102 protein-coding genes, 2 tRNA genes, 2 pseudogenes and 1 riboswitch (1 of these 107 cut by a window edge) are annotated in these 113659 nt (G+C 61.7%); of the genes and pseudogenes, 52 read left to right on the forward strand and 54 right to left on the reverse strand.

Annotation, left to right across the window (positions count from 1 at the left end; genetic code table 11):
• Positions 1-705: 705 nt before the first annotated feature.
• From DNK10_RS05070 to DNK10_RS05115, 10 genes are all read right to left on the reverse strand, one after another.
• Positions 706-779 (reverse strand) — tRNA-Gly (locus DNK10_RS05070).
• Positions 780-877: 98 nt separating this feature from the next.
• Positions 878-1762: an alpha/beta fold hydrolase gene (locus DNK10_RS05075; protein WP_131190802.1), complete on the reverse strand. Its 885-nt coding sequence runs from the start codon at positions 1760-1762 to the stop codon at positions 878-880.
• A gap of 366 nt (positions 1763-2128) precedes the next feature.
• On the reverse strand, positions 2129-2821 hold the full coding sequence (locus DNK10_RS05080) for a pseudouridine synthase (protein ID WP_131190803.1): 693 nt from the start codon (positions 2819-2821) through the stop codon (positions 2129-2131).
• Positions 2822-2828: 7 nt separating this feature from the next.
• The gene (locus tag DNK10_RS05085; RefSeq protein WP_279635818.1) at positions 2829-3026 is read right to left on the reverse strand and encodes a cysteine-rich CWC family protein; all 198 of its coding nucleotides are present in this window, start codon (positions 3024-3026) and stop codon (positions 2829-2831) included.
• 321 nt (positions 3027-3347) lie between these two features.
• A complete protein-coding gene (uca, locus tag DNK10_RS05090) occupies positions 3348-6983 on the reverse strand; it encodes an urea carboxylase (RefSeq protein WP_131190805.1) in 3636 nt (1211 codons plus the stop codon).
• 258 nt (positions 6984-7241) lie between these two features.
• A complete protein-coding gene (locus tag DNK10_RS05095; RefSeq protein WP_131190806.1) occupies positions 7242-7877 on the reverse strand; it encodes an urea amidolyase associated protein UAAP2 in 636 nt (211 codons plus the stop codon).
• A gap of 10 nt (positions 7878-7887) precedes the next feature.
• A complete protein-coding gene (locus tag DNK10_RS05100) occupies positions 7888-8616 on the reverse strand; it encodes an urea amidolyase associated protein UAAP1 (RefSeq protein ID WP_131190807.1) in 729 nt (242 codons plus the stop codon).
• Positions 8617-8626: 10 nt separating this feature from the next.
• Complete coding sequence (locus DNK10_RS05105) at positions 8627-9397, reverse strand: ABC transporter ATP-binding protein (RefSeq protein ID WP_131190808.1); 771 nt, start codon at positions 9395-9397, stop codon at positions 8627-8629.
• Positions 9394-10209 carry an ABC transporter permease gene (locus DNK10_RS05110; RefSeq protein WP_131190809.1) on the reverse strand — a complete coding sequence of 272 codons (816 nt, stop codon included), beginning with the start codon at positions 10207-10209 and terminating at the stop codon, positions 9394-9396. The genes DNK10_RS05105 and DNK10_RS05110 overlap by 4 nt, the downstream gene beginning before the upstream one ends.
• A gap of 72 nt (positions 10210-10281) precedes the next feature.
• Positions 10282-11349 carry a putative urea ABC transporter substrate-binding protein gene (locus DNK10_RS05115; protein WP_131190810.1) on the reverse strand — a complete coding sequence of 356 codons (1068 nt, stop codon included), beginning with the start codon at positions 11347-11349 and terminating at the stop codon, positions 10282-10284.
• Between the two features lie 67 nt (positions 11350-11416).
• A riboswitch (guanidine-I (ykkC/yxkD leader) is annotated at positions 11417-11523 on the reverse strand.
• Positions 11524-11858: 335 nt separating this feature from the next.
• On the opposite strand from DNK10_RS05115, the gene DNK10_RS05120 reads away from it, so the two are divergent.
• From DNK10_RS05120 to DNK10_RS05165, 10 genes are all read left to right on the forward strand, one after another.
• Complete coding sequence (locus DNK10_RS05120; RefSeq protein ID WP_131190811.1) at positions 11859-12299, forward strand: hypothetical protein; 441 nt, start codon at positions 11859-11861, stop codon at positions 12297-12299.
• Between the two features lie 517 nt (positions 12300-12816).
• Positions 12817-13968, forward strand: coding sequence for a cellulose biosynthesis protein BcsQ (bcsQ, locus tag DNK10_RS05125; protein WP_208738788.1), 1152 nt, complete (start codon positions 12817-12819; stop codon positions 13966-13968).
• A complete protein-coding gene (gene bcsA / locus DNK10_RS05130) occupies positions 13965-16151 on the forward strand; it encodes a UDP-forming cellulose synthase catalytic subunit (RefSeq protein WP_131190812.1) in 2187 nt (728 codons plus the stop codon). The genes bcsQ and bcsA overlap by 4 nt, the downstream gene beginning before the upstream one ends.
• The gene (gene bcsB, locus DNK10_RS05135; RefSeq protein ID WP_131190813.1) at positions 16148-18430 is read left to right on the forward strand and encodes a cellulose biosynthesis cyclic di-GMP-binding regulatory protein BcsB; all 2283 of its coding nucleotides are present in this window, start codon (positions 16148-16150) and stop codon (positions 18428-18430) included. The genes bcsA and bcsB overlap by 4 nt, the downstream gene beginning before the upstream one ends.
• A 20-nt stretch (positions 18431-18450) precedes the next feature.
• Positions 18451-19671, forward strand: coding sequence for a cellulose synthase complex periplasmic endoglucanase BcsZ (bcsZ, locus tag DNK10_RS05140; RefSeq protein WP_131191167.1), 1221 nt, complete (start codon positions 18451-18453; stop codon positions 19669-19671).
• Positions 19650-23600 carry a cellulose biosynthesis protein BcsC gene (locus DNK10_RS05145; RefSeq protein ID WP_131190814.1) on the forward strand — a complete coding sequence of 1317 codons (3951 nt, stop codon included), beginning with the start codon at positions 19650-19652 and terminating at the stop codon, positions 23598-23600. The genes bcsZ and DNK10_RS05145 overlap by 22 nt, the downstream gene beginning before the upstream one ends.
• Positions 23601-23621: 21 nt before the next feature.
• Positions 23622-24281 carry an SGNH/GDSL hydrolase family protein gene (locus DNK10_RS05150; RefSeq protein ID WP_131182285.1) on the forward strand — a complete coding sequence of 220 codons (660 nt, stop codon included), beginning with the start codon at positions 23622-23624 and terminating at the stop codon, positions 24279-24281.
• Positions 24278-24949, forward strand: a complete 672-nt coding sequence (locus tag DNK10_RS05155) for an alginate O-acetyltransferase AlgF (RefSeq protein ID WP_131190815.1) — start codon at positions 24278-24280, stop codon at positions 24947-24949. The genes DNK10_RS05150 and DNK10_RS05155 overlap by 4 nt, the downstream gene beginning before the upstream one ends.
• Before the next feature lie 10 nt (positions 24950-24959).
• On the forward strand, positions 24960-26375 hold the full coding sequence (locus DNK10_RS05160; RefSeq protein WP_131190816.1) for an MBOAT family O-acyltransferase: 1416 nt from the start codon (positions 24960-24962) through the stop codon (positions 26373-26375).
• Between the two features lie 12 nt (positions 26376-26387).
• Positions 26388-27539 carry an alginate O-acetyltransferase AlgX-related protein gene (locus DNK10_RS05165; RefSeq protein WP_208738789.1) on the forward strand — a complete coding sequence of 384 codons (1152 nt, stop codon included), beginning with the start codon at positions 26388-26390 and terminating at the stop codon, positions 27537-27539.
• Between the two features lie 13 nt (positions 27540-27552).
• Here the strand turns inward: DNK10_RS05165 and DNK10_RS05170 are convergent, their stop codons facing one another.
• The 3 genes from DNK10_RS05170 to DNK10_RS05180 form a co-directional block, all read right to left on the reverse strand.
• Positions 27553-28656, reverse strand: a complete 1104-nt coding sequence (locus tag DNK10_RS05170) for an enoyl-CoA hydratase/isomerase family protein (RefSeq protein WP_131190817.1) — start codon at positions 28654-28656, stop codon at positions 27553-27555.
• Positions 28657-28738: 82 nt separating this feature from the next.
• Positions 28739-29557, reverse strand: a complete 819-nt coding sequence (locus DNK10_RS05175) for an enoyl-CoA hydratase (protein ID WP_131190818.1) — start codon at positions 29555-29557, stop codon at positions 28739-28741.
• Between the two features lie 26 nt (positions 29558-29583).
• The gene (locus DNK10_RS05180) at positions 29584-30831 is read right to left on the reverse strand and encodes an ABC transporter substrate-binding protein (protein ID WP_131190819.1); all 1248 of its coding nucleotides are present in this window, start codon (positions 30829-30831) and stop codon (positions 29584-29586) included.
• Between the two features lie 194 nt (positions 30832-31025).
• On the opposite strand from DNK10_RS05180, the gene ung reads away from it, so the two are divergent.
• Positions 31026-31718 (forward strand): uracil-DNA glycosylase, encoded by a 693-nt coding sequence (gene ung, locus DNK10_RS05185; protein WP_131190820.1) that lies wholly within the window; start codon positions 31026-31028, stop codon positions 31716-31718.
• Between the two features lie 2 nt (positions 31719-31720).
• Here ung and DNK10_RS05190 read toward each other — a convergent pair whose 3' ends face one another.
• Positions 31721-32575, reverse strand: a complete 855-nt coding sequence (locus tag DNK10_RS05190; RefSeq protein WP_131190821.1) for a DUF6279 family lipoprotein — start codon at positions 32573-32575, stop codon at positions 31721-31723.
• Positions 32576-33036: 461 nt separating this feature from the next.
• Here DNK10_RS05190 and DNK10_RS05195 point away from each other — a divergent pair, with 461 nt between their 5' ends.
• The 3 genes from DNK10_RS05195 to DNK10_RS05205 all read left to right on the forward strand — a co-directional run bounded on the left by DNK10_RS05195 (position 33037) and on the right by DNK10_RS05205 (position 35418).
• The gene (locus DNK10_RS05195; protein WP_131182277.1) at positions 33037-33303 is read left to right on the forward strand and encodes a DUF4212 domain-containing protein; all 267 of its coding nucleotides are present in this window, start codon (positions 33037-33039) and stop codon (positions 33301-33303) included.
• A 10-nt stretch (positions 33304-33313) separates the two neighbouring features.
• Positions 33314-35080, forward strand: coding sequence for a sodium:solute symporter family protein (locus tag DNK10_RS05200; RefSeq protein ID WP_131190822.1), 1767 nt, complete (start codon positions 33314-33316; stop codon positions 35078-35080).
• A gap of 116 nt (positions 35081-35196) precedes the next feature.
• Positions 35197-35418 (forward strand): hypothetical protein, encoded by a 222-nt coding sequence (locus DNK10_RS05205; RefSeq protein WP_131190823.1) that lies wholly within the window; start codon positions 35197-35199, stop codon positions 35416-35418.
• Here DNK10_RS05205 and DNK10_RS05210 read toward each other — a convergent pair.
• The 5 genes from DNK10_RS05210 to DNK10_RS05230 form a co-directional block, all read right to left on the reverse strand.
• On the reverse strand, positions 35404-36459 hold the full coding sequence (locus DNK10_RS05210; RefSeq protein WP_131190824.1) for an AbrB family transcriptional regulator: 1056 nt from the start codon (positions 36457-36459) through the stop codon (positions 35404-35406). The two genes, DNK10_RS05205 and DNK10_RS05210, sit on opposite strands and share 15 nt — an antisense overlap.
• Complete coding sequence (locus tag DNK10_RS05215) at positions 36452-37966, reverse strand: tripartite tricarboxylate transporter permease (RefSeq protein WP_131182274.1); 1515 nt, start codon at positions 37964-37966, stop codon at positions 36452-36454. The genes DNK10_RS05210 and DNK10_RS05215 overlap by 8 nt, the downstream gene beginning before the upstream one ends.
• A gap of 3 nt (positions 37967-37969) precedes the next feature.
• A complete protein-coding gene (locus tag DNK10_RS05220; protein ID WP_131190825.1) occupies positions 37970-38425 on the reverse strand; it encodes a tripartite tricarboxylate transporter TctB family protein in 456 nt (151 codons plus the stop codon).
• Positions 38426-38512: 87 nt separating this feature from the next.
• Entirely contained in the window at positions 38513-39493 is a 981-nt protein-coding gene (locus tag DNK10_RS05225) for a Bug family tripartite tricarboxylate transporter substrate binding protein (RefSeq protein ID WP_131190826.1), read from the reverse strand.
• Between the two features lie 45 nt (positions 39494-39538).
• The gene (locus DNK10_RS05230; protein ID WP_131190827.1) at positions 39539-40828 is read right to left on the reverse strand and encodes an OprD family porin; all 1290 of its coding nucleotides are present in this window, start codon (positions 40826-40828) and stop codon (positions 39539-39541) included.
• Positions 40829-41117: 289 nt separating this feature from the next.
• Between DNK10_RS05230 and DNK10_RS05235 the strand changes: the two genes are divergently transcribed.
• Positions 41118-41789, forward strand: a complete 672-nt coding sequence (locus tag DNK10_RS05235; RefSeq protein WP_131182270.1) for a response regulator — start codon at positions 41118-41120, stop codon at positions 41787-41789.
• Positions 41782-43173, forward strand: coding sequence for a sensor histidine kinase (locus DNK10_RS05240; protein ID WP_131190828.1), 1392 nt, complete (start codon positions 41782-41784; stop codon positions 43171-43173). The genes DNK10_RS05235 and DNK10_RS05240 overlap by 8 nt, the downstream gene beginning before the upstream one ends.
• A gap of 83 nt (positions 43174-43256) precedes the next feature.
• Here DNK10_RS05240 and DNK10_RS05245 read toward each other — a convergent pair whose 3' ends face one another.
• Together DNK10_RS05245 and ygfZ are read right to left on the reverse strand one after the other, a co-directional pair.
• Entirely contained in the window at positions 43257-44093 is an 837-nt protein-coding gene (locus tag DNK10_RS05245) for an HDOD domain-containing protein (RefSeq protein WP_131190829.1), read from the reverse strand.
• A gap of 47 nt (positions 44094-44140) precedes the next feature.
• On the reverse strand, positions 44141-45082 hold the full coding sequence (gene ygfZ / locus DNK10_RS05250) for a CAF17-like 4Fe-4S cluster assembly/insertion protein YgfZ (RefSeq protein WP_131182267.1): 942 nt from the start codon (positions 45080-45082) through the stop codon (positions 44141-44143).
• Between the two features lie 172 nt (positions 45083-45254).
• On the opposite strand from ygfZ, the gene DNK10_RS05255 reads away from it, so the two are divergent.
• Positions 45255-45509, forward strand: a complete 255-nt coding sequence (locus tag DNK10_RS05255) for an FAD assembly factor SdhE (protein WP_131182266.1) — start codon at positions 45255-45257, stop codon at positions 45507-45509.
• Entirely contained in the window at positions 45493-45945 is a 453-nt protein-coding gene (locus DNK10_RS05260; protein ID WP_131190830.1) for a protein YgfX, read from the forward strand. Before DNK10_RS05255 ends, DNK10_RS05260 begins: the two co-directional genes overlap by 17 nt.
• Here DNK10_RS05260 and nadB read toward each other — a convergent pair.
• Positions 45914-47530 (reverse strand): L-aspartate oxidase, encoded by a 1617-nt coding sequence (nadB, locus tag DNK10_RS05265; RefSeq protein ID WP_131190831.1) that lies wholly within the window; start codon positions 47528-47530, stop codon positions 45914-45916. The genes DNK10_RS05260 and nadB overlap by 32 nt on opposite strands.
• 537 nt (positions 47531-48067) lie before the next feature.
• Here nadB and rpoE point away from each other — a divergent pair.
• From rpoE to pdxJ, 11 genes are all read left to right on the forward strand, one after another.
• Entirely contained in the window at positions 48068-48649 is a 582-nt protein-coding gene (gene rpoE, locus DNK10_RS05270; protein ID WP_013792331.1) for an RNA polymerase sigma factor RpoE/AlgU, read from the forward strand.
• Positions 48650-48680: 31 nt separating this feature from the next.
• Positions 48681-49274, forward strand: coding sequence for a sigma-E factor negative regulatory protein (locus tag DNK10_RS05275; protein WP_131182263.1), 594 nt, complete (start codon positions 48681-48683; stop codon positions 49272-49274).
• An 11-nt stretch (positions 49275-49285) separates the two neighbouring features.
• Complete coding sequence (locus DNK10_RS05280) at positions 49286-50239, forward strand: MucB/RseB C-terminal domain-containing protein (RefSeq protein WP_131190832.1); 954 nt, start codon at positions 49286-49288, stop codon at positions 50237-50239.
• Between the two features lie 107 nt (positions 50240-50346).
• Positions 50347-51786, forward strand: coding sequence for a DegQ family serine endoprotease (locus DNK10_RS05285; RefSeq protein WP_131190833.1), 1440 nt, complete (start codon positions 50347-50349; stop codon positions 51784-51786).
• A gap of 257 nt (positions 51787-52043) precedes the next feature.
• Entirely contained in the window at positions 52044-53843 is a 1800-nt protein-coding gene (gene lepA, locus DNK10_RS05290) for a translation elongation factor 4 (protein WP_131182260.1), read from the forward strand.
• A 5-nt stretch (positions 53844-53848) separates the two neighbouring features.
• On the forward strand, positions 53849-54703 hold the full coding sequence (gene lepB, locus DNK10_RS05295; protein WP_131182259.1) for a signal peptidase I: 855 nt from the start codon (positions 53849-53851) through the stop codon (positions 54701-54703).
• A 107-nt stretch (positions 54704-54810) separates the two neighbouring features.
• Entirely contained in the window at positions 54811-55188 is a 378-nt protein-coding gene (locus tag DNK10_RS05300; protein WP_131182258.1) for a DUF4845 domain-containing protein, read from the forward strand.
• Positions 55185-55874 carry a ribonuclease III gene (gene rnc, locus DNK10_RS05305; protein WP_042555037.1) on the forward strand — a complete coding sequence of 230 codons (690 nt, stop codon included), beginning with the start codon at positions 55185-55187 and terminating at the stop codon, positions 55872-55874. Before DNK10_RS05300 ends, rnc begins: the two co-directional genes overlap by 4 nt.
• The gene (gene era / locus DNK10_RS05310) at positions 55867-56769 is read left to right on the forward strand and encodes a GTPase Era (protein WP_131190834.1); all 903 of its coding nucleotides are present in this window, start codon (positions 55867-55869) and stop codon (positions 56767-56769) included. Before rnc ends, era begins: the two co-directional genes overlap by 8 nt.
• 50 nt (positions 56770-56819) lie before the next feature.
• Complete coding sequence (recO, locus tag DNK10_RS05315) at positions 56820-57518, forward strand: DNA repair protein RecO (protein WP_131182256.1); 699 nt, start codon at positions 56820-56822, stop codon at positions 57516-57518.
• Positions 57511-58254 (forward strand): pyridoxine 5'-phosphate synthase, encoded by a 744-nt coding sequence (gene pdxJ, locus DNK10_RS05320; RefSeq protein WP_131190835.1) that lies wholly within the window; start codon positions 57511-57513, stop codon positions 58252-58254. Before recO ends, pdxJ begins: the two co-directional genes overlap by 8 nt.
• 9 nt (positions 58255-58263) lie before the next feature.
• On the opposite strand, the gene DNK10_RS05325 is transcribed toward pdxJ, so the two are convergent.
• The gene (locus DNK10_RS05325) at positions 58264-59154 is read right to left on the reverse strand and encodes a LysR substrate-binding domain-containing protein (RefSeq protein ID WP_131182254.1); all 891 of its coding nucleotides are present in this window, start codon (positions 59152-59154) and stop codon (positions 58264-58266) included.
• A gap of 139 nt (positions 59155-59293) precedes the next feature.
• On the opposite strand from DNK10_RS05325, the gene DNK10_RS05330 reads away from it, so the two are divergent.
• Positions 59294-59557 (forward strand): hypothetical protein, encoded by a 264-nt coding sequence (locus tag DNK10_RS05330; RefSeq protein ID WP_131190836.1) that lies wholly within the window; start codon positions 59294-59296, stop codon positions 59555-59557.
• Positions 59558-59624: 67 nt separating this feature from the next.
• Here DNK10_RS05330 and cmoB read toward each other — a convergent pair whose 3' ends face one another.
• From cmoB to metR, 5 genes are all read right to left on the reverse strand, one after another.
• On the reverse strand, positions 59625-60593 hold the full coding sequence (gene cmoB / locus DNK10_RS05335) for a tRNA 5-methoxyuridine(34)/uridine 5-oxyacetic acid(34) synthase CmoB (protein ID WP_131190837.1): 969 nt from the start codon (positions 60591-60593) through the stop codon (positions 59625-59627).
• Positions 60590-61366, reverse strand: a complete 777-nt coding sequence (gene cmoA / locus DNK10_RS05340; RefSeq protein ID WP_165493683.1) for a carboxy-S-adenosyl-L-methionine synthase CmoA — start codon at positions 61364-61366, stop codon at positions 60590-60592. The genes cmoB and cmoA overlap by 4 nt, the downstream gene beginning before the upstream one ends.
• Before the next feature lie 155 nt (positions 61367-61521).
• Positions 61522-61914: a protease inhibitor I42 family protein gene (locus DNK10_RS05345; protein ID WP_131178650.1), complete on the reverse strand. Its 393-nt coding sequence runs from the start codon at positions 61912-61914 to the stop codon at positions 61522-61524.
• 81 nt (positions 61915-61995) lie between these two features.
• Positions 61996-62325 carry a DHCW motif cupin fold protein gene (locus tag DNK10_RS05350; protein ID WP_131190838.1) on the reverse strand — a complete coding sequence of 110 codons (330 nt, stop codon included), beginning with the start codon at positions 62323-62325 and terminating at the stop codon, positions 61996-61998.
• 54 nt (positions 62326-62379) lie between these two features.
• Entirely contained in the window at positions 62380-63300 is a 921-nt protein-coding gene (metR, locus tag DNK10_RS05355) for a transcriptional regulator MetR (protein WP_131190839.1), read from the reverse strand.
• A 211-nt stretch (positions 63301-63511) separates the two neighbouring features.
• On the opposite strand from metR, the gene DNK10_RS05360 reads away from it, so the two are divergent.
• Positions 63512-64501, forward strand: a complete 990-nt coding sequence (locus tag DNK10_RS05360; protein ID WP_131190840.1) for an alpha/beta fold hydrolase — start codon at positions 63512-63514, stop codon at positions 64499-64501.
• On the opposite strand, the gene glpD is transcribed toward DNK10_RS05360, so the two are convergent.
• From glpD to DNK10_RS05385, 4 genes are all read right to left on the reverse strand, one after another.
• Complete coding sequence (gene glpD / locus DNK10_RS05365) at positions 64425-66029, reverse strand: glycerol-3-phosphate dehydrogenase (RefSeq protein ID WP_131190841.1); 1605 nt, start codon at positions 66027-66029, stop codon at positions 64425-64427. The genes DNK10_RS05360 and glpD overlap by 77 nt on opposite strands.
• Before the next feature lie 282 nt (positions 66030-66311).
• The gene (locus DNK10_RS05370) at positions 66312-67067 is read right to left on the reverse strand and encodes a DeoR family transcriptional regulator (RefSeq protein ID WP_131190842.1); all 756 of its coding nucleotides are present in this window, start codon (positions 67065-67067) and stop codon (positions 66312-66314) included.
• A 360-nt stretch (positions 67068-67427) separates the two neighbouring features.
• The gene (glpK, locus tag DNK10_RS05380) at positions 67428-68933 is read right to left on the reverse strand and encodes a glycerol kinase GlpK (protein ID WP_131178644.1); all 1506 of its coding nucleotides are present in this window, start codon (positions 68931-68933) and stop codon (positions 67428-67430) included.
• 72 nt (positions 68934-69005) lie between these two features.
• Entirely contained in the window at positions 69006-69854 is an 849-nt protein-coding gene (locus tag DNK10_RS05385) for an MIP/aquaporin family protein (protein WP_131190844.1), read from the reverse strand.
• A 364-nt stretch (positions 69855-70218) separates the two neighbouring features.
• On the opposite strand from DNK10_RS05385, the gene ybaK reads away from it, so the two are divergent.
• From ybaK to DNK10_RS05400, 3 genes are all read left to right on the forward strand, one after another.
• Positions 70219-70686: a Cys-tRNA(Pro) deacylase gene (ybaK, locus tag DNK10_RS05390; protein WP_131178642.1), complete on the forward strand. Its 468-nt coding sequence runs from the start codon at positions 70219-70221 to the stop codon at positions 70684-70686.
• A gap of 466 nt (positions 70687-71152) precedes the next feature.
• On the forward strand, positions 71153-71929 hold the full coding sequence (locus DNK10_RS05395; RefSeq protein WP_131190845.1) for a substrate-binding periplasmic protein: 777 nt from the start codon (positions 71153-71155) through the stop codon (positions 71927-71929).
• 104 nt (positions 71930-72033) lie between these two features.
• On the forward strand, positions 72034-72819 hold the full coding sequence (locus DNK10_RS05400) for a PhzF family phenazine biosynthesis protein (protein ID WP_131190846.1): 786 nt from the start codon (positions 72034-72036) through the stop codon (positions 72817-72819).
• Here DNK10_RS05400 and DNK10_RS05405 read toward each other — a convergent pair.
• Both DNK10_RS05405 and argF read right to left on the reverse strand, forming a co-directional pair.
• Entirely contained in the window at positions 72816-73901 is a 1086-nt protein-coding gene (locus tag DNK10_RS05405; RefSeq protein WP_131178639.1) for an ABC transporter ATP-binding protein, read from the reverse strand. The two genes, DNK10_RS05400 and DNK10_RS05405, sit on opposite strands and share 4 nt — an antisense overlap.
• Positions 73898-74818, reverse strand: a complete 921-nt coding sequence (gene argF / locus DNK10_RS05410) for an ornithine carbamoyltransferase (RefSeq protein ID WP_131190847.1) — start codon at positions 74816-74818, stop codon at positions 73898-73900. The genes DNK10_RS05405 and argF overlap by 4 nt, the downstream gene beginning before the upstream one ends.
• Positions 74819-75226: 408 nt before the next feature.
• Between argF and DNK10_RS25835 the strand changes: the two genes are divergently transcribed.
• The 3 genes from DNK10_RS25835 to grxD all read left to right on the forward strand — a co-directional run bounded on the left by DNK10_RS25835 (position 75227) and on the right by grxD (position 78204).
• Positions 75227-75385 (forward strand): hypothetical protein, encoded by a 159-nt coding sequence (locus tag DNK10_RS25835; protein WP_165495948.1) that lies wholly within the window; start codon positions 75227-75229, stop codon positions 75383-75385.
• A 271-nt stretch (positions 75386-75656) separates the two neighbouring features.
• Complete coding sequence (locus DNK10_RS05415) at positions 75657-77765, forward strand: molybdopterin oxidoreductase family protein (protein WP_131190848.1); 2109 nt, start codon at positions 75657-75659, stop codon at positions 77763-77765.
• Positions 77766-77877: 112 nt separating this feature from the next.
• A complete protein-coding gene (gene grxD, locus DNK10_RS05420; protein ID WP_131178636.1) occupies positions 77878-78204 on the forward strand; it encodes a Grx4 family monothiol glutaredoxin in 327 nt (108 codons plus the stop codon).
• Between the two features lie 329 nt (positions 78205-78533).
• Here the strand turns inward: grxD and tsaA are convergent, their stop codons facing one another.
• The 3 genes from tsaA to DNK10_RS05435 are packed head-to-tail and all read right to left on the reverse strand — an operon-like array spanning position 78534 to position 80462.
• The gene (gene tsaA / locus DNK10_RS05425) at positions 78534-79226 is read right to left on the reverse strand and encodes a tRNA (N6-threonylcarbamoyladenosine(37)-N6)-methyltransferase TrmO (protein ID WP_131190849.1); all 693 of its coding nucleotides are present in this window, start codon (positions 79224-79226) and stop codon (positions 78534-78536) included.
• A gap of 7 nt (positions 79227-79233) precedes the next feature.
• Positions 79234-79695: a YehS family protein gene (locus DNK10_RS05430; protein ID WP_131178634.1), complete on the reverse strand. Its 462-nt coding sequence runs from the start codon at positions 79693-79695 to the stop codon at positions 79234-79236.
• Between the two features lie 56 nt (positions 79696-79751).
• Positions 79752-80462: an rRNA pseudouridine synthase gene (locus DNK10_RS05435; protein ID WP_131190850.1), complete on the reverse strand. Its 711-nt coding sequence runs from the start codon at positions 80460-80462 to the stop codon at positions 79752-79754.
• A gap of 63 nt (positions 80463-80525) precedes the next feature.
• Here DNK10_RS05435 and DNK10_RS05440 point away from each other — a divergent pair, with 63 nt between their 5' ends.
• Complete coding sequence (locus DNK10_RS05440) at positions 80526-80756, forward strand: hypothetical protein (protein WP_131178632.1); 231 nt, start codon at positions 80526-80528, stop codon at positions 80754-80756.
• A gap of 43 nt (positions 80757-80799) precedes the next feature.
• On the opposite strand, the gene DNK10_RS05445 is transcribed toward DNK10_RS05440, so the two are convergent.
• The 5 genes from DNK10_RS05445 to DNK10_RS05465 all read right to left on the reverse strand — a co-directional run bounded on the left by DNK10_RS05445 (position 80800) and on the right by DNK10_RS05465 (position 85836).
• Positions 80800-81501, reverse strand: coding sequence for an ABC transporter ATP-binding protein (locus DNK10_RS05445; protein ID WP_131178631.1), 702 nt, complete (start codon positions 81499-81501; stop codon positions 80800-80802).
• Positions 81501-82268: a high-affinity branched-chain amino acid ABC transporter ATP-binding protein LivG gene (gene livG / locus DNK10_RS05450; protein ID WP_131178630.1), complete on the reverse strand. Its 768-nt coding sequence runs from the start codon at positions 82266-82268 to the stop codon at positions 81501-81503. The genes DNK10_RS05445 and livG overlap by 1 nt, the downstream gene beginning before the upstream one ends.
• A complete protein-coding gene (locus DNK10_RS05455; protein ID WP_131190851.1) occupies positions 82265-83524 on the reverse strand; it encodes a high-affinity branched-chain amino acid ABC transporter permease LivM in 1260 nt (419 codons plus the stop codon). The genes livG and DNK10_RS05455 overlap by 4 nt, the downstream gene beginning before the upstream one ends.
• Complete coding sequence (gene livH, locus DNK10_RS05460; protein WP_070883222.1) at positions 83521-84444, reverse strand: high-affinity branched-chain amino acid ABC transporter permease LivH; 924 nt, start codon at positions 84442-84444, stop codon at positions 83521-83523. Before livH ends, DNK10_RS05455 begins: the two co-directional genes overlap by 4 nt.
• A 270-nt stretch (positions 84445-84714) precedes the next feature.
• The gene (locus tag DNK10_RS05465; protein ID WP_131178628.1) at positions 84715-85836 is read right to left on the reverse strand and encodes a branched-chain amino acid ABC transporter substrate-binding protein; all 1122 of its coding nucleotides are present in this window, start codon (positions 85834-85836) and stop codon (positions 84715-84717) included.
• A 293-nt stretch (positions 85837-86129) separates the two neighbouring features.
• Between DNK10_RS05465 and DNK10_RS05470 the strand changes: the two genes are divergently transcribed.
• From DNK10_RS05470 to DNK10_RS05480, 3 genes are all read left to right on the forward strand, one after another.
• Positions 86130-86435, forward strand: coding sequence for a DUF2288 domain-containing protein (locus tag DNK10_RS05470; RefSeq protein WP_131178627.1), 306 nt, complete (start codon positions 86130-86132; stop codon positions 86433-86435).
• A gap of 206 nt (positions 86436-86641) precedes the next feature.
• Positions 86642-87010: a DUF5064 family protein gene (locus DNK10_RS05475; protein WP_131178626.1), complete on the forward strand. Its 369-nt coding sequence runs from the start codon at positions 86642-86644 to the stop codon at positions 87008-87010.
• Positions 87011-87232: 222 nt separating this feature from the next.
• Positions 87233-88024: a hydroxypyruvate isomerase family protein gene (locus DNK10_RS05480; RefSeq protein WP_131190852.1), complete on the forward strand. Its 792-nt coding sequence runs from the start codon at positions 87233-87235 to the stop codon at positions 88022-88024.
• Here DNK10_RS05480 and mdoH read toward each other — a convergent pair.
• The 4 genes from mdoH to lon all read right to left on the reverse strand — a co-directional run bounded on the left by mdoH (position 88017) and on the right by lon (position 96209).
• Complete coding sequence (gene mdoH, locus DNK10_RS05485; protein WP_131190853.1) at positions 88017-90590, reverse strand: glucans biosynthesis glucosyltransferase MdoH; 2574 nt, start codon at positions 90588-90590, stop codon at positions 88017-88019. The genes DNK10_RS05480 and mdoH overlap by 8 nt on opposite strands.
• Complete coding sequence (locus tag DNK10_RS05490) at positions 90587-92131, reverse strand: glucan biosynthesis protein G (protein ID WP_131191169.1); 1545 nt, start codon at positions 92129-92131, stop codon at positions 90587-90589. The genes mdoH and DNK10_RS05490 overlap by 4 nt, the downstream gene beginning before the upstream one ends.
• 142 nt (positions 92132-92273) lie before the next feature.
• On the reverse strand, positions 92274-93530 hold the full coding sequence (locus tag DNK10_RS05495) for an acyltransferase family protein (protein WP_131190854.1): 1257 nt from the start codon (positions 93528-93530) through the stop codon (positions 92274-92276).
• Between the two features lie 291 nt (positions 93531-93821).
• A complete protein-coding gene (lon, locus tag DNK10_RS05500; protein ID WP_131190855.1) occupies positions 93822-96209 on the reverse strand; it encodes an endopeptidase La in 2388 nt (795 codons plus the stop codon).
• Between the two features lie 215 nt (positions 96210-96424).
• Between lon and DNK10_RS05505 the strand changes: the two genes are divergently transcribed.
• From DNK10_RS05505 to DNK10_RS05520, 5 genes and pseudogenes are all read left to right on the forward strand, one after another.
• Positions 96425-97177, forward strand: coding sequence for an AraC family transcriptional regulator (locus DNK10_RS05505; protein WP_131178663.1), 753 nt, complete (start codon positions 96425-96427; stop codon positions 97175-97177).
• Positions 97176-97277, forward strand: a pseudogene (locus tag DNK10_RS26390) (cupredoxin domain-containing protein); the annotation flags it as partial. The gene DNK10_RS05505 and the pseudogene DNK10_RS26390, both read left to right, overlap by 2 nt.
• Positions 97278-97567: 290 nt before the next feature.
• Positions 97568-99997 (forward strand): membrane-bound PQQ-dependent dehydrogenase, glucose/quinate/shikimate family, encoded by a 2430-nt coding sequence (locus DNK10_RS05510; protein ID WP_131190856.1) that lies wholly within the window; start codon positions 97568-97570, stop codon positions 99995-99997.
• 126 nt (positions 99998-100123) lie between these two features.
• Positions 100124-100579 (forward strand): GNAT family N-acetyltransferase, encoded by a 456-nt coding sequence (locus DNK10_RS05515; RefSeq protein WP_131190857.1) that lies wholly within the window; start codon positions 100124-100126, stop codon positions 100577-100579.
• 209 nt (positions 100580-100788) lie between these two features.
• Positions 100789-100878: transfer RNA gene (locus DNK10_RS05520), tRNA-Ser, on the forward strand.
• A 95-nt stretch (positions 100879-100973) separates the two neighbouring features.
• Here DNK10_RS05520 and DNK10_RS05525 read toward each other — a convergent pair.
• From DNK10_RS05525 to DNK10_RS05545, 5 genes and pseudogenes are all read right to left on the reverse strand, one after another.
• Positions 100974-101258: a type II toxin-antitoxin system RelE/ParE family toxin gene (locus DNK10_RS05525; protein ID WP_131190858.1), complete on the reverse strand. Its 285-nt coding sequence runs from the start codon at positions 101256-101258 to the stop codon at positions 100974-100976.
• Complete coding sequence (locus tag DNK10_RS05530) at positions 101255-101533, reverse strand: antitoxin of toxin-antitoxin stability system (protein WP_131190859.1); 279 nt, start codon at positions 101531-101533, stop codon at positions 101255-101257. The genes DNK10_RS05525 and DNK10_RS05530 overlap by 4 nt, the downstream gene beginning before the upstream one ends.
• A 112-nt stretch (positions 101534-101645) precedes the next feature.
• Positions 101646-102397 (reverse strand): IS5 family transposase gene (locus tag DNK10_RS05535; RefSeq protein ID WP_131190860.1). Its coding sequence is split into 2 segments (ribosomal slippage): positions 101646-102067 and positions 102067-102397, totalling 753 coding nucleotides; the frame shifts between segments, so codons are not numbered across the junction.
• A gap of 181 nt (positions 102398-102578) precedes the next feature.
• Positions 102579-102710 (reverse strand): annotated as a pseudogene (locus DNK10_RS05540) (integrase core domain-containing protein); the annotation flags it as partial.
• A 113-nt stretch (positions 102711-102823) separates the two neighbouring features.
• The gene (locus DNK10_RS05545; protein ID WP_165493591.1) at positions 102824-103612 is read right to left on the reverse strand and encodes an IclR family transcriptional regulator; all 789 of its coding nucleotides are present in this window, start codon (positions 103610-103612) and stop codon (positions 102824-102826) included.
• Between the two features lie 108 nt (positions 103613-103720).
• On the opposite strand from DNK10_RS05545, the gene DNK10_RS05550 reads away from it, so the two are divergent.
• From DNK10_RS05550 to DNK10_RS05575, 6 genes are read left to right on the forward strand one after another with little or no spacing between them, the layout of a single operon-like run.
• Positions 103721-104701, forward strand: a complete 981-nt coding sequence (locus tag DNK10_RS05550; RefSeq protein WP_165495949.1) for a C4-dicarboxylate TRAP transporter substrate-binding protein — start codon at positions 103721-103723, stop codon at positions 104699-104701.
• 47 nt (positions 104702-104748) lie between these two features.
• Positions 104749-105255: a TRAP transporter small permease gene (locus DNK10_RS05555; protein WP_131190864.1), complete on the forward strand. Its 507-nt coding sequence runs from the start codon at positions 104749-104751 to the stop codon at positions 105253-105255.
• Positions 105252-106535, forward strand: a complete 1284-nt coding sequence (locus DNK10_RS05560) for a TRAP transporter large permease (RefSeq protein WP_131190865.1) — start codon at positions 105252-105254, stop codon at positions 106533-106535. The genes DNK10_RS05555 and DNK10_RS05560 overlap by 4 nt, the downstream gene beginning before the upstream one ends.
• A gap of 16 nt (positions 106536-106551) precedes the next feature.
• Positions 106552-107733: a CaiB/BaiF CoA transferase family protein gene (locus DNK10_RS05565; protein WP_131190866.1), complete on the forward strand. Its 1182-nt coding sequence runs from the start codon at positions 106552-106554 to the stop codon at positions 107731-107733.
• 9 nt (positions 107734-107742) lie between these two features.
• Complete coding sequence (locus DNK10_RS05570) at positions 107743-108186, forward strand: MaoC/PaaZ C-terminal domain-containing protein (protein ID WP_131178612.1); 444 nt, start codon at positions 107743-107745, stop codon at positions 108184-108186.
• 1 nt (position 108187) lies between these two features.
• Positions 108188-109327: an extracellular solute-binding protein gene (locus tag DNK10_RS05575; RefSeq protein ID WP_165495950.1), complete on the forward strand. Its 1140-nt coding sequence runs from the start codon at positions 108188-108190 to the stop codon at positions 109325-109327.
• Between the two features lie 327 nt (positions 109328-109654).
• On the opposite strand, the gene DNK10_RS05580 is transcribed toward DNK10_RS05575, so the two are convergent.
• The 3 genes from DNK10_RS05580 to DNK10_RS05590 form a co-directional block, all read right to left on the reverse strand.
• Entirely contained in the window at positions 109655-110875 is a 1221-nt protein-coding gene (locus DNK10_RS05580) for a hypothetical protein (protein ID WP_131190868.1), read from the reverse strand.
• Between the two features lie 201 nt (positions 110876-111076).
• Positions 111077-112276, reverse strand: coding sequence for a class C beta-lactamase (ampC, locus tag DNK10_RS05585; protein WP_131190869.1), 1200 nt, complete (start codon positions 112274-112276; stop codon positions 111077-111079).
• A gap of 166 nt (positions 112277-112442) precedes the next feature.
• On the reverse strand, positions 112443-113659 hold the 3' portion of the coding sequence (locus tag DNK10_RS05590) for a hypothetical protein (RefSeq protein ID WP_131190870.1). The gene runs 7 nt beyond the window's last position; only the last 1217 of its 1224 coding nucleotides appear in the window; its start codon lies off the right edge, out of view — the gene reads right to left on this strand; its stop codon occupies positions 112443-112445.

The raw sequence follows: 113659 nt of genomic DNA on the forward strand, positions 1-113659 counted from the left end.
GGGCTGAGCAGCTCGGGGGGATGGAGTTGGGGGCGGCGCGCGCAATCGTCCCCCCACCACGCCTGCCGGCTATATAGGTAGGAAATTCTGCAGCCCTGCAAAGGCCTCTGCGCCGCCCAGGCTGGGGGCTGGCTGCGTGTTTCTGGGTATGGGAATACCTGCGGAACCCTGCAGCACGGCGTGCGAATGGAGCCGTTCTGGAGCGTTTTACCGGGTGGTCAATTCAGGGGGAGGGGTGGTCTTTCGAAAAGAGTAACAAGAGAAACCAGGGTGCTTAGATGCTCTGTAGCCCGCATGAATAGGGGCTTTGAGGATTACAAATTAGAGTAACAGTGAGGTAACTGGAAAAGTAATTTTTAAGTAAGTTATTGATTTATATGGATTTTATTGAGAGCGGAAATTGCTTTTTAGAAGAGTAATCTGATTACTTAATAGTTACTAAGAAATTACCTTTTGTCCGATCTGGAAAAGCCTTTAAAAACAAGGCTCTACATCGTTTTTTGGACTAAGGTTACTGATGTTACTCTTTTTGCAGCATGCCCCCAGTACCAGAAGCCCAGCCATATAGGGGATCCCCTTTTTTGCTGGCTGCTGTCTAGAACTCTCATCCTGCGCTACTGGATGGCCGTGTCGCTCGAATTGGCTAAACGGCCCCCAATACGGCCCCCGTGCAATGTGTATTGCAGCTGAGAGGCCCGGAAATACTGGAGCGGGCTAAGGGAATCGAACCCTCGTCATGAGCTTGGGAAGCTCAGGTAATGCCATTATACGAAGCCCGCTTTTGCGTGGGCCTTTATACCGGAAGTCGCCTGTGAAATGAAGCCCGCGTCGGCCACAAATGTCGCTGAGCCGGTGTGCGGGCCTGGTATTGTGGGGCTCATACGGCCATGGCGTGCTGCAGGCCAGGGTGGGCAGTGTAGCGTTTGTTACTGGTAGCGCTGCTCTGCAGAAAGTTGAGCAGGGTGTTCTGGGTTTGCAGCCAGGCGCCCTTGTGCTCCATGTCGATGAAGTGGCCGACATTGTCGACCGTGGCGAACTGGCAGTCATGGATGTGCTGGGCGATCAGGCGGGCATCCGAAGCCGAGGTGTATTCGTCGTGTTCGCCGTTGATGAACAGCAGCGGTATGTCGATGTTGCCCAGGCAGTCCATATGGCAGTGGGCTTCCATGCGCAGCACCTGTTGGATGTGGGCATTCATCTGCCGGTATTCGTGTTTGCTCAGGCTGCTGATGTGTTTGTGGTTGTAGCGTTTGAACAGCGAGGGCAGGTACTTGCCGATGGTGTCGTTGACCAGGTGGCCGACCTTGTCACCATCCTCCTGGTTCAGGCATACCAGCGCGCGGCCCAGATAGTCGAGCATGGGCTCGTTGAGGATCGGCGAGAAGGAAGCGAATACGGCCTTTTCCAGGGTGCGCGGGCGTTTGGCCAGGGCCAGCATGCTGCCGACACCGCCCCAGGAAAAGGACATCAGGTACTGCGCCTGATAGTGCTCGATCAGATCCAGCAGGATGGCCGCTTCGTCTTCCTTGCTGATGATGTGATCGTTGTGGTTATGCGGCCTGGAGCGGCCAGCGTAGGGCTGGTCGTAAAGCACCACGTTGAACTGCGTGACGAGGTATTTGACCGTTTGCGCGAAGGAAGCCGTTGTCGCCAGCGAGCCATTGACCAGGATGACGGTTTTTTTGGCCGTTGGGTTGGCATGAAACTCCGTGTGTACCTTGTACGTCCTGTGAACATCGACGACAGCGATTGCTGGCTTCATATGTATTCCTCCTGCGCAAAAGATGAACGCGGCTGACGGTCGGGGCCGTAAACCGGGCAAGTCGGATGATTAGGAAAGCGCCTGGACATGACAAACCGATGTCAGGCTGGAGGATCTTATGATTTATAAAATCAGATGGTTAGGGCTGTAATGGAACGACCCTTCCAAACGCCTTCGGCGTTGGAGCGTGTTCATCTCACCAGGCAGGAGCCCCTTTCGCGCTAGGCGCAAGCAACCAAAAAGCAGCTTGGATATCGCTTGCAGCCATGGAGCTGCATAACGACACCTGATTTCGAGTTAAGCAGCGGGTAAAACCACTGGCAAGGGTGCCGAAAAGATTTTGCATTACCGTTGATCGGCTGGTGCTTAGACGCTGGCAATTTCTGCCTGGGTGAGGGAACGGTAAGTGCCGGGCGGCAGGCTGGGATCGAGTTGAATGGCGCCAGAGCTCTCTCGATGCAGGCCGACGACCTTGTTCTGGAAGTGCCCGAACATCCGCTTGATCTGGTGGTAGCGGCCTTCGTGAAGTGTCAGCCGCGCGCGGCGCGGTGCTTCGATTTCCAGCAGTGCCGGGCGGGTGACGAGGTCTTCGTAAGCGAAGTACAGACCCTGGGCGAAAGCCTCGATACACGCGGGGGCGATGTCCTGCTCGGTCTCTACCCGATAGACCTTGGCATGGCTGCCGTCGGGCGCAGTGGCACGGCGTGACCAGAGGCCGTCGTTGGTGATGATCAGCAGGCCGCTGGTATTGAGATCGAGCCGGCCAGCCAGGTGCAACTCGTGCTTGTCCGGTTCGTCCAGCAGATCGAGAACGGTGCGGTGTTCAGGGTGAGTGGTGGCGCTGACCACGCCGATCGGTTTGTGCAGCATGAAGTAGCGCGCTGGTTTGCCGGTCTGCAATACCTCGTCATCAAGCTCCACGCAGTGGAAGGTGCGAACCTCGAAGCGGCTGTCCCGACATATTTGTCCGTCGATCCGCACTCGGCCGGCGGCCAGCAACAGGCGGGAGTGTTGTCGATTGAAGCGCGGCAGGTTGCTGAGCAGACGGTCGATGCGCATGGGTCGCTCAGCTGTTTTCCACAGGTAGGGCTTGTGCGCAGCGCGGGCACAGGCAGGCGCGATCCAGTGCTTCGGGCGGCAGATCCTGCAGCGCCTTGGGTTCGACCTTCACCTCGAAGCACCAGCAGTGGCTGACCTCGCTGTCGCTCTCGGCCTGGGCACAGCGGTTGGGCTGGCCACAGGCGGGGCAAAGGTTGGTGTTCACTGGATCTCTCCGCACATGCGATTGCGCTCGGTCTGCTTGGCCCGATACAGGGCATCATGCGGGCTGCTTTGGGGATGCCGCAATGCTAGGGTCTGTTGACGTTTCAGCGCAAGCTGCGCGGTGGTGAAAAGTGTCTGGGGGAATGCGGGAGGGGCGTGACATTTCGGACATCGATTGATGGGTTACGGCGTTCGTGGGCTTGGTCGTTTCGTTAGAGGGTGGATACGCCTTATCCATCCTACGGGCGGCGGTGTTTGCGGAGAATGTATGTGGGAACCACGATGGGGCCAATGCAATGGCCCCATCGTGGTTGGAGTTGCCTCAGTTCTGTTCGATCACGGCGACGCGCTGGCCGGCGCGAACGGGGGAGCCGGGTTGTACGCGAATGTCTCTGACCACCCCGGCGAAGGGCGCGAGCAGGGGGATTTCCATTTTCATGGATTCGAGGATGACCAGTACGTCGCCCGCTTGGACTTCGGTGCCTTCCGCGACCTGAACCTGCCAGAGGTTGCCGGCGATATGGCTGTCGACGCTGTGCTGACCGGCCTCCAGTGGTGCATTTTCGCTGGGCTCGGCCACGCCTTCGTCGCTTTCGAAGTGCGCCTGGCCGGAGTCGATCCAGCGCTGACGCTCGGCGGCGAAGGCGCTGCGTTGCTGGGCGCGGAAGGCGGCGATGCCGTCGGCTTCGTCCGCCAGGAATCGCTGATAGTCGGCCAGGGCCAGTTCGCTGTTTTCGATGCGCAGGTCGAAACGGCCCAGGGGGAAATCGCGGCGAATGCGCAGCAGCTCGTCCGGGCTGACCGGGTAGAAACGTATCTGGTCGAAGAAGCGCAGCAGCCAGGGCTTGCCGTCGAAGGCGGCCACTTCACGGTAGCGGTTCCACATCTGCAGGGTGCGGCCAACGAACTGGTAACCGCCGGGACCCTCCATGCCATACACGCATAGGTAGGCGCCGCCGATACCCACCGAGTTTTCGGCCGTCCAGGTGCGTGCCGGGTTGTACTTGGTGGTGACCAGGCGGTGGCGCGGGTCGAGTGGCGTGGCCACCGGTGCGCCGAGGTAGACGTCGCCCAGGCCCATCACCAGGTAGCTGGCGTCGAACACCGTGCGATACACCTCGTGCAGATCAGGCAAATCGTTGATGCGGCGGATGAATTCCAGGTTGCTCGGGCACCAGGGCGCGTCCTTGCGCACGGTGGTCATGTATTTGTCGATGGCCAGCTGGCAGGCCGGATCGTCCCAGGACAGCGGCAGATGGACGATGCGCGACGGTACCTTGAGGTCGCCGGTTGCGCACACGGCGTCCCACTCGCCGGCGACTATATCGAGCAGACGTTGCAGCGACAGGGTTTCCGGCTGGTAATGCACCTGCAGGGAGCGAATGCCGGGCGTCAGATCCATCACCCCGTCGAGGTGCTTGGCCTGCAGTGCCTGCATCAGCGCATGGCCACGGAAACGCAGCACCAGATCCAGCTCGGGCTGGCCGATTTCCAGTAGCAGGTGCGTATCGCCGGAGAGACGCGCGACCAGGCGTTTATCGTTCTGACCGAGGTCGAGGACGATGGGGGAGGCGAGCTTTTCTGTAGGAGCTGGCTTGCCAGCGATCAGAGGAGGCAGTTGATCGCCGGCAAGCCGGCTCCTACAGAGGTCGGCGCACTCGAGGTTGGTTGCTTTCGCCAGTTCCCGCGCCGTGGCGATATCCACAGGTACGAAGCGTACCTTGTCGCCGGCCTTGAGCTGGCCGAGCTGCCAGAGGTCAGCTTCGATGATAGTCACCGGGCAGACGAAACCACCAAGGCTGGGGCCGTCCGGGCCGAGGATCACCGGCATGTCACCAGTGAAATCCACCGCGCCGATGGCATAGGGATTGTCGTGGATGTTGGACGGATGCAAGCCCGCTTCGCCGCCACTCTCACGTACCCACTCCGGCTTGGGGCCGATCAGCCTTACGCCGGTGCGGCTGGAGTTGAAGTGCACTTCCCAGTCGGTGCCGAGGAAGGTGTCGATATAGGCCGGAGTGAAATATTCCGGCGCGCCGTGGGGGCCATAGATCACTCGGATTTCGCGCACGCCGGACAGGGCGGGGCAGAGCTCGCCGGGCAGTTGCGCGCCGGTTTGTGTAGTGTCGAGAGGCAGCAGGTGCAGCACGTCTCCGGCACGCAGGGCGCGGCCGCCGTGGCCGCCGAACTGGCCGAGGGTGAAGGTGCTCTTGCTGCCCAGGTAATCCGGTACCTGAATGCCGCCACGTATGGTCAGGTAGCTGCGCGCACCGGCGCCGGCAATGGTGCCCAGGGCAAGGGTGCTACCGGCATTGATCAGTAGCGTGGTGTTCATCGGCTGGGCCACGCCATCCAGGGTGACGGGGATCTCGGCGCCGGTTACCGCCACCAGCGCGTCGGTGTTGAAGCGCAGCAGCGGGCCGGTCATGGTGATTTCCAGGCCGGCAGCGCCTTCTTCGTTACCGAGCAGGCGGTTGCCCAGGCGCAGGGCGCGGCTGTCCATCGGCCCGGACGGCGGCACGCCAACTGCCCAGTAGCCGAGGCGACCGGGGAAGTCCTGCACCGTGGTCTGGGTACCGGCGGATAGCACCTCGAAGGTATTGGCCTGATAGACGAGCAGCTCCAGGCAGCGCGTCCAGGGTGAGCCGCTGGCGAAGGGCGTGTCCTTGATGATCTGGCGCAGGTAGTCGCGGTTCGACTCCACGCCGTACAGCAGAGATTCGCCCAGCGCGTTATCCAGCGCCGTGCAGGCCTGGTCGCGCATCGGCGCCCAGGCGATAAGCTTGGCGATCATCGGGTCGAAGTAGGGCGGAATCTCGCAGCCGGCCTCGACCCAGGTGTCGATGCGCAGCGCCTGGCCGTCGGCTGGCGGGAATTGCACGGCGGTGAGCAGGCCAGGGCTGGGCTGGAAGTCGCGGCCCGGATCTTCGGCGTACAGCCGCGCCTGGATGGCATGGCCGCTGGGTTTCAGGGCCTTGGCCAGTTCGTGCAGGGGGGGCAGGTCGCCGGCTGCCAGTTCGATCATCCAGCGCACCAGATCGACGCCCCACACCTGCTCGGTGACGCCGTGCTCGACCTGCAGGCGGGTGTTCACTTCGAGGAAGTAGAAGCGTTCGGCCTCGCTGTCATAGACGAATTCGACGGTGCCTGCACTGCGGTAGCTGACCGCCTTGGCCAGCTTGATCGCGGCCGCGCAGAGCTCGTCAGCCATACCGGCTGGCAGGTTCGGTGCCGGGGTTTCTTCCAGCACTTTCTGATTGCGTCGCTGCACCGAGCAGTCGCGTACGCCGAGGGCGAGCACTTCGCCATTGCCGTCACCGAACACCTGCACTTCCAGGTGGCGGGCACGCTGGATGTACTTCTCGATGAATACGCCGCTGTCGCTGAAGTTGTTCTGCCCCAGGCGCTTGACCGCTTCGAAGGCCTCGCTCAGTTCTCCGGCCGAACGGCATACGCGCATGCCGATGCCGCCGCCACCTGCAGTGCTCTTGAGCATCACCGGGTAGCCGACCTGCTCGCCAGCGACCAGCGCGGCGTCGAGGTTTTCCAGCAGTTCGGTGCCTTCGAGCATGGGTACGCCCTGTTGTTTGGCCAGCGCGCGTGCAGTGTGCTTGAGGCCGAATACGCGCAGTTGCTCGGGCGTGGGGCCGACGAAGGCGATGCCGGCCGCTTCGCAGGCCTTGGCGAACGCGGCGTTCTCGGAGAGAAAGCCGTAGCCGGGATGGATCGCCCTGGCGCCACTGGTTTTGGCGGCCGCGAGGATCTTGTCCACCAGCAGATAGGTTTGCGCGGCGGGGCCGTCGCCGAGGGAGAAGGCTTCGTCGGCCTGCTGGATATGCAGGCTGGCCACGTCCGCCTCGGAGTAGACGGCGACGCCTTTCACGTCGAGCTCACGCAGGGTACGCAGAATGCGGCAGGCGATGGTACCGCGGTTGGCGATCAAAAGTTTTTCGAACATATCGGCTCCCGAGGCCGTTCGAAGCTGCTGCGCTCCGGCCTCGTTGAACGTGGCGGGCCGTCCCGCCGGTAATGGGGCTGCGCCACGGTCGTCCGTAGTCAGCTACAAGCCTCAAGCGACAAGCTGTGAGAGGGGGGGTGTTCAATCAGTCTTGCGCTTGGTCTTTCCTCTCCAGGCACTGCCCGGCCCGGCTCTGGCAGAGTTGATACAGCCAGCGCCGTACCCCTTGCAGCTTGTGGCTTGCCGCTTGCCGCTGCTTCACGCCCATACCAGCACCTCCGCGGGAGTGGGGTTCCAGCCGTTGCAGGGGTTGTTGAGTTGCGGGCAGTTGGAGATCAGTACGATCACGTCGGTCTCGGCTTGCAGTTCGACGTATTTGCCAGGGGCGGAGATGCCGTCTTCGAAGGTCAGGCCGCCGTCCGGGGTGACTGGCACGTTCATGAAGAAATTGATGTTGGCGCCGATGTCGCGTTTCTCCAGGCGGCCTTCGTGCAGGCTGGCGCGCAGGAAGTTGTCGCGGCAACTGTGCATGAAGCGTTTGTCCAGGGCGTAGCGCACGGTGTTGCTCTCCTGGGCGCAGGCGCCGCCGAGGGTGTCGTGGCGCCCGCAGGTGTCGGCGACGATGGTCAGCAGCGGGTTGCCGAGGTTGGAATAGAGCACCGTGCCGGTGGTCAGGTAGACGTTGTTCTGCTTGCGCAGGGTGCGCTGCGGATCGAAGCGTTCGCGCGGGTTGCGGGCACTGTAGAACAGGGTGTCGATGGCCTGGTTGCCTTCCAGGTCGTGCAGGCGCAGGGTCTGCCCGGCCTTGACTTCGAACAGGTAGGGTTCGCCGGCCGGGATGGTGTGGCGGAACACAGCGGTCTCGGGATGCAGGTTGCTTTCGATCAGGCTCATGTCGGCACCCTCAGAGGTATTGACGTTCGGTGTTGTGGAAGGCGCGGCCGTTTTCCGGGCGCGAGGTGCGGCAGAGCACACTGATGCCGTCGCTCTCGACCTTGCTCCAGCTCAACTGCACCGGCTTGGGCGCGTATTGCGGATTGGGATCCATCGGGTGCTGCAGGGCGGTGAGCACCACCAGGGTGTCCATCGGCGCATACAGCTCGATGTAGTCGCCGGCCTGGCTGTTATCGCCGTGGAACCTGAAGGCGCCGTCGGCATCGACGCTGACCTTGCTGAACAGGTTGAAGGTCATCAGCAGGTCTTGCAGGTTGAGGTTCCACTTGCCCATCTCCACCAACAGGTTGTCCATGCCGTTGCGGAAGAAGCCGTTGCGCAGTTCCTGATAGCGGCCCTGGCCGTATTTCTCGGTGACTTCACTGGCCGAGAGCACGCCACCGAAGCTGTCGTGCCAGCCGCAGGTGTCGGCGGTGATCGCCGTGAGCACACGGCCCATGTCCGAGTACAGGCAGTGGCCGGCGGTGAGCTTGGCGGTGTGCTGGCCCTTGAGGGTGTCCGGCAGGTTGAGGCGCTCGCTTTTCTCCTGCGCGTTGAACAGCAGCAAGCTGACGTTGGCGCCACCTTCGAGGTCGGTGATGCGCAGCAACTGGCCGCGCTTGAGGACGAACGAGGTGTGGCCGCCACCAGGGACGGTTTCCTCATAGAGGGTAGGGCGCAGGGTGAGGGCAGCTGTCATGGCAGTCTCCTTACAGGGCCGGGGCGAGGTGCGCCGGCAGTGCCGCGATGGCGCTTCGGCGATCGCTGTTCAGGGGGATGTCGTAGGTGATGCGCGCGCCGAAGGCATTCGGTGCGTGCGGGTCGATACGAGTCTTGTCGAACACCATCAGGCGGGTGCCGAGGCTGAAGCCTTCGGCGAGGTCGTGGGTGACCATGAACACCGTCAGCCCGGTTTCGCGCCACAGTTCAAGGAGCAGGGCGTGCATGTCCTTGCGGATACCGGGGTCGAGCGCGCCGAATGGCTCGTCGAGCAACAACACCCGGGGTTTCATGATCAGCGCCTGGGCGATGGCCAGACGCTGCTGCATGCCGCCAGAGAGCTGGCTGGGGTATTTGTCCTGGGCATGGCCGAGGCCGACCTTGCCGAGGATCGCCGCCGCCTGCTCGCGGGCATCACGCTTGGCGTTGCCGAACAGACGACCGAGCAACGGTGCGCGGGGCAGTTCCAGGCCGATGGCGACGTTGTCCAGCACGCTCAGGTGCGGGAACACCGAGTAGCGTTGGAACACCACGCCACGGCTGGCATCCGGCTCGCCCATGAGTGGCTCGCCGCCCAGCAGGATCTCGCCCTTGCTCGGTCGCTCCTGGCCCAGCAGCAGGCGCAGAAAGGTCGACTTGCCGCAGCCGGAGGCGCCGACCAGGGTGCAGAACTCGCCCTCGGCGATGGACAGATTCAGGCGCTCCAGAACGATCTGGTCGCCGTACGTCTGCCAGACATTTTTCACTTCAATGAAGCTCATGCCTTGGCCCCCTCGTACCAGGGGAAACACAGCCGCATCAGCTGGCGCAGGCCGAGATCCATCAGCCAGGCGAGCAGGGTGATCCACACCACGTAGGGCAGGATCACGTCCATGGCCATATAGCGGCGTACGAGGAAGATGCGGTAACCCAGGCCGTCGGTGCTGGCGATGGCTTCGGCGGCGATCAGGAACAGCCAGGCGGAGCCCAGCACCAGGCGCAGGGCGATCAGCAGGCGCGGTAGCAGCTGTGGCAGTACCACCCGCAGGATCAGCGTCCAGGTGCTGGCGCCGAGGGTCTGGGCCTTGATCAGCAGTTCCTGGGGGATTTCCCGAGCGCGCTGCTCCAGGTCGCGGGCCAGGATCGGGGTGATGCCGATGACGATCAGCATCACCTTGGACAACTCGCCCAGGCCGAAGACGATGAACAGGATCGGCAGTATCGCCAGCGGTGGCACCATCGACAGCACGGTGAGCAGCGGTGACAGCGGCGCACGCAGCAGCGGCAGGATGCCGGCGGCGATGCCCAGGCAGAGACCCACCACCGCGGCGATACCGATGCCCATGCCGAGGCGCGTCAGGCTCGAGGCCGTATCCTGCCAGAAGGCGTAGCCACCGGTGCGCTTGTCTTCGGTGAAGGCCAGGCGGTCGACGGCGGCGATCATCTGGCTGGCGCTGGGCAGCAGCTTGTCGTTGGGGTTCTCCGCCAGGCGCTGCGCCGAGCCTACGAAGTAGGCGAACAGCAGCAGGGCGAAGGGCAGCAACACCAGCAGCAAGCGGCCGGCCCTGTCGGGATGTCGGTTGATCAGGCGCATAGATATCTCGTGGTCTGCGGTCGCGTCTCGAGGTGCGTGCCCACACCGAGCGTGGGCACGATCAGTCCTGCCTCAGAGTTGGCCGTCAGCGGCCATCTGCATGTAGGTCGGGTCGAAGCGCAGCTTGAGGTTGCCCTGGTCGCCGGTGGTCACGTCGTTGGCGAAGGCCATGCCGATGGCGTCGGCGCTCTGCGCGCCTTCCCCTAGCAAGCCGTGATCGAACGAGAATGCGGCGACCTTGCTCATGGTTTCCGGCAGGCGTGGGCTCTTGGTGAAGGCCACGGCATCCTTGGCGCTGTAGAACATCTTGGTAGTGGCCAGCTGCGCCTCGTAACCCGCGAGGTCGGTGCCGGAGGCCTTGGCCATTTGCTCGCGGGCAGCCTGACCGGCAGCTCCGCTATCGCCCATGGTCGCCATGATTTCGTACCAGGCACCGGTCAGCGCCTTGCCGAGGGCGGGGTTGTCCTTGAGGGTGTCGGTGTTGATCACCATCAGGTCGATGATTTCGCCCGGGATCTGGCTGGAGTCGAACACTTTGGTCACGCTAGGCGTGGCCTCGATCTCGGCGAGCAGCGGGTTCCAGGTGGTGACGGCGGTGACGTCCTGGGTCGCGAAGGCTGCGACCATGTCGGCGTCCGAGGTGTTGACCACTTTCAGGTCGCGCTCGCTGAGGCCGGCTTTTTCCAGGCCGCGGGCGAGCAGGTAGTGCGATACCGAGAGCTCCACCAGATTGACGTTCTGGCCCTTGAGGTCGCCAAGGGTCTTCTTCTCACCCTTGAGTACGATGCCGTCGTTGCCGTTGGAGAAGTCGCCGACGATCAGCGCCGTGCTGTCCACGCCGCCAGCGGCAGGGATGGTCAGGGCGTCCATGTTGGTCATGGTGCAGCCGTCGAACTGGCCGGCGCTGTACTGGTTGATCGACTCGACGTAGTCGTTGATCTGCACGACGTCGATGCTGATGCCGTACTTTTTCGCCCACTTGTCGACGATGCCTTGGGTGGCACCGTATTCCCAGGGCATCCAGCCGGCATAGATGGTCCAGCACACACTGAAGTTGTCCTTCTGAGCGGCCTGGCTATTGAAACTGATGGCGGCGACGAGGCCGGCGGCGAGAACGGAGAACAGACGGGGCTTGCGCATGGGGAACCTCCAGTTCGAGAAAGGGCGGGCAGGAGTGCGCGGCGATTTCCCCATCGCTGGGGGCGCGTTCTCCCGGGCTTTTGTCCCGCCGTGTAACCTCTCGAGGAGGTCGCCAACTCTCGGACCAGTCATTCGCCTGCTGATTGGCGAATCGGAACCCTAGTCGGCTATTGCAAATTGTGATGCCGCTATCCCGGGCCACCGCCAGGGACTTTCCTGCACGAAAGGGAGTAAGCGAGGATCGTGCCAGGCAGTGGCTGGTCGTCTAGCTCGCGGCTCCGGGCTTTTCCCTGACTATCTGTTGCGCTCTCATGGTGCGCAAATGGTGCGAGGTGCGCGGTTTCGGCGCGTCGTTTCGTCCGTTCTCCGGGCAATACTGAAATCATTTGTAGTGACTCACCGACGAGCGGGGCGGATTCGGCCTGCGTCGGGTTGTCTGAGGGATATTGGGAAGACTCCCGGCATCGGTAGCCGCCGATGTGCCTTTCGCGGTCGAAGGAGGCCGCCTCATGATCCGTAAATCCATGCTCGTCGCGTTGTTGGGTTTCTCGCTAACCGGTTGCGCCGTCTATGGCGACAGCGGCTATGGCGGTGGCTATCGCGATTATGATCGTCAGTACTACCCTGGTGCTCACGTGCAGCGCTCCCAGGTGTATGGGACGCCGCGTGTGTATGTCTACGAGGATCGGCGTTACGACCGTCGTTACGCTCCGCCGCGGCACTATGCACCGCCTCCACCACCCCGGTATTTCCATCAGCCGGGCTATGATTCCCGCTATCACAGCCGCCATGACCGCAACAGTCGCGACTACCGTCCCGCGCCGAGGCCGGGCTGGGAAGGGCAGCGCCATCACTACCAGCAGCAACAGCGCCAGCGCGGTGCTGCCTTGCAGTGGCAGCCGCGCGAAACGCCGCAACGCTTCCAGCGAGGCTGGGAGCAGCGTCGCTGAGATGCCGCCTTGCCTGGAACGGTTGTGCTTGCCCCAGGCCCTTCATGAATGACCTATCACCCTGGACGCAGGCCTGCGCCCAGGGTTGCCTGTGCGCGATAGCCTCCAGCGCATGGTCCGGTTGCCACGGCGCTCGTCGGCAGGCGCTGCCGTGTCGGCGTTCCTTCCGGCTATCCGCCATCGGCGGGTGCGATCCGGTTGTGCCTGGTTGGCCCTCGATAGGTAGTAGTGGCTATTGCCGCAGCGGCCAGTAGCGCCGGGGCGGGCAAAATACTCGTTCCCGGGGATTCCGGCGTTCTCGCCTATCCCGTCTAATTCGACGTTCATCGGCGAGACCGTGACGTGCGAAGAAAGTTCGATAAAAATCCCTGCCGGGCAAGTGGAATCATATTGACATTATCTCAGCGATGCGCTGTAGAATTGACGGCATGTCAATTTGGCATACTTATTCGTTATTTTATTGACGATATAGCGTGACGTTATCTTGTCAGTGCTGTCACCACGCATCCGAGCAGATATGAGCACATCCAGCGATATATTGAGTTTGTTCAAGCAGTTTGGCGGGCGCTCTGACCAGTATCAGGAACTGACCCAGGCTGACGATAATCGCGAATCCCTCGATCGCTGGCCCGGCCTGGGCAAGGTCGAGAGGCCGGATCCCGTGGTGGCGAGCATGCCCAGGCCACTGGCTGAGGCAGACAGGGTCGAACCCGTGATCTCGACGCCTTTGCCCGAGCGCTACACGACCGAGGCCGCTCCCGTGGGGTGGGCAGGCGAGAGCCTGCAAAACCTGCTGGGCAAGCTGGCCCAGGAGTCCAGGGAACAGGCCCCCGTCGACTCGCCCAGGGCACCGGTTCGCAGCCGCCCACGGCTTGACAACATCAAGGTGATCGCCGTGGTCTCGGCCAAGGGCGGCGTGGGCAAGAGCACCCTGGCCGCCAACCTGGCGGCGGCCCTGCACCAGCAGGGGCGCATGCTGCTGACGATCGATCTCGATCCGCAGAATGCCCTGCAGCACCATTTCGCGGAGGTGGCCGGCGAAGCCCGGCCCAGGATGCTGGACGGCGTATCCGCAGCCGACACCGACTGGAAGGCGATCTGCCAGCCCAGCACCGCAGGCGTCTTCTTCCTGCCGTACGGCGTTGTCGAGGAAAAGCGCCGGCGCCTGTTCGAACAGGAGCTGGAGCGGGATCAGGACTGGCTGGCTCGGCACTTGAGCGACCTGCACCTGGTCGATGATGCCATCGTCGTCATCGACACGCCCCCGGGGCCGTCCCCTTATCTGCAGCAGGCGCTTGCGGTCGCCAACCTGGCCCTGGTCGTCACCCTCTGCGACGCCGCGTCGTACACGGCGATGCCGATGATCGACGGCTTGATCCGGACCTATACCGCCGAGCGCCCCGATTTTCTCGGCAGCGCCTACGTGATCAACCAGGTGGACAGCTCGCGTCAGCTCAGCAAGGACATCACCCAGATCATGCACAACATCCTGGGGCCGAAGATCCTGGGCATCGTGCACCGCGATCAGGCGATCAGCGAGGCCCTGGCCTACAACCGCGATGTACTGCGCTACGATCCGCACGGGCAGGGATGCCACGACATCCTCGAGTGCGCACGGGCCATTGCCGCACGACTGGTGGCCGATACGCGGCACGAGCAACGCTCATGAGTCGTGTGCAGGCCAGGCCCACCCGCTCGCAGCAGGTGGCCGAGGGAGTTCTCGGGCTGCTCTCCAGCCGCCCGGCCCGGGTGATCCTGGCGCTGCTCGCATTGGCACTGCTCCTGGTCATCGTCTCGACGCCGCTGGATCTGCAGCAGCAACTGCTGTTCGCCGCGCTGTGCCTGGGCGGCACGCTGCTTTTGCGGCGTGCCGGAGGACGCCTGGCGATCCTGGCGATGATCGTGCTTTCGATCATCGCATCGCTGCGCTACATGTACTGGCGCCTGACCTCCTCGCTGGGGTTCGAGAGCGGGATGGACATGCTGTTCGGCTATGGGCTGGTGCTGGCCGAGGTCTATGCCCTGCTGGTATTGCTCTTCGGCTATCTGCAGACGGCCTGGCCGCTGCGCCGAAAGCCTTACCCGTTGCCGCGGGACAGCCGGCTCTGGCCCACCGTGGACGTGTTCATTCCGACCTACAACGAGTCGCTGGATATCGTGAAACTCACGGTATTCGCCGCCCAGGCCATCGACTGGCCGAAGGACAAGTTGCGCGTGCACGTGCTCGACGATGGCCGGCGTGAGGCGTTCCGCGCCTTTTGCGCGGCAGCCGGCGTCGGCTACATCGTGCGCCCCGACAACAGCCATGCCAAGGCGGGAAACCTGAACTGGGCATTGCGCTGCACATCCGGCGAGTACATCGCGATCTTCGATGCCGACCACGTGCCGACCCGCTCCTTCCTGCAGATTGGCATGGGCTGGTTCCTCAAGGATCCGCAGTTGGCGATGCTGCAGACGCCGCACTTCTTCTTCTCGCCCGATCCGTTCGAAAAGAACCTGAAGACCTTCCGCTCCGTGCCCAACGAGGGCGAGTTGTTCTATGGCCTGGTGCAGGACGGCAATGACCTGTGGAACGCGACGTTCTTCTGCGGTTCGTGCGCCATCATCAAGCGTGCGCCACTGGAGGAAGTGGGTGGGGTGGCGGTCGAAACCGTCACCGAGGACGCGCATACCGCGCTGAAGCTCAACCGCGTCGGCTACAACACGGCCTACCTGGCCATTCCCCAGGCGGCCGGGCTGGCCACCGAGAGCCTGTCGGGACACATCGGCCAGCGCATTCGCTGGGCGCGGGGCATGGCGCAGATTTTCCGTACCGATAATCCCCTGCTTGGCAAAGGCCTCAAGCTCGGCCAGCGGCTGTGCTACCTGAATGCCATGCTGCACTTCTTCTACGGCCTGCCGCGCCTGGTGTTTCTCACCGCGCCTCTGGCCTACCTGATATTTGGCGCGCAGATCTTCCAGGCGCCGGCGCTGATGATCGTGGCCTATGCGCTGCCGCACATCCTCAATGCCAACGTGACCAACTCGACCATCCAGGGGCGCTTCCGCCATTCGTTCTGGAACGAGGTCTACGAGACGGTGCTGGCCTGGTACATCATGCGCCCGGTGCTGCTGGCGCTGATCAACCCCAGGTTCGGCACGTTCAACGTGACGGCCAAGGGCGGGCTGATCGACCAGAGCTACTTCGACTGGAAGATGGCGCGCCCCTATATCGTCGTGCTGATGCTCAATCTGCTCGGCCTGCTGGTCGGTACGGCCAGGCTGGGCTTCGATGCCAATGCCGATGCCGTGATCCTGCTGATCAACCTCAGCTGGACGCTGTACAACATCATCATCTGTGCCGCGGCGGTCGCGGTGGCCAGCGAGGCGCGGCAGATCCGCGCCGAGCCCCGCGTCTACGCGCAACTGGCGGCGACCATCGGCCTGGCCAATGGCCGGACCATCGCCTGCCGGACCAACGATTTCTCCCAGAGCGGGGTCGGCATCAATCTGCCCGAGGGCGTCGCGGTGCCGCAGGGGGAGGAGGTGCAGGTATCGCTGTTTCTCAACAACGAGGAGTGCGTGTTCCCGGCCACGGTGGTGTTCAGCCGCGGTAGAACCCTGGGCCTGAACTTCGCCCAACTGGATCTCCAGCAGCAAGGGGCGTTGGCCCGGCTGACCTTTTCCCGCGCCGACACCTGGGCCTCGACCTGGGGCCAGGGTTCCCTCGATACCCCCCTGGGTGCCCTGGGCGAAGTTTCCCGCATCGGCATACGCGGCATCGCCTTGCTTTCCAAGGCCACCCTGGCCGAGCTGGTCCGTCGTGGCCGGCTTCTCTCTCCGTCGACCAAAACCTCGCAGAGGCATCCATGAGCGTTCGAGGCAAGGCAGCATCATTCGGCAAATGCAGGAAAACGCTCGTGATTTCCACGCTGCTGGCCATTTTCGGGCAGCAGGTCAGCGCCGACGAGGCGCCGGTCGTGGCACCGGAGGGCGAGAACCCGGCCGCGGAAGCGCCGGTTGCGAACTATCGCTTCACCCTCAAGCAACTGGGGGCGAGCTACCCGATGAACCTGCGCGGCATCGAGGGCAGCGACAGTGTCAATTTCGATATCCGCGCCGATCAGGTGGTCACCCAGGCGCAACTGGCGCTGGAGTACAGCTATTCGCCGGCGCTGCTGAGCGAGTTGTCGCAGATCAACGTGCTGGTCAACGAGGAAGTGGCCGCCAGCCTGGCCCTGCCGAAGGAGAACGCCGGCACCCCGCAGAAACAGGTGGTCGAGATTCCGGCGCACCTGATCACCGAGTTCAACCGCTTGAGCCTGCAACTCATCGGCCACTACACCATGCAGTGCGAGGACCCTCAACACTCCAGCCTCTGGGCCAAGATCAGCAACGCCAGCCAGTTGCAGATCCAGACCGCGCCCCTGGCCCTGGCGGACGACCTGGCCAGCCTGCCGCTGCCGTTCTTCGACAAGCGCGATGCGCAGCCCCTGGCGTTGCCTTTCGTCTTTTCCGCCAGCCCGGACAATGCCGCGCTGGAGGCCGCGGGCGCACTCTCGTCGTGGTTCGGCGCCTTGGCCAGCTACCGCGGTGCGACCTTTCCGGTCAGCCTGGAGCAGTTGCCGGAGAAGGGCAACGCCGTCGTGCTGCTCAGCGGCGGCGCGGGGATCGCCGGTCTCGACCTGCCCGAGACGAACGGGCCGAGCCTGTCCCTGGTCGGCAATCCCAACGATGCCTTCGGCAAACTGCTGATCGTCGCCGGGCGCGACAGCCAGCAACTGAAACAGGCCGCCACGGCACTGGTGCTGGGCAGCCAGGCGCTATCCGGGCAGCGGGCGGTCATCAACCGCGTCGCCGGCCTGCAGCCACGCAAGCCCTACGATGCGCCGAACTGGCTGCCGAGCGATCGCCCGGTGCAGATTGGCGAACTGATCGAAGCCAAGCGGCTCGGCGTTTCCGGCTACGACCCCGGCACCATCAGCATACCGTTGCGGCTGCCGCCCGACCTGTTCAACTGGCGTGAGCAAGGCGTGCCGCTCAAGCTGAAATACCGCTACACGCCCCAGCCGGTATCGACCAACTCGTCCCTGCTGGTCAGCGTGGGCGGCAAATTCCTCAAGTCCATGGCCCTGCCTTCCCGCGAGAAGCTCGAGAGCGACGCGTCGCTGCTGGCCAGGCTCGGGCAGGGCGACAGCCTGGTCCGGGAGGCGACACTGCGCCTGCCCTTGGAAAGCATGCCGTTGCAGTCCGCGCTGCAGTTGCGCTTCATGTACGACTACATCAAGCAGGGCGAATGCCGGGACATCATCATCGATAACATGCGTGGCGCGATCGAACCGGACTCGACCATCGACCTGAGCGGTTATGACCACTTCATCGCCATGCCCAACCTGGGTGTGTTCCAGGGCAGCGGTTATCCCTTCACCCGGCTCGCCGACCTGTCCGAAACCGCGGTGATCCTGCCCGATGGCGCGGGGCCGGCCGAACTGTCGGCCTTCCTCACCGTGCTCGGCCGCTTCGGCGAATCCACCGGCTATCCGGGCACGGCGGTAACCGTGGCCCAGGCGCAACAGGTGGACGAGCTGCGCGACAAGGATCTGCTGGTGTTCGCCTCGGGCGCCAATCAGCCCCTGCTCCAGGCCTGGGCGGATCGGTTGCCGGCAAGCCTCGACGGCGAGCAGCAGCGCTTCGAGCTTTCCGACCTGGCGTTCCGGGTGCGCAACTGGATCAGCTCCGACCCCCAGGCCAACCTGCGGCGCAGCCGCAGCAGCCTGTCCCTCGGTGGCGAGGGCGCGGGTACCTACCTGGCCGGTTTCGAGTCGCCGCTGAAGAGCGGCCGCAGCGTGGTGGTCATCGCCGGCAGCGAGCCCGAGAAGCTTGCCGAAGCGACCGCGGCGCTGATCGGCGGGGAAGACTACGAACAATCGATCCAGGGCAGCCTGGCCATCGTGCAGGGCACCCGGATCCATTCGCTGGTCGCCGACGAGCAGTATCACGTCGGGCGCCTGGGGTGGTTCAAGTACCTGCAGTGGCTGTTCGCGCACCAGCTGTGGTGGATGCTGCTCGCCACCGCGCTGGGTGCCGCGATCGTCACCTGCCTGCTCTATGTCTCGCTGCGCGCCCGTGCCCGGCGCAGGTTGGGCGAATGAGCCGGGAACGCACGCGGGCCATGAGTCAGGAGGTGTCCGTCGCGGCTCGACCGCCACGCGGACGCCTGGCCCTGCTCGCTGCCACGGCCGTGACCGCGCTCTGGCCTGGCCTGGGCCTGGCCGACGAGGTCTGCAGTGCCGATGCCTGGCCGCACTGGCAGCGCTTCAGCGAGCGCTGGGTGCAGGATGACGGACGGGTTCTGGAATCGAGTCTGGAAGCGCACCACAGCACCTCGGAAGGGCAATCCTACGCCCTGTTCTTCGCCCTGGTCGCCAATGACCGGGCGCGCTTCGCCTCCATCTGGCGCTGGAGCCTGGAGAACCTGGCGGGCAACGACCTCGACAGCCAGTTGCCGGGCTGGTTGTGGGGCAAGGGCAAGGATGGCGTGTGGCAGATCCAGGACGCCAACTCGGCTGCCGATGCCGACCTCTGGTTCGCCTATGCCCTGCTCGAGGCGGCGCGCCTGTGGGACGAGCCGCGCTACCAGGCCGATGCGCAGCGTCTGCTGGCCACGGTCAAGGCGCGGGAAGTCGCCGACCTGCCGGGGCTGGGGCCGATGCTGATGCCGGGGCCGGTCGGTTTCGTCCAGCCCGACCACCTCTGGCGCCTGAACCCCAGCTACATGCCGCTGCCGCTGCTGCGACGTCTGGCCGGATTCGAGCCGGAGGGGCCCTGGCAGGCGATCGCCGAGAACACCGCGACCCTGATTCGCCAGGCCTCGCCCAAGGGCTTCGCCGCGGACTGGGTCGGTTATCGCGGCACCTCGCCGCAGACCGGCCTGTTCGTCGACGACCCGTTCAAGGGCGATGTCGGCAGCTATGACGCCATCCGCGTCTACCTGTGGGCCGGCATGACCGCGCCCGGCGACCCGCTGGCCAGGCCGATCCTCGACAGCCTGGGCGGCATGGCGACGGCCACCGCGTCCAGCGGTATCCCGCCGGAAAGCGTGCGGGTCGCCACGGGCAGGATCGAGGGCGGCGGACCGTTCGGCTTTTCCGCGGCGCTGGTGCCCTACTTCCAGGCCAAGGGCCAGCCCTGGCTGGCCGACATGCAGCAGCGCAAGGCCGTCGAGGGCCTGGAGAAGGCGCTCGACGGCCGCGAGGCGCAGGATCATCCGGTTTATTACGATTACATGCTCAGCCTGTTCGGTCTCGGCTGGGCGGAAAAGCGCTACCGCTTTCTCGAGGATGGCAGCGTGCAACTGTTCTGGGAGTCCGCATGTTCCGGTACCACGCGCTGACCATCGGCCTATTGGCGGCCTTGACCCATGGCGCCGGTCTTGCCGAGGCGATCGATCCGCAGAGCCTGCTGATCCAGCAGGGGCATTTCTGGCAGGCCCAGGACAGGCCCCAGCGGGCGGCCGAAGCATGGAACAAGGTCCTGCAACTCGACCCGCGGCAGCCGGAGGCGCTGTACGGGCTCGGCGTGATCGAGCTGGAGGCCAAGCGCACGCAGAAGGCCGGCGACTACCTGGGCCGGCTCAAGGCCCTGCAGCCATTGCCCAGGCAGGCCCTGCAACTGGAGCAGGACATTGCCCTGGCCAGTGCCGCCAGCCGGAAGCAGCTGGAAGCGGCGCGTCTGCTGGTCGATTCCGGCGAGCGGGAAAAAGCCGCCGTGCAGTACCGGAAGCTGCTGGCGGGGCGCGAACCGCAAGGCCTGATCGCCCGCGAGTACTACAACAACCTGGCCTTTACCGACGGCGGCTGGAGCGAGGGACGCGCCGGCCTGGAGCGCCTGGTCCGCGAGCGCCCGGACGATTCCATCGTCGCCCTGTTCCTGGCCAAGCACCTGGCCCGTCGCGAGGACACCCGCGCCGAGGGCATCAAGGCGCTTGCCGAGCTGTCCCGGCGGGTGGACATCGCCGGGGATGCCGATGAGAGCCGGCGCCTGGCCCTGACCTGGATGGGCGCGCCGAACAAGGCGCAGGCGCCGCTGTTCGAAGCCTTCCTCAAGGACCATCCGGAGGACGAGGAAATCCGCACCTTGCTGGCCAAGGGGCGGGCACAGGGCGGGACGACCTGGCAGCGCGATCCTGGCCTGGCGCGCGGGCTCAAGGCCCTGGAGCAGGGCGACCGGGAAACGGCCGAGCGCGAATTGTCCGCGCGGCTCAAGAACAGCCCCAACGATGCCGACGCCCTCGGCGGGCTGGGCGTGCTGCGTCAGCAGCAGAACCGTCTCGAGGATGCCGAGGTACTGCTGACCAGGGCGACCCGGCAGCAGGGCGGGGCACAATGGCAGAGCGCGCTGGACGACGTGCGCTACTGGTCGCTCCTGCAGCGGGCCCGGGCCAGCCAGGCCAAGGGCGAGCCGGGCCTGGCACGCTCCCAGATCGAGCAGGCCGTGCGCCTCAAGCCCAGGGAAACCGCCGGGCAGGCGGCGCTGGCCGACCTGCAGGCCAGGCAGGGCCGGTTCGCCGAGGCCGAAGCCGGTTACCGTCGCCTGCTGGCGCAGAGCCCGAACGACCCGGATGCGCGCCGTGGCCTGATCTCGGTATTGACCCAGGCCGGCAAGAACGACGAGGCGTTGCGCCTGATCGAGGCCCTGCCCAAGGCGGAGCAGGCCGGGATCGGCGACCTCGGGCGCTTGCGCGCCGAGCAGGCGATGCAGCGCGCCAGGCTGGCGGAACAGCGGGGTGACACCGTTGGCCAGCGCGCAGCCCTGGAAGAGGCGCTGCGCAATGAACCCAACAACGCCTGGACCCGCTTCGCCCTGGCCCGCCTCTATGTCGGCATGGGCTCGGTGCAGGAAGCGCGCAGCCTGGTCGACGGCCTGCTGGTGTCGCAACCGGATGACCCGGACGCGCTCTATACCAGCGCCTTGCTCTCGGTCGAACTCGGCGAATGGCCGCAGGCCCAGACGACGCTGGCGCGTATTCCCGCTGCCGCCCGCACCAGCGAAGTGAACCGGCTGGTCGGGGACGTCGATTTCCACCTGCAGTTGCAGCAGATCAACGACCTGGCGAAAAGCGGTCGCCGCCAGGACGCCCGGGTGTTCCTGGCGCGCACCGAAGCACTCGCCGAGGGCCGGCCGGAGCGCCTGTCCGCCCTGGCTTCCGCCTACGCCGATGCCGGCGACCCGGTGCGCGCCACCGCCATGCTGCGCGACCTGCTGGCGCGCAGCCCGCGTCCCGAGCCCGGCCTGACCCTGCGCTATGCCGGCATCCTCCTGCAGACCGAGCAGGACGTGGAGGTCAGCGCCATCCTGCGCGACCTGCAGGGACAGCCCCTGAACCCGGCCGAGCGCAAGCAGTACGACGACCTGCTGTTCCTCTACCGGGTACGCCAGGCCGAGCACTTGCGCGAGCGTGGCGATCTGGTCGCGGCCTACGACACCCTGGCGCCGGCCCTGGCCCAGCGGCCCCAGGACGGCCAGGCCGTATCGGCCCTGGCGCGCATGTATGCGGCCAGCGGCAACCCGGGCAAGGCGCTGGAACTCTACAAGCCGCTGCTGCAGCGCGAACCGGACAATGCGCAGTTGCAGATCGGCGCCGCCGACATGGCGGCCCAGGTGCGCGACGGCGCTTTCGCCGAACGCGCCCTGGAGCGCGCGCTGCGCCTGGCGCCCGGCGATCCGGACGTGCTCACCACGGCGGCGCGGATCTACCAGAACCAGGGCAAGAGCGGCAAGGCCGCCGAACTGCTGCGCAAGGTGGTCGCCCAGGAGCAGCGTCAGCAGTCGGCGGCATTCGCCGCCTCGGCGCCGGCTTCCGGCGTGGCGGACAACCCCTTTGTCGGCCTGGCGGGCCAGGGCGCTCGAAGCGCCGGTGTGGCGGCCGCCGCCATTCCGGCCCCGGTGCCGGCCCGAGCGGCGGGCCAGCCGCTGGCGAGCGCCGCCGCGGGTCAGGCCTGGGGCATTGCGGATGCGCTGAACCCGGACGTACCCGGCGGCACGCCGCAGGCCGCCCCGACCTGGCAGAGTGCCCCGGCCCCGGGCATGGCGGCCAATCCCTTCGCCGCCGAGCCGGCCGCTGCCGACCCCCGCGCCGGGATGAGCGTCGCCGCGCGGGCGCTCGACGATATTCTGCAAGAGCGCAGCGCCTATGTGGTCCAGGGCGTGAGCGTGCGCAGCAACGATAGCGAGTCGGGCCTGAGCAGGCTGACCGATATCCAGGCCCCCTTCGAGGCCAATTTCCCCGTGGGCGACAATCGCCTCGCCGTACGCGTCACCCCGGTGAGTCTCAACGCCGGCAGTATCGGCAATGAAGCCGCCCAGCGCTTCGGCGGTGGTCCCGCCGCGTCGGCGGCCAACCCGGGCGCCTCGCCGGGCTCGCAAAAGGATTCCGGGGTCGGCCTGGCCCTGGCCTTCGAGGATCCGTCCGCAGGCCTCAAGGCCGACCTGGGCACGACACCGCAGGGCTTCCTCTACAGCACCCTGGCCGGCGGTGTCAGCCTGAAGCGGCCATTCGCCTCGAACGGCGACCTGCACTGGAGCGCCAACATTTCGCGGCGCCCGGTCACCGACAGCCTGTTGTCCTTCGCCGGTGCCCGCGATGCGCGCACCGGTCAGAGCTGGGGCGGGGTGACCGCCAATGGTGGGCGAGCCGAGCTGAGCTACGACGACAGCGAGGCGGGCGTGTATGTCTATGGCGCCTGGCACCGGCTGCTCGGCAATCATGTCGAGTCCAACAGCCGGGGCGAGTTCGGCAGCGGCATCTACTGGTATCTGCAGAACGAGACCGACCAGCAGTTGACCGCCGGCCTGAGCATGACCGGCATCACCTACGACAAGAACCTCGGCCACTACACCTATGGCCATGGCGGTTATTTCAGCCCGCAGACGTTCTTCGCCCTGGGCGTGCCGGTGTCCTGGTCGCAACGTTTCGACAAGCTGAGCTATCAGCTCAAGGGCTCGGTGGGCGTGCAGTTCATCGATCAGGACGAGGCCGACTACTTCCCTGGCGATGCCAGCTTGCAAGCCGCGGCATCCAGCGTGCTGGGCAGGCCCGCCACCTACGGCGGGGAGAGCAAGACCGGGCTCGGCTACAGCCTGTATGGCGCGGCCGAATACCAGTTCGGCCCCAATTTCTTCATGGGCGGGCACCTGGCCCTGGATAACGCCCAGGACTATCGCCAATGGAACAGCGGCATGTACCTGCGCTACATGTTCGAAGAAATGTCCCGGCCACAGATCATGCCGGTCAACCCCTACCGCTCACCCTATTCGAATTGACCCTAGCCAAGGAGTAGTCCCATGTCTTCCTCCGTCCTTGCCGGCCTGACCCTGCTCGTGCTTGGCGAAAGCCATATGAGCCTCGAGAACCACCTGACCGAGCCGCTGAACGCCGCGCTGGTCGCGAAAGGCGCGAGCGTGCATTCCATCGGCGCCTGCGGCGCCAGCGCGGGCGACTGGCTGGTGGCCAAGAAGCTGGATTGTGGCGCCGAGCTCAAGGGCACCGGCAAGCTGCTGATCAAGGGCCGCGAGGCCAGCACCACGCCGATCAAGCAACTGATCGCCCAGGAGAAGCCCGATGTGGTGGTGCTGATCATCGGCGACACCATGGCCTCCTACGACAAGCCGGCGTTTCCCAAGGCCTGGGCCTGGCAGAACGTGACCGGCCTGACCAAGGCGATCGGCGAGACCGGCACCCCGTGCGTCTGGGTCGGCCCGGCCTGGGGCAAGGAAGGCGGCATGTACAAGAAGAACGATGCGCGTACCCAGCTCATGTCGAACTTCCTCGCCGCCAACGTGGCGCCGTGCAGCTATATCGACTCGCTGACCCTTTCCAAGCCCGGCCAGTGGGTCACCACCGATGGCCAGCACTTCACCGTCGCCGGCTACAAGGCCTGGGGCGCGGCCATCGCCGAGGCCATGAGCAAGCTGCCGGCCGAGAGCCTGGGAGCCAAGCGATGAAGGGCGGGCTTCTGGCAGTGGGGGCGTTGGCCTGGGCCATCGCCCAGGCGGGGCATGCCGCCGGGATCCCGCTGTACCCGACCGGCCCCAGCGAGGACGCGGCCTTCCTGCGCTTCGTCAATGCCGGCGAGGGTGCGCTGGAACTGGCCGCCGCCGGTTCGGAGGCGCGCCTGCGCCTGGAGGGCGAGGAGCGCGTCTCGGATTTCCTGACCGTGCCCGCCGGTCGTGCGGTCAAGGGTTCCCTCAGCCGTGGCGGGCAGCGCCATGAGCTGGACGTGACCGTCGAACCGGGCGAGTTCACCACGGTCGTAGGCCTGCCCGGCGCCGGCGCGGCCCTGGAGCTGGCGACCGTGCGCGAGCAGCCGGACGATTTCAACGCCCTCAAGGCCTCCCTGGCCTTCTACAGCCTGGATGGCCGTTGCGCCGACGCGGGCCTGCGGGTCGCCGGCCGCTCCGTGGAGATCTTCACGGCGGTCGCCGAGGGCAGCGTGCAGCGCCGTTCGATCAACCCGGTGAACCTGTCCGTGCAACTGAGCTGCGCCGGGGCGCCGGCAGGCGAGGCGCTGGCGCTGGGCGAGCTGCGCGCGGGCGAACGCTACAGCGTCTTCCTGGTGCCCTCGTCGGAAGGCCCGCGCCTGTTCCAGGCGAAGGACAGCCTGGCCAACTGACGGGAACCCCATGGTCTTCGCCTCCCTTGAGTTCCTCACGCTGTTCCTGCCCGCGTTCATGCTGGTCTATGCGTTGGCCAGGCCAGGGGCGCGCAACCACGTCCTGCTGGTCGGCAGCTGGTTCTTCTATGGCTGGCTGAGCCCGACCTTCCTGTTGCTGCACGTGCTGCTGACCGTGCTCGGCTGGCTCGGCGGCCTGCTGGTCGAGCGCACCCGCGCCGAGTCGCGCCAGCGCATCCGCCTGCTGGCCGCGCTGATCACCGTCAACGTGCTGGTGCTGTGCTGGTACAAGTATGCCAACATCCTCGCCGCGACCTACAACGAGCTGATCACCACCTACGGTGCGCTGCCGCTCGAGTGGCAGAAGGTGGCGTTGCCGGCGGGGCTGTCGTTCATCGTCCTGCAGGTCATCTCCTACCTGGTGGACGTGCACCGCAAGGTAGTGCCGGTGGAGCGCAGCTTCACCCACTTCGCCACCTACCTAGCGATGTTCGGCCACTCCATCGCCGGCCCGATCATCCGCTACGACTGGGTACGCCAGGAGCTGCAGAAGCGCTACTTCAATTGGCTGAATTTCGCCCTCGGTTCGCGCCGCTTCATGATCGGCCTGAGCATGAAGGTGCTGGTGGCCGACAGCCTGTCGCCGCTGGTGAGCGTGGCGTTCGCCGAGGATCGGCCGTCCTTCATCGATGCCTGGATCGGCTGCCTGGCCTACTCGATGCAACTGTTCTTCGACTTCGCCGGCTACAGCGCCATGGCCATCGGCCTCGGCCTGATGCTGGGCTTCCACTTTCCGGAGAACTTCAACCGGCCGTACTGGGCACGCAACATCCAGGATTTCTGGCGGCGCTGGCACATCTCGCTGTCGAGCTGGCTGCGCGACTACCTATACATCGGCCTGGGCGGCAATCGGCGCGGGGCCTGGAAGACCTACCGCAACCTGTTCCTGATCATGGCCATCGGTGGCCTGTGGCACGGCGGCGATAGCTGGAACTACGTACTCTGGGGCGCCGCCCACGGGATCGCGCTGTGCATCGATCGCGTCTGGGGGCGGGCGGGGCTGCCGGACTTGCCGGCCTGGCTGGCGCATACCCTCACGCTGCTGTTCGTGTTCCTGGCCTGGACGCTGTTCCGCGCGCCGGACTTCCAGACGGCGCTGAACATGTATGCCGGCCAGTTCGGCCTGCATGACTTCGCCCTCGGCGATGCCCTGGCCGCGACCCTGCGCCCGGCCCACGGCATCGCCGCCGCGTTGGGCGTCGCGTGCCTGCTGCTGCCGCTGTACCAGCGGCGTGCCGAGGCGCGTTTCGCCGAGGTGTGGCTGTTCCGCGCCATCGGTGCGCTGTGGCCGGTGCTGGGTTTCCTGCTGTCGTTCGCCCTGATCGCCAGCCGGGAAACCGTGCCCTTCCTGTACTTCCAGTTCTAAGGGGCCGTCGCCATGTCGAAGCAACAAGATGCGTCCCTCGCCCCGCTACCGCCAAGCGCCATGACGATCCGCCTGAGCCCGCTGGCCGGATGCGTGATGTCGGTCTTCCTGGCGACCGGCCTGGCATTCTGCCTGTGGGCGCTGTTGGTCAGCGGCAAGGTCGAGCTGTTGCCGGAGACGCTCGGCTGGGACGATATCCGTACGGGCGAGATCACCCATCATATCGCCCGGGAACTGAGCAGCGTGCCGCTCGCCAAGCGTGCCGCCGATCTGGAGCGGGCCGCCAGTTGGCTAACCATCGGCGATACCGGCGCGCGGGTGCGCCAGGGCTGCCCCGGCTGGCTGTTCCTGGCCGACGAGCTGAAGCTGCACCCGCATGCCGAGGCGAATGCCCAGGCGCGGGCGCAGAAGGTCAAGGCCGTGCACGACTGGCTGGCCGGACGCGGCATCCGTCTGCTGGTGCTGCTGGTGCCGGACAAGAGCCGGATCGCCGAAGAGCGCCTCTGCGCGATCAGCCGCTCGGCGCAACTGGCCGGGCGGGCCAGGCAATGGCAGGCGCGCATGGGGGACGCCGGTGTGCCGGTGCTGAACCTGGCCGAGGTCCTGCAGCCGCTGGGCAGCGCCGCGTTCCTGCGCACCGACACCCACTGGAGCGAGCTGGGGGCCGAGGCCGCTGCGCGCTCGGTCGCCGCCGCCATCGTCGCCAGCGGCGTGACGCCGACCCCGCACAAGGCCTGGCAGCGCAGCCAGGAGCCGGCCCGTGTCCGTCCCGGCGATCTGGTGCGCCTGGCCGGTCTGGACTGGCTGCCGGAGCGTCTGCAACCGGCGCCGGAAGCGGTTTCCGCGTCGATCTTCAGCGCCGATGAAGCGCAGGACGCGATGAGTGAGGACGATCTGTTCGGCGACAGCCAGTTGCCCAATATCGCCTTGATCGGCACCTCGTTCTCGCGCAACTCCAACTTCGTGCCCTTCCTCGAACAGGCGCTGGGCACCAGCCTCGGCAATTTCGCCAGGGATGGCGGCGAGTTTTCCGCTGCCGCCAGGGCGTATTTCGCCAGCGCGGCGTTCGGCCAGACCCCGCCACAACTGCTGGTCTGGGAAATCCCCGAGCGTGATCTGCAAACGCCGTATCAGGACGATATCGTTCTGCCCGCCGGGCCGTAGCGGTTGTTCTGGCTCACAGGTTCTGCAACGGATGTTCGCCGTCCCAGGTGGCGCTGAAGTGCGCCTCGATCACCGCCGGCGGAATGGTCGCGACATCGGGCCAGTGCCAGCGCGGCGCCTGATCCTTGTCGATCAGGCGGGCGCGCACGCCTTCGGGGAACTCCGGGTGGCGGCAGCAGTTGAGGCTCATCGCGTATTCCATGCGCAATACCTCGGCCAGGGACAGGTGACGGGCACGCTGGATCTGCTCCCAGACCAGGTGGGCGCTGAGCGGGCAGCCATTGGCCAGGGTGCTGGCGGCACGGGCGAGCAGGGCGTCCTCATCGGCCCGTAGTGCGGTCAGCGCCTGCCACGCCGCGGGCAGGTCGGCGACATCCAGCAACTCATCGATACGGGCCCGTCGCGGCAGCCACTGGGCCTCTGGCAACGCGCCGCGGGCATCCCGTTCCAGCGCCCGCAGCAGGCTGTTCAGTTGCCGCTGTGGCTGCTCCTGCCAGTTGAGCTGCTCCAGCCCCTGCAGGAGCGCCTGTTGCTGGTCGTCGCGCAGGAAGCGGTCGGCCAGGCCGAGACCCAGGGCATCGTGGGCATTGATCTGGGCCGCCGTGAGGCCGAGAAACAGGCCGAGGCGGCCGGGCAGGCGGGCGAGGAACCAGCTGCCGCCCACATCCGGGTACAGGCCGATATTGATTTCCGGCATGCCCAGCCGGCTGGTGGGGGTGACGATACGTACGCTGGCGCCTTGCAGCAGGCCCATGCCGCCGCCCAGTACATGTCCGTGGCCCCAGCACAGCAGGGGTTTCGGGTAACGGTGGAGGCGGTAGTCGAGACGGTATTCGTCGGCGAAGAAGCGTCGCGCCAGTGGCGGCACTTCGCCGGGGTGTTCGCGGCACTGGCGAACCAGCTGCACCACGTCGCCACCGGCGCAGAAGGCTTTGCTGCCGTTGCCGCGCAACAGGACGCAGGCGATGCTCGGCTCGTCGGCCCACCTGCGCAACTGGGCGTCCAGGGCCTCGATCATCGGCAGACTGAGGGCGTTGAGGCTCTGCGGCGCATCCAGGCTGGCGATGGCGATACGATAACCCTGCTGGCCCGGGCGCTCTTCGAATCGTAGGTTCATGTTCATATCCATCATGGGGCGGCGCCCACGCCCGCGATCCGCCTGGTCGGCGCCAGCCACGTTGCGGGGCGTGGCTTCCCGGTTACTTGTTACGCCACTGGGGCGTCCGTTTTTCCAGGAAGGCGTTGACCCCCTCGCGGGTGTCGTCGGCGTCGAACAGGTCGACGAAGCGCTCGCGCTCGGCGACCAGCCAGCTATTGGGCTGGCGTTCGCGAGCGCCCTGGATCAAGGGCTTGATGCTGCGCACGGCCACCGGGCTCTGCCCGGCGACTTTCGCCGCCAGCAGCAGGGCATGGCCGCGGGATTCGCCGCTGTCGACCACCTGCTCGACCAGGCCGATGCGCAGGGCGGTTTCCGCGTCCACCCGTTCCGCGCAGAGGATCATGCGCTTGGCCCAGCCTTCGCCCACCAGCCAGGGCAGGTTCTGGGTTCCGCCCGCACAGGGCAGCAGGCCGACGCTGGCTTCTGGCAGTGCCATCCGCGCCTGACGCTCGGCGATACGAATGTCGCAGGCCAGGGCGCATTCCAGGCCGCCGCCCATGGCGTAGCCATTGATCGCGGCAATCGACACACCGCGAAAGTCGCGAAGCCGTTCGAAGGCTTCGCCGAAGCGGCTGGCCATTTCCCGAGCGCGGGCCTTGTCGCCGTCGGCGAACAGTTTCAGATCCGCACCGGCGGAAAAGAACTTGCCGCCCTGGCCAGTGATCACCAGCGCATAGATATCGTCATCGCGATCCAGATGCTCGATCAGCTGTTTGAGGCCGATCAGTGATTCGCGATCCCAGGTATTGGCGGGCGGGTTGTTGATCGTCAGCAGGGCCGTGTGGCCGTGCTTTTCCACGGTTAGCTTGTGGGTCAGGTCGAAGATACCGGGTTTGTAGGGTTCGATTGCCGTACTCATGGAGCGTCCTCTGCAGTGCCTACTACTTACTGTAGCGTCAATGGTTGACCGGCGTTGCGCCGCTCGGTCTGCCAGGTGGCCAGAGCGGGTAGGCCGGTTTCGCCGTCCAGACGTTCGACGATTTCGAAGTAATCCTGCTTGAGTGGATCTTTAAGTACCTCGGCGCGGGCTTTCACTTTCACCGCGTACACCGTTTGCACATTCTGGTGATCGAAGGCACGCCATTGCTGGCGATCCTTGAGCAGCACATAGCTGTGGTTTTCCAGCGCTCGAATCAGTGCTTCGCTGTTCAGGCTGTTTGCGCGTTTGGCTGCCTCTGCCCATTGCTGGACGATGCTGTAAGCCGATGCCGCCGAACTGGACGGATACATGGAGTAGCGTTCGCTGAACGCCTTGACGAAAGCTTTGCCGCGCTCCGAGTTTTCCAACTCCGGTACGCGCCATGTCCAGGGCTCGGTGCCGACGACGCCTTCCATCAAGCCTGGACCGGCCTGTTCGACGATGCTCTGCGTAAGGTTGGGGGCGATGATCTGCATGCGTGACGTGAGGCCGAGATCCTTGGCGATACGCATCGCTCGCACCAGATCCTCTCCAAACAGCACCAGGGCCAGCACTTCGGCATTGCTGGCGGCCGCCTGGGTCAATACGGTCTGGTAGTCGGCCAGGTTGGCGCCGGGGAAGGGCACCTTGAGGGAGGGATGTTGGGCCGGATCCTGGGTATTGGTCGACTGCCGCAGGGAGCTTTCAGTGGTGTGGCCCCAGGTGTAGTCGGATGTGATGTAGAAGTAGCGTTTGTCCGGCAACTGCTTGTTCAGATACTGACCGAGCACCTGCGCGCTCATCCAGGCATTGTTGCACTCTCGGAACATGTAGCGATGACCGTCTTTACCGGTGGTGTCGTTGGAGTAGGTGAGCGTGCCGAAGTAGAGTAATCCATGCTGCGCTGCCCGCTTGCTGGAGGCGATGGCCACTGCGCTGGATGCGCCGCCGAAAAGCATCGCGGCCCCTTCCTTGGCCAGTTTGTCGACGTTGCGTTCGGCCTTTTCGGGACGTGACGCGTCGTCCAGACTGGACAGGCGCAGACTTCGCCCCAGTACGCCACCCTGAGCGTTCAACTCGTCGATGGCCAGCAGGGCGCCACGCATCTGCGCCAGGCCTTCCTCTTTATAGCTTCCGGTGCGCGGATAGTTGAGGCCCAGCGTGATGGGGTCGGCAGCCTGGGCATAGGCATTGACTCCGATGCACAGGGCCAGGAAGGCGAGCAGTCGTCTCATGATGCGTTCCTTGTTTTTATTATGGTCTTCGCCGCTACGTTTTACGCTGTTCTCCATTGCGCGTGTGATTCGCTTTTAGTCTAAGACATGGCGGCGAGCAATCATTTTTACATGTGTGCTTTGGCTGGCCCGCCTTGACTTGATCTGTGCGCTTCTCTAGCGTGCCGGTTCCATTGGTCTACCCGGGAGCAGGCATGTCCGCCGCAGATAAGGTCAAGCTGGAAGCCGGCTGGAAACAGGCGCTTCACGAGGAATTCGATAAGCCCTACATGAAGGCGCTGGGGGATTTCCTGCGTCAGGAGAAGGCTGCGGGCAAGGAGGTCTATCCGCCCGGCCCGCTGATTTTCAATGCCCTCAATTCCACGCCCCTGGATCAGGTCAAGGTGGTGATCATCGGCCAGGATCCCTACCACGGCCCCGGCCAGGCGCACGGCCTGTGCTTCTCGGTACAGCCAGGGGTGGCGACGCCACCATCGCTGGTGAACATCTATAAAGAACTCAAGCGCGACCTCAACATCGACATACCCAACCACGGTTATCTGCAGTCCTGGGCCGAGCAAGGTGTGCTGTTACTCAACACCTCGCTGACGGTGGAGCGCGCCAGCGCCGGCTCCCACGCGGCCAAAGGCTGGCAGCCGTTCACCGATCGGATCATTTCGGTAGTGAGTGAGCAGCGGCCGCGACTGGTCTTCTTGCTGTGGGGGGCGCATGCACAGAGCAAGGAGCGCCTGATCGATACAGGCAAGCACCTGGTGTTGCGCTCGTCGCATCCGTCGCCGCTGTCAGCGCACCGGGGCTTTATCGGTAACGGTCATTTCAGCCGTACCAACAAATTCCTCGGGCAGCACGGCCTGGCACCCATCGACTGGAGATTGCCCCCCGCCTAAGGCTAACCGGTGCAGATCTGACCGGCCAGATCGGTTTGTATGGACGCGAAGCGTTTGCCTGCTCGAGCCCGCTGTTTGTCATCGGCCGCTGCCAGCAGGTCACTGAATAGCGCGGCCAGGGCCTGGCGGGATTCCTGATAGGCCTGGGTTGCCCGCTCATCGTGGGCACCGCGGCGGTTTTCCAGCACCTGGGTCATGCGCTCAGGGAAGTCTGCATCACCGCGTGCATCCAGCACCGCGCGAAATTCGCTCTGCCAGCGTGTGCGATTCTCCAGCCACTGGCGGTTCTGGTCGCGACGCTCGCTGGCCCACTCGGCAATCCGCGCGCGTTGTGCGTCATTCAATTGGCCGAACCAGGGGCGCAGGCGTTTTTCCAGGCGTTCGGCGCGCTCGCTGATCTGGGTCTCCAGGGGCGGCTCGAGAAACTCCTGGCGGTCTTCGAGGTTGTCTTTTTCCATGCGTGCGTAGAGACGCTCGACCTGCTCGGGGCGTAGGGCGCCGAGCAATGAAACTGCGGTGGGGTTGGTCTGTTGCACGATACTGTGGAACGCCTGCTCGGCTTCGACCATCTGCGCTTCGAGTTGCCCCGTATCGGGTACAGGCTCCTGCAGCAGATCCTGGGTACGCTGCAGCCAGTCCACGTAACGCGGCAGTTCGGCGCTGCAATGCCAGTCGAGGTGCGCTTGCAGCCGCGGTTTGAACCAGGCTTTCTGCTGCGAATCGAGATCCAGGTACTGATTCACCCGCCAGGGAATCACCCAGTCGAGGTTGCGATAGGCCAGGCTGGTCTGGCTGCAGGCACTCACCAGCAGGCCGAACGACAGCAGCAGGGACAGGCTTTTCAGATAACCCAACATGTAGGAACGCCTCTTCGCGAGCACTCTGGGAAACGAGAGTACGTCAGCGATATGGACAGTGGGTGGCCTGACATATCTGCATAAAAAGGTTTTTCGCCGACAAGAACGCGCGCACAAGGGCTGCAGTGAGTTTTTCGGCTACAGGTCGATCATCACGCCAGGCCGCAGATTCAAGGCGCCCCCGTGAGCTGAACGGATAGATTCCTAGCGGATGAACGACGGCGTGAGAGAGCGTCTGGCTCCAGCCTCTGCAACGTGTAGCAAACCGCGTCAGGGTTGAATGCAGCTCCCTCACGCGCGAATGGCATGGCAATTACGCTGTGAATTACCTTGATCCATGACACATGGCATCGCAAGCCCATCAAGCGAAGCGCTTTACGACCAAAGTCTTACCTGCATAAAACGGCAGGCCTGCTAGTTTCATAGTGCCATAACAACAATAACAACCTTTGGAGGCTCCTATGGCTATGTCCAAGCAAGAGGCTGCCACGGCCTATTGGAAAGAAAACTTGCGGCTGATGCTCTGGCTGCTGGTGATCTGGTTCGCCGTGTCGTTCGGCTGCGGCGTGCTCTTCGTCAATCAGTTGAACACCATCAACGCGTTCGGTTTCCCCTTGGGATTCTGGTTCGCCCAGCAAGGCTCCATCTACGTGTTTGTGCTCGAGATCTTCTTCTATGTCTGGAAGATGAATCGTCTCGATCGCAAGTACAACGTACACGAAGAGTGAGGCCACGAGCATGAGTACTCAGTTTCTGATCTATTTGTTCGTTGGCGGTACTTTCGCACTCTATATCGGCATCGCTCTGTGGACGCGTGCCGGTTCAACCAGTGAATACTACGTCGCCAGCAAGGGCGTGCATCCGGTACTCAACGGCATGGCCACCGGCGCGGACTGGATGTCTGCGGCATCCTTCATCTCAATGGCGGGGATCATCGCGTTTGCCGGCTATGACGGTTCGGTATACCTGATGGGCTGGACTGGCGGCTATGTGCTGTTGGCCATGTGTCTGGCACCGTATCTGCGCAAGTTCGGCAAGTTCACCGTTCCGGAGTTCATTGGCACGCGCTACTACTCGCAGACTGCGCGCATGGTGGCGGTGATCTGCGTCATTTTCATCTCGTTCACTTATGTAGCCGGGCAGATGCGCGGCGTTGGTATCGTGTTCTCGCGCTACCTGGAAGTGAACATCGAAACCGGCGTGGTCATCGGCATGGCCATCGTTTTCTTCTACTCCGTGCTGGGCGGCATGAAGGGCATCACCTATACCCAGGTGGCGCAATACTGCGTGATGATCTTCGCGTACATGGTTCCGGCGATCTTCATTTCGATAATGATCACGGGGAATCCGATTCCGCAGCTAGGCTTCGGTAGCGAGGTCACCGGAACGGGGCAGAGCGTTCTCGAACGGCTCAATGGCCTTGGCGCCGAGCTGGGCTTCACGCCCTACACCGATGGCAGCAAGTCCACCACTGACGTGTTCTTCATCACCATGGCACTGATGGTGGGTACTGCGGGTCTGCCGCACGTCATCGTGCGCTTCTTCACCACTCCGACGGTCAAGGATGCGCGCAAGTCGGCGGGCTACGCACTACTGTTCATCGCCATCCTCTACACCACCGCGCCAGCGGTTGCGGCATTCGCCCGCACCAACCTGCTGACCAGCGTACCCAATACCAGCTATGAAGAAGTACCGAGCTGGTTCAAGTCTTGGGAGAACGCCGGGCTCATCGGCTGGTTGGACAAGAACAATGATGGCGTTATCCAGTATGGCCCGGGCGCTGCATTCGCAGGTACGCCGAGCTACTCCGCCGAGCGTGGCGACGTAGGCCAGCGTGTAGTGACCAACGCGCCAACCGCCGCTAGCAACGAGCTGTATGTCGACAACGACATCATGGTGTTGGCCAACCCGGAAATCGCCGGTCTGCCGGGCTGGGTGATCGCGCTGATCGCCGCGGGCGGTTTGGCTGCTGCGCTGTCCACGGCTGCCGGCCTGCTGCTGGTGATTTCCACCTTGATCTCCCATGACTTGCTCAAGAGCAATCTGATGCCTGGCATCAGCGAGAAGAAGGAACTGCTCGCCGCACGTATCGCTGCAGGTACCGCCGTGGTGATTGCCGGCTTGTTCGGCATCTACCCGCCGGGTTTCGTGGCGCAGGTGGTCGCGTTCGCCTTCGGTTTGGCCGCCGCATCGTTCTTCCCGGCCATCGTGATGGGGATCTTCTACAAGCGTATGAACAAGGAAGGCGCGATTGCCGGGATGGTGGTCGGTCTGGCCTTCACCTTTTCGTATATCGTCTACTTCAAGTTCATCAATCCGACGGCAACCGCCGACGACTGGTGGTTCGGCATCTCGCCGGAAGGCATCGGTACTCTGGGGATGATCTTCAACTTCATCATCGCGTTCGTGGTTTCGCGCATGACTGCACCGCCGCCGGAGCACATCCAGCACCTGGTGGAAGACATCCGTGTACCGCGTGGTGCGGGGGGGGCAATAGATCACTGAGGTATCCACAGAAACGAAAAAACGCCGGAGATCTCCGGCGTTTTTTTATGCTGATTGAGCGCACGACCAACGTTGATCGCTTCTGATAAACGTGATGTGGTCAAACGGAGCTTGGGATGCACAATGAAATTTGCTGGCCGGTAGGCCGCGAGATCAAGATGCTGCCAGCATCAAGCGTAAATCGAGGCACTCGTCTACTCGAGATGAAGCGCGGGCTGATGGATATCGACGATATCGAATGGTTCCGCAACCCAAGGATGCGTCATGGTGTGATTTGGCAAGACCAGGAGTTAAAAGCCCGGCGATTCACCGGGCTCTGTATTTCAGGGAATCGGTGATTGCCGCATCCATAAACGGTACAGCGGTTCGGCCAGAAACATCACCATGAACAGACGCAAGGCCTGTAGCGCCGTGACCAACGCCACTGACAGGTGCAGTGCCTCGGCAGTCAGGCACAGTTCGGTGATACCGCCGGGCATCATGCCGAGCATCAGCGACACCGACTCGATACCGGCCAGCCAGCCGAGCGCGAAACCGAGCAGGACGGTACCCACCATGGCCAGCAGGGTGAACAGCAGCACGCGAGCCAGGAAACCGGGGGCGCTACGAAAGAATGCCCGATCGAAGTGGCAGCCCAGGGCGCAGCCGATCAGCCATTGGCCGACTTGGCCGAGCCACGCCGGTGTGGCGATATTCAGATCGAAAGTCACACTGGCTGCAGCGCACAGCGTCAGCGGGCCGAGCATCCACGGATTGGGTTGGCCGAGGCGGCGCCAGAGCACGGCCAGCAGGGCGCCGGCGGGGAGCAGAATCGCCAGCCAGAACCAGTCCACCGTTACCGCGGGTGGCGGTTCCATGGCGGGCAAGCCCCAGGTGAACAGTGCCGGAATCAGCAGGATCACCATCAACAGGCGCATGCTATGGGCGGCGGCGATACGTGCAGGTTGCGCGCCGTGGCGCAGCGACAGATTGACCATCTCGCTGGCGCCACCCGGCATGCTGGCGAAGAAGGCCGTGGCACGGTCGACACCCGAGCGGCGCAGTCCGGCGATACCAATGACGCTGAGGGCCAGGGTGGCGAGCACGCCGACGACGATGATCGCCAGGTTGCCCAGCACCTGTTCCAGCACCTCGCTGGTGAAGTGCAGGCCGATGCCCGCCGCGATCAGCCATTGGCCGACTTGCCGCCCGCCGGGCATTTCCCGGCTGAGTACGCCACAGCAACGCAGGGCGATGACGGCCAGCAGCGAACCGATGACCCACGGCAAAGGCCAGCCTATGAGGCTGGCCAGGTAACCACCGAGTGCGCCAACCAGTGGCGTGGGCCACCAGTTGCGCAGGTGTTTCGGGTTGTCGCGAGGGGCGATGCTATCAGGCATTGGCCGCTTCGGCCTTGCGCTGGCTGCGTTTACGCCAGGTGCGGTAGATGGGCAGGATGATCATGGCCACGATCAATGCCCACACGGCCCAGGTGATCGGGCTGGCGAACAGGATGCCCAGCTCGCCGTTGGAGATCGACAGGGCGCGCCGCAGATTCTGCTCCATCAAGCCGCCGAGGATGAAGCCCAGCAGGATCGCCGATAGCGGGAAGTCCATCTTGCGCAGGATGTAGCCGGCAACGCCGATACCGATCATCAGGAACAGGTCGAACGCGGTGGCGTGCACGGCGTAGACGCCGATCGAGGTGATGATGGCGATGGCCGGCACCAGGGCCCAGTACGGTACGGCGAGGATCTTGGTGAAGATCTTGATCATCGGCACGTTCATCACGATCAGCATGATGTTGGCGACGAACAGCGAGGCGATCAGGCCCCAGACGATATCCGGCTGGTCGCGGAACAGCAGCGGGCCAGGGGTGATGTTGTACAGCGTCAGGGCGCCGAGCATCACCGCGGTGGTGCCGGAACCGGGCACGCCGAGGGTCAGCATCGGCACCATGGAACCACAGGCTGAGGCGCTGTTGGCGGTTTCCGGAGCGGCCAGGCCACGCAGGTCACCTTCACCGAATTTGTTGTCCTTGGTAGCCAGGCGTTTTTCGCTCATGTACGCCACGGCGCTGGCCAGGGTTGCACCGGCGCCCGGCAGGATGCCCAGGAAGAAGCCGACCGCGCCGCTGCGCAGGTTGGTGGCCAGTACCGACAGGCCTTCCTTGAGGTTGAACAGCATGCGGCCCTTGGCTTCGATGGCCTTCTGGCCATGGTGGGTGCGCTCGAGCAGCACCAGGATTTCGCTGACCGAGAACAGGCCGAGCACCAGCACCACGAACTGGATACCGTCGGCCAGGCCCAGGCTGCCGAAGGTGAAGCGGTACACGCCACTGTTGGAGTCGATGCCGACACAGGACAGGAACAAGCCGATACAGGCGGCAATCGCGGTCTTCATCGGTTTGTTGCCGGCCATGCCAGCGAGGCAGACGATGGCGAACACCATCAGCACGAAGTACTCGGCGGGGCCGAAGGCGACCGCCCATTTGGCCAGCAGCGGGGCGAAGATCACCACGCCGCAGGTGGCCATCAGGCCACCGACGAAGGAGCTCCAGGCGGAGATCGACAGCGCTACGCCCGCCTTGCCCTGACGCGCCAGCGGGTAGCCGTCGAGGGTGGTCATCACGGCCGAGGCCTCGCCTGGGATGTTCAGCAGGATCGAGGAGATACGGCCGCCGTATTCGCAGCCCAGGTATACGGCAGCGAGCAGGATCAGTGCGGTTTCCGGTGGCAGACCGAGGGCGAAGGCGATGGGAATCAGCAGTGCCACGCCGTTGATCGGGCCCAGGCCCGGGAGCAGGCCGACGATGGTGCCGATCAGGGTGCCGCACAGGGCGGTGAACAGGTTGTAGGGACTGAGGGCGACGCCGAAGCCCTGACCCAGGTAGCTAAAGGTATCCACGGATCAGATCTCCAGAGAGGACAGGATGCCGAGCGGCAGGGGTACGTCGAGGATTTTGTCGAACAGCAGGTACAGACCGACCGCCAGCGCCACACCGGAAATCACGCTGGCTTTCCAGGTGCCTTCATACAGGCGGGCCATGGCGATACCGAAGATCAGGCTGGCCGGCACGAAGCCCAGCGGCTCGAACAGCGCGGCGTAGAGGGTGAATATCGCCACGCAACTGACCACCTTGCGGATCACGTGCCTGTCCAGTGGCGGCTCATCGCTGTGCGACGTGTTGCTGGCCGGCTTGACCAGCAGGTAGACGGCGCCCAGCCCCATGAGGGTCAGCAGCAACAGCGGGTAGGCGCGCGGGCCGACCGGCTCGTAGGAGAAGGGCGCGTGATAGCCCCAGGCAACGATGCTCAGACCGGCACAGGCCAGCAGCAGCACCATGCCGAAAATGCGTTGAGACATGAGGAAATCCTCGTTTGACCATGGCAAAAGCATCCCCTGGGCAGTGCCCAGGGGATGATAAGAGTCGTGTGTGGTTGGAACCGGGTGTTACTGGATCAGGCCGAACTCCTTGGCCAGTTCCTTGTACTGAGCAACTTGCTTCTTCACGTAGCCATCCAGTTCGTCGCCGGTCATGGCGAACGGATACAGCTCGCGCTGCTCACGCAGCTTGGCGAAGTCTTCGGAAGCCAGCAGTTGGTCGAAGGAGTTCTTCCACCAGGTGTAGGCTTCGTCGCTGACTTTCGGGCCGAGGTAGAAACCACGGATTACCGGCCAGACCACATCAAAGCCCTGCTCTTTGGCAGTCGGGATGCTGGCCACTACGTCGCCCGGCAGGCGTTCTTCGGAGAACACCGCGAGGATGCGCATGTCGCCGCTTTCGATATGGGGAACCGAGTCGGCGATGTCGGTACTGGCGACCTGGATGTGGCCACCGAGCAGTGCGGTGGCCAGTTCGCCACCACCTTCCATCGCCACGTAGCGCAGCTCACGCGGATCGATACCGGCAGCGCGGGCGATCAGTGCGGTCTGCATCCAGTCCTGGCTGCCGACGGTGCCGCCGGAACCGATGACGACTTTGCCCGGATTTTCCTTGAGCGCCTTGACCAGGTCGTCCAGGGTCTTGTACGGAGAGTCGTTGCGTACCGCCAGGGCACCGTAGCTGGTGCCGATACCGGCCAGCCACTTCACGGCGCTCTCGTCGAAACGGCCGAACTTGCCCTGCGCCAGGTTGAGCAACGAACCGCTGGAGAAGGCCGTGATGGTGCCCGCATCGGCAGGGCGCTGGGCGACCACTGCGTTGTAGGCGACTGCGCCGACGCCACCCGGCATGTAGGTCACACGCATGGGCGACTTCAGCAGTTTGCTCTCTACCAGGGCGCTCTGCGCCAGTTTGCAGGTCAGGTCGAAACCGCCACCGGGCGCTGCCGGGGCGATGCATTCAGGGCGGCGCGGCTCGTCCGCCAGCGCCTGACCGGCCACCAGCAGGCAGGAGGCGGTCAGCAGGATGGTACGCATGGATGTTTTCATCGGGTTTTCTCCGTTGGAGTCTTTATTGTTTGACCAGCTCTGCACTTACCAGATGGACAGTGCATAGCTAACGATCAGGCGAACCTCATCAGCATCGCGCATGCGCGAATCATTGGCCGGTCGGTCGAGGCTGGAGCGGTAGCTGGCATGACGCAGGCGTACGCCGACATCCTTCAAGGCACCGCTCTGCACCACATACTTCAATTCGATGTTGCGTTCCCATTCCTTGGCGTCGCCACTCACACCCGTCAGCTCGGCATTGTCGCCGCGGATGTAGCGCGTCATGAAGCTCAGACCGGGAACGCCGAGCGCCTTGAAGTCGTAGTCGTAACGAGCCTGCCAGGAGCGTTCCCCGGCTTCGGCGAAGTCGTTGATCTGCACGAAGTTGACCAGGAACGGGTCGCTGCCATCGATGTAGGGATAAGCCGTGTCGCCGCTCATGTGCTGGTAGGCGACGGTGAACTTGTGGCCGCTCTGAGCGTAGCTGACGCTGCCGTTCCAGGCGCGGTTATCGACCTTGCCGCCTTTGGCGGAGCCATGGTCATCGCTGATCGCCACGCGCAGATCGGCACTCAGCTTGCCAGGGCCGACCGGCAGGCTGCCGAGCAGGCCGAAGAAGTGCTGGCGATACACGTCGTCGAGTTGGGCGAAGTGGTAACGACCGGTGAGGTTGTCGTTGATCTTGTAGTCGAAGCCGGCCATGTCGAAATGATCGGCGCTGGCAGTACCGTCGAAACGACGGTTCTTGTTGTTCAGCGCCAGGTCTTCGGCGTTGGTCGAATCACGGTCGATGGCTTTCTTCAGACGCCCGGCGGTGATGTCCAGACCGTCGATTTCGCCGGACGTGAGCAGGCCGCCCTCGAAAACCTGCGGCAGGATGCGGCCGTCATTGGGCTTGAGAGTCGGCAGTTCGGGAATCAGGGTGCCGACACGCAGTTCGGTCTTGGAGATGCGCGCCTTGGCGGTCACGCCGAGTTTCGAGTATTCGTCGGCGGCACGGCCATCGTCATGGGTCGGTAGCAGCCCACTGCCGGTGCGATCCGGGCTGGAGTCGAGCTTGATGCCGAGCATGCCGATGGCGTCTACGCCGAAACCGACGGTGCCTTCGGTAAAGCCCGATTGCAGATTGAGGATGAAACCTTGCGCCCATTCATCACGCTTGGACTGCTGAGGCCCTTCGCGGAAATCTCGGTTGAAATAGATATTGCGGGTTTCCAGGCTGGCTGAGCTGTCTTCGAAGAAGGCGGCCTGGGCGATTGGGGCGAGCAGGGTGGTCGGCAGTGCGAGGCTGAGCAGACTCAAGGATGAGATAGCCTGGCGCGGGGCAGTCGGCATGCGTGGTACTCCATTGTTATTTTTGTCACGACTGCACGCCACTGTGCAGATCGTTCTATGGGCGGATCGAGCCACCTGGTGGTGATCCTAGAAGTACAACCTTTCACCAACCTTTCAGCGGTGAAAGTTATTGCGCATACGCTGCCAGGGTCTGTTCCCGTTTCATCGGCGCGGCCGTGAGTGAAACGGGAACAGACCCTAACGCACGCCGTAACTGCCAAGTTGTCGCGCGAGCGGTAAACTCCTGCCACACATGGCGGTCAAGTCATGATTCGGTGTGGAGGTTGCAGTGCGAATTCTGCTGGTCGAGGATCATCCGCAATTGGCGGCGAGCGTTACCCAGGTGCTCAAGAGTGCCGGTTGGACCGTGGATGTTCTGCATGATGGCGTGGCTGCGGATCTGGCGCTGAGCAGCGAGGAATACGCTTTGGCGATCCTCGATGTGGGGCTGCCGCGCATGGACGGTTTCGAGGTTCTGGCGCGTCTGCGTGCGCGAGGCAAAACCGTGCCGGTGCTGATGCTCACCGCTCGCGGCGAGGTCAAGGATCGGGTGCACGGGCTCAACCTGGGGGCCGATGATTACCTGGCCAAACCGTTCGAACTGAGTGAGCTGGAGGCGCGGGTCAAGGCTTTGCTGCGGCGCAGCATGCTCGGTGGAGAACAGCAGTTGCGCTGTGGCGATCTGGTCTATGACCTGGATACCCGGCGCTTCACCCTGCTGGAAGAAAGCCTCAACCTGACGTCCCGCGAACAGGCGGTGCTCGAGGCGATGATCGCCCGACCGGGGCGGGTCATGAGCAAAGAGCAACTGGCGTCTCAGGTATTCGGTCTGGATGAGGACGCGAGCGCCGACTCCATCGAGATCTACGTCCATCGCCTGCGCAAGAAACTCGAAGGCGGTTCGGTGCGCATCGTCACCTTCCGCGGTCTCGGTTATCTGCTGGAAGCCACGGGTGGATAGGCCGGGTAGCCTGCGTGGTCGACTGATCCGACGGCTGGCCGTGTTGTTCACGGTGATTCTGCTGGTCAGCAGCCTGACGGCTTACTGGAGTGCCCGGCATGCCGCTGACACGGCCTATGACCGTACCTTGCTGGCTTCCGCCCGGGCGATTTCCGATGGCCTCTATGCCGTGGAAGGCATGTTGAGCGCCAACGTGCCCTATATCGCCCTCGATACCTTCGCCTATGACAGCGCCGGGCGTATCTACTACCAGGTACTGGGCCCCAAAGGTGAGCTGGTATCGGGGTATGAAGATCTGCCGGCCGCGCCGCCGGACACCCCACGAACCAATGATTATCCGGCCTTGGCCAAGTTCTATGACGGTGTATACCGCGGCCAGGGTATACGTGTGGTCAGCTTTCTGCAGCCGGTCAGCGAGCCAGGGTACAGCGGTGTGGCAGAGATTCGCGTGGCGGAAACCCTGGGCGCCCGCGAGCGCATGACCCGCGATCTGCTGTTCGGCACGTTCTGGCGCATGGGTTTGTTGTCGATGAGTGCGCTGCTGCTGGTCTGGTTAGCGGTGAGTGCCGGCTTGCGTCCGCTGGAGAGCCTGCGGCGCACGGTAGCGGCGCGTAGTAGCGACGATCTGCGCCCGCTGCCTGACAGTGACATGCCGCGAGAGCTACGGCCGTTGGTCAATGCGCTGAACCAGTTCAATGACCGCCTGCGCGGGCTGTTCGAGCGCCAGTCACAGTTCATCGCCGACGCCTCTCACGAGCTGCGTACGCCATTGGCCGCTCTAAAGGCGCGGGTCGAGCTTGGTCTGCGTGATCGGCAGCCGGAGGTCTGGCATGCGACGCTGGAGGACGCGGCGCTGAATGCCGACCGCCTCACTCACCTGGCTAACCAGTTGCTGTCATTGGCGCGTATCGAAAGCGGTGCCCGTGCGATCGCCGAGGGCGGTGCGCTGCGCCTGGATCTCAGTCAGTTGGCCCGTGAACTGGGCATGGCGCTGGCGCCTCTGGCCCACTCACGCGGTGTCGCCCTGGCATTGGAAGCCGAGCAGCCTGTGTGGATTCGCGGCGAGCCGACCCTGCTCAACGAGTTGTTGTGTAACCTGGTCGACAATGCCATGGCCTACACCGAGGCTGGCGGCAATGTGGTCTTGCGGGTGCTGGAACCGGGAATATTGGAGGTCGAGGATGACGGCCCGGGAATTCCCGAAGCGGATCGAGAGCGGGTCTTCGAGCGTTTCTATCGGCGTCAGGTTCAGGGGCTGGGCGCAGGGTTGGGGTTGGCCATCGTCGGCGAGATCTGCCGTGCGCACCGCGCCGCCATCAGCCTGCATCAGGCCAACCCTCAGGGCCTGCTGGTTCGCGTGGCGTTCCACGGTGAACCGGACTAGAAGAGCCTGAATGTCTCTGCGCGCAGAAGTGTTAGCAAGCCCTCGCCCAGAGCCGGGGCGAGAAGAGTTTCACCCCGTGGCAATCACTGCAGCATGCTCATCGCGGCATCCATGGCGGCGGACAGGTCTTCGTCCGCGTGTATGTCCGTGTCCGGTTTGAGACCGAGCTTGGCGAACGCCGGTACCTGACTCCAGTCGAGTTGCGTGTAGGGGTGCGGCGTACCGAGGTAGCTCTGCAGCGTGGCCACCTGGACGATATCGACGTAATCGACCTTGGCGCTGTCGCGGCTGAAGTCCAGGTGCTGGCTGGGCACGCAGGCGATCATTTCCGGGAACTCCCAGGTACGCAGGATCTTGTCGCCGATGATCGGGTGAATCTGCTCGATTACGTGGTTGAGGCTGATCGAGTCGGTCAGCAACTCGTTGTGCTCTTCTGCGTAGGTGAGAATCGGCAGCACACCGATCTGATGCACCAGCCCGGCGAGGGTCGCCTGATCCGGCATCAGGCGGGTGTAGTGGCGGCTCAGCACGTGGCAGATGCCGGCGATCTCGGTGCTCTTGTTCCATACTTCGCGCATCTTGCGGTCGACCACATCGGTGGTGGCCTGGAACATCTGCTCCATGGCCAGACCAGTGGCCAGGTTGCAGGTGTAATTGATGCCGAGACGGCCGATCGCCATCTGCAGATCGGTGATTTCCCGGTTGGTGCGCAGCAGCGGGCTGTTCACCACCTTGATGATGCGGGCGGTGAGCGCTGCGTCATTGCCGATGACCTTGCTCAGTTCCGGGATACCGATGTTCGGATCTTCCGCCGCCTCGCGAACTTTCAGGGCGACCTCGGGCAGGGTCGGCAGAACCAGTTCATCGTTGTCGATAGCCCTGATCAGATCCAGCTGGACTTTCTCGGCGAGTTTGCTCATGAAATTCTCGTTGATGGCGTTGTGGTGGCGGACGGAGGCAGTGTACGTCAGCGCTGGATTTCGCGGTTGCTATCCAGCGTGTACGGTAGCTCGAGCAGGTCGAGCGGCAGGCCTTCCAGCGTACCGAGGTGGATATGCCCATCGTTCGCGGCGTCTTCCTGCAGTACGGCCAGCAGTTCCACGCCACCGGCGCTGGACGCGGCCAGCACCACCTCACCAACGGCGCTACGGTGTACCGGCGAGAACAGCTCGGTACCCGCTTGAGGAAGTTGATCGGCGGCGCAGCTCAACCGATACAGTCGGCGCTTGAGCTTGCCCAGGTACTGCATGCGGGCGACGATTTCCTGCCCGGTGTAGCAACCCTTCTTGAAGCTCACACCGCCGACGGCCTGCAGGTTGATCATCTGTGGGATGAATAGCTCACGGGTTGCGCCGGTGACCTGGCCGATGCCGGCGCGAATCTGCGCCAGTAGCCAGTCGTTGAGCGTTGCCTGGGGCAGTTGCTCGCTCAGTTGCAAGCGTATGCCTTCGGCCTGCTCGGCCGGTGCCCACAGCTCGGCACGCCCGTCGCTCAGGCGGATGGCGAGCAGGTTCTCGGTCGTGGCGACGCTGTCAGCTTCTGCGGCGAGTTCCAGGCCGAGCGCCTGCAGCGCTGCTTCGCCGCCGCTCAGGCCGTAACGAACCCAGGCCTCGCTTTCGTCGCCGAGCTTGGCTTTGGAGAACACCACGTATTTCTGCAGGTCGGCCAGTTGCGGCTCCAGCAGTTGCCTATCCATGGCCAGCAGGAAGCCTTCGGCCACGCTGACGATGCGGAAGCTGGAGAGCATGCGCCCCTTCGGCGTGCAGCGTGCGCCCAGGCTCGAACCACTGGCGCCCAGGTAGTTGATGTTGCAGGTGATCTGGCCCTGCAGGAATTTCCCGGCATCGGGGCCGCGCACGGCGAGAATGCCTTCATGGGTGAGTGGGCAGAAGAAAGCGCTATCGGCCATGGTCGAGAGAATCGCAGGCAGAGAATGAGGTTGCCATGATAAGAGCAGCGGCGAGCCTCAAGCTACAGGCAAAAGCGCATGAAGGCACAAGGATATCGGTAATGTCTGGCCCTGACGCTGATGTGACGTGCCGCTGTTGTTATACTGCCGGCCTTTTTCCAGGAGCAACCCCATGGTCGATGCCACTGAACTCAATCGCCTTTTCTGGCATAGCCGGCGCGGCATGCTGGAACTGGACGTGTTGCTGGTGCCCTTCGTGCGGGAGGTGTACGCGACCCTGAATGAAGAAGATCGCGGCCGCTATCGCAAGCTGCTCGAGTGCGAGGATCAGGACATGTTCGGCTGGTTCATGCAGCGTGGCGAGCCCGAAGATGCGGATTTGCGCTACATCGTTCGCATGATTCTGGATCGTGTCCAGCCCAAATAAGCGCTTCGAATGTCACTGGCAGCCGTCGCGACGGTTGCTGGAGGTTTATCTTTGCGCCCAGGCGCTGGCGTTGTTCACGCTGCTGTTGGTGGATATTCCGGTCTGGGCGCGGATTGCGGGCTTGCTGATAGGCGCTGCCCATGCTGCGTGGGTGTTGCCTCGGCATGTGCTGCTGAGTAGTCCTGGCGCCTTCCGAAGTCTGCGTCATGATGACGAGGGTTGGCAGGCGCGGCGTGAAGAGGGTGATTGGCTGCCTATCACCCTGTTGCCCGATAGCATCGCGCTGCCGTGGCTGGTCATCGTACGGTTCCGCCTGCCTGGCCAGTATCCTGTACGCAGCCTGTGTATCCCGGCTGATGGCATGCCCCGTGACATGCATCGGCGATTGCGTGTCCGCTTGAAGTTCAGTCGTCAGCGTTGGCGGGTCGCAGAATAGTGTCCCGGGCTTCGGGCAGCAACTCCGGGTAATCCAGCGTGTAATGCAGGCCCCGCGATTCCTTGCGCTCCATGGCCGAAAGAATCATCAGCTCGGCTACCTGTGCGAGGTTGCGCAGCTCGATCAGATCGCGACTGACCTTGTAGTTGCTATAGAACTCGTCGATTTCGTCGAGCAGCAGGCGCACACGATGTTGCGCGCGCTGCAGGCGCTTGGTGGTGCGCACGATGCCGACGTAGTCCCACATGAAGCGCCGCAGTTCGTCCCAGTTGTGGGCGATGATCACGTCTTCATCCGAATCGGTGACCTGGCTGGCGTCCCAGGACGGCAGGTCGGCAGGCATTTGCACCTGGTTCAGATTGGCAACGATGTCGGCGGCCGCTGATCGCGCATAGACGAAGCATTCGAGCAGGGAGTTGCTGGCCATGCGGTTGGCGCCGTGCAGCCCGGTGAAGCTGGTTTCGCCGATGGCATAAAGGCCGGGCACATCACTACGCCCGGCCTGATCGACGAGCACGCCGCCGCAGGTGTAGTGCGCCGCAGGTACTACGGGTATCGGCTGCCGGGTGATATCGATGCCGAATTCCAGGCAGCGTTGATAAACTGTGGGGAAGTGGTTTTTGACGAAGTCCGCCGGCTTGTGGCTGATATCCAGATAGACACAGTCGACACCCAGGCGCTTCATTTCATGGTCTATGGCGCGGGCGACGATATCCCGCGGTGCCAGCTCCTCGCGTGGGTCGAAGCGTGGCATGAAGCGTTCGCCGTTGGGCAGGCGCAGCAGGGCGCCTTCGCCACGCAGCGCCTCGGTGACCAGAAAACTCTTGGCCTGAGGATGATACAGGCAGGTCGGATGGAACTGGTTGAACTCCAGATTGCCGACCCGGCAGCCGGCGCGCCAGGCCATGGCGATGCCGTCACCGCAAGCGCCATCCGGGTTGCTGGTATAGAGGTAGACTTTGGCCGCGCCACCCGTGGCGAGAATGACGAAGCGTGCGTGATGGGTGTCCACCTCGCCGCTGCGCCGATCCAGCACATAGGCACCCAGGCAGCGCAGCCCCTCGCGGCCGAGTTTGCGCTCGGTGATCAGATCCACTGCTACGCGTTGTTCGAGTAGTTCGACATTGCTGCGCTGACGCGTGCGTTCGAGCAGGGTGTTGAAGATCGCGGCACCGGTCGCATCGGCGGCGTGGATGATCCGCCGATGGCTGTGACCGCCCTCGCGGGTCAGGTGGAACTCGAAACCGCCATCCTCGCGATCATGTTCATCGTCGCGAGTGAAGGGCACCCCTTGGTCGATCAGCCACTGAATGGCTTCGCGGCTGTGTTCCACGGTGAAGCGCACGGCGTCTTCACGGCACAGGCCGCCGCCGGCATTCAGTGTGTCATCCACATGGGAATCGACGGTGTCGCTATCGTCCAGCACGGCCGCCACGCCACCCTGAGCCCAATAGGTCGAGCCATTGGCCAATTCACCTTTGCTCAGCACGGCAATGCTCAGGTGTTCGGGGAGCGTCAGGGCCAGGGTCAGGCCGGCGGCGCCGCTGCCGATGACCAGGACGTCGTGCTGGAAATGTTGGCTCATTATTCGAATATTCCGCTGAGTGGCGACCGATAGCGTCTATTGACGTTTCAGCGCAAGTTGCAGGGGCGGCGCGGTCGTGCTGAAGCGTCAACAGACCCTAGTATATAGAGGGGGGCAACGGCACAATAGTCAGTCCGGTGGGTTGTCTCGAGCAGAAGGTGTATCGTGGGCGGCTGGCGATGTGCCTGCCCAGGGCTGTCCACCGCAAGTGGTGCTGGAGTTTCATATGCTCTGCTATAGCCAGGATGAACTTTCTTAGTAGTCAAGGTTCTATAGCGGAGTCGCCCCGGAGAGGGACTGTGTTTGGTGGGCCGGGCGAACGAAGGTCGCGTCAGCGGGATTCGTTTCGGCAAGTCAGGCGATCTAAGACTATTTGCGCAGCAGGGGCATGCCCTGGTGCGTCGTTTCGTGCAAAACCAAAAATGTTTTGCGGGAAGCTTGTTCGGAGGGGGAGAACTTTTGCACATGGCCCGAGTCTATTTTCGCAGACCGATCCTGGCAGACGCTGACCTCCTACGGGCTCAATGAGGAGTATTCATGCTAACCCAGGAAGAGGATCAGCAGCTGGTCGAGCGCGTTCAACGTGGCGACAAGCGAGCGTTTGATCTGTTGGTGCTGAAGTACCAGCACAAGATTCTCGGGTTGATCGTGCGATTCGTGCACGACACCCATGAAGCTCAGGATGTAGCCCAAGAAGCTTTCGTAAAAGCTTATCGGGCGCTGGGAAACTTTCGCGGTGACAGTGCGTTCTATACATGGCTGTATCGAATCGCCATCAACACGGCGAAGAATCATCTGGTGTCGCGCGGTCGGCGGCCACCGGATAACGATGTAAGCGCAGAGGATGCAGAGTTCTACGACGGCGATCATGCCCTCAAGGACATCGAGTCTCCCGAGCGTGCGCTACTGAGGGATGAAATCGAAGCCACCGTGCATCGGAGCATCCAACAGTTGCCAGAAGATTTGCGAACCGCGCTAACGTTACGTGAATTTGATGGTCTGAGTTACGAAGACATTGCGAGCGTCATGCAATGTCCTGTTGGCACCGTGCGTTCGCGAATCTTTCGGGCGCGTGAAGCCATCGACAAGTCCCTGCAACCGCTGTTGCAGGAAGCCTGAGACAGCGGCGACAGCCAAGAGAGGAACCGCTATGAGTCGTGAAGCCCTGCAGGAATCGCTGTCCGCGGTGATGGATAACGAAGCGGATGAACTTGAATTTCGGCGTGTGCTCAGTGCGAGCGACGATGCCGAATTGCGTGCTACCTGGTCGCGTTACCAGGTCGCTCGTGCCGTGATGCACAAGGATCTGCTGGTGCCGCGGCTGGACATCGCCGCAGCCGTTTCCGCTGCCCTGGAAAACGATGTCACGCCCGTGGCGCAGGAACAGAAAAAGGTCGTACGTGGCCCTTGGCGTAGCCTGGGACGCGTAGCTGTTGCGGCTACCGTAACCGTCGCGGTGCTGGCCGGTGTGCGTTTCTACAATCAGGACGATGTTGCCGGAGCACAACTGGCTCAGCAGGATCAACCGTCCATTGCTCTGCCGCAAGCTCAGGGGCCGGCCATTCTGGCGGGTTTCAATACTTCGGACGAACAACCGAGTGTAGAAAACGTTTCCGCCGGAGGAGAAAGCTGGCATGAGCAGCGTCTCCCTGAGTACTTGCGTCAGCATGCTCAGCAGTCTGCTCCCGGTGCCGCAGAGAATGCGCTGCCGTTCGCCCGATCTGCGAGTGTAGAAGAGCGTTAAGAAGAACGCGCATGCGCTTCATTCCCGTTGCTTCGCTGGTGATCGGCAGCTTTTTGGCACTACCCGCCATGGCTGCCGACGCTCAGGACTGGTTGCAGAGGCTGAATAATGCCGAAAGCAGCCAAAGCTTCCAGGGCATTTTCGTTTACGAACGCAACGGCAACCTTTCCACCCACAGTATCTGGCGTCAGGTCGAGCCAGGTGGTGGCGTGCGCGAGCGGTTGCTGCGGCTCGATGGTGCGCCTCAGGAAGTGCTGCGGGTCAATGGGCGGGCTCAATGCGCCAGCGGCTCTTTGCCCGTTCAGTTGGTCGATGACCAGGTGTGGCCCAGCCATGCTTTGAATACCGAGCAATTAGGCGAGTGGTATGAGCTGCGAGTGACCGGCGAATCCCGCGTTGCGGGGCGTCCGGCTGTGGTTCTTGGTTTGCTACCGCGTGATCAGCATCGCTATGGTGTTGAACTGCATCTGGATCGAGAAACTGGCTTGCCGCTCAAATCGTTACTGGTTAACGATAAAGGCATGTTGCTCGAGCGTTTCCAGTTCACTCAACTGGATACCGCCAATATCCAGCCCGCTGCGGTACTGCAACCTTCTGCCGATTGCGCACCTGTGCGCGTCATCAAAGCCGAAAAGAAACAGCCGGAGCTCTGGCACTCCGATTGGCTGCCGCCTGGCTTCAATCTCAGTGCTGTGACTCAGCGACGTAGCCCCGCCTCCGCAGACACCGTCGATTGTCTGATCTACGATGACGGCCTGGCGCGTTTTTCCGTATTCCTCGAGCCCTTGCATGGTGTGGCGGTTGCCGATGCGCGCAGCCAGCTGGGGCCTACCGTGGCTGTTTCCCGACGCCTGACAACCGATGATGGAGATGTCATGGTGACGGTAGTGGGAGAGATTCCGTTGGGAACGGCGGAGCGTGTCGCCATGTCGATGCGCACCGACGATGTGCATGCAACGCCATAAGGATCGACGATAACGATCAAGGTCGATGGTGCCGCTGTATCGTCATGTTCTGTTTTACCGATGGCCCCGCAGGGGGCTCGTTTGTTCTGGATGGGGAAGAAACTGTAATGTCGATGCCTAGCCTGAAAACCTACGCTGCCGCGCTGTTCGCGGTGTTTATGATGGGGCAGTCCATTGTCGCGCATGCGCAATTGCCGGACTTCACGCCTTTGGTCGAAGCCGCTTCGCCTGCCGTGGTCAATATCAGTACCCGGCAGAAAGTACCCAATGCCGTCGCCAGCAATGGTGGTCTCGCCATTCCTGATCTCGAAGGCTTGCCGCCCATGTTTCGCGAGTTCTTCGAGCGCAACATTCCTCAACCGCCCCGCTCACCCGGTGGCGGTGGTCGTCAGCGTGAGGCTCAGTCGCTGGGCTCGGGGTTCATCATTTCCAAGGATGGCTACATCCTGACCAACAACCATGTGGTCGCCGATGCCGACGAGATCATCGTGCGTTTGTCCGACCGCAGCGAACTGGAAGCCAAACTGATAGGCACCGACCCGCGCAGCGATGTAGCCCTGCTCAAGGTCGACGCTGACGATCTGCCCACCGTGAAGCTGGGCAACTCCGACAACCTCAAGGTGGGTGAGTGGGTGTTGGCCATCGGTTCGCCCTTCGGCTTCGATCACTCGGTGACTGCCGGTATCGTCAGCGCCAAGGGCCGCAGCCTGCCTAATGAAAGTTATGTGCCGTTCATCCAGACCGATGTCGCGATCAACCCGGGTAACTCGGGCGGCCCGCTGTTTAACCTGGATGGCGAAGTGGTCGGCATCAACTCGCAGATATTCACCCGTTCCGGCGGTTTCATGGGGCTGTCCTTCGCCATTCCGATGAGCGTGGCGATGGATGTGGCCGATCAGTTGAAGGCCAGCGGCAAGGTCAGCCGTGGCTGGCTGGGTGTGGTCATCCAGGAAGTGAACAAGGATCTCGCCGAGTCCTTCGGTCTGGAGAAGCCGGCCGGTGCGCTGGTCGCTCAGGTGCTTGAAGACGGCCCGGCCGCCAAGGGCGGATTGCAGGTGGGTGACGTGATCCTCAGCCTGGACGGCAAGCCGATTATCATGTCCGCCGATCTGCCTCACCTTGTCGGTGCCTTGAAGCCGGGTACCAAGGCCAATCTGGAGATCGTTCGCGAGGGCGCGCGCAAAAACCTGAATCTGGCCGTTGGCACCATGCCCGCCGATGACGGCGACGAGGTCGCCGAAAGCGCTACGCCGGGCGTCGAGCGCAGCAGCAACCGTCTTGGCGTCAGTGTCGGCGAACTTACCAGTGAGCAGAAGAAGGCCCTGGATCTCAAAGGCGGTGTCGTTATCCGCGAAGTACAGGACGGCCCTGCTGCCCTGATCGGCCTGCGTCCTGGCGACGTGATCACGCACCTGAACAACCAGGCAATCGGTTCGGCGAAGAATTTCACCGAGGTCGCGCAGTCGCTGCCGAAAAACCGTTCCGTCTCCATGCGCGTGCTACGCCAGGGACGTGCCAGTTTCATCACCTTCAAACTGGCTGAATAACACCTGTCGTCGGCTGTGATAAAAGGGCGATGAGAGTCGCCCTTTTTTATGGCCGGTTATTTGCGACGCCGCCCATGGGGCTGTCGCTGGTAGGCGAGAAAGTTTTCTCGCGTTGATTTTTTGTTTCCGCGAGTGCTCAAGCAGGTAAATAGCCCGTTCAAGCGGTTGTCCCGACGTGACGTGGGGGTAACCACTCGGTTAAACTTCGCGGCTATTTTCGGCGGGCAGTCGCCTGCGGCCTTTTCGAGTGTTGTCCTGTGAGTGACCTGAGTCATATCCGCAATTTTTCCATCATTGCCCACATTGACCACGGCAAGTCGACGCTGGCTGACCGTTTCATTCAGATGTGCGGTGGTCTGACCGCGCGTGAGATGGAGGCCCAGGTTCTCGATTCCATGGATCTGGAGCGTGAGCGCGGCATCACCATCAAGGCCCACAGCGTCACCCTGTATTACAAGGCGCAGGACGGCATCACCTATCAGTTGAACTTCATCGACACGCCCGGCCACGTCGACTTCACCTATGAGGTGAGCCGCTCGCTGGCCGCCTGCGAGGGCGCGTTGCTGGTGGTCGATGCCGGTCAGGGCGTGGAGGCGCAATCGGTCGCCAACTGCTACACCGCCATCGAGCAGGGCCTGGAAGTCATGCCGGTGCTGAACAAGATGGATCTGCCCCAGGCCGATCCGGATCGGGTCAAGGACGAGATCGAGAAGATCATCGGCATCGACGCCACCGATGCCGTGGCCTGCAGCGCCAAGAGCGGCATGGGTGTCGATGAGGTGCTCGAGCGCCTGGTACATACGATTCCGGCGCCGACTGGTGACATCGAGGCGCCGTTGCAAGCGCTGATCATCGATTCCTGGTTCGACAACTACCTGGGCGTCGTCTCGCTGGTGCGTGTACGTCACGGCCGGGTGAAGAAGGGCGACAAGATCCTGGTCAAGTCCACCGGCAAGGTGCATCTGGTCGACAGCGTTGGCGTGTTCAACCCGAAACACACCGCCACCGCCGACCTCAAGGCCGGTGAAGTGGGCTTTATCATCGCCAGCATCAAAGACATTCACGGCGCGCCGGTGGGGGATACCCTGACCTTGAATTCGACGCCAGACGTCGAAATGCTGCCCGGTTTCAAGCGTATCCAGCCGCAAGTGTATGCAGGCCTGTTCCCGGTCAGCTCCGACGATTTCGAAGATTTCCGCGATGCACTGCAGAAGCTGACCCTCAACGACTCGTCGCTGCAGTACCTGCCGGAAAGCTCCGATGCCCTGGGCTTCGGCTTCCGCTGCGGCTTCCTCGGCATGTTGCACATGGAGATCATTCAGGAGCGCCTGGAGCGCGAGTACGACCTGGATCTGATCACCACCGCGCCGAGCGTTATTTTCGAAGTCGTGCTCAAGAACGGTGAAACGATCTACGTCGATAACCCGTCCAAGCTGCCGGATGTGTCCTCGGTCGAGGATTTCCGCGAGCCGATCGTGCAGGCCACCATCCTGGTGCCGCAGGAGCACCTGGGTAACGTCATCACCCTGTGCATCGAGAAGCGTGGCGTTCAGCGCGACATGCAGTTCCTCGGCACCCAGGTTCAGGTTCGCTACGATCTGCCCATGAACGAAGTGGTGCTCGATTTCTTCGACCGCCTGAAGTCCACCAGCCGTGGCTATGCCTCGCTGGATTACCATTTCGACCGTTATCAGTCGGCCAACCTGGTCAAGCTCGATGTATTGATCAACGGCGATAAGGTCGACGCGCTGGCGCTGATTGTGCATAAGGACAACGCTCACTACAAAGGGCGTCAGTTGACCGAGAAGATGAAAGAGCTGATCCCTCGGCAGATGTTCGACGTGGCGATCCAGGCCGCCATTGGCGGGCAGATCGTGGCGCGTACGACTGTCAAGGCATTGAGAAAGAACGTTCTGGCCAAGTGCTACGGCGGCGACGTAAGCCGTAAGCGCAAGCTGTTGGAAAAACAGAAGGCTGGTAAGAAGCGCATGAAGCAGGTAGGTAACGTGGAAATTCCACAGGAAGCCTTCCTTGCTGTACTCAAGTTGGATAGTTAAGGCCTATGTCATTTAATTTTCCGCTGTTGCTGGTCATCGCCGTCGCCGTGTGCGGCGCTCTGGCTCTGTTCGATCTGGTGTTCCTGGCGCCCCGGCGGCGTGCGGCGATCGCCAGCTATCAGGGCAAGGTCGAGCAAGCCGACGAGGCGGTGGTCGAGAAGCTGAACAAGGAGCCGTTGCTGGTCGAGTACGGCAAGTCGTTCTTTCCAGTGCTGGCCATCGTGCTGGTGTTGCGCTCCTTTCTGGTCGAACCCTTCCAGATCCCGTCCGGTTCGATGATCCCGACCCTCGAGGTTGGCGATTTCATCCTGGTCAACAAGTTCGCCTACGGTATTCGCCTGCCGGTACTGGACACCAAGGTGATCGAAGTGGGTGATCCGCAGCGTGGCGACGTCATGGTGTTTCGCTACCCCAGCGACCCAAACGTCAATTACATCAAGCGGGTTATCGGTCTGCCGGGTGACCATGTTCGCTACAGCAGCGACAAGCACCTGTTCGTCAATGGCGAGGCCGTGGCCGAGCAATTGATCGGCGAAGAGCCGGGCAGCCTGGGCAGCGCCACGCTGTACAGCGAGCGTCTGGGTGAAGTGGAGCACCGCATCCGCAAGGAAATGAACCGCTACCGCGCCGAGCCTGGCAAGGAATGGACGATTCCTGAAGGGCACTACTTCATGATGGGCGACAACCGCGACAACTCCAACGACAGCCGCTACTGGAACGACCCGAGCATTCCCAAGGATGTACTGGGCATGGTTCCGGATCGCAACATTGTCGGCAAGGCATTCGCCATCTGGATGAGTTGGCCGGATTCGAAGTTCAGCCACCTGCCGAACTTCTCCCGTGTCGGGCTCATTCACTGATCTGATGAATATTTGTGGCGCCGTTCAATACGGCGCCGCCAGCTATCTATAGTCTTCTCATGCGCCCGATGCGCATGACTGGAACTATTTGGATATTGGGGAAAAACATGAAATTCGCACGCTCGCAGCAAGGCTTGTCTATTGTGAGTTGGCTGGTGGTGCTTGCTGTGGTGGCGTTTCTCGCCAGCACCGCGTTCAAGGTGATTCCGCATTACCTCGACTATATGTCGATGGAAAAGATCATCACCTCGGTGGAAACCGACAAGTTGCAGGAAGTCAGAACCGTGGGCGATTTCTATTCCCACGTCAGCCGTGGCATGACGGTCAACAGCATCCGCGACCTGAACCTGAAGGAAGTCTTGAAGGTGACCATCGAGAACAACGAGTTTCTCGCCCACCTGAAGTATGAAAAACGTGAATCGCTGATCGAGAACCTCGATCTGGTGGTTAATTTCGATAAAGAATTCCGTGTGCGTATGCCGTGAGTGTTTCGTTGACCCGCCTCGAGCGCCAGCTCGGGCACAGTTTCAAGGATCAGGATCTGATGATCCTGGCGCTGACCCACCGTAGCTTCGCCGGGCGCAATAACGAGCGTCTGGAGTTTCTCGGTGATGCCATCCTCAATTTCGTTGCCGGTGAAGCGCTCTACGAGCGCTTTCCCCAGGCCCGTGAAGGGCAGCTGTCGAGGCTGCGTGCGCGTCTGGTGAAAGGCGAGACCCTGGCCATACTGGCCCGCGGTTTCGACCTGGGCGAGTACCTGCGTCTGGGTTCCGGCGAGCTGAAGAGTGGCGGTTTCCGTCGTGATTCGATCCTCGCCGATGCGCTGGAAGCCCTGATCGGCGCCATCTACCTGGATGCCGGCATGGACGTCGCCCGGGAGCGCGTGCTGGCCTGGTTGACCAACGAGCTGGACGGTCTGACCCTGGTCGATACCAACAAGGATCCCAAGACCCGTCTGCAGGAATTCCTGCAGTCACGTGCCTGCGAGCTGCCGCGTTACGAGGTGGTCGATATTCAGGGCGAGCCCCATTGCCGAACATTCGTGGTCGAGTGTCAGGTCAACTTACTCAATGATAAAACCCTGGGCCAAGGCGCCAGTCGCCGCATCGCCGAACAGGTAGCGGCGACGGCAGCGCTGATCGCTCTGGGTGTGGAGAACGGCAATGACTGATTCGCCTGTAACACGCTGTGGCTACGTCGCCATCGTCGGCCGGCCCAACGTGGGCAAGTCGACGTTGCTCAATCACATTCTCGGCCAGAAGCTGGCGATCACTTCGCGCAAGCCGCAGACCACCCGTCACAACATGCTCGGTATCAAGACCGAGGGTGACGTACAGGCCATCTACGTCGACACCCCCGGTCTGCACAAGAACAACGAGAAAGCGCTCAACCGTTACATGAACAAGAACGCCTCGTCGGCCCTCAAGGATGTCGACGTGGTGATCTTCGTGGTCGACCGTACCCGCTGGACCGACGAAGACCAGATGGTGCTCGAACGTGTTCAGTACGTGCAGGGGCCGGTGATCCTGGCGGTCAACAAGACTGATCGCCTGGACGACAAGGCCGATCTGATGCCGCACCTGAAGTGGCTGGCAGAGCAGTTGCCGAATGCCGAGATCGTGCCCGTGTCGGCGCAGCAGGGCCACAACCTCGATTCTCTGGAAAAGCTGGTCGGTGAGCGTCTGCCGGAAGGTGTGCACTTCTTCCCGGAAGACCAGATCACCGACCGCTCCGGGCGCTTTTTCGCCGCCGAACTGGTGCGCGAGAAGATCATGCGTCAGCTGGGCGCCGAGCTGCCTTACCAGATCACCGTGGAAATCGAGGAGTTCAAGCGCGAAGGACGGATCATGCATATCCACGCACTGATCCTGGTCGAGCGTGACGGGCAGAAGAAGATCATCATTGGCGAGAAGGGCGAGCGCATCAAGCGCATTGGTCAGGACGCGCGCAAGGACATGGAGTCGATGTTCGACACCAAGGTCATGCTCAACCTCTGGGTCAAGGTCAAAAGCGGTTGGTCCGACGACGAGCGCGCTCTGCGTTCTCTCGGTTACGACAATATCTGATACAGCCATCCCGCCGCCTCGCGGCTGGTACCGACAGCGGGTGATTCAGCATGCTTGCGCTCAGCCAGCCCGCCTATGTTCTGCACAGCCGCGCGTACCGTGAAAGCAGTGCGCTGGTCGATTTCCTCACACCCCAGGGGCGTTTGCGTGCCGTGTTGCGTGGCGCGCGGGGCAAGGCCGGTAGTCTGGGCCGCCCGTTCATTCCTCTCGAACTGGAAACCCGCGGGCGCGGTGAGCTGAAGAACGTGGGCCGGCTGGAAGCGGCCGGCATTCCCAATCTGCTCACGGGTGAGGCGCTGTTCAGTGGCCTTTACCTGAATGAATTGCTGATCCGTGTGCTGCCGGCGGAAGACCCTCATCCCGTCATTTTCGAGCAGTACGCCGTCACCGTACTGGCGCTGGCCCAGGGGCGAGCGCTGGAGCCGCTGTTGCGCGCTTTCGAGTGGCGCCTGCTCGACGAACTCGGCTATGGTTTTGCCCTCGACAGCGATGTGCAGGGTGATCCCGTGGTCGCCGCCGGGCTTTACCGGCTGCAGGCCGACAGTGGCCTGCTACCCATCGGCCATTGGCAGCCAGGCGCCTTTCTCGGCAGCGAGCTGCTGGCCATGGCCGAGGCGGACTGGACGGCACCGGGTGCGCTGGCAGCCGCCAAGCGTCTGATGCGTCAGGCGCTCGCTCCTCATCTGGGCGGCCGACCGCTGGTCAGCCGCGAATTGTTCATGACGCTCAAGGAGCCGATCCGTGACTGAAACCAATCGTGTTTTGCTGGGCGTGAATATCGACCACGTCGCCACCCTGCGTCAGGCGCGCGGTACGCGTTATCCCGACCCGGTGAAGGCGGCGCTGGACGCCGAGGAGGCGGGTGCCGATGGCATCACCGTGCACCTGCGCGAAGATCGTCGGCATATCCAGGAGCGCGATGTGCGCCTGCTCAAGGAAGTGCTGCAGACGCGCATGAACTTCGAGATGGGGGTGACCGACTTCATGCTCGATTTCGCCGAAGAAATTCGCCCTGAACACGTCTGCCTGGTACCGGAAACCCGCCAGGAATTGACCACTGAAGGTGGCCTGGACGTGGCAGGCCAGGAAGCGCGCATCGCCGCTGCGGTACAGCGCCTGGCTGCTATCGGCAGTGAAGTCTCGCTGTTCATCGACGCTGATCCGCGGCAGATCGAGGCGAGCAAACGTGTTGGTGCCCCGGCCATCGAACTGCACACCGGTCGTTATGCCGATGCTCATGATCCGCACGAGGCTGCCGCCGAGCTGCAGCGTATCCGCGAAGGTGTTGCCCTGGGCGTCTCGCTCGGGCTGATCGTCAACGCCGGCCATGGCCTGCATTACCACAACGTCGAGCCGGTGGCGGCGATCTCCGGCATCAACGAACTGAACATCGGTCACGCGTTGGTCAGCCACGCTCTGTTCGTTGGCTTCAAGGATGCAGTGCGGGAGATGAAGCAACTGATCCAGGACGCCGCCGCGCGCTGAGGCGCCTGGTTAGCGGCGTGTGCCGTAGGCCACTGCGACTTGTGCCGCCAGCGCGTCGGCGGCGGCGCCACGGTTGCTGCCGCGCAGCAACTTGATGTGATAGTCACCCAGCGGCGGCAGCCCGTGCTCCTGCTGGTTGAGACGACGTAGCGGCGGCTTGACCAGGCTGGCAGGGAAAGCCGCGATAGCCAGATCGGCGAGCAGCGCCGCTTCCTGGCCGGCGCATTGCTCGCTGGAGTAGGCGATTCGGTAACTGCGCCCCATGCGATCGAGTCCGTCCATGGCTGCGCGTCGCCAGGCGCAGCCATGGCTCGCTACGGCCAGCGGCAGCGGGCTGCGTTTGATTGCCAGTCCGCCATCACGGCCTGCCCACACCAGCGCTTCGCTGCAGATGATTTCGCCACGGGAGTCGTCGGCATCACCGTTGCCGGTGTTGATCAACGTAAGGTCGAGCTCCCCCTCATCCAGGCGTTCGATCAGCTCACGGCTGCGGCCTACCGATACGTCGACCTGAACTGCCGGATGGCTGAGGGCGAACTGCGACAGCAGCTCGGGGAGGGCACCCACGCCGATATCGAAGGCCGTGCCAAAGCGAACCGTGCCCGCCAGGTTCGGAACCAGAAAGTGCGATACGGCCTCTTCGTTGAGCTTGAGCAGGCGCCGGGCGTAGCCGAGCAGCATTTCACCGTCCGAGGTGAGCCGCACGCGGCGACTCTCGCGCAGAAAAAGGGTGCGCCCCAGGGTTTCTTCCAAGCGTTTGATCTGTTGGCTGACGGCCGCGGTGGTGCGGAAAACCTGTGCGGCGGTACGGGTGAAACTGCCACTCTCGGCGATCCCGACAAAGGTCTTCAGCACGTCGCTTTCCAATAGTGGAAGGGAGGCGGGTAGCTCGGCGAGCATGGCTGTATTCATGGTGGCGTTAATATTTTCTTAATTGGTTGTTAGGTATTACTCGTTTGCCTTAACGATAGGCGCAACTCAATCTGTCAGCAAGCCATCGCCGATAACCGGTGATCAAGGGTTGTTGAGGAGAGTTGTCATGACAGCGAACAAACAACATGTGGCAGGTTCTGAGCACGCGACTCAAGGGCAAGCACCGAGTATGACTCCGCCGCAATGGCTGGGCGACTGGTATTTTGCCTGGAACTGGCGCCGCAAGATGCGCCGCCTGCTCGCACTCGAAAACCTTGGTCAGGTGCGCTTGGGCAGCGCGCGTGAGCGAGTAAGCGCCGGAGCGCAGATGCCGCTCAGGGTGATCGTCGCGCGGCAGGCCGAGTGGCGCCGCAAAAGTGACGACGAATAAACACGACACGGTGATGCCAGGAGAAAGCTGCAAGCCTCAACCTTTGTTTGAGGCTTGCAACTGCTCTTCAGGGTTTGCGCGCGACCAGCACCGCGCGGCGTGGTGCCGGTAGGCCTTCGATGGTGCGGCGATGATCCAGCGGGTCGAGAAATTCCGGTAGCGACTGGAAGCGCATCCACTCGGTGCTGCGTTGTTCCTCGATCGAGGTAATGCTGACGTCCACACAGCGCACGTCGACGAAGCCGGCACGGCGCAACCACAGTTCCAACGCCGGTACCGAGGGCAGGAACCACACGTTGCGCATCTGCGCGTAACGATCTTCGGGCACTAGCACCTGGTTGGCATCGCCTTCCACCACCAGAGTCTCCAATACCAGTTCGCCGCCCTTGAGCAGGCAGTCCTTGAGTTCCAGCAGGTGGTCGATGGGGGAGCGTCGGTGGTACAGCACGCCCATGGAAAACACGGTGTCGAAGCCTTGCAGTTTCGCGGGCAGTTCCTCGATACCGATGGGCAGGTGCCAGGCCGGCATGTCCGGCAGGTAGCGTTTCATGGCCAGGAACTGGCAGAGGAACAACCAGTTCGGATCGATGCCGACCACGCTTTCGGCGCCGTCGCCGAGCATCCGCCACATGTAGTAGCCATTGCCGCAACCGACATCGAGTACGCGCTTGCCGGCCAGATCCAGGTGCGGGGAAACCCGCTGCCATTTCCAGTCGGAACGCCATTCGGTGTCCACGTGTACACCGAACAGGTGGAACGGGCCTTTACGCCAGGGGATCAGACCACGCAGGGCACTATCCAGGGAGGCCTGTGCGGCCTCGTCACGAGGGCCGTCGAGCTTGAAGTCCTTGAGCAGATCGATCTGCTCGGCGTCCAGTGGCGGCAGCGCCTCGACAGCGCCATACCAGCGCTGCAGGTCGCCATGACCGATGGCCAGCTTGGCGTCGATCTGCCCTGGCAGGTCGGCGCTCCATTCCTGCAGCGGCGTCCCGGCGAGCTGTGCTTGCAGGGCGTCGAGATCCATGCGCCGCATCATGGCAGGGCCACCAGGGAGGTGAAGTTCAGGCACTGGAACCATGGCACCACCTTGCTGAAACCGGCGGCGAGCAGGCGTTCGCGGTGTTGTTCGAGGCTATCGGGCAGCATCACGTTTTCGATGGCGCTGCGTTTCTGGGCGATTTCCAGCTCGCTGTAACCGTTGGCGCGCTTGAAGGCGACATGCAAATCGGTGAGCAAGGCATGCTGTTGTTCGTCTTCGAAGCGCAGCTTCTCCGACAGAATCAGCGCACCACCAGGCAGCAGCGTGCGGTGAATACGGCTGAGCAGCTCCAGACGGTTCTCCGGCGCGATGAACTGCAGAGTGAAGTTCATCGCCACCAGAGAGGCGGGTTGCCAGTCCATGGCGAGAATGTCCGCTTCGATAACCTCGACCGGCAGCAATTCCTGAAACATGGCGTCCTGGGCGTGCAGATATTCGCGACAGCGTTCGACCATGGCGGCGGAGTTGTCCACCGCGATGACCCGGCAACCCTCGATCTGTACGTGGCGACGCAGCGCCTGGGTGACGGCGCCCAGCGAACAGCCCAGGTCATAAAGCAGGCTGCCTGGTCGAGCGAACTGGCCGGCCAGCACGCCGATGTTCTCGACGATGGTCGGGTAACCGGGTACCGAGCGCTTGATCATGTCCGGGAACACCCGGGCCACGTCTTCGTTGAAGACGAAGTCCGGTACCTGATCCAGTGGCTGGGCGAAAAGTTGGTCGGGCTGTCTGTTCACGATCTGTCTGCGCGGAGCTGGAAAGGCGCGCATTTTAGCCAAGTCCGGCGATTAGCCAAACCTTGTCGGGTGTATTCGTGCGATCCCCGGCGCAGGAGCATGCTTGCGGGCGAGCCGGAGCCCCACCTCCTGGACACAGACTCTTCGACCGCTGGAACGGTGCCCATGATCGGATGGGGGACGTGAGCCTAGCGAACACGAATCCGGCAATCGAAGGTCTCGGCCGGTTCGGCGCTGGCATCCCAGGGCTGTGCATAAGTCAGCAGCAGGCGTGCTTCACCGCTTCCAGTCGCCTGGAAACGCCAGGTGGAATGACCAGCGCCACCGACCAGATCGGAGTTTTCAGCGGCACTGTAAACTTCAGGGCCAAGGCTCTTGAGTATGCTCGCGGCATCTTCGCGCACCGCCCAGCGATAACCGGTGGTGGGGTTGCTCGGCAGGCTGAGGATCACCTGCTGGCCAGCGTGCAGGTTGATCGGGCACTGGCTTTGCTCCTGCACGGTGACGCTTCTGGACTGGCTCGCGCAGGCGCTCAACAAGGCTATTGTCGCGAGGAGCGACAGGCTGTGGGAGAAGGTCATCAGTGGCTCCGGTGGCTGGAAACGCTCGTCAGCATAGCCGCTGATGGGCGGCCTGTAACCCGTGCTGCCGTACGGCAAGGGTCAGTCGACGATGAACAGCCGCGCGCCGCTATTCGTCGAACTGCGGTGCGCCTCGGCCTGATCGGCGACCTGATAGCTCATGCCCGCGGTCATCACGAAGCGGCGACCATCTTCCAGTTCGGTATGCAGCTCGCCTTCCAGGCACAGCAGGATATGGCCCTTGCTGCACCAGTGATCGGCCAGATAACCGGGCGAATAGTCGACCATGCGTACGCGTAGCGCGCCGAACTGGCGGGTTCGCCAGTGGGCTACGCCCGTTTCGCCGGGCTGCTCGGTGGCGCCCACCTGGCTCCAGTCGGTAATGCCAAAAGGGATATCGCTGATGTTCATGGGGAGTTTCCGTCGGGAGAGTGTTCAGGGCGTCATCAGGCGCAGCCTGAGCCGTCACTGCCGGGCGACGCTGACTCCTTCGAGGTTGGCGAAGGAGGTGTCCTTGGCGGTGAGCAGGAAATCACGCATGAACGGCGCATCGAGCATGTCCGTGCGAATGCCGGCATACAGAGTGGCGAACAGCCCCTTGTCGCCCAGGCGTTTGGCGGTCACGTAACCGCGCGAGCTGTACTCGTGCAGCGCCCAGTTGGGTAGGCCGCAAACACCACGGCCGCTGGCCACCAGTTGCATCATCATCACCGTCAGTTCGGAGGTACGTACCTGGGCCGGCTCGACATCGGCGGGTTCGAGAAAACGCGTGAAGATGTCCAATCGATCCCGTTCCACCGGGTAGGTGATCAGGGTTTCCCGGCTCAGATCCTCGGGACGGATGAATGGCCGGTTGGCCAGCGCGTGCTGATTGGCCACCGCCAGCATGGCTTCATAGGTGAACAGCGGTACGTAAGTGATGCCGGACAGTTCCACGGGATCGGAAGTCACCACCAGGTCGAGGTCGCCGCGGGCCAGGGCGGGTAGCGGTGCGAAGGAAAAACCGGAGGCCAGATCCAGCTCCACTTCCGGCCAGGCATCGCGGAACTGATCGATGGTCGGCATTAGCCATTGGAAGCAGCTGTGGCATTCGATGGCCATGTGCAGGCGGCCCGCAGTGCCGCCGGCGAGGCGCGACAGATCCCGCTCGGCGCTGCGCAGCAGGGGTAGCACGCTATCGCACAACTGCAGCAGGCGCAGCCCGGCACTGGTGAAACGCACCGGTTTGGTCTTGCGTACGAACAATTGCATGCCCAGGCGCTCCTCCAGTTCCTTGAACTGGTGCGACAGCGCCGACTGGGTCAGGTGCAGGCGCTCAGCGGCCTCGACCAGGCTATCGGTCTCACGCAAGGCGTGAAGCGTCTTCAAATGGCGTATTTCGAGCATATGCTGACCTGCGAGATATTCAACTGAGCGCTCTGGAAGATGAGCGCTTTTCATGGGCAGCAGTGTGTCCCAGTGTTCGTTCACTGTCGAGCCGGACTTGCACCGCCCACCTGGCAGGTTTCATCAAACTGTCACCATTGTGTGGCAGCGCGCTTCTGCCGATCACTGCGACACTGCTTGGCTATTCGGTTTATCGCTTATGGAATCAATGATGCGCGTCGTGATTTTTCTGGCTGCCTTGCTGTGCAGCCTGTCGTCCCTGGCGACTGAAGTATGCAAGGTCGGCTCGGACGTCGAGCGCGTGTCGCTGCGCGAGGTAAGTCTGGCTTACCAGAGCATCGGGCGCGATAGCGACCCGGCGCTGTTGCTGGTCATGGGCCTGGGTGGACAATTGATCCACTGGCCGGATGACGTGGTGGAGCAGCTGTGCGAGCAGGGCTTTCGGGTGATTCGCTATGACAACCGGGATGTTGGCCTGAGCCGCTGGAATGCCGAGGCACCCACCGTCAACCTGGCCTACGAAGTGCTGCGCTACCGGCTGGGGCTATCAGTCGGAGCACCTTATGAGCTGCGTGATATGGCCGGTGATGCGCTGGGTCTGATGGATGCCCTGGGCATTCGTCAATTCCATCTGCTCGGCGCCAGTATGGGCGGGATGATCGCCCAGCACGTCGCCGATATGGCGCCGCAACGGGTGCGTAGTCTGACCTTGGTGATGACCAGCTCCGGTGCCCAGGGGCTGCCAGCGCCGAGCCCTGCGCTGTTGCGACTGTTGTCCCGCCGTGACGCACCCAGCCGCGAGGTGGCGCTTGAGCAGCAGGCCGATCTACTGGCCGCGCTGGGCAGCCCGACGGTGGTGGATGACCGTGCGATGTTGCTGCACCAGGCCGAGGTCGCTTACGACCGTGCCTTCAATCCGCTGGGGGTGGAGCGGCAACTGCTGGCGATTCTGGCCGAGACCAGCCGGGTGGATCTGCTCAACCGCCTGCAGGTGCCGACGCTGGTGGTACACGGCACGGCTGATCCACTGTTGCCGGTGATGCATGGTGTACATGTGGCCGCGCATGTTCGTGGTAGTGAGCTGCGGCTGATCCCTGGGCTCGCCCACCGCCTTCAGGAGCGTTTCAAGGCGCCGTTGCTGGCGGCCGTGCTGCCACATCTGCAGGCTCATCGCCTGGATGCGCAACTGGTGCAGATGTAGGGCTCGACGCTGCCGGGTGCGCTTGCGGAGTCAGGTAGCGCTGCAGTTTGCTGCGCTGCGCCGGGGACAGGAACAGGCCGAGCTTGCTGCGCCGCCAGAGGATGTCGTCTACCTCGGTCGCCCATTCGTGCTGGCGCAGGTAATCCACCTCGCGGGCGTACAGACCGTGGCCGAAGTCTTCGCCCAGTTGATCCGCGCTCTCCACGTTCGCGAGCAACTGCCAGGTACGGCTGCCATAACTGGCGGCCCAGCGGCGTGCCAGCGACGTATCCAGCCAGCCGTGACGTTCACAGAGCGCGTCGATGAGGCTTTGCCGATCCTGCATCTGTTCGCCACCAGGCAGAGGCGCCTCCGCCGTCCAGCGTGCGCCAAGGTTGGGGAAGAAGGGCGCCAACTGCGCCAATGCCGACTCCGCCAGCTTACGATAGGTGGTCAGCTTGCCGCCAAACACCGATAGCAGCGGTGGTTCGTCACCCTGAGCCGACAACGACAGGGTGTAGTCGCGAGTGATCGCCGACGGCTCGTCGGATTCGTCGTCGCACAGTGGGCGCACGCCTGCGTAGCTGTGGAGGATATCGGTACGGCTGACCGATTCGCGGAAATGATCGTTGACCACCTGCAACAGGTAATCGATTTCCTCGTCGCTGATGCTGACCGTGGCCGGGTCGCCGTTGTATTCACGGTCGGTGGTGCCGATCAGGGTGAAGCGATCGAGGTACGGAATGGCGAAGACGATACGGCGGTCTTCGTTTTGCAGAATGTAGGCTTGTTCACCGTCGAACAGCCGCGGCACGATGATATGGCTGCCCTGGATCAGACGAATGCCGTAGGGCGATTGCTGTTTCAGATCGTCGCGGATAAAGCGCGCCACCCAGGGGCCAGCGGCATTGACCAGCGCCTTGGCGCGAATCGAGAACAGGCTGCCGTCGCTTCGTTCCAGGTGTATGTGCCACAACCCCTTGCTGCGCCGTGCGCTGACGCAGCGCGTATGGGTGTGCACGTGGGCACCGTGCTCGCGGGCGGCCATGGCGTTTAGCACTACCAGTCGTGCGTCATCCACCCAGCAATCCGAATATTCGAAGCCCTTGCTGATCTCCGCCTTGAGCGGGCTGCCCGCATCGAAGCGCAAACCGCGTGAGCGGGGCAGGGCTTTGCGTTTACCCAGGTTGTCATACAGAAACAGCCCGGCACGGATCAGCCAGGCAGGGCGCAGATGCGGGCGGTGGGGCAGGATGAAGCGCATCGGGCTGACGATGTGTGGCGCTTTGGCCAGCAATACCTCGCGTTCGGCGAGAGCCTCGCGCACCAGGCGGAACTCGTGATGCTCCAGGTAGCGCAAGCCGCCGTGGATCAACTTGCTGCTCGCCGATGAGGTATGTCGGGCGAGATCGTCCTTCTCGCAAAGGAACACGGACAGGCCACGACCGGCTGCATCACAGGCGATGCCGGTACCGTTGATACCACCGCCAACGACGGCAATGTCGTAAATCTCGGACAGCGGGCTGGTGGACAAGATGGATGTGGGCATCGTCAGGCCTCGTGTTGCTTTTGCATTTGAATTCGAACATCTATGTTCATTTTCGAAAATACTAGCGCATGAAGAGTCACGTATCCAGTGAGATTCGATTGAAAAAACTCATCACCGTACGCTGGAATGAAAATACACGAACCCATGACTGTAGCCGTGGAAGGTTCGGGTTGCGTTCGAATGAACGGCGGAGGAGGCAGGGAGCCTTTCGAGGACGATGGCAATCAGCCGTTCCATCGTCCGGGCGCGGGTAGGGTAGGGAAGTGCGATAGCGAGTGAGGGTCAGACCACTTCGAGACGGATCTTGTGCTGATCGAGCAACTGGCTCAGTGCTGGTACCGGCTGCTGGTCGGTCACCAGGCAGTCGATCAGGCTGATGGGGCCGAGACGGATCATGGCGTTGCGCCCGAATTTGCTGGAGTCGGCGGCCAGGATCACCTTGCGGGCATTGGCGATGATCGCCTGGGAAACCCGCACTTCCTGATAGTCGAAGTCCAGCAGGCTGCCGTCTTCGTCGATGCCGCTGATGCCTACCAGGGCGAAATCGACCTTGAACTGGTTGATGAAGTCGACACTGGCCTGGCCTACCAGGCCGCCGTCACGACGAACGTTGCCGCCGGTGAGCAACACATCGAAATCATCCTTGGCACTGAGCATCGAGGCTACGTGCAGGTTATTGGTGATGATCTTCAGGTGACTGTGATTGAGCAGGGCGCGAGCGATGGATTCGGTGGTGGTACCGATATTGATGAACAGCGAGGCGTGATCGGGGATCTGTGCGGCGACAGCTTCGCCGATGCGTTGTTTTTCGGAACGCATCTGATCGGCGCGCATGGCGTAGGCGGTGTTTTCCACGCTTGAGTCATAGGCGGCGCCGCCGTGGTAGCGACGCAGCAGGTTGGCGTCCGCCAGTTGGTTGATGTCTCGGCGGATGGTTTGCGGAGTAACGACGAACAGAGTGGCCAGCTCCTCGATGCTGACATAGCCGCGCTCACGGATCAGGTCGAGGATTCGCTGCTGACGGGGAGGCAGATTCATGGGGTTTCCTTAGGGTCTGTTGCTGTTTCAGCGCAAGCCGCGTTGCCGCGAGAGATCTCGCCAGGCGAGGCGGAGGACGCAGGGAATGGCATTCCCTTTTCAAGTCCTCCAACGACGTATGGCGAGATTTCCCGCACAACCCGCAGGGCCGGGCCCGTTTTTCCGCGATGCTGCGTTTCTCGCCGGCTCATTTGGCCCGCCAAACTTCGCGGCTCGTGCCTTGCCTCGCGGCAAAACGGGCTCCGGCGCGGTCGTGCTGAAACAGCAACAGACCCTAGAGCTGCCATGCAGAATTTGCCCATGATGCCGCACGAATCTGCTCACTGCCAGTTACAGCCGGAGACGAATCCGGCCGAGGGCCTATTTGGCCTCGTCGTGGGGTTCCCAGTCGCGGGTACGGCTGACGGCTTTTTTCCAGCCCGCATACAGCTGTTCTTTTTCCGCTTCCGCCAGTTGTGGTTGGAACTCGCGCTCGATCACCGCCTTGCCGCGCAGCTCTTCCAGGCTGCCCCAGAAGCCGCACGCCAGGCCTGCCAGATAGGCTGCACCCAGGGCGGTGGTTTCGCGCATTTGCGGACGCACCACCTGGGTGCCGAGGATGTCGGCCTGGAACTGCATGAGGAAGTTGTTGGCCACCGCACCGCCGTCTACCCGCAGGGATTTCAGGCGTTCACCGGAGTCCTGCTGCATGGCGTCGAGCACATCGCGGGTCTGATAGGCGATGGATTCGAGGGCGGCGCGGATGATGTGGTCGATGCTCACGCCACGGCTGAGGCCGAACAGGGCACCACGGGCATAGGGATCCCAATAGGGCGCGCCCAGGCCGGTGAAGGCCGGTACCAGATACACGCCATTGCTGTTCTTGACCTTGCCCGCGAAGTATTCCGTGTCGTAGGCGTCGTTGACGACCTTCAGCTCATCACGCAGCCACTGGATGGTAGACCCGCCGTTGAAGATTGCGCCTTCCAGAGCGTAGGCCACTTCGCCGCGTGGGCCGCAGGCGATGGTGGTGAGCATGCCGTGCTGGGATTTCACCGCCTTGTCGCCGGTGTTCAACAGCAGGAAACAACCGGTGCCGTAGGTGTTCTTCGCTTGCCCTGGTTCGACGCACATCTGGCCGAACAGCGCTGCCTGCTGGTCGCCAGCGATACCGGCAATGGCGATGCCGCTCTTGGTGTGACCGTAGATTTCCGAAGACGACTTCACTTGCGGGAGCATCTCCCGCGGAATGTCCAGCACCTCCAGCATTTTCGCATCCCACTCCAGCGTGTGGATGTTGAAGAGCATGGTGCGCGCGGCATTGGTGTAGTCGGTGATGTGTGTCTTGCCGCCGGTGAATTTCCAGATCAGCCAGCTATCGATGGTGCCGAACAGCAGCTCGCCGTTGCGGGCGCGTTCACGGCTGCCTTCGACGTGATCGAGAATCCATTTGAGTTTGGTGCCGGAGAAGTAGGGATCGGTGACCAGGCCGGTGGTTTCCTGAATGTATTCCTCCAGGCCATCACGCTTGAGCTGCTGGCAGATTTCGGTGCTCCGGCGGCATTGCCAGACGACGGCGTTGTAGATCGGCCGGCCGGTGTTCTTGTCCCAGACGACCGTGGTTTCACGCTGGTTGGTGATGCCGATCGCAGCCACCTGGTCGTGATGCAGGCCGGCCTGCGCCAGCGCTTCGACCATCACCGCGCTCTGGGTCGCGAAGATTTCCATCGGGTCGTGTTCGACCCAGCCGGTTTGCGGGTAATGCTGAGTGAACTCACGCTGGGCGATGCATACCACGTTGGCGTCGCGATCGAAAATGATCGCCCGGGAGCTGGTCGTGCCCTGATCGAGGGCAATGATGTAATTCTTGTTTTGAATGTCGGTCATGTCGATTGCCTTGGACGAATGAGCGGAGGGTGAATGGCGAGCGATCCGTTCGAGGATCGCGCGTCGTTGGATTCAGGAAACTTTGACGTCGCTAACGGCGGCCCGTTCTACCGCGGGGGCGTCTGTCGCGCTGGGCAGATGCCGGGCAATCATGCCACGGTAGACCGCTGCGCCCAGGCAGGCACCGAGGATCGGGGCGAAGATCGGCACCAGGAAGTATGGAATATCACGGCCGCCAGTGAGCGAGATCTCGCCCCAGCCAGTGAAGAACGTCATCAGCTTGGGGCCGAAGTCGCGAGCCGGATTCATCGCGAACCCGGTCAGCGGGCCCATCGAGCTACCGATCACAGCGATAAGCAGGCCGATCAACAGTGGTGCCATCGGGCCGCGAGGCAGGCCGTTGTTGTCATCGGTCAGGGACATGATCACCCCCATCAGGACTGCGGTGATCACCATTTCCACCATGAACGCCTGGCTGGTGGACAGTACCGGATTAGGAAAGGTGGAAAAGACCGAAGCCAGCTCAAGGCTGGCCTGGGAGCCGCGAACCATCTGGTGGGCTTGTTCGAATTCGAAAAACAGGCCGCTGTACAGTGTGTAGACCAACAGGGCAGCGCAGAAAGCGCCAGCGATCTGGGCGAGGATGTAGAACGGCAATTTACGTTTTTCAAAACCGGCGAAGAGCCACAGAGCGATGCTCACCGCAGGATTCAGGTGCGCGCCGGAAACACCGGCAGTCAGGTAGATCGCCATGCTGACGCCGATCCCCCAGATGATGCTGATCTCCCAGAGACCAAAGCTTGCACCAGCGACCTTGAGAGCGGCAACGCATCCAGTGCCGAAGAAAATGAGCAGCGCCGTGCCCAGAAACTCGGCCATGCATTGGCCCGATAGTGATGGTTGTCGTGGAGCAGCTGTCATGGTGAACCTCGATTTTTGTTGTTGTATGGCGCTGTTGCAGAGCAGGGGCGAGACCTCCAGAGGGCGCCGTTTGCAAAATCGCCATGGCTGATGGGAGTGACGGTGACGCCACTACAAAATGTTCATTATCGAAAAAAATATATACAAAGAACGAGTATTGTCAAAAAATGAACGTTGTGGGGCGGTCATTTTTTTCGATACCAATCGTATGCATGGTTCAATAAGTCAGTGGCGCGAGTGATAGGTTCCATCGTGGCGCACGATTCAAGATCCGCGTTTCAGGATTGAAACAGAGCTTTTTGCTGACGAGCGGCGCTAGAATCGTTGCGATCTGTTTTGCTCTTACCTTTCGCCTGGAGCTGCCATGACCCCTGCACTGGATCTGTTGAAAAAGGTTCGCGCCGAACATCGAATCCACAGTTACGAACATGATCCCAAGGCGGTGTCCTACGGCCTGGAGGCGGCGGAGAAGCTCGATCTCGATCCCGCACAGGTATTCAAGACGCTGCTGGCCAGCAGTGAAAAAGGGGAGTTGCTGGTGGCGGTGGTACCGGTCGTCGGAACGCTGGATTTGAAGGCGCTGGCCCAGGCGGCGGGCGTGAAGAAAGTCGACATGGCCGCAGTCGATGTGGCGCAGCGGGCAACCGGCTACCTGGTCGGTGGTATCAGCCCGCTGGGGCAGAAGAAGCGCCTGCGTACTTTCATCGACAGCAGCGCCCTCGATTTCCCTCGCATCCATGTCAGTGCCGGGCGTCGTGGGCTCGAGGTCGAACTGAGCGCTGAAATCCTCGCCCAGCATACGCAGGCGCAGTTCGCTGTCATCGGTCGATAGTCTCGAGCCCCTGACTGGTTCAGGCGTCCTCTGCGGCTGCGCGATGATCATCGATGCTGTTGGCCATTGGGCCGCCTCCTCGTGGTGGCGGTAATTGCTACCGTTTCACCGCGAGCGGTGAGTCACCCGCGACCTGCTGAAAGTCTGACTCAGGGAATGTGATGTCGCACGCGAAACTGTGCAGTGAAACGATTGCGTGCTGCAGCCTCGAAGCGCACGCGTGGGCGGGGATTGCGCGTCCCTGTATGATCGGAATCAGCTTGTATGGAGTCGCTGATCTGGTCGGCATGCAGGCTGGTTTTTACGGTGACCTTGAAGCGATCGCCAGACACTGACACGGTCAGCCGCGCGTAATTTCGACCATGTGCGTAGTGCGCCATGAGTGACTGGCTGGCTGGATGCGCTACAACGGGTGCGCAGCGAAGATTGATCGCGCTCGGAAACAGAAGCAGGAGGCTTGCGGGCGATGAAAGGATTTCGGTGGGTGGCAGGCAGCCTGTTGACTGTTGCGATGCTGGGCAGTGCCTGCCTCAGGGCCGAAACCCTGGTCATGGAGGCAGACGTCTGGTGTCCGGTCAATTGTGCTCAGGATGCCGAGCGGCCTGGCATCTTCGTCGAGTTGGCCAGGGAGATCTTTACCGAGGCGGGTATCGATGTGGAATACCGCGTCACCAACTGGGCGCGTGCGGTGCAGGATGTGCGTAACGGCCGAGTCAACGCGCTGGTCGGCGCTGGCATTCGTGATGCCCCTGATTTCATTTTCGGCGATGCAGCGCCCGGTATTTCCCGTAACTGTTTCTACGCTCGTGCCGACAGCGCCTGGCGTTATACCGGCCTGGCATCCCTTGGGCAGATTCGCCTGGGAGTGATCAATGGTTACAGCTATGGCGAGGAGCTCGATGGCTACATCCATCGTCACCAGAAGAATCTGGATCGTCTACAGTTTGCCGCTGGTGAGCAGGCGCTGGCGCTGAACGTGCGCAAGGTCGAGCTGGGGCGCCTCGACGCGATGCTGGAAAACACCTGGGTGATGTCCATGTATCTCGATCAGCACGGCAATGCCGGTGATCTGATCGAGGTCGGTTGCCGGGTGCCGGATGTGCCGATCTATATCGCCTTTTCGCCCGTGCTTTCCTCCAGTGCCCGCTATCGCGATATCTTCGACGAAGGTGTGCGCCGCTATCGCCAGGATGGCCGCCTGAATGCCCTCTTGCAGCGCTACGGGATTCGCCCGGAACGTTGATATTTTCCTCACTGTTACGCCACATTGGGGCCGCGCTGTATCGCAACGGACGGTGCAGATGCAGACATGCTGACCCTTCTCGCTCGCCGACAGGAGTTATCCCCATGCCCCTCGAGTTCCATCAGGTCGATGCGTTCAGCGACCGGCCTTTCGCCGGTAACCCGGCTGCTGTCTATCGTCTCGAGCACTGGCTCGATAGCGCATTGATGCAGCAGATCGCCGCCGAGCACAATCTGGCTGAAACCGCGTTCGTGGTGAAGGAGGGGGCGGCCTGGCGGATCCGCTGGTTCACGCCGACGGCCGAGGTGCCACTGTGCGGGCATGCGACGCTGGCCAGCGCCCATGTGTTGTTCGAATGCTACGGCGAGCCGGGTGAGCGCATCGACTTCTTGTACGCAGACGGCATGCTGGCAGTGAGCCGCGAAAAGGATCGCCTGGTTCTGGACTTCCCGTGCCAGCGGCCAACGCCCATCGCCGTGCCCGAGGGTTTGGCCGAGATCCTTGGGCAGACTCCAGTCGCCGTACTGGATGCCCCGCAATTGCTGGTGCTGCTCGAATCTGAAGCTGCGGTGCGCGCCTGTTGCCCCGACCTACGAGCGTTGGCCAGGTTACCCAGGGATGCAGTCATCGTCACTGCGCCGGGCCAGGCTGTCGATTTCGTGTCACGCAACTTCGCCCCGGCAGTCGGTATCGACGAGGATCCGGTGACCGGCTCCGCCCATTGCATCCTCACGCCTTATTGGACGCAGCAGTTGGGCAAGCGTGAGTTGAGCGCCTACCAGGGCGGCAAGCGCGGCGGGTTTCTCTGGTGCCGCCTGGACGGGGAGCGGGTGAAGATCGCCGGCCATGCCTACCTGGTAAGTAGCGGCCGACTGCACCTCGACATCTAGTCGTTTCGTTCCAGTATCGAGGGTGCCGCCACGCTGCCCGCTGCGGCGAACGCGACCAGGTGATCCGCAGCGATTCGAATTCCGACCTGTTCGCCGGGCTGGTGATCGGCATGGCTGGGGAACAATGCTTCCAGCTGGCAGCCGGTGGGCAATTGCAGGCGGTACAGGGTCGCGGCGCCCAGGAAGCTCTTGCCGACGATCAGCGCCTGTTGTGAACTCTGCGGGTCGTGGACGATATCGTCCGGGCGCAACAGCACGTCCACTGCACTACCGACAGGCCAGGCATAGGCGCGATTGCCGCGGATGCTGCCCAGTTCGGTGTGCACCTCGTCCGGCGCTTGCAACTGGCCACGAATGAAGTAACCCTGGCCGATGAAGCTGGCGACGAAGGGGGTCTGTGGTTCGTGGTAGAGGTTGAACGGCGTGTCCCATTGCTCCAGATGCCCGGCCTTGAAGACGCCGACCTGATCGCTGACGGCAAAGGCTTCTTCCTGATCGTGAGTGACCAGAATCGCGCTGGTGCCACGGCTCTTGAGAATGTCGCGCACTTCATGGCTGAGGCGCCGGCGCAACTCGCCATCGAGGTTGGAGAACGGCTCGTCGAGCAGCAGGAGTTGCGGGTTGGTGGCCAGTGCCCGAGCCAGTGCCACGCGCTGTTGCTGCCCGCCGGACAGTTCGTGCGGATGGCGTTTGCCCAGGTGATCGAGCTTCACCAGTTCCAGCAGCTCACGAGTGACCTGGTCGCAGTCGGCCTGCTTGCGGATGCCGAAGGACACGTTCTGCGCCACGCTCAGGTGCGGGAACAGGGCGTAGTCCTGGAAGACCATGCCGATACGGCGTTTTTCCGGCGCAAGGGTGAAACCCGGGCTGGAGATCACTTCGCCAGCCAGGCGGATTTCACCTTCCAGCACCGGCTCGAAACCGGCGATGGCACGCAGTGTGGTGGTCTTGCCACAGCCGGATGGGCCGAGCAGGCAACCGATGTCGCCCGGATTGAGGTGCAGGTTGAGGTTCTGCACGATGCGCTGCTCACCGTAGCCGCAACCCAGGTTACGCAGGCTCAACAGCATCGGCTGGCTCATGCGTGGTGATACGCCGGTTCGACGAGGAATTCGAGCAGCGCCTTCTGCGCATGCAAACGGTTTTCTGCCTGATCCCAGGCGGCTGAGCGAGGGTCATCGAGCAGGTCGACACTGATTTCCTCGCCGCGGTGGGCCGGCAGGCAGTGCATGAACAGCACGTCTTCAGCCGCGGCATCGAGCAGCTCGGGGGTGACCTGGTAGGGGCGGAACAGCGCCATGCGCTGCTCGGCTTCGTCTTCCTGGCCCATGGACGCCCAGACATCGGTGCTCACCAGATGAACGCCGGCCATGGCCTCGCGCGGGTCGCGCACGACCTGCACGCGCTCGCCGGCCAGGGCGAGGAAGTGCGCGTCCGGCTCGTAGCCTTCGGGGCAGGCGACCTTCAACTGGAAGTCGAACTGGATCGCCGCCTCGATATAGGAGTTGCACATGTTGTTGCCGTCGCCGATCCACGCCACGGTCTTGCCGGCGATGCTGCCGCGGTGTTCGAGGAAGGTCTGCATGTCGGCCAGCAACTGGCAGGGGTGCAGATCGTCGGACAGGCCATTGATCACCGGTACCTTCGACTTGGCGGCGAACTCGGTGAGGGTGCTGTGGGCGAAGGTGCGGATCATCACCGCGTCGAGCATGCTCGACATGACGATGGCGGCGTCGCCGATCGGCTCGCCACGGCCCAGCTGGGTGTCGCGCGGCGAGAGGAAGATGGCCTGGCCGCCGAGCTGGATCATGCCGGCCTCGAAGGACAGCCGGGTACGGGTCGAGGCCTTCTCGAAGATCATCCCCAGCACGCGGTTCTTCAGCGGCTCGAACAGCACGCCGCGATTGCGCAGGTTCTTCAGCTCGATGCCTCGGCGGATCAACCCCACCAGTTCATCCGGTGTGTAATCCATCAGCGAGAGGAAGTGTCTGGCGCTCATCGTTAACTACCTTTTTCACTACAGTCCGCAAGCCCGGGCCGGATACAAAAAACCGGAAAAACGAAAGGCTTGCGGCAGGAAGCCGCAGGGTGCGACGAAATAGGGGGAAGGCGCGATCTTATAAGGAAATGACGCCTACTGCCAGCCAACGTCAGTCGGCATAAGGCTTTCAGGTCTTGAGAGCGTGCCCATGCCTGTGGCAGGCGCCGGCAATGCGTGAAATGAGAGATGTGAGTTGCGTCGCATAATGCGGCAATCGACAGGACGAGTGGTGCTACGGGGACGCTGATGGCTTGTTAAAGTGCCTCGCGTCAGCTGACAGCTGGCACAGCCTCTCTCGATAGCGAAGCGAGAGAGGCCGGGGTTTTTGATATGGAACAAGCTTATCTTCTGTCAGGAGACGTACTCATGAAAACCAAGAAAGCCGCTGCAATCCTTCTGGTAACCGGCGTCATGCTCGCCAGCAATGCGCATGCATCGATGGCGACCAGTTGCGCAGACCCCCGTCCGTGGTACACGTTTAGCGGCATCGAAGCGCTGACCTGCCTGTTCTCCGGGCAGTGGTAGTCGGGCATTCGTTGCCGAGCAGCCCCATTCCATCTGCTGGGATGGGGCTGTGGAACCCCTTCTCCTATCCTTAGATTCCCTTCCTTTCGATCATCTCCCCGTTACCTGTCGATGGAGCGATCCGCAGCCGCCCGGACATGACCTTGGATCGGTCGTTCTGATACCTGCCGATTCAGCAGGGCAGGGTTGCTGGCGTGGCGCGCATAGCGGCGCCATAGTTCAAAGCCTACGACCCGACCGGTCGTCTCGGACAAGAACAAGAGGCCAGGCCATGACCATGTCCCTCCATTACCGTGCGTGCCACCTGTGTGAAGCCATTTGCGGCCTCGCCATCGAAACCGAAACCCAGGCCGACGGCAGCACGCAGATCCGCTCGATCAGGGGCGACGCCCGGGACAGCTTCAGCCGCGGCCATATCTGCCCCAAGGCCGTGGCATTGCAGGACATCCAGAACGACCCGGATCGCCTGCGCCAGCCGATGCGGCGTATTGGCGAGCGCTGGGAGGCGATCGGCTGGGATGAAGCCTTCAAGCTGGCGGCAGAGCGTCTGGCCGCGGTTCAGGCCGGGCATGGGCAGAACGCGGTAGCGGTCTATCAGGGCAACCCCAGCGTGCACAATTATGGGCTGATGACCCACAGCAACTACTTTCTCGGCCTGCTCAAGACGCGCAATCGCTACTCCGCCACCTCGGTGGATCAGTTGCCCCACCATCTGACCAGCCACCTGATGTACGGTCATGGCTTGCTGATCCCCGTTCCCGATATCGATCACACCGACTTCATGCTCATCCTCGGTGGCAATCCTTTGGCGTCCAACGGCAGCATCATGACCGTGCCCGACGTGGAAAAGCGCCTCAAGGCGATCCAGGCGCGTGGCGGCCGTCTGGTGGTGATCGACCCGCGGCGCAGCGAGACCGCCGCGATTGCCGATCAGCATCTGTTCATTCGCCCAGGGCAGGACGCCGCGTTGCTGCTGGCAATGCTCAGCACCCTGTTCGAGGAAGGGCTGGGCCGAGCCAGCCATCTGCCAAGCGCTGGCCTGGATGAGGTGCAGCGAACCGTGCTGCAGTTTACCGCCGAACTCATGGCCCCGCGCTGCGGCGTACCGGCGTCGGCGATACGTCAGTTGGCACGCGATTTCGCCGCCGCGGATCGAGCGGTCTGCTATGGCCGTATGGGCGTATCCACCCAGGCATTCGGCACGCTGTGCCAGTGGCTGGTGCAGGTGATCAACCTGGTGACCGGCAATCTCGATCGGGTCGGCGGGGCACTGTGCACCGAGCCAGCGGTGGATCTGGTGGGGACGACGTCCGGGGGGCATTTCGATCGCTGGCAGAGCAGGGTCTCCGGGCTGCCCGAATACGGCGGTGAACTGCCGGTGAGTGCGCTGGCCGAGGAAATGCTCACCGCTGGGGACGGGCAGGTGCGTGCGCTGATTACCGTGGCGGGCAATCCGGCACTGTCGACGCCCAACGGGCGTCAGCTGGAGCAGGGACTCGAAGGCCTGGATTTCATGCTCAGCGTGGATCTGTACATCAACGAAACCACCCGCCATGCCGACCTGATCCTGCCATCCACTGCGCCGCTGGAGCATGACCATTACGACACCACGTTCAACCTGTTCGCGGTGCGCAACGTCACCCGCTTCAACGAGGCGGTACTGCCCAAGCCGGAGGGAGCGCTGGACGACTGGGAGATTTTCATCGGCCTGGCCAAGGCCTTTGCAGCGCAGACCGGTGCCGTGCTGAAACCCACGCAGACGCCACAGCAGATGATCGACCTGGGGCTGCGCTTCGGTGCTTACGGCGATGGGGCGCCGCTCAAACTCTCGCTACAGAGCCTGCGGCAGCATCCCCATGGCCTGGATCTCGGGCCGCTCGGCCCGAACCTGGCGGCGCGCCTGAAAACCGCCGATGGCCAGGTGCAGGCCGCACCAACGCTGTTGCTGGGCGATGTGCAGCGGTTCGCTGCGTACCCCGCCGTCGATCCCGAGCAACTGCTGCTGATCGGCCGCCGCCACGTGCGCAGCAACAACTCCTGGATGCACAACTATCACCGGCTGGTGAAGGGCAAGCCGCGCCATCAGCTGTTGATGAACCCGCAGGACATGCAGCGGCGTGGGCTCAGCGATGGCCAGCGCGTCAGCGTTCGCTCACGGATCGGCGTAGTGGAGGTCGAGGTGCTCGTCAGTGCCGAGATGATGCCGGGTGTGGTCAGCCTGCCACATGGCTGGGGACATGGGCGGCCGGGGGTGCAGATGAGTATCGCCAGTGCGACGCCCGGTGCCAGCGCCAACGACCTGACGGATGAGCGTCTGCTGGATCGTTTGTCGGGCAATGCGGTGCTCAATGGGGTTCCGGTGCAGGTGGTTGCTGCCTGAGCACTACCTGGCATGCGTATGCAGCATGGCCGAGCATTGCGCTCGGCTTTTGGTTACAATGCGCGCACCGTATCGACCCGTGAGTCGGATAGTCCAGTTCTGAGGTGCCCCCATGGAAATCATCGAAACGATCAAAGAGCAGATCGCCAGCAACACCGTTCTGCTGTACATGAAAGGCGCTCCGAATGCGCCACAGTGCGGCTTCTCCGCTCGCGCTGCACAGGCTCTGATGGGCTGTGGCGAAAAGTTCGCCTACGTCGATATCCTGCAGAATCCGGAAATTCGCACCAACCTGCCCAAGTACGCCAACTGGCCGACCTTCCCGCAGCTGTGGGTGGGCGGTGAACTGGTCGGCGGCAGCGACATCATCAGTGAGATGTACGAAAAGGGTGAGCTGCAGACCCTGATCAAGGAAGCCGTGCAGAAAGCCGGCGCCTGATCGTCTGACCATCTGCGAATCCGCAGCCAGCGATGGCTGCGGATTTTTTTCGTCTGCAGAAAAGGTGCTTTGGAACTTGTGGCTCTTCGGCACAACGTCAGGGCCGTGGCGAAAGAAGCCGGTCGGCGACCCGCGTTGAACCATGGATCACGGCCTTCGGCCCCGGATTACGCCTGCGGCTAATCCAGGCTACGTTCTGACGTTTAATCCGTCCACCACCACGCGATCGCAATGGTGGATGAAAAAAGCGTCATCCACCCTACGGCTGCTTTCGCCTTGGCTTGTGCATTATGCAGAAGCGGCTGATGCCAAAGCGCCAATCGATCAGCCTAGGGCGGCGTTACATCCAGCACTCGAATGCAGCCAGGCTGTGGATAGTGCCAATGTACGTCGACATCCCACAGACGTACGCCGTAGCGGCGCTCCGGCTGCGGTTGCTGGTAGGCCGGGCGTGGATCCTGGGCGAGGCACTGTTCGATCAGCTCGACCAGGGGCTCGTTCAGGCGCAGGCCGTGTTCGCGGGCCTGAGCCAGTGCGCTGTCCTGCCACTGCACCTCGATCCTGACGGGAGCCTGCGCAGCGATATGGTTATGGGCGTCGGGCACGCTGTCCGCGTAGGGCACGTAGGGTTTGACGTCGAGCACCGGGGTGCCGTCGAGCAGGTCGATACCCGACAGCCACAAGCGCCCGTTTTCGACGCGATCGAGGCGCACCACCGATTGACCGATGCCATTGGGACGATGGGTCGCCCGGGTCGCGAATACGCCAATGGCGCGGTTGCCGCCCAGGCGTGGCGGACGAACCTTGAGCCTGGGCTTGTCTTCCAGGGCCTGGTGAAAGAGAAACAGCAGCCAGACATGGCTGACCTCTTCCAGACCCTGTAGTGCATCGCCCTGATCGAACGGCGTGCACAGCTCGAGCACGCCCCGCGCGGCGGGCGCCAATTGCGGCTGGCGCGGAATGGCGAATTTCTCCTTGAAGCAGGAGCGCACATAGCCGATGGGCGAAACCTGATAGCTCATGGGGGGATCAGTCACGCAGGCGTTGGGTCAGACCCTTGAGGAAGTTACGCAGGAACTGATCGCCGCAGGCACGGTAGTTACTGGTACCTTGCTTGCGAAACAGTGCGCTCATTTCCGGTTTCGACACGGGGAAGTCGACACTGCGCATGATGGCGTGCACATCGTCTTCCTTCAGCTCGAAGGCCACCCGCAGCTTCTTCAGCACCTGATTGTTGGTAACCGGCAGTTCCAAGGCCGGTGCCGGGCGACTGTCATCCTTGCCGCGCTTGAAGTACACCAGGCCGTCCAGGGCATGGGCCAGCAGCTCGTCGCTGCAATCCTGATAACCCGGCTCGTCATCCTTCTTCAGTACCGCCGTGATCTCTTCCGCGGTCACCGTTTTGCCGCCTAGCTGAACGATCTCGGCCAGTTGTGCATCGCTGACATCGAGCATATAGCGCAGGCTGCGCAGCACATCATTATTGAGCATGAAAATTCCTGGTTGGAGAGGCCCACGCCAGAGGGCGAGGCCGGAAGAATGGGCTGTTAGAAACGTTCTTTGGCGCCCAGATACCGCCACTGCCCAGGCTGCACCTTGGACATCGGCACGCCGCCGATACGGATGCGTTTCATGCCCAGTACCTTGAGGCCGACGCTGTTGCACATGAACACCAACTGACCCGGCAGTGGGTTCTTCAGGGCAAAGCGTAGACGGGTTTCGTTCTGCCAGCTGACCTTGCAGGGTGGCAACGCGGTGCCGTTGAAAACCAAACCGTGGTTGAGGCGTTTGAGATCGCGCTCGGACAACTCGCCGCTGACTTCGACCACATATTCCTGCTCCAGCTTGCTCAGATCCTCTTTGAGCTTGCGTTCGATACGCCAGTCCTGGGTCAGTACATGCAGGCCATCAGCGCCTGCTTGCAGGGGAATGCACGGGGTCAACCGGTCGAAATGGCCTTTGACTGTTCGTAGTTCGGAGCGATCCTCGGGCCAGCGCTTGTCCGGGGTCACTTCTTCGGCCGCCCGTTCCGGGAAACGCCCGCTGGGCACATTCAACAGCAGGGTGACCGGTTCCTGAGGTTCCGCCACGGCACCCGGGAGCAGTACGACCGTTTCGTCCTGCACCTTGCGCTGGGGCTCATCGACGATTTCGCCGTCGACAGTGACCCAACCGCCCTCGATATACAGTTCGGCCTCACGGCGTGAACAGCCGGTCAGTTCGATCAGGCGTTTGGAGAGGCGTAGGGGTTCGGTCATGGCAGGACATCGTCAGCGAAGTGATGCCCATTGTACCGCCGTGAGGCCCACGATGCGCGCGGCATGAAGAAAGCCGGGCAGGGCGCCCGGCCTGCAGGTGCTGCCGATCAGAAAATCAGCGAGAAGATGCCGATCACGACCAGCAGGCCGATGATGAAGATGATGCCGATGGTGCTGCCGAGGAACTTCAGCATGGGAGCGACTCCTGTTTTGTCCGTTCAGTATTGGGACTGGAGCGCAGTTGGCATCGTTCAGGCTAAATCTGCACCTGCGGCCATTGCGGCCGCAGGTTGATTGGGGTCGGCAGGATTTCGAAAACGGTCGTTTCGATAGCCTGTCAGCCGCCCAGGTAGGCGTCACGCACCTTGGGATCGTTGAGCAGGTCATGACCGCTGCCCTGCATGACGATCCGGCCGTTCTCCAGCACGTAGCCGCGGTCGGCCAGCTTGAGCGCCTGGTTGGCGTTCTGCTCGACCAGGAACACGGTCACACCGTCCTTGCGCAGCTGTTCGATGATGTCGAAGATCTGCTGGATGATGATCGGCGCCAGACCCAGAGACGGTTCGTCGAGCAGCAGCAGCTTGGGCTTGCTCATCAGCGCACGGCCGATGGCGAGCATCTGCTGTTCGCCGCCGGACATGGTGCCGGCACGCTGCACCAGGCGTTCCTTCAGGCGCGGGAACAGATGCAGCACCTTGTCCAGTTGCTCCTGATTGTCCGCCTTGCTGCCGAAGAAGCCGCCCATGGCGAGGTTTTCCTCGACGGTCAGGCGAGCGAACACGCGGCGGCCTTCCGGAACCACGGCGATGCTCTTGCGCATGATCAGCGGGGTTTCCATGCCGACCAGCTCTTCGCCCTGGTAACGGATGCTGCCGCTGGCCGCCTGCGGGTTGCCGCAAAGGGTCATCAGCAGGGTGGATTTGCCGGCGCCGTTGGCGCCGATCAGGGTGACGATCTCGCCCTGGCGCACTTCCACGCTGACGCCATGCAGCGCCTGGATCTTGCCGTAGAAGGTGGAAACGTTGTCGAAATACAGCATTACGCTTCCCCCAGGTAGGCTTTGATCACGTCCGGATTGTCGCGGATCTGCTCCGGCGAGCCGTCGGCCAGGGGCGTGCCCTGGTTGATCACGAAGATATGGTCGGAAATGCTCATGACCAGCTTCATGTCGTGCTCGATCAGCAGCACGGTGACGTTGTGCTCGTCACGCAGCATGCTGATCAGGGCTTTCAGGTCGTCGGTTTCCCGCGGGTTTAGGCCGGCCGCCGGCTCGTCGAGCATGAGGATGCTCGGCCGGGTCATCATGCAGCGGGCGATCTCCAGACGGCGTTGCTGACCGTAGGCCAGGGTGCCGGCGGTGCGGTTGGCGAATTCGGTCAGGTTGACCTGTTCCAGCCAATGCGCCGCGTAATCCATGGCCTCGCGTTCGCTGCGGCGAAACGCCGGAGTCTTGAACAGACCGGAGAGGAAGTTGGTGTTGATGTGGCGATGCTGGGCGACCAGCAGGTTCTCCACGGCGGTCATTTCCTTGAACAGGCGAACGTTCTGGAAAGTACGCACCACGCCCTTGCGAGCGATCTTGTGGCCCGGCAGGCCTTCGATCTGTTCACCGTTGAGGCGGATGCTGCCCGAGGTCGGCTTGTAGAAGCCGGTCAGGCAGTTGAACACCGTGGTCTTGCCGGCGCCGTTCGGGCCGATCATCGACACAACCTGTTTTTCATTGACCGTGAGGCTGACCCCGTTGACGGCCAGCAGGCCGCCAAAACGCATGGACAGGCCGCTCACTTCGAGAATCGGGCGGCTCATCGTTGTTTCAACTCCAGGTGTGGGCGCTGCATGGGCATCAGCCCCTGCGGACGCCAGATCATCATCACGATCATGGTCAGACCGAATATCAGCATGCGGTACTCGTTGAAGTCGCGCATTTCCTGCAGCAGGGTCATCACGATGGCAGCGAATATGATGCCCAGCTGCGAACCCATGCCACCCAGCACGACGATGGCGAGGATCATCGCCGACTCGATGAAGGTGAACGACTCCGGTGTCACCAGACCCTGGCGGGCGGCGAAGAAGCTGCCGGCGAAACCGGCGAAGCTGGCACCGATGGTGAAGGCCGAGAGCTTGACCGTGGTCGGGTTCAGACCCAGGGCACGGCAGGCGATCTCGTCTTCGCGCAAGGCTTCCCAGGCGCGGCCGATCGGCATGCGCATCAGGCGGTTGATCACGAAGATGGCCAGCAGCACCAGCAACAGGGCGATCAGGTAAAGGAAGATCACCTTGTAGGTGGAGTTGTAGGCGATGCCGAGGAAGTCGTGCAGGGTCTGCCCGCCATCCGGGGCGCGGCGATCCAGCGACAGACCGAATAGCTCCGGCTTGGGAATCGAGCTGATGCCGTTCGGGCCACCGGTGATGCTGGTGAGGTTGCGCAGCATGATGCGGATGATCTCGCCGAAGCCCAGGGTCACGATGGCCAGATAGTCACCGCGTAGCCTGAGTACCGGAAACCCCAGTAAACAGCCGAACGTGGCGGCCATCAGGCCGGCGATCGGCAGTGCCGTCCAGAAGCCGAAGCCGGCGTACTCGGCAAGCAGCGCGTAAGTATAGGCGCCCACCGCGTAGAAGCCGACATAACCCAGGTCGAGCAGACCGGCGAGGCCAACCACGATGTTCAGGCCGATACCCAGCATCACGTAGATGAGGATCAGGGTGGCGATGTCCACCGCCGCGCGGGAGCCGAAGAACGGCCAGGCCAATGCCACGACGAACAGCGCCAGCATGAACCAGCGCTGTACGCTGGGCAGGGTCAGGGTGTCCTTCAGGCTCGATGGCATGCTTGGCAGCACACCCTTGAGCTTGTCACCGCCGAGCAGGCGATCACGTAGCACCAGGTGCCAGGCGAACAGCAGCGCCGCGGCGATGCCGATCGTCCACAGGGTCTTGGCGCTGGCGCCATGCACCTGCAGGCTGATGCCGACGACGCTGAGCTTGAGGCCGAGGATCGGGTAGGAGATCAGCAGCAGAAGGATGCTGCTGAACAGAGCGGTCTTGAGGTTCTTGCTCATACCTTTTCAACCTCCGGACGGCCGAGGATACCGGTCGGACGGAACAGCAGTACCAGCACCAGCAGGCTGAAAGCGACGACGTCCTTGTACTGGTCACCGAAAATATCGGCACCGAATGCTTCGGCCACGCCCAGTACCAGGCCGCCCAGTACCGCGCCAGGGATGCTGCCGATACCACCGAGTACCGCGGCGGTGAATGCCTTGATGCCGGCGAGGAAGCCCAGGTGCGGGTTGATCACACCGTATTGCATGCCCAGCAGCACGGCAGCGACGGCGGCCAGCGCGGCACCGATGACGAAGGTCAGGGCGATGATGTTGTTGGTGTTGATGCCGAGCAGGTTGGCCATCTTCAGGTCTTCGGCGCAGGCGCGGCAGGCGCGGCCCAGGCGGGAACGGGAGATGAACAGGGTGAGGCCGATCATGGTCAGGAAGGTGACCACGAAGATCAGCACCTGCATGTAGGAAATCACCACGCCATTCATGGCGCTTTCGCCGAACACGAAATTGCCGGGCAGCGGATTGGTGATGGCCTTGTCCTTGGAATCCTGAGAAAGCATCACGGCGTTCTGCAGGAAAATCGACATGCCGATCGCCGAAATCAGCGGGATCAGCCGGTTACCGCCGCGTAGCGGCCTGTAGGCGACCCGTTCGATGCTGTAACCGAAAGCACTGGTGACGATGATGCTCGCCGCGAAGGCGCAGATCATGATCAGCGGCAGGCTGTCGAGCCCCATCATGGCCAGTAGGGTGATGGCGATGAAGGCGACGTAGGAACCGATCATGTACACCTCGCCGTGGGCGAAGTTGATCATGCCGATGATGCCGTAGACCATCGTGTAGCCGATGGCGATCAGGGCATAGGTACTGCCGACGGTAAGACCGTTGAGCAGTTGTTGCAGGTAGTGGTAAAGATCAGGCATTGCCTAACTCCTGGGTCGTCGCGCACGGCAGCGCTTGTGGCGCAGCGCGAAACCGGAATTCTTTCGATAGACAAAGCCCACTGCGCGGCAGTGGGCTTGGGTTCAGAACCTGTTCACGATCTGCTGCGCTTCGGCCCTGCTGCGTTAAAAACAGGCTCGGAATGCTCATGTACAAAAGTACACTCCGCTTCCTCGCCTGTTCTTGTGGGGGCGCCTAGCCCTTGCATGGCTCTAGCTCGCCAACTCGTGAATCAGGTTCTTAGGCGGGACTTACTTGGCTTCGGACTTGCTGCCGTCCTGGTGCCATTCGTAAACCACGAAGTTGAAGTCCTTCAGGTCACCCTTCTCGTCGAAGCCGAGGGTGCCGGTCGGGGTATCGAAGGTGTTGGCGCGCAGGGCAGCGGCTACTTCAGCGGTGTCGGTGCTACCGGCTTTTTCGATGCCTTCGGCGATGACCTGAACGGCAGCGTAGGCCGGGAACACGAACGGACCGCTAGAGTCTTCGTTCTTGGCCTTGAACGCGTCAACCAGCGCCTTGTTCTTCGGATCCTGGTCGAAGGATTGCGGCAGGGTCACCAGCATGCCTTCGGAAGCCGGGCCGGCGATGGCCGAGATTTCCTTGTTGCCGACGCCTTCAGGGCCCATGAAGCGAACGTCCAGGCCTTTTTCCTTGGACTGACGCAGCAGCAGGCCCAGCTCTGGGTGGTAGCCGCCGTAGTAGACGAAGTCCACGCCTTGTTGCTTGAGCTTGGCGATCAGCGAGGAGAAGTCCTTGTCGCCGGCGTTGATGCCTTCGAACAGGCCGACTTTCACGCCTTTGGATTCCAGGGTCTGCTTGACCGCGCTGGCAATGCCTTCGCCGTACTGCTGCTTGTCATGGATGACGGCGACGTTCTTCGGCTTGATGTTATCCGCGATGAAGTTGCCGGCGGTCGGGCCTTGCAGGCTGTCCAGGCCGATGGTGCGGAAGATCAGCTCGTAGCCACGGGCGGTGATTTCCGGGCTGGTAGCGGCCGCGGTGATCATCAAGATGCCTTCGTCTTCGTAGATGTCCGAAGCTGGCTGGGTGGAGCTGGAGCACAGGTGGCCAACGACGAACTTGACGCCATCGTTGACGATCTTGTTGGCAACGGCCACGGCTTGCTTGGGATCGCATGCGTCGTCATAGACCACGCCCTGGAGTTGAGCACCGTTCACACCACCGGCTTTGTTGATCTGCTCGATGGCCATCTTGGCACCGATGAACTGCATCTCGCCGTACTGGGCAACAGCACCGGTCACCGGGCCAGCCATGGCGATCTTGATGTTGTCGGCGGCGACCGAGTAGCTGGCAGCGCCAGCCAGGGCCATAGCGGCGAACAGCTTGGAAATCTGCTTAGTAGCGTTGTTCATAGTGCTCCACTCGTTGTGTTCATTGTTGTAGTTCTGGTAGCCAAGGCAACAGAACCGGAGTCGACTTTCCGGCCATACTCCCGGCAACTGTACCGATACAGTGTAGAGCGCTGATTTGCGCCTTGGAAAGTCGGCAGTCGAGGGCGAAGGGTAGGAATGTCGCGTAATTGCAAGGAATGTATAGAAAAACGGCGGATTCCTGACTGACGGATGGTTGACACGGTTTGTCTGCTCGCCACCCACCGTTATCATGGCGGCCGTCGAAAAAACGGCCCTTCACGATGGAACCTGCCATGAACGAACAACCAAGCACCCTCTATGCCAAATTGCTCGGCGAAACCGCCCCCATCCGCTGGCAAGAGCTGCAACCGTTTTTCGCCCGGGGCTCGCTGCTCTGGGTCGACAGTGACGAAGATCTGATCGCGGTCGCCGAGGCGGTTGCCGAAAACCATCGAGAAACGGTTGCCGCCTGGCTGGATTCGGGGCGGGTCGCGGTATTGAGCGATGCTCACGCCGAGGATCTGCTGGCGCGTGATCCGTCGCTCTGGGCCGTGGTGGTCGCCCCCTGGGTTCTGGTGCAGGAGCGCGCCGAAAAGTAGCGCTGGTTTCGAACACCCGTTTTAGCCGCTCTGGAATGGGCATTTCCAGAGGTTGCAGATAATAGTCGTGGTTCCTTTTTGGTGCGTAAATTGCGCTATTTTTGTGCGTCGACTGGCTGGCATCATCGCTGAACCCTGGTGTCTATGCTCAGGAGCCTGGAACGTAATCGACGTTCCGGTAACCCCTTCAGCGCAGGAGCCTGCATATGTTCGAGCCCGGCCATTTATTTCGCGGCAACAGCGTGGCGACCGGGGATATCCCCATCTATGCCATCGACCTGCATTACGACGTGCGTCAGGATGCGGCCGAAGGGGCGATGTTGCACATGACCCTCAAGGGCGAAATCGCAGGTGCGGCGTTCGACGAGTCGTTCGAACTGCACCGTGATACCGCGTTCAATTTCGCCAGCGTGGTAAGCCGATTGGCCCACAAGCATGGTCTGCCGACCAGCGTGGTGCTGATCAGTCACGAGCATGAAGAGTTCGATCAGATGTTCGAGGATATCCGTCAGCGCCTGGGGGCCCACAGTGGCGATCCGGTCGACCTCGATCATCTGGAGAAGGATGGTCTGTAAGCACCTGTCACGGTCTGCAGCGTGTCAGCCCTGTGGCATTAAAAACAGCTCTGAAAGCAGTCAATAGGCTGCGGCTGTGGGTTCCGACCTGCCGCAGCGCGGCCCATGGGCAAAGCTATGCGCCACGAACAATGGCGCAGACACCGCCGTTGGGTGGTGAGTACGTTCAACCACTTCGAGCGTCCGGCTGCTCCATTGGTCGGCGCCAGTCTGAGGTCATGCATGAAGATATCCGCCAACCTGACGATGCTGTTCAACGAGCGGCCATTGCTCGAGCGTATCGTTGCCGCCGCTGTGGCGGGCTTTGACGGTGTGGAAATCCAGTTTCCCTACGAAGTGCCGGCGCTTCGCCTGAAAGACGAATTGGCGCGGGCGGGTATGCCGCTGGTGCTGATGAATTTCCCGGGTGGCGATTTCCTTACCGGCGGGCCTGGGCTGGCGGCGGTTCCCGCGCGCCAGCGTGAATTCGACCAGGCATTGCAGGATGCACTGACCTATGCCGCCATGGTGCGTCCGCAGTTGATCAACGTTCTGCCCGGGCGGCTGCCAGAAGGCGTTGGGTCGGAGCAGGCTCTGGCTGTCTTGAGGGACAACATCCACAAGGCGGCCGAGGCGTTTCAGACACTAGGGATCGGGGTGGTGAGCGAGGCGATCAATCCCATCGACATGCCGGGCTTTCTGGTCAACACGCCGGAGCACCTACAGACGCTGCTGGCGCAGGTCGGGCATGACAATTTCCAGGTTCAGCTGGATATCTATCACATGGCGCGGCAGGGGATCGATCCAGTCGCGGCTGTCAACGCGTTGGCCGGGCGCATCGGTCATGTGCAATTCGCCGACTGTCCGGGGCGCGGTGCGCCGGGGAGTGGCGATATCGATTTCGCTGCCTTGTGGCAGGCGCTGAGTGACAGTGGTTATCGGGGCTGGCTAGGTGCCGAGTACCGTCCCGAAGGAGACGATACTCGTACCAGCCTGGGCTGGATGACCGCGTGGCGGGCGCCTGCGGTCAGTTGACCAGGGGTGAGGTGACGCCGACCTCAGGCAGCTTGAACGCCAGATTGCCCTGATCCGCCTGCGGCGGGGGGCTCTGGTTGTAAGCGTGGCGCCACAGCGGGTGCTGCTCGGCCTTTTGCCAAAGCTGCGCGTGCAGGCGGGCAAGCAGTACCGGATCACTGAGCAGTGCCAGCTTGCTCTTGCCGTCGAGCTTTTTCGGGCCCATTTCCAGGGCTTCGCGCAGGGCCCGCTGCCGCGCCTGCTCGATCAACGGTGCTTCACCGTGACGGGCCGTGGCCATGGCGCACGCCAGTGCGTTGGGGAAGGGGCGCAGCACGGCTTCGAGGAAACCATTCTCCATGGCGTGTTCGCGGTTATGCCGGGTATAGGCATAGGTGGACAGCAGTTCCTGAGGCGGGTTGGATTCCTCGGGGATCAGGAACAGGCTGCGCTTCTTGCTGCGCAGACCCAGGCTGAGTCGGCTGGAGAACACCGACACCGGAATCGACAGCATCAGCGATACCACGATCGGTGACAGCCACCACAGGAAGTTCGGATCGAGCCAGGCCACGCCTGCCGTCCAGACCACACCCAGCAATGTCTGCCAGCCATGGCGGCGCACGGCGTCGCCCCAGGTGGTGACGCCGTTGTCACGCTGCGGCGAATTCCAGGTGGCGGACCAACCCAGGAACGCGGCACTTACGAACAGGGTGTGGAACAGCATGCGTACCGGAGCCAGCAGCACGGAGAAGAGCATCTCCAGCAGCATGCTCAGGGTCGCCTTGAAGGCACCGCCATAGGCTTTGGCGTCCTTGATCCAGATGAGGATCACGGCGAGTAGCTTGGGCAGGAACAGCAGGGTCAGGGTGGTAGAAAACAGCGCGATGGCTTTTTCCGGGTTCCACCTCGGCCATACCGGGAACAGCTGACCGGGCACCAGGAAGTACTGCGGTTCCATCAACGTATGAATGGCCAGCAGGGCAGTGGACAGCAGCAGGAACATGAACCACAGCGGTGCCGACAGGTAGGACATCACTCCGGTCAGGAATACGGCGCGGTGTACCGGGTGCATGCCCTTGACCAGAAACAGGCGGAAGTTCATCAGGTTGCCGTGGCACCAGCGACGGTCGCGCTGCAACTCGTCGATCAGGTTGGGCGGCAGCTCTTCATAGCTGCCCGGCAGGTCGTAGGCGATCCATACACCCCAGCCGGCACGACGCATCAGCGATGCTTCGACGAAATCGTGGGACATGATGGCGCCGGCGAACGAACCTTTGCCTGGCAGCGGAGCCAGGGCGCAGTGCTCGATGAACGGCTGCATGCGGATGATCGCGTTGTGGCCCCAGTAATGGGATTCGCCCAGCTGCCAGTAATGCAGGCCGGCGGTGAACAGCGGGCCATAGGCTCGGGTGGCGAACTGCTGCAGGCGCGCATACAGGGTGTTCATGCCTGCGGCTTTTGGTGACGTCTGGATGATGCCGGCTTGTGGGTTGGCTTCCATCAGCCGCACCAGCTTGGTCAGGCATTCGCCGCTCATCACGCTGTCGGCGTCGAGCACCACCATGTAGCGGTAATCGCCACCCCAGCGACGGCAGAAGTCGTCGATGTTGCCGCTCTTGCGTTTCACCCGGCGACGGCGGCGGCGGTAGAAGATATTGCCGAAACCCTTGGTCTCCTGGCATAGCTCCAGCCACGCGCGCTGTTCGGCCACGGCGATGTCGGCATCGCCGGTATCGCTGAGGACGAAGAAGTCGAACTGATCGAGCTCGCCGGAGGCGGCCACGGATTCGTAGGTGGCGCGCAGGCCTGCGAAGACCCGAGGCACGTCCTCGTTGCAGATCGGCATGATGATCGCGGTGCGAGCCTTGGCGTCGATCGGTTCGTCACCGGCGCTGCTGCCGGAAATACCGTAGCGGTCATAGCCGCGCAGCAACTCCCAGAAGCCCATCAGAGCCGTCCAGAAACCCGCTGACACCCAGCAGAACAGTAGCGAGAACAGCGCCAGAATGCTGCCTTGCACCACATAGGGCAGAACCTGCAGCAGGCTGTCCTGCCAGCCTTGCTCCATGACTTCCTGCAGGTTGATCAGTGTCCAGCCCTGGTAGGGCAGGATGCTGTTCATGTACCAGGTAGCGACTGCGGTTTGCCCCAGCATCAGCAGCAGCAATACATAGCGACGCAGCGAGCCGACCCGGCGCCAGCGTGCTGGCTCCAGTTTGCGTTTGGGTGGTCGTGGGGGATTGGCCTTGCCAAATAAAGCACGCAAACCGCGGGCCAGCAGGTTGGTTCGCCATGGCTCGGGAGTCATCTTGGTGCGTTTGAGAGGCGGAGCGGCCCGCAGGATGGGCCGTCCGGATGCGTCCATCGACAGCAGGCCGGTTGCTTCCAGTGCTTCTCCGGCGCCCAGCTCGATACGCCGGGCAGCCGACTTGTGAACGGCCTCTTCGGCACTCGCCGCCTGCACGCCACCAAGGCGGCTGTGCAGTTCGGTGAAGTCGCGGCAGTCGGCCAATTCTTCACGTTCGCTGGCACTCAGAGGCAGGCTGTCCAGGTACTCGCTCAGGGCGGACGGCTCGTTGGTTTTCATTGGCCGGTAACCGTATTGGGCGGGAGTTGATAGCTCCAGGTTTCGCTGAGGGTCTTGTCCCCCTCGACCAGAGCCGCGCGCATTTCCACCGCTTGCTTGGGATCCTTGACCTGGAAGCGTAGCGTCAGACGCCAGCCCTTGGTCGCCGGGTTGTACTGCAGGCTGTTGTCCAGCAGCTCGGCGTTGTCATTGACGCTGAAGTTGGACGTCACCGCTGCATCGGGCTTGAGCTTGGCCAGTGCCGGGCCTTCGAAGTCCACCAGCAGGGCGGTGCTGCCATCGAGCTTGCGGGTCAGGTTGGGTTGTCTGACTTCGCCGGCACTGCGCATGGTCTGCTTGACCCAGGCAGTGTCCTTGCCGAGTTGGGCACGTTCGTCCTTGGTCCAGTGCATACGGTAATCGAACTCCATCGGTTCACCTGGCTTGGGCTGCTCGTCAGGTGTCCAGAAGGCGACGATGTTGTCGTTGGTCTCATCCGGGGTAGGGATCTCCACCAGCTCGACCTTGCCCTTGCCCCATTCGCCCCTGGGTTCGATCCAGGCACTTGGGCGTTGCTCGTAATGGTCTTCCAGATCTTCGAACTGAGCGAAGTCGCGACCACGCTGGAGCAGGCCGAAACCTTTCGGGTTCTCCACTTCGAAGGTGCTCACCGCGAGGTTCTGCGGGTTGTTCAGCGGGCGCCAGATGTGCTCGTCGCTACCGGTATGGATCGCCAGGCCGTTGGAATCGTGCAGGGCAGGGCGGTAGTTGGGTTTGCTCGAACGTTGGCTGGAGCCGTACAGGAACATGCTGGTGAGCGGGGCGATGCCCAGTTTGTTGACGTTGTCACGCAGGAACACTCGCGACTGTACGTCGACCACCGCGTCCTTGCCGGGACGCAGGATGAAACGATAGGCGCCGGTGGCGCGCGGCGAGTCGAGCAGTGCGAAGATCACCAAATGCTTGTCTTCGGGCTTGGGACGCTCGATCCAGAACTCGCGAAAATAGGGGAATTCCTCGCCGCTGGGCAGCGCGGTGTCGATGGCCAGGCCGCGAGCCGACAGGCCGTAGACCTGATCCTTGCCGATTACCCGGAAATAGCTGGCGCCGAGCAGGCTCATGATCTCGTCGGACTGATCCTTGGCGTTGATCGGGTACATCACGCGAAAGCCCGCGTAGCCCATATCCTTGGTGGCTTCCTGATCGAACTTCAGGTCGCCGAAATCGAAACGCGCAGGGTCGTACTTGATTTCCTTGACGCTGGTGGAGGTCACTTCGTTGATCTTCACCGGGCTGTCGAAGTGCATGCCCTGGTGATAGAAGCTCAGCTTGAATGGGGTCTTGCTGTCGGCCCATTCGTACTTGTCTTCGAGAGATTTGATCTTCTGGTAATCGGCGAATTGCAGGTTGCGCAGTTCGGCAGGCAGGTTGGCTGCTGGAGCGACATAAGGCTTGTCCAGCAATTCCTTGGCCTCCGAGGCCACATCATCGAGCGAGAAAGCCAGCACATGGGCACTGAACAGCGAAGTGGTGCAGGCCAGGCACAGTGCGGCTGGAAGCATGCTGTGGCGGACAGATGCCTTGACGGTTTTGAGGATCACGGATCCCTCCAGAAAACAGTAAGAAACAGCGGCACGGTCGGCCGAACATCTCATTCCGACCGTTATCGTTACAGATGATTCCTGTGATTTTCCCCCGTTTCGCTCAGGCTGTGCTAGGCCTCACAGGCAGCCATTTGAGCAGCTGTTTGCGCGTTGGCACCACGGCGTTCTCCTGGGCCCAGACGCAGAGGATCACGGTGAGCAGCAGGAACAGCGGGTAGAAGGCGATCGACAAGGTCTGTTCGCCGGCCTGGATCGCGCACTGCGTCCAGTTGGCCAGGCACTCGCTGGAGATCACGCCGAGCATCTTCTCCGAACGCGAGAACAGCGTGAAGGCGGGTACATGCAGTACGAACAATGGTAGCGAGGCCGCTCCCAGGCGCCGTGACCAGCGTCGTACCGGTTCGCTCGTCGGCGAAGGGGCGAGCGCGCACAGGTAGATCAGCATCATTTGCGACGGCAGCAGCAGGCCGTTGTGCAGCAGGTAGTACCAGTATTGTTCGCCCTCGACCAACCAGGCGGCGCCAAGGAAGCAGGTCAGCACGGTAAGGATCATCAGCCCGATACCGGCGGCGCCCGGTGTGCGGCCGGCGTCCTGCATGTCGCGGAACAGGCCGTAGGCGAGGATGCCGGCAAGAAATTCAGGCAGGCGTATCAGTGGGTTGCGATGCAGCATGCCGGTGAAGGGCATGCCGTAATCGCCATTGAGGATCACCAGGGCCGGCGGAATCATGTAGATCAGTGTGAGTACGCCGAGCCACAGCACCTTGTGCTTGAGGCGAGCCAGGCGTGGAGCGACGAAAGGAAACGTCAGATAGAAGAAGAACAGCGTGGAAATCGACCATAGCGGCGGATTGAAGGTCAGGTAGAGCGGGTTCCAGGCCTGCAGCATGAACAACTGCAGCACGGTATTGAGCGCCAGTTCGCCGTTACCCATGAAGTGTTCGAGGGTGGTGCGCGAGATCCCGGTCATGTCTTCGTTGGTGTCGTACACCACGAAACGGATGGTGGCTTTGGTCTCGTCCGGCGGGATGCCCAGGTTGCTGATGATGAAGATGACCGTGATGGTCAGCAGCAGCGAAAAGATGTGCAGCGGGTAGAGGTTGGCGAAACGCCGGCTCCAGAAACTCACCGCCGGCTCGCGCAGTTCGCCGCGCTTGCAGTAGACGTGAGCGAGCAGGAAGCCGGACAGCACGAAGAAGGTGCTGGTGGCGAAGAAGCCGACGCCGCTGAGCTGCTTGATGATCGGCAGCTTCTGTTCCGCGTAGTTGTGCAGGGTATGGAAGACCACGATGTACAGGCCGAGTATGAAACGCAGCCATTCGAGCCCGATGAAATGTTCCTTGTCGGTTCGGGTCATCCCCGTTCTCCTTATAGCGACATCTTCCGGGCACGGATCAGCCTGCGCAGACAGCTTCGCTGCGCAGCCTTGCGGCATGCCGGGTCTGCGTCTGACAGCGGCAATCGCATTTCGATCTATCTGATTTTCCGGGGGCAGTAGGCAAAGAGGGGCTGGTGGAGTCGCCAGACCCGGATTACGCCGCTACGCGGCTAATCCAGGCTACCGGCCAAACCATACCATCGGTACCATACCCATTCGTAGCCTGGATTAGCCGCAGGCGTAATCCGGGTTTCGAAGTGGTTGCAGTGGTCAGTCGAACAACACCTTGGCGACATCGCTGTAGCGTTTGGCGAAATGCACGGTAATGCCTTCCTTGAGGTAGTCCGGCAGTTCCTGGTAGGAGCCGCGGTTGGCTTCGGGCAGGATCAGTTCGTAAATCTTCTGCCGGCGTGCGGCGATGACTTTCTCGCGCACGCCGCCGATGGCCAGCACCTGGCCGGTGAGGGTCAGCTCGCCGGTCATGGCAACACCCTTTTTCGGCGCCTGGTTGCGAGCCAGGGAGAGCAGGGCACTGGCGATGGTGACACCCGCGCTGGGGCCGTCCTTGGGCGTGGCGCCTTCGGGCACGTGCATGTGGATGGCGGACTGATCGAAGAAGGTCGGATCGCCCTTGTAGGTTTTCAGGTTCGAGCTGATGTAGCTGTAGGCGATCTCCGCCGACTCCTTCATCACTTCGCCGAGCTGGCCGGTGAGTTTGAAGCCGCGGTTGAGGGTGTGAATTCGCGTCGCCTCGATCGGCAGCGTGGCACCGCCCATGCTGGTCCAGGCCAGGCCGGTGATCACACCGACCCCCGACAGCACCTGCTCGCTGCGGAACACCGGCATGCCCAGGTACTGCTCCAGATCCTTGGCGGCAATCTTGACCTTGCTCTGCGGATCCTCGAGCAGCTTCACGACGGCCTTGCGTACCAGCTTGCCGAGCTGTTTCTCCAGCTGCCGCACGCCAGCTTCACGGGCGTAGCCTTCGATCAATGCGCGCAGGGCGCTGTCGCTGATCGACAACTGCTTGCCTGACACGCCGGCCTTGTCGAGTTGCTTGGGCCACAGATGGCGTTTGGCGATGGCCAGTTTTTCCTCGGTGATATAGCCGGACAGGCGAATCACTTCCATGCGGTCGAGCAGCGGGCCGGGGATCGAATCCAGGGTGTTGGCGGTGCACACGAACAGCACCTTGGACAGATCCAGGCGCAGATCCAGGTAATGGTCGAGGAATTCGACATTCTGCTCCGGGTCGAGGGTTTCCAGCAGTGCCGAGGCCGGGTCGCCCTGGAAGCTGCTGCCCATCTTGTCTATCTCGTCGAGCATGATCACCGGGTTCATCACCTCGACATCCTTGAGCGCCTGCACCAGTTTGCCTGGCAGCGCACCTATATAGGTGCGGCGGTGGCCCTTGATCTCGGCTTCGTCGCGCATGCCACCGACGGAGAAGCGATAGAAGGGGCGGCCCAGGGATTCGGCGATGGATTTGCCGATACTGGTCTTGCCGACGCCGGGTGGGCCGACCAGCAGGACGATGGAGCCGGCGATCTCGCCCTTGAATGCGCCGACGGCGAGGAATTCGGTGATGCGTTCCTTGATGTCGTCCATTCCGGCATGGTGGTCGTCGAGCACCTTGCGGGCATGCTTGAGGTCGAGCTTGTCCTTGCCGAACACGCCCCAGGGCACGCTGGTGGCCCAGTCCAGGTAATTGCGCGTTACCGCGTATTCGGGAGAGCCGGTTTCCAGCACGGAGAGCTTGTTCATCTCCTCGTCGATGCGCTTGCGCGCCTGGTCGGGCAAGGTCTTGCCTTCCAGGCGCTGGCTGAACTGTTCCGAGTCGGCGCTGCGGTCATCCTTGGTGATGCCCAGTTCCTGCTGGATGATCTTCAGCTGTTCCTTGAGGAAGAACTCGCGCTGGTGTTCGCCCACGGAGCGGTTCACTTCGGCGGACAACTCATGTTGCAGGCGTGCCACTTCCACTTCCTTGCGGAGCATGGGCAGCACTTTTTCCATGCGCTTGAGGATCGGCACGGTGTCGAGCACTTCCTGCAGCAGCGTGGATTGAGCCGTGGTCAGGGCTGCGGCGAAGTCGGTGAGTGGCGACGGATCGTTGGGGCTGAAGCGATTGAGGTAATTCTTCAGTTCTTCGTTGTACAGCGGGTTGAGTGGCAGCAACTCCTTGATCACGTTGATCAGCGCCATGCCGTAAGCCTTGACCTCATCACGCGAATCATTGGCATTGCGCGGGTAGTCGACCTCGGCCAGGTAGGGCGGGCGATGGTGCTTGAGCCAGCCGCGGATGCGCACGCGGGTCAGGCCCTGGGCGACGAACTGCAGTTTGCCGTCGTCTCCACTGATGTGATGCACGCGTACCACGGTGCCGTGTTCTGGCAGGCTGGAGGTGTCGAAATGGCGCGGGTCGGTGACTGGCTGATCGACATAGAACAGGGCCAGGGTGCGGTGCTCGGTCTTGCTGACCAGTTCCAGGGTTTCCGCCCAGTGCTCTTCATTGACGATCACTGGCAGCACCTGCGCCGGGAAGAACGGCCGATTGTGGATCGGAATCACATAGAGTTTGTCCGGCAGGCTCTGGCCGGGCAGCATCAGGCTGTGGCCGGTCTGCTCCGAAGCGATCTCGATATCTTGCGTCTCGTTCATGCGGCACCTGTCTTTTCACGTTGAGTGTTAGATGGGGCGCCGCTGGTTTTTTTCAATATTTATTCGCTTGCCTGACCGTGATCTGCACGCTTGTGGGGCTTGCGCAATGCTTGCAGGGTGTTTCGCGCAATGGCCGACATTCCACCCGTCGTGGCCCATACAGTTTTTTCATGCAACGCGGTAGAGTGCGCGCTTCATCCATCGAGTTGCGAATCATGCTCAATGCCCGCCTCATGCGCCTGGACGATCAGGCCCACGAACACACCCACGACCACCATCAACTGGTGATGTCGGTGTCGGGGCGTGCCGAGTTCGAGGTGGTCGGGCGTGGTGGCGAAGTGTGCCGAATGCGCGCCTGCCTGGTGCCGGGGGATGCCGACCACCAGTTCGCGGGCATTGGCGACAACCGCATGCTGATCGTCGATCTCAACGAGCAGGACATGTCCGCCGAGGATCTGCAACTGCTCGGCCACCTGTTCGATACGCCGCGTTACCCGCAGCTGGATGCCGATTTCCAGCACCTGCTCTGCTATGCCGGTGCCGAGCTGGAACGTTATGGCAGTGACCCCTTGCTGGCCCGTTCGCTTGGCGGCGTGCTGTTGCGTGCCTTGCATCTGCGCCTGTTCGGCGAATCGGCAGGGCGCAGCCATGGATCGATGGATGTGCAGCGTCTGGATGGCTACATCGCCGACAATTTGGCGCGGCGTATCAGCGTGGCTGAACTGGCCCATGTCGCCTGCCTGAGCCCCAGCCACTTCCATGCTCAGTTCAAGGACAGCGTTGGCCTCACGCCGCATCAGTACCTGCTCAAGGCACGCCTCGACCGTGCCACGCGATTGCTGCGTGAAAGTAGCCTGCCGCTGATCCGTATCGCCGAGGAGTGCGGCTTCTCCAGCCAGAGCGCCTTGACTACCGCAATGCGCCGTTACCTCGGGCTCACGCCGAAGCGGCTGCGCGGCAGCGAATAAGGGCACGCCCAGCGCGACGCTGGTGTTCGGCAAGCCTGGACTGGCGCTGCTGGGGTGCAGTTTCCACGACTGGATGGCCGGTTACGTATACATCACCGATGCCTCGTGATTCGCTGTCAGTGATGCTGCTCAACGTGACGCGCAGCCCGCGCATCGTGCGCTTCTTCACCAGGGGCGGCATCGCTGGACTGCGCAAAAGCTGATCTCCCCTCCATCCCCCTCGCCACCTCTCTTCGTTACGCCGACCGCTCTATTTCAAGGCTTGGCCCTGCAAACTGGATGGCTTTTCAGTCTGAACTTTCATCTACACTGAAACATCCATTTACATCTGGCGTCCTCCCTTAGGAGGACGTCTGCCTTTGCACAGGTTTTTTCCAAGGAGTTTTTGTCATGACGGAGATTCACCAACGGCGCGCCGGGCGCGACCCACTGCTGTTGCTATTCGGGGGCCTGATCGGGCTGGTGGGGCTGCTGCTGGCCGCTGGCGGCGGCTGGCTCGCCGTACTGGGTGGTTCCTGGTATTACCTGATTGCCGGTGTTGGTCTGCTGATAGCCGGCGTGTTGCTGGCGCGACGTAGGCGCTCCGGTGCCGGGTGGTTCGCCGCTGTGTTCGTCGGCACCCTGATATGGGCGGCCTGGGAGTCCGGGCTCAACTATTGGCGCTGGATTCCGCGTCTGGACGTGGTGCTGATCCTGGCGATCATCGTCGCCCTGTTGCTGCCACGTCTGGGCGGATTTTCCCGAGGCGCCTCCCGCGGGCTGGCGGGGGTACTGTTCCTTGGCCTTGCGGCGGCCGGTGTCCTGGCGTTCGTGCCCTATGGTTATGTCAACCTGGCCGAGGTGCCTGAGGCGCAGGGCCAGTCGCTGGAAACCGACGTGGGCTCGGCGCAGCATTCGGATGCCCCACAGGATGGTGACTGGGCGGCCTACGGCCGTAACGCAGCCGCGACCCGCTATTCGCCTCTGGATCAGATCAACGCCGACAACGTCGGCAAGCTCGAACGTGCCTGGCAATACCGCACCGGCGATCTGCTCGATCACCGCTGGGGCGCGGAAACCACGCCGCTGAAGATCGGCAACTCGGTGTACCTGTGCACCTCGCGCAACATCCTGATCGGCCTGGATGCGAGCAGCGGCAAGGAGCTGTGGCGTTTCGACCCGAAAGTGCCGGATGAAGCGATTCCCTACACCGCAGCCTGCCGTGGCGTGTCCTACTACGAAGTACCGCAGCAGAGCGACACTCAGGCCAGCGCTGACACGCAGCCGACAGCCTGCCAGGCTCGCGTCATCTCCGGCACCCTGGACGGGCGCATCATCGCCGTGGACGCCAAGACCGGCGAGCCTTGTGCGGACTTCGGCGACAACGGCCAGGTGGACATCAAGACCGGCATGGGCGTCACGCCCGAGGGTTATGTGTCGATCAACTCGCCACCAGTGATCGTGCGCAACGTCATCGTAACCGGCCACCAGGTGCTGGATGGCCAGCGCGTCGATCCGCCGTCCGGTGTGATCAAGGGCTTCGACGCCGTCACTGGCGAGCTGAAGTGGGCCTGGGATGCTGCGCGTCCCGATCAGAGCGCGCCACTGCCGGAGGGCGAAACCTACACCCGTGGTTCGCCGAACATGTGGACCATCGCCTCGGGCGACGACAAGCTGGGAATGGTTTACCTGCCGATGGCCAACGCCGCGGCGGACTACTGGAGCAGCTCGCGTACGCCGGAAGTCAACGAGTGGAGCGTGGCTCTGGTTGCGCTGAACGTGGAAACCGGCCTGCCTGCCTGGAAGTTCCAGACCACCCACAAGGATGTCTGGGATTACGACCTGGGTTCGCAGCCGAGCCTGGTGGATTTCCCCACCGACAAAGGCCTGGTACCGGCGGTGGTATTACCGAGCAAACAGGGCGATATCTATGTGTTCGACCGCCGTACCGGTGAACCGCTGTTCGATATCGAAGAGCGTGCAGTGCCTCAGGGCGGCGCCGAGCCGGAGCAGCGTTCGCCGACTCAGCCGTTCTCGACTTACCACACCCTGCGCAAGCCGGATCTGACCGACCGTGACATGTGGGGCATGACGCCCTTCGACCAACTGGCCTGCCGCATCCAGTTCCAGCAAGCCAGCTACGAAGGCATCTACACACCGCCGACGCCCGATCGCCCGAGCATCGAATACCCGAGCTACAACGGCGGCTCCGACTGGGGCAGTGTGGCTATCGATACCCAGCGTGGAGTGATCATCGCCAACTACAACGACATGCCCAACCACGTGCAACTGGTACCCCGCGCAGATGCCGACCGCATGGGCTGGAAACCCCGTGAAGAGCTGGTCGCTGACCGCGGCGGCGCCGAAGGCGCGGGTGATCCGCAGGCTGGTACGCCTTACGCGATCAACGTCAACGCCGGCTGGCGCCTGAAGTACACTGGGTTGCTGTGCAAGCAACCGCCTTACGGTGGCATCCGTGCCATCGACCTGAAGAGCGGTGAGACCCTCTGGGATCGTCCGCTGGGCACGGCGCGTGGCAATGGCCCCTGGAACATCCGTTCCGGCTTGCCGATCGACATCGGTACGCCGAACAACGGCGGTTCGGTGGTCACCGCTGGCGGCCTGATCTTCATTGCCGCAGCTACCGATGACCTGATTCGTGCCATCGATATCAAGACCGGTAAAACCGTCTGGGAAGACGCGCTGCCAGCCGGTGGCCAGGCCAACCCGCTGGTCTATGAAGCCAATGGCCGTCAGTACCTGATGATCGTCGCGGCAGGGCACCATTTCATGGAAACCCCGACCGGTGACTACGTCATCACCTACGCACTGCCGCAATAACGGCTAGCGCAGTGCAAAGGGCCGTCGGGGCAACCCGCCGGCCCTTTTTCATGCCTGCGCCATGACGGCTCGCCCTGAAAACGCTAGAGTCTGCGGCCTTCACCGTATTCACCTAGCGAGTCGATCATGTCCGTCATCTGGCACCTCAAACCCCATGCCGAGCTGAGCAAGGCCGAGCTCTACGCTGCGCTGCAGCTGCGTACCCAGGTCTTCGTCGTCGAGCAGAACTGCCCGTATCTGGAAGTCGATGGCCTCGACTTGCAAGGCGATACCTGCCATTTGCTGGGCTGGCAGGGCGAGCAACTGGTGGCTTACCTGCGCCTGCTCGACCCGGCGCTCAATGACGGCGAGGTGGTGGTCGGCCGTGTAGTGACAGCGGCCAGCGCCCGCGGTACAGGGCTGGGCCACGGCATGCTGGAGCAGGCTCTGCAAGCCTGCGCCCAGCGCTGGCCAGGCGTTTCCGTGTATATGTCCGCCCAGGCCCATCTGCAGGGCTACTACGGCCGCTACGGTTTCATCGCGGTGACTGACGAGTACCTGGAAGACGACATTCCCCATATCGGCATGCGCCGCGAGGGCTGATCGCCACTGTAGGTCAATGGAAATCCCGAGCCGCGACCGGCAACTCATTGCACTTACTCACCGCCGGGCAATGCCCATCCGGCTGTAACCGCCGACCCCTGTCGCGCTTTACCGTCATGCCAAATGAGGCAAGCGATTGAAACCAACCGAAAAAAATCGCCCGATGGGCTTCGCCAAACCGATTTCTGCTGATATCATGCGCGCCGCCTGGGAAGATGCCGGAGTGGCCGAACGGGACGGATTCGAAATCCGTTGTATCAGCGATGGTACCTAGGGTTCAAATCCCTATCTTCCCGCCATATCTCAAGCCTAAGCCCCTGAAATTCCTAGAGTTTCGGGGGCTTTTGCTATCTGCGGCATGCAAAGTGTCAAAAGCAGGCCAAGGCCTGTGGGATCAGTCTTGGAGCAGGGGCCACATTCTGGCTACATGTACCAAGGCAAGAATCCATACCGCGTCATCTTCAGTTTGATAGACAAAGCGGTCATTTTCGTGGGGAGCAAGTTCTCGGGTGCCCGCGACCTTTCTCAATTTCCCCTTGTCGGGAAAATCAGCCAGAGTGGATGCAGCAGTGCTGATTAGCTCATCCATATGCACGGCAGCGACGGGGTTATCGGCAGCGATATAGTCCCAAATGTCCAGACGATCCCGCTCAGCTTCAGGCGCCCAGATAACCTTCATTCGTGACCCAATGCCTTGGCACGGCGTGCGGCGAAGGCAGCTTCAACGTCCTCATTGGAACGACCACGACCGGCTTGGACGGACTCTCTCGCTACAGCTACCTTGCGCTGAACGAATTCATCATGTTCCTTGGCTTGCTGCTGCTGGCGAATGTAATCGCGCATAAGGTCACGCATTACCTGTGAGGCTGGCAGGTGAACGGCTCGTGCAGCAGCCATGAACCCTTCGCGCAATTCAGGTTCAAGTTTCAGATTGAAAACAGCTTCTTTGGCCATGCGGGTTTACCTTTGTTCGTGTGTACGACGTATATACGTTTTGGATGCGTGTTAAGCCAAGACGTCGATACCGAGAAGCCACCAGCACATGAGGCCTAGGGCCTGTTGAGATTCATCGTGAATTGATAATGGCAGCGGCAAGATTGACCATGGCGCAAAAGCTTGCATCGGTCTTGTCACAGCGCATTGCAATACGCTTGAACTCCTTGAGTTTGCAAAAGAAGTTTTCGATCAAGTGCCTCCACTTGTAAACCTCCAAATCAATATCCAGAGGTTCTCTGCGTTGCGGCATTTGGGAAATGACAACCTTGGCTCCTCGCTGGTTCAAATCAGCAATCAGCCAGTTTGCATCGAATGCTTTGTCAGCAATCAGCCCATCGAACTCAACGCCCTTGATCAAGGGAGCAACCCCCGTAATATCGTTGCGCTGGCCAGGCAGCAGGACAAAGCGAACCAGATTCCCCAAGGCATCTGTCAGGGCTAGAATCTTACTCGTCATGCCCCCTCTGGACTTGCCTATGGCCTGGCTTTGAGCCCCCCTTTTGCGCCTTGGCCGTGGCGATGAACCTTGATGATCGTAGCGTCGACCATTGCATATTCCATGTCGGGCTCATCACTTACGGCATCGAATAGACGCTGAAAGATATCGGCCTTCACCCAGTCCCGAAATCGCTTGAAAACGGTATTCCAATTACCGAACTCAACGGGGAGGTCGCGCCATGGGCTGCCGGTGCGAGCAATCCACAGAACCGCTTCGATAAGAAGTCGATTATTCGTACCACTACGGCCTGGATCGCTTGGCTTGCCCAGGCAATGTGGCTCCATCTTCGCCCATTGGGCGTCGGTGAGTACAAGTCTAGTCATACCCAAAATTTCACCACAGGAAGGCGGGGTAGGGAAAGCTGTATCTCAACAAGCCCTAGGGCGTGGTCAGCTCTATAAAGCGCTGATAATCGCTTACCGGCCCGAGTTTGACAGCGCCCTGCAGGGGCCGGCGCAAGGTGCGCATAGCGCATGGTTATAGCCAGCGATTACTGCCAACGTCACTGTGTGGTCGATGTTCGTTGTAATTCCTGTGCCAGGCTGTGATGCGGATTCTGGACTCGGCCAGCGAACAGAACCCGTACTCGTTGAGGCATTCCTCCCGGAACTTGCCGTTGAAGGACTCGGTGATGGCTTTCTGGCTATCAGAAGACACGCGAAGTACCGTCTTAAGGCGGAGTCAGGTTCGGACTCAAGCAGGCAATTGCGAGAAGCGGGCGCGTTTACTGGACAACGCCACCCAGCTTTCTATTCATACACCTGCGCCAAGCTCTGACCACCTATGGCGATCGATATGGCATCTGCGGTCGCTCTTACTTTTCCTACTACTTCGGCGATGTGAGCCTCATCCTCCACATGAGGCCCGAAGGTAGGTGCGGTCAATGCAGCGATTGCGTCACCAAAATGATTGAGGATAGGGCAGCTGATGTCGGTGATTCCTGGCGCCAGTTCGCTTGGGGAAATCAGATAGCCTTGGATACGAACGTTCTCCAGTTTTTTCTCGAGTGCGCGCTGGTCGGCCTGATTTGCATCGCCCAGCATCATGGAAAGCATCGCCTCTCGCTGATGATCCTTTTGAAAAGCAGCAAGCGTTCTGGCTGATGCATAGCGTGGAGACATTGGTAGAACGCCGCCTACCCGTACGCTCCACCCCATTTCCAACGTATCTGGTTGCGTTTGTGCGATCACCATCAGGCGATTCCCATGGCGAATAACCAGATGGCAGGTGCAGTTGATCTGAGTCGCCAGCGTTTCCATCTTTGTGGTGGCGATTTCAATCAGCCGCCGGGTGGGCGGATGAATGTGGGCAAGCTCGAACATTTTCAGGGTCAATGTGTACAGGCCTGAGCCCGAATCACGGGCTATGTAGCCGCGCCGTTCCAGTGCGCCTAGCACACGAAACACTTCGCTGACCGAGCGGCCTACGCGGTCGGCAACCTCCTTCTGCAAGAGCCCGCCTCGCTGTTCAGCCAGTGCTTCGAGTATGTCGAGGCCTTTTTCGAGCGCAGGCGCTCGGTGCTGGGGTTCGATTTCCATAATTATCCTTGACACCCTAGTAATATCATATACAAAATCGTCTCGACAAATATGAAAATAAGACTGGTAGCGCAGGCCCATGCTCAAGCCAGATCCGGGAGAATAATAATGCACAAGCTATTTGTTGGGGCCATTGCGGCCACCCTTCTTGCACTGCTAAGTCCCATTTGCTGGGCAAAGCCATTCACGCTGCGTGTAGCCCACGCTCTAGCCCCTACCGAGCCTATCAATGTTGAGCTGGAAGCCTTTGCCAAGGCGGTCGGCGAGCGCAGTGATGGAAGGCTCAGGATTCTCGTTTTCCCGTCTGAACAGTTGGGAGCCAATCGTGGGCTTCTCGAGCAGGTTCGCATGGGAGCCCCGATCATCCAGGTAGCAGACCCTGCATTCATGTCGGACTTCGTTCCTGACTTTGGCGTGCTCAATGGCCCTTATCTGCTCGATCGGCCGCAGGACTTTCAGCGCATTCTCGACAGTCCCTGGTATGCGAACCTGAAGAAGCGGGCAGCGGTGGCCGGGTTTCATCCACTGGCATTCAACTTCTTCTTCGGCAGCAGACATATGCTGGGCGATAAGCCGTTCCGGACTCCGGCTGATCTTGCCGGCGTCACCATGCGCATAGCCCCAAACCCGATCTGGGCTGCGACCTTCGGCTCATTGCGGGCCCGAGGAGTGCCATTGCCATGGACAGAGGTCTACAGCGCTCTGTCCCAGAACGTGGTGGCCGCCGTTGAAACTCCTCTGGGGTCGATGGTTGGTGCGCGTTTACAAGAGCAACGTAAAACCTTGTCGCTGACCCGCCATTTCGATGCCTACCTGGGCCTGGTGATGAGTGAAAAGGTTTTCGAGGGAATGGAGCCTGACCTCAGGAACATTCTTACCGAGGAGGCCGAAAAGGCTGGCGATGCGATGACACGCAGAACGCTCGAAAACGACCAGAAAATATTGAAGGATCTGGAAGCGCAGGGGGTCACGGTCATACGTGACATCGACATACAAGCGTTTCGCCAGACGACCCAATCGGTCTACGAGACGATGCCGGGCTGGACGCCGGGTACCTATAGCGAAATACGCAAGATCCTCAGCGACTGAGCTGGCGTAGTTCGACTAACCCTATTTCCTGAATTTTGGTGATTCTTATGACCGATCAACAGAATGTTGAGTCCGGCGGCGAACAGCTGCGCTTCTCGGATCTGCTACTTGAAGAAATGCTTGCTGGTATCGCACTGGTAATTGTCGTCAGTGGTGTGGCGTGGGGTGTGATCACTCGCTACATAACTTCGGCACCTGCCGCGTGGAGTGGCGAACTGGCTACCATCGCCTTCGCCTGGCTGGTTTTTCTCGGTTCCGCAGCCGTATTTCGGCGCTCGGGCCACATCATGATCGACTCTCTCCTGCGACTGCTTCCCGTGAAGCTGTCGCGCGCTGTTCAGGTGATCGCTGCCGTGGTGGTGCTCATTACCCTGATATCTCTAACGGTACTGGCGAGCAGTTTTACTCTGGAGACAATGGACGTACCAACGACAATTCTGCGGCTTCCGCAAGCGGTGGTTTATGCCTCGGCGGCACTCGGATTCTTTCTGATGGCCGTCCGACATGTCGCGGCAACATGGGAAAAACTCTCCACTGAGGAGGTGCGCCCATGATTATCTGGCCACTCTTGCTAGTACTCGTCCTGCTGGTACTCAGTGTTCCTGTTGCCATCGCACTGATAGCACCCAGCTTGCTGTACTTCTATCTTGACGGTGCGCTGCCTATGGGCATTTTTGCCCAGAAAATGGTGTCCAGCACCGAGTCGTTCCCGTTGCTTGCCTTGCCGTTCTTTATTCTTGCCGGCGCGATAATGAATGCGGCGGGTATCACACGGCGTCTTCTAGGTTTGGCTGATGCCTTCGTGGGCCACTTCATTGGTGGTCTGGCGCAAGTCAGTGTGATCATGGCGACCATGATGGGCGGGCTCACCGCATCGGCCAATGCCGATGCCGCGATGCTGTCCAAGATGCTCGGCCCGACCATGATCAAGAATGGCTATCCGCGGGGCTTCGCCGCAGCGGTGGTGGCCTGTTCCTCGATCATCGTCGCGATGATTCCGCCAAGTATCGGATTGATCGTGTACGCCTTCATGGCCAACGTATCGGTCGGGCGTCTGTTTATTGCCGGTATCGCGCCAGGTTTCCTGATCGCAGTCGGCCTGATGATTTCCATCTACTTCATCTCCCGCCGCAGAAGGTTCAAGCCCGTTCGTACGCGAATGGTCAGTGGCAAGGAGCTTTTGAAAGCCTTCGTCGATGCAATCTGGGCGTTGACGATACCCGTGTTTATCGTCGTGGGGCTGCGCTACGGCATTTTCACGCCAACCGAAGCGGGTGCCATTGCTGTTTTCTATGCGGTTTTCGTGGGCGTTGTCTGTTACCGCGAGCTTCGCATCGGGCAATTGCCCGACATCATCCGCGATTCGATTACCACCATCTCGATCGTGATGTTGATCATCTGTGCCGCCGCTGTGTTCGGTTATTACATGGTTTGGGAGCAGATTCCGACGCAGATCGCTTCTGCTCTGATTCAGTTAACCAGCAACCCACTGTTATTGCTGTTGTGTGTGAACCTGATGTTGCTGGTGATCGGCATGTTCCTTGAGGGAACTGCTGCGCTGATCCTGCTGACTCCGATACTGGCACCAGTGGCCGCTTCACTTGATATCGACCTTGTTCACTTCGGTGTGATCATGGTTCTCAACCTTACGCTCGGCGGTGTGACACCGCCTATTGGCACTCTCACCTTTACCGCCAGCAGTACCCTCCGAACCCCTGTCATCGAGACGTTCCGGGAGTCCATTCCACTTCTCGCGACGTTGCTCCTGATCCTGGCGCTGGTGACGCTTTTCCCCCAGATATCGCTAACCCTTCCTGCCCTAATCATGCCTTGAACCTCTGGAGGATCGCATGGATACATCAACTCGCCTTTCGAATGAGGAGCCTCACCTGCCGCTGGAAGGACTTCTCGTCCTTGATTTCAGCCAGTTCCTGGCGGGGCCTTCCGCCGCTTTGCGTCTCGCGGATCTCGGCGCCACGGTCATCAAGATCGAGCGCCCCGATGGTGGTGATTTGAGTCGTCGCCTGTACGTTTCGAACCTGAAAATAGATGGCGATAGCACGCTGTTTCATACCATCAACCGCAATAAGCAAAGCTTTGCTGCTGACCTGAAGAACCCGGACGATCTGGTTAAGGTTCGCAAGCTGATCGAGTCGGCTGACGTAATGATTCAAAACTTTCGACCTGGGATCATCGAGCGCCTTGGGTTGGGTTATGACGATGTAAAGGAATTTAATCCGCGTATCGTCTATGCATCGATTTCAGGTTATGGCAACGAGGGGCCATGGAAAGGCAAACCTGGACAGGATTTGCTCGTGCAATCGCTTTCCGGTCTTGCCTGGATGAGCGGAGATGCCGACAAGCCACCGGTGGCAACCGGTGTGGCCGTGGCCGACATGATGACCGGTGCCCATCTGGTTCAGGGCATTCTGGCCGCTCTCGTCCGTCGCGGCGTCAGCGGGAAGGGCTCGCGGGTTGATGTCAGCTTGATGGAGTCGATCCTGGATCTGCAGTTCGAGTTCTTCAGCACCTTTCTCAACGATAACGAGCGAGCGCCAGTGAGAAGCGGGGTATGCAGTGCAAGCGCTTATCTTGCTGCGCCCTATGGCATCTATCCGACTCGCGATGGGTTTCTGGCACTGGCGATGATGCCGATCCAGAAACTGGCCGAGATGCTCGAGAGTCCTGAGCTAGGAATCTATGCGGCCGATCCGGACACCTGGTTCAGCCATCGCGACCTCATCAAATCCATCATTCGTGACTGCCTGTCCTCCCGTTCGACAGCGGATTGGCTCGCGCTTCTGGAGCCAGCGGACATCTGGTGTGCAGAGGTTATGGACTGGCCAACACTGGTCGCGCACGACGGATTCAAGGCTTTGGACATGATTCAGAACGTATTCACCGCCAGCGGCGAGCGCGTCCGCACTACACGCTGCCCGATACGGTTCGACGGTCGCGTCCTGCGCTCGTCCAAAGGGGCCCCAAAAGTGGGCGAAGACAATGCCGTCATTCAGACAACCTTCAACCTTTGAGGTATCGATATGATCATCGAGCGTTATTTTGAGAACTATGACATTGGCGAAACGTTCCTCACTTCCGGTCGTACCATCACGGAAGCGGACATCGTTCTTCATGCTGGACAAACCGGGGATTTTTTCCCCCACCACATGGATGCGCAATGGTGCGCGACTCAGCCGTTCAAGCAACGTATCGCTCACGGCACGCTGATCTTTAGTGTCGGAATAGGCATGGCGGCCAGTGTGATCAATCCGCAAAGCATGTCGTATGGCTACGATCGCTTGCGCTTCGTCAATCCGGTGCATATCGGCGATACGATCCGTGTCCGTTCGACGATCGAGGAGAAGAAAGACCATAAGCGTGCCGAAGTCGGCCTGGTTATCGAGAAGGTCGAGGTACTCAAGCAGGATGATAGTCTCGCGCTCGTCTGCCATCACATCCACATTGTGAATCGCAGGAGCTGCTGACGTGACCGAGATCTCCGTACTCAATTGGCAGCACCGCCGTGCAACCGGGCCAATCGAGGCCGCGATTGAGCGGTTTCAGGATGCGAACCCAAGCATTTCAGTGAAGCACTCGACACGCCCGTTGAGCGACTTCGAACACCAGGGCATCGATACCATTGCCCGGCAGTATGACCTGATCATTTTCGATCATCCTTTTTGCGGGGTAATCAGTCAGAGCGCTTGCTTCGAGCCGTTGGAGCTTCTGATCCCGGATTTGCTGGGCGAGGAACAGGGCAGTCGCTACATCGGTAACAGCCTTGCCAGCTACCGCTTCGCAGGGCATCTATGGGGAGCGCCCATCGATGGCGCTACTCAGCATGCCCTGTATCGAGCCGATCTGATGGCGAGATTTGGCGCCGTACCGAAGAGCCATGCCGATGTTCTCCAGCTTGGAACCGAAGTACGCAAGGCTGGGCTGTATTTGGGAACAGCCATCGATACACCACACGCAATTCTCTCCATCTGGTCATACATGGCTAACCTCGGGCAACCGGTATTGGCTGACGAAAAGAGCATTCTTGATATTCCCGCTGAAAGCTTTGCGCAGGCCTATACCGCTGTTGCCGATGTGCTCGCACTGTCCGCGCCAGAGGCGGCACATTGGAACAGCATTGATCTCCACCAGGCGATGGGGGAGCGTGACGACATCGTATATGCCCCCGTTGTCTACGGTTATGCGGCCCATGGAGAGCATGATCACTCTCGACCACTCAGCTTCGCCAGCTTCGCCGGTGTTCGTGCACCCTATGAAGCAGGCTCGGCCATAGGTGGTACGGCACTTGGCCTGTCACGTTATTCAAAGGCCAAGACAGAGGCGCTTCAGTTCATGCGATTCATCCTGGGGGATGAAGTACAGACCCGCATAGTTGGTGAGCATCATGGTCAAGCGGCAACGCGTGATGGATGGCTGCAGAGCGATCTCGATGCTCGTTTCAATCACTTTTTCAGTGCCGTACTAGGCTCGATGGAAACCGCCTGGGTTCGTCCGCGGTTCGCTGGTTACATCGATTTCCAGCGCAGTGGCGGCGAGATTGTCGCAGAGGGACTAAGAGCGGGTACTGCTGCTGATAAGGTTCGTGAAAAGCTACTTTCACTAATATAGCTTCGTGCCTTCACCGGGTTGGATGGTGTATAATTTTTTAGCCCGGTTTAAGTCATGTCATCGCCCAGCTTCTCACGGCGGCATCAAGTATTTCGTTTTCAGATTCAGTGAACTCGCACCATCCCAACACGCATTGTGGCGTAGCGGAATCCCTATGTTTCCGCATGTATAAATAATAAGTATCTGAAATAAATTGGGTTTATTTGGGTTCTGGAGCCCGATTTCCAAGGCAAATCGATTCCTATCCGCGTTGTTCCTTGTTCAACCAGAGAAGCCACAACGGAAAAGCTGTCGCTGTGCTTGGCTTTGTTATGTGAGTGGCATGATTCAAAGATAATCCTGATGCAGCCGATCAACATTATCTTTACCTATCATTTCGACCAAGGCCTCTAAGAACTCTGCGGGAAGCTCACCATTAATGCCGAACTGACCGTTTACCAGTAACGAGAGGTAATCGTCCAAGCTCTTTTTCCCTTGCGTTGCTTGGATGAGTGCTTGATCCACGTCTCTCCAAAATGCAGCACCTTTCGCATAGAATTGCGCGTAGTACTGTCCTTCGCCTTGTGCTACAAGTCGATGAGCCTTTAGAAGCCCTATCTGATCAATTTCATCGGTCATCTGATCGAATAGCTGAAAAGCGTCTTTATTTTTTTCAAGAGACTTGAATCCGTAGTAGTGGGCTAGGCTTTCCGAAGCCCAAAGTGCGTTAGTCTCCAATCCCAACAGGTGTGCCATTTCGTGAGCAGCGATCCATAGATGCCTGACTCGTTCTGATGAGTTCACGCCTTGCTCAGTCACAGAGATATTTGCCAAGTAAGTGTCTCTTCCTGCGGCACCACCAAGCACACCCAAAGAGGAATCAATTCCTAGAACTAATACATCAATAACTTCTGGCAGTTGTGAGGTGTTGATAGAGGCCATGATTTCATACAGGTATGAAACTTGTCGATCATACGATCTATAAAGATTCTTCACGTTAAAGTTTGAAGGTAGATGACCCGTGAAAAAGTTGAACGATGTTTTTCCAAAAATAAATCGATTTTCAGGTACGCCAATCAGCATCAATAGAGGCGCTTCTTTAAGCGATGGCACACGGCGGCATATTGTGATATGACCCTTGGTGCAAATTTCAGATTCAGCGGTATTCGAAGAAAGGCGCAAAAGATTCCCCCACTCGGAGAACAACCACCACCGGCCTGGGTAGTAAAGATTATCCTGCATAGAGACATCATGATCCGGGTTGGTTGCAGCACTGAACCTTATGCTCCAGGCGATTTCAGAACAGCCAGCAGGTGCCAGCCACTCACCATCCTGACGAAGCAAGGCTTTATTTGACGTAGCGCAAACTGGGTTTTCTATATTTGACCCATTAAGCTGCCTTGTAATAAAGGGAGTGTCAGAACGAAGAGGGCTCTCAAGAAAAAGCCTTACAGTTCCAGTAGCAGGAGCAGCGTTGTTGATCTGTAATTCATACTTTGAGGCTAAAGATTGCCCAGCAAATAAAAGAGATGTCGAAAAAGCTAACATAATTCTGTATATCCATTTCATATACAGCGTCACCCTCATTTTTTCACATAACGATTAAATTAAAGGGCGGGCTTTAGCCCGTCCCAGCGAACGAAGTGAGTGTTTTAAGCACGTTGTTATATGTTGTAAGCGTGGTTAGCCAGAGCCAACCAGCTTTACAACTCTTATTCCGACGAGAGTTCGTAACTAATCAGCAATCCGCGGCGTGCTGGCGAATATACCCTAGGGGGTATTCTGGGGATGCGGTTCTGCGGGGTTCGAGTGATTGGCCAGGGCCGTGAGTATGGCGTGTGCGGCTTTCACCCTGGCGGCGTTGGGGTAGTTTCTGTTGGCCAGTAGAACCAGGCCCAGGTCGTGGCCGGGGACAAAGACTGCGTAGGCACCGAAGCCGTTGGTCGAGCCGGTTTTGTTGAACAGGCTGGTGTCCGGCTCGAACTTGGGTGGTGTCAGGAGCGTGGCCTTTTGCGCTTCCAGGGCCATCGCCGGGGAGTTGCCGGTTTGCAGGCGTTCAAGGCTGATTGGGTAGGGGTAACGCTCCCAGCCGAGGCCTTGGGTCATCTCGCCAATGCGGTAATAGCCGGTTTGCGTGGTGGCGATGGCGTGCTGCAGGTCGAGGCTCAGCCTGGTCGGGTTGAGGTTGGCCTGAACAAAACGCAGCATGTCCCTGGCGTTGGTTTTTACCCCATAGGCTTCTGCATCGAGCATCCCCGGAGTGACCCGTACGGCTTGGTTATCTTGCGCGTAACCGTAGGCGTAGCGCGACATCTGCGTAGCCGGCACTTGGATATAGCTCTGCCGCATGCCGAGTGCGGGGAATAGGGTGCCCTCCATCAGCGCCGGAAACTGCTGGCCCATGCTGCGTGCAGCCAGCAGGCCGAGCAAACCGATGCTGGGGTTCGAATAGCGCCTGTAGGCGCCAGCGTTATGCTCCGGCTGCCATTGCTGGTAGTAGGCGAACATGCTGTCCTGGTCAGTCACGCTGTCGGGAAATTGCAGCGGCAGCCCGCCGGCGGTGTAGGTGCCGAGGTCGAGCAGGCTGGTGTGTTCCAGACTGCTGCCGCGCAGCTCGGGCAGATGCTGGCCAGCGCTCTCCGAGAGCGCCAGCTTACCCGTTGCCTGGGCCAGGGCGGCGAGGGTAGCGGTGAGGGTTTTGCTGAGTGAACCGATTTCGAACAGGGTGTCGGAGGTCACGGGCTGCTGGTCGTCCAGACGTGCGACGCCATAGTTGAAGTAGTGGGCCTGCCCGTTGTGGGTGATCGCCACCGCCATTCCCGCGATGTCATATTCCTGCATCAGCGGACGGATATTGGCGTCTACCAGCGTCTGCAGTTCATTCGGCGTTGCTTCCTCGGCCGTGCAGGTGCCTGCGGCGAATGCGAGTGTGATCAGTAGTACTGGTAGGGCGATGATCTTTCTGGACATGTCTTAGCGCTTTCATGGTTGTGATGATGTGTCATGGGCCGCGTGCAGGCTTTGTCTCTGTCACGCTCTGCAACCATAACGGACGCGAATGGAGCGGCAACAGGCCCTAGAAAACCCGGATCAAGCATGCCGAACCTATGTATGAGACCAACGAGCCGTCGGGCCATCACATTTCGGCATCGAAGATGATAGTGACGTCACCCTGATAGGTGCTGCCGGGCTGCTTGAGCATATCGTTCACGGCCGCCTGGCTCGCTTCGAAATGCAGTTGGGCCGGTTGGTTTAGCCCCGTCGATACGCTTCGGAAACGCTTGGCCGCAGCACTCCCGACCGGCAGGCTTTCGCGGCGTACTGCGCCACCATTGGTCAGGGCCACATGGCTGGGCAGCGTCACTGCGACGTTGATCGGTACCTGGCTATTATTCTGGTTGCGGATCGCGCAGTTGCTGCCAGCGCTGTACTGGCAGTTCAGGTACATGTTGAACGGGCCACCGGACCACAGGCGAAATGGCAGGTCGCGGTACAGGCGGGTCGGTTGCCGGCCACGGTGCACCCACTCGCCCCAGCCCCCTTGCGGCTCCAGCACGGCACGGTCCGAACCCGGCGGGAACTCCACCCGAACCTGGTGTTTGACGGTCAGCTCGAAGGCGATGCTGATGGTGCTTTGGCTCAGCTCGGTGACATTGTCGCCAAAGTCGAAATCGGCATTGTTGCCGATATGGTAGAGCGTCTCTCCTGTATAGACGCCGTTGACGATGCTGTGCGGTGTCGGGGTGATCAACCGGTAGGTAATGGCAAATTCGGAGGTGCGCACATCCTTGACGAAACCGATGGTCTGAGTATCTGAATCCGAATAGCAGCCGCTGGGTGAGGCGGGGTTATTGATACGCCAGAAGTATTGCGCCCAATTCGAGATGCCCCAGGCCGTTTGGTAAGAGCATCCTCCCATTATGGTGGCGGTAAATACGGGGTTGTTATCACCCCTGGGAGTGTCACTCGCTTCAACACGTTGACTAATGGAGGTGATCTGGAACTCAGCGGTAAACGAGTCGCCGGCTGTGCTGGTCATTCTGATGCGCCGAGTGGCCGGGGTTTTAATATAGAAGCGCTCCCGCACATTGGCCGCCTGCTTGATGGTGCGTTTGTTGTAACGCACGCTATCAATACCCACAGTAAATACCTGCCGCTCATTGCAAACCTCCGGCCAGCGCTGACAAAAGAACGCACTGGGCGTGGTGTTGGTGAATTGGTTCTGCGAGGCATCCTGCAGATTCGGTGCGAAGTACGCGCTGATGGTGGCATCTGCCGCATTGGTCGGAGACCCGGTCAACAGGGTGCTGACACTCACGACGAAGTAGAGGAGCCTGGCGAAGACTGTCGGTG

The organism is Phytopseudomonas daroniae (genome assembly GCF_004327275.1).
Lineage (GTDB): Bacteria > Pseudomonadota > Gammaproteobacteria > Pseudomonadales > Pseudomonadaceae > Aquipseudomonas > Aquipseudomonas daroniae.

Excerpts from the sequence above, each read along its gene's own strand:
- DNK10_RS05545 (WP_165493591.1), bottom strand. The coding sequence starts at position 103,612 with ATGGAAATCGAACCCCAGCACCGAGCGCCTGCGCTCGAAAAAGGCCTC.
- DNK10_RS05210 (WP_131190824.1), bottom strand. The coding sequence starts at position 36,459 with ATGCCTGATAGCATCGCCCCTCGCGACAACCCGAAACACCTGCGCAAC.
- DNK10_RS05475 (WP_131178626.1), top strand. The coding sequence starts at position 86,642 with ATGTTCGAGCCCGGCCATTTATTTCGCGGCAACAGCGTGGCGACCGGG.
- DNK10_RS05560 (WP_131190865.1), top strand. The coding sequence starts at position 105,252 with ATGATTATCTGGCCACTCTTGCTAGTACTCGTCCTGCTGGTACTCAGT.
- metR (WP_131190839.1), bottom strand. The coding sequence starts at position 63,300 with ATGCTCGAAATACGCCATTTGAAGACGCTTCACGCCTTGCGTGAGACC.
- glpK (WP_131178644.1), bottom strand. The coding sequence starts at position 68,933 with ATGACCGACATTCAAAACAAGAATTACATCATTGCCCTCGATCAGGGC.
- DNK10_RS05080 (WP_131190803.1), bottom strand. The coding sequence starts at position 2,821 with ATGCGCATCGACCGTCTGCTCAGCAACCTGCCGCGCTTCAATCGACAA.
- DNK10_RS05480 (WP_131190852.1), top strand. The coding sequence starts at position 87,233 with ATGAAGATATCCGCCAACCTGACGATGCTGTTCAACGAGCGGCCATTG.
- uca (WP_131190805.1), bottom strand. The coding sequence starts at position 6,983 with ATGTTCGAAAAACTTTTGATCGCCAACCGCGGTACCATCGCCTGCCGC.
- DNK10_RS05160 (WP_131190816.1), top strand. The coding sequence starts at position 24,960 with ATGGTCTTCGCCTCCCTTGAGTTCCTCACGCTGTTCCTGCCCGCGTTC.
- DNK10_RS05570 (WP_131178612.1), top strand. The coding sequence starts at position 107,743 with ATGATCATCGAGCGTTATTTTGAGAACTATGACATTGGCGAAACGTTC.
- bcsZ (WP_131191167.1), top strand. The coding sequence starts at position 18,451 with ATGAGTCAGGAGGTGTCCGTCGCGGCTCGACCGCCACGCGGACGCCTG.
- DNK10_RS05275 (WP_131182263.1), top strand. The coding sequence starts at position 48,681 with ATGAGTCGTGAAGCCCTGCAGGAATCGCTGTCCGCGGTGATGGATAAC.
- DNK10_RS05525 (WP_131190858.1), bottom strand. The coding sequence starts at position 101,258 with ATGAAGGTTATCTGGGCGCCTGAAGCTGAGCGGGATCGTCTGGACATT.
- DNK10_RS05415 (WP_131190848.1), top strand. The coding sequence starts at position 75,657 with ATGACCATGTCCCTCCATTACCGTGCGTGCCACCTGTGTGAAGCCATT.
- ybaK (WP_131178642.1), top strand. The coding sequence starts at position 70,219 with ATGACCCCTGCACTGGATCTGTTGAAAAAGGTTCGCGCCGAACATCGA.
- bcsB (WP_131190813.1), top strand. The coding sequence starts at position 16,148 with ATGAGCGTTCGAGGCAAGGCAGCATCATTCGGCAAATGCAGGAAAACG.
- DNK10_RS05580 (WP_131190868.1), bottom strand. The coding sequence starts at position 110,875 with ATGAAATGGATATACAGAATTATGTTAGCTTTTTCGACATCTCTTTTA.
- DNK10_RS05180 (WP_131190819.1), bottom strand. The coding sequence starts at position 30,831 with ATGAGACGACTGCTCGCCTTCCTGGCCCTGTGCATCGGAGTCAATGCC.
- DNK10_RS05565 (WP_131190866.1), top strand. The coding sequence starts at position 106,552 with ATGGATACATCAACTCGCCTTTCGAATGAGGAGCCTCACCTGCCGCTG.
- era (WP_131190834.1), top strand. The coding sequence starts at position 55,867 with ATGACTGATTCGCCTGTAACACGCTGTGGCTACGTCGCCATCGTCGGC.
- DNK10_RS05395 (WP_131190845.1), top strand. The coding sequence starts at position 71,153 with ATGAAAGGATTTCGGTGGGTGGCAGGCAGCCTGTTGACTGTTGCGATG.
- livG (WP_131178630.1), bottom strand. The coding sequence starts at position 82,268 with ATGAGCCGCCCGATTCTCGAAGTGAGCGGCCTGTCCATGCGTTTTGGC.
- DNK10_RS05505 (WP_131178663.1), top strand. The coding sequence starts at position 96,425 with ATGCTCAATGCCCGCCTCATGCGCCTGGACGATCAGGCCCACGAACAC.
- DNK10_RS05350 (WP_131190838.1), bottom strand. The coding sequence starts at position 62,325 with ATGAACATCAGCGATATCCCTTTTGGCATTACCGACTGGAGCCAGGTG.
- DNK10_RS25835 (WP_165495948.1), top strand. The coding sequence starts at position 75,227 with ATGAAAACCAAGAAAGCCGCTGCAATCCTTCTGGTAACCGGCGTCATG.
- DNK10_RS05495 (WP_131190854.1), bottom strand. The coding sequence starts at position 93,530 with ATGACCCGAACCGACAAGGAACATTTCATCGGGCTCGAATGGCTGCGT.
- DNK10_RS05445 (WP_131178631.1), bottom strand. The coding sequence starts at position 81,501 with ATGCTGTATTTCGACAACGTTTCCACCTTCTACGGCAAGATCCAGGCG.
- DNK10_RS05095 (WP_131190806.1), bottom strand. The coding sequence starts at position 7,877 with ATGAGCCTGATCGAAAGCAACCTGCATCCCGAGACCGCTGTGTTCCGC.
- DNK10_RS05165 (WP_208738789.1), top strand. The coding sequence starts at position 26,388 with ATGTCGAAGCAACAAGATGCGTCCCTCGCCCCGCTACCGCCAAGCGCC.
- DNK10_RS05555 (WP_131190864.1), top strand. The coding sequence starts at position 104,749 with ATGACCGATCAACAGAATGTTGAGTCCGGCGGCGAACAGCTGCGCTTC.
- DNK10_RS05530 (WP_131190859.1), bottom strand. The coding sequence starts at position 101,533 with ATGGCCAAAGAAGCTGTTTTCAATCTGAAACTTGAACCTGAATTGCGC.
- DNK10_RS05435 (WP_131190850.1), bottom strand. The coding sequence starts at position 80,462 with ATGACCGAACCCCTACGCCTCTCCAAACGCCTGATCGAACTGACCGGC.
- glpD (WP_131190841.1), bottom strand. The coding sequence starts at position 66,029 with ATGCCCACATCCATCTTGTCCACCAGCCCGCTGTCCGAGATTTACGAC.
- DNK10_RS05465 (WP_131178628.1), bottom strand. The coding sequence starts at position 85,836 with ATGAACAACGCTACTAAGCAGATTTCCAAGCTGTTCGCCGCTATGGCC.
- rpoE (WP_013792331.1), top strand. The coding sequence starts at position 48,068 with ATGCTAACCCAGGAAGAGGATCAGCAGCTGGTCGAGCGCGTTCAACGT.
- ampC (WP_131190869.1), bottom strand. The coding sequence starts at position 112,276 with ATGTCCAGAAAGATCATCGCCCTACCAGTACTACTGATCACACTCGCA.
- DNK10_RS05195 (WP_131182277.1), top strand. The coding sequence starts at position 33,037 with ATGGCTATGTCCAAGCAAGAGGCTGCCACGGCCTATTGGAAAGAAAAC.
- DNK10_RS05155 (WP_131190815.1), top strand. The coding sequence starts at position 24,278 with ATGAAGGGCGGGCTTCTGGCAGTGGGGGCGTTGGCCTGGGCCATCGCC.
- DNK10_RS05280 (WP_131190832.1), top strand. The coding sequence starts at position 49,286 with ATGCGCTTCATTCCCGTTGCTTCGCTGGTGATCGGCAGCTTTTTGGCA.
- DNK10_RS05245 (WP_131190829.1), bottom strand. The coding sequence starts at position 44,093 with ATGAGCAAACTCGCCGAGAAAGTCCAGCTGGATCTGATCAGGGCTATC.
- DNK10_RS05325 (WP_131182254.1), bottom strand. The coding sequence starts at position 59,154 with ATGCTCGCCGAGCTACCCGCCTCCCTTCCACTATTGGAAAGCGACGTG.
- DNK10_RS05150 (WP_131182285.1), top strand. The coding sequence starts at position 23,622 with ATGTCTTCCTCCGTCCTTGCCGGCCTGACCCTGCTCGTGCTTGGCGAA.
- DNK10_RS05490 (WP_131191169.1), bottom strand. The coding sequence starts at position 92,131 with ATGCTTCCAGCCGCACTGTGCCTGGCCTGCACCACTTCGCTGTTCAGT.
- DNK10_RS05405 (WP_131178639.1), bottom strand. The coding sequence starts at position 73,901 with ATGAGCCAGCCGATGCTGTTGAGCCTGCGTAACCTGGGTTGCGGCTAC.
- DNK10_RS05115 (WP_131190810.1), bottom strand. The coding sequence starts at position 11,349 with ATGCGCAAGCCCCGTCTGTTCTCCGTTCTCGCCGCCGGCCTCGTCGCC.
- DNK10_RS05360 (WP_131190840.1), top strand. The coding sequence starts at position 63,512 with ATGCGCGTCGTGATTTTTCTGGCTGCCTTGCTGTGCAGCCTGTCGTCC.
- DNK10_RS05230 (WP_131190827.1), bottom strand. The coding sequence starts at position 40,828 with ATGCCGACTGCCCCGCGCCAGGCTATCTCATCCTTGAGTCTGCTCAGC.
- DNK10_RS05225 (WP_131190826.1), bottom strand. The coding sequence starts at position 39,493 with ATGAAAACATCCATGCGTACCATCCTGCTGACCGCCTCCTGCCTGCTG.
- DNK10_RS05300 (WP_131182258.1), top strand. The coding sequence starts at position 54,811 with ATGAAATTCGCACGCTCGCAGCAAGGCTTGTCTATTGTGAGTTGGCTG.
- DNK10_RS05440 (WP_131178632.1), top strand. The coding sequence starts at position 80,526 with ATGAAGAAAGCCGGGCAGGGCGCCCGGCCTGCAGGTGCTGCCGATCAG.
- DNK10_RS05345 (WP_131178650.1), bottom strand. The coding sequence starts at position 61,914 with ATGACCTTCTCCCACAGCCTGTCGCTCCTCGCGACAATAGCCTTGTTG.
- mdoH (WP_131190853.1), bottom strand. The coding sequence starts at position 90,590 with ATGAAAACCAACGAGCCGTCCGCCCTGAGCGAGTACCTGGACAGCCTG.
- DNK10_RS05190 (WP_131190821.1), bottom strand. The coding sequence starts at position 32,575 with ATGTTGGGTTATCTGAAAAGCCTGTCCCTGCTGCTGTCGTTCGGCCTG.
- DNK10_RS05110 (WP_131190809.1), bottom strand. The coding sequence starts at position 10,209 with ATGCGCCTGATCAACCGACATCCCGACAGGGCCGGCCGCTTGCTGCTG.
- DNK10_RS05470 (WP_131178627.1), top strand. The coding sequence starts at position 86,130 with ATGAACGAACAACCAAGCACCCTCTATGCCAAATTGCTCGGCGAAACC.
- recO (WP_131182256.1), top strand. The coding sequence starts at position 56,820 with ATGCTTGCGCTCAGCCAGCCCGCCTATGTTCTGCACAGCCGCGCGTAC.
- lon (WP_131190855.1), bottom strand. The coding sequence starts at position 96,209 with ATGAACGAGACGCAAGATATCGAGATCGCTTCGGAGCAGACCGGCCAC.
- DNK10_RS05430 (WP_131178634.1), bottom strand. The coding sequence starts at position 79,695 with ATGCTCAATAATGATGTGCTGCGCAGCCTGCGCTATATGCTCGATGTC.
- DNK10_RS05145 (WP_131190814.1), top strand. The coding sequence starts at position 19,650 with ATGTTCCGGTACCACGCGCTGACCATCGGCCTATTGGCGGCCTTGACC.
- DNK10_RS05220 (WP_131190825.1), bottom strand. The coding sequence starts at position 38,425 with ATGTCTCAACGCATTTTCGGCATGGTGCTGCTGCTGGCCTGTGCCGGT.
- nadB (WP_131190831.1), bottom strand. The coding sequence starts at position 47,530 with ATGAGCCAACATTTCCAGCACGACGTCCTGGTCATCGGCAGCGGCGCC.
- DNK10_RS05255 (WP_131182266.1), top strand. The coding sequence starts at position 45,255 with ATGGTCGATGCCACTGAACTCAATCGCCTTTTCTGGCATAGCCGGCGC.
- DNK10_RS05285 (WP_131190833.1), top strand. The coding sequence starts at position 50,347 with ATGTCGATGCCTAGCCTGAAAACCTACGCTGCCGCGCTGTTCGCGGTG.
- bcsA (WP_131190812.1), top strand. The coding sequence starts at position 13,965 with ATGAGTCGTGTGCAGGCCAGGCCCACCCGCTCGCAGCAGGTGGCCGAG.
- DNK10_RS05455 (WP_131190851.1), bottom strand. The coding sequence starts at position 83,524 with ATGAGCAAGAACCTCAAGACCGCTCTGTTCAGCAGCATCCTTCTGCTG.
- DNK10_RS05205 (WP_131190823.1), top strand. The coding sequence starts at position 35,197 with ATGCACAATGAAATTTGCTGGCCGGTAGGCCGCGAGATCAAGATGCTG.
- ygfZ (WP_131182267.1), bottom strand. The coding sequence starts at position 45,082 with ATGGCCGATAGCGCTTTCTTCTGCCCACTCACCCATGAAGGCATTCTC.
- cmoB (WP_131190837.1), bottom strand. The coding sequence starts at position 60,593 with ATGATGCGGCGCATGGATCTCGACGCCCTGCAAGCACAGCTCGCCGGG.
- DNK10_RS05075 (WP_131190802.1), bottom strand. The coding sequence starts at position 1,762 with ATGAAGCCAGCAATCGCTGTCGTCGATGTTCACAGGACGTACAAGGTA.
- lepB (WP_131182259.1), top strand. The coding sequence starts at position 53,849 with ATGTCATTTAATTTTCCGCTGTTGCTGGTCATCGCCGTCGCCGTGTGC.
- DNK10_RS05105 (WP_131190808.1), bottom strand. The coding sequence starts at position 9,397 with ATGAGCTTCATTGAAGTGAAAAATGTCTGGCAGACGTACGGCGACCAG.
- DNK10_RS05170 (WP_131190817.1), bottom strand. The coding sequence starts at position 28,656 with ATGAACCTACGATTCGAAGAGCGCCCGGGCCAGCAGGGTTATCGTATC.
- bcsQ (WP_208738788.1), top strand. The coding sequence starts at position 12,817 with ATGAGCACATCCAGCGATATATTGAGTTTGTTCAAGCAGTTTGGCGGG.
- grxD (WP_131178636.1), top strand. The coding sequence starts at position 77,878 with ATGGAAATCATCGAAACGATCAAAGAGCAGATCGCCAGCAACACCGTT.
- DNK10_RS05370 (WP_131190842.1), bottom strand. The coding sequence starts at position 67,067 with ATGAATCTGCCTCCCCGTCAGCAGCGAATCCTCGACCTGATCCGTGAG.
- cmoA (WP_165493683.1), bottom strand. The coding sequence starts at position 61,366 with ATGCGCGCCTTTCCAGCTCCGCGCAGACAGATCGTGAACAGACAGCCC.
- ung (WP_131190820.1), top strand. The coding sequence starts at position 31,026 with ATGTCCGCCGCAGATAAGGTCAAGCTGGAAGCCGGCTGGAAACAGGCG.
- DNK10_RS05550 (WP_165495949.1), top strand. The coding sequence starts at position 103,721 with ATGCACAAGCTATTTGTTGGGGCCATTGCGGCCACCCTTCTTGCACTG.
- tsaA (WP_131190849.1), bottom strand. The coding sequence starts at position 79,226 with ATGAGCTATCAGGTTTCGCCCATCGGCTATGTGCGCTCCTGCTTCAAG.
- DNK10_RS05330 (WP_131190836.1), top strand. The coding sequence starts at position 59,294 with ATGACAGCGAACAAACAACATGTGGCAGGTTCTGAGCACGCGACTCAA.
- DNK10_RS05175 (WP_131190818.1), bottom strand. The coding sequence starts at position 29,557 with ATGAGTACGGCAATCGAACCCTACAAACCCGGTATCTTCGACCTGACC.
- DNK10_RS05385 (WP_131190844.1), bottom strand. The coding sequence starts at position 69,854 with ATGACAGCTGCTCCACGACAACCATCACTATCGGGCCAATGCATGGCC.
- DNK10_RS05400 (WP_131190846.1), top strand. The coding sequence starts at position 72,034 with ATGCCCCTCGAGTTCCATCAGGTCGATGCGTTCAGCGACCGGCCTTTC.
- DNK10_RS05200 (WP_131190822.1), top strand. The coding sequence starts at position 33,314 with ATGAGTACTCAGTTTCTGATCTATTTGTTCGTTGGCGGTACTTTCGCA.
- DNK10_RS05515 (WP_131190857.1), top strand. The coding sequence starts at position 100,124 with ATGTCCGTCATCTGGCACCTCAAACCCCATGCCGAGCTGAGCAAGGCC.
- DNK10_RS05100 (WP_131190807.1), bottom strand. The coding sequence starts at position 8,616 with ATGACAGCTGCCCTCACCCTGCGCCCTACCCTCTATGAGGAAACCGTC.
- DNK10_RS05510 (WP_131190856.1), top strand. The coding sequence starts at position 97,568 with ATGACGGAGATTCACCAACGGCGCGCCGGGCGCGACCCACTGCTGTTG.
- argF (WP_131190847.1), bottom strand. The coding sequence starts at position 74,818 with ATGAGCGCCAGACACTTCCTCTCGCTGATGGATTACACACCGGATGAA.
- DNK10_RS05120 (WP_131190811.1), top strand. The coding sequence starts at position 11,859 with ATGATCCGTAAATCCATGCTCGTCGCGTTGTTGGGTTTCTCGCTAACC.
- livH (WP_070883222.1), bottom strand. The coding sequence starts at position 84,444 with ATGCCTGATCTTTACCACTACCTGCAACAACTGCTCAACGGTCTTACC.